This window comes from Streptomyces sp. NPDC013457 (genome assembly GCF_043089925.1).
GTDB lineage: Bacteria > Actinomycetota > Actinomycetes > Streptomycetales > Streptomycetaceae > Streptomyces.
The window spans coordinates 57672-163715 of record NZ_JBICBL010000012.1 but is presented as its reverse complement, the minus strand read 5'-3'; the positions used below and the strand labels follow the sequence as shown (position 1 = coordinate 163715).

Annotated in this window: 83 protein-coding genes, 1 pseudogene and 1 riboswitch (1 of these 85 cut by a window edge); of the genes and pseudogenes, 22 read left to right on the top strand and 62 right to left on the bottom strand. The window is 71.7% G+C overall.

Annotated features, from left to right (window positions below):
* Positions 1 to 118: 118 nt before the first annotated feature.
* Positions 119 to 2170 (bottom strand): APC family permease, encoded by a 2052-nt coding sequence (locus ACF1G2_RS29400; protein WP_391801194.1) that lies wholly within the window; start codon positions 2168 to 2170, stop codon positions 119 to 121.
* 234 nt (positions 2171 to 2404) lie between these two features.
* Here ACF1G2_RS29400 and ACF1G2_RS29395 point away from each other — a divergent pair, with 234 nt between their 5' ends.
* Both ACF1G2_RS29395 and ACF1G2_RS29390 read left to right on the top strand, forming a co-directional pair.
* A complete protein-coding gene (locus ACF1G2_RS29395; protein ID WP_352188034.1) occupies positions 2405 to 3073 on the top strand; it encodes a TrkA family potassium uptake protein in 669 nt (222 codons plus the stop codon).
* The gene (locus tag ACF1G2_RS29390) at positions 3073 to 3756 is read left to right on the top strand and encodes a TrkA family potassium uptake protein (protein ID WP_352188033.1); all 684 of its coding nucleotides are present in this window, start codon (positions 3073 to 3075) and stop codon (positions 3754 to 3756) included. The genes ACF1G2_RS29395 and ACF1G2_RS29390 overlap by 1 nt, the downstream gene beginning before the upstream one ends.
* Positions 3757 to 3963: 207 nt before the next feature.
* On the opposite strand, the gene ACF1G2_RS29385 is transcribed toward ACF1G2_RS29390, so the two are convergent.
* The 8 genes from ACF1G2_RS29385 to ACF1G2_RS29350 all read right to left on the bottom strand — a co-directional run bounded on the left by ACF1G2_RS29385 (position 3964) and on the right by ACF1G2_RS29350 (position 11676).
* On the bottom strand, positions 3964 to 4719 hold the full coding sequence (locus tag ACF1G2_RS29385; RefSeq protein WP_391801193.1) for a DUF3159 domain-containing protein: 756 nt from the start codon (positions 4717 to 4719) through the stop codon (positions 3964 to 3966).
* A 3-nt stretch (positions 4720 to 4722) separates the two neighbouring features.
* Positions 4723 to 5121: an OB-fold nucleic acid binding domain-containing protein gene (locus tag ACF1G2_RS29380; RefSeq protein ID WP_385854261.1), complete on the bottom strand. Its 399-nt coding sequence runs from the start codon at positions 5119 to 5121 to the stop codon at positions 4723 to 4725.
* A gap of 257 nt (positions 5122 to 5378) precedes the next feature.
* Positions 5379 to 6062, bottom strand: a complete 684-nt coding sequence (locus ACF1G2_RS29375) for a response regulator (protein WP_361441844.1) — start codon at positions 6060 to 6062, stop codon at positions 5379 to 5381.
* Positions 6063 to 6158: 96 nt separating this feature from the next.
* On the bottom strand, positions 6159 to 8738 hold the full coding sequence (locus tag ACF1G2_RS29370; RefSeq protein WP_391801192.1) for an ATP-binding protein: 2580 nt from the start codon (positions 8736 to 8738) through the stop codon (positions 6159 to 6161).
* Between the two features lie 176 nt (positions 8739 to 8914).
* Positions 8915 to 9649 carry an ABC transporter ATP-binding protein gene (locus ACF1G2_RS29365; protein WP_391801191.1) on the bottom strand — a complete coding sequence of 245 codons (735 nt, stop codon included), beginning with the start codon at positions 9647 to 9649 and terminating at the stop codon, positions 8915 to 8917.
* A gap of 167 nt (positions 9650 to 9816) precedes the next feature.
* Positions 9817 to 10578, bottom strand: coding sequence for a DUF3710 domain-containing protein (locus tag ACF1G2_RS29360; RefSeq protein WP_391801190.1), 762 nt, complete (start codon positions 10576 to 10578; stop codon positions 9817 to 9819).
* 1 nt (position 10579) lies between these two features.
* Positions 10580 to 11092 (bottom strand): dUTP diphosphatase, encoded by a 513-nt coding sequence (dut, locus tag ACF1G2_RS29355; protein WP_030146953.1) that lies wholly within the window; start codon positions 11090 to 11092, stop codon positions 10580 to 10582.
* Entirely contained in the window at positions 11092 to 11676 is a 585-nt protein-coding gene (locus tag ACF1G2_RS29350; RefSeq protein ID WP_352188026.1) for a PaaI family thioesterase, read from the bottom strand. The genes dut and ACF1G2_RS29350 overlap by 1 nt, the downstream gene beginning before the upstream one ends.
* 58 nt (positions 11677 to 11734) lie before the next feature.
* On the opposite strand from ACF1G2_RS29350, the gene ACF1G2_RS29345 reads away from it, so the two are divergent.
* Entirely contained in the window at positions 11735 to 12241 is a 507-nt protein-coding gene (locus ACF1G2_RS29345) for a DUF3093 domain-containing protein (protein WP_391801189.1), read from the top strand.
* 54 nt (positions 12242 to 12295) lie between these two features.
* Here the strand turns inward: ACF1G2_RS29345 and ACF1G2_RS29340 are convergent, their stop codons facing one another.
* The 4 genes from ACF1G2_RS29340 to ACF1G2_RS29325 form a co-directional block, all read right to left on the bottom strand.
* Entirely contained in the window at positions 12296 to 13339 is a 1044-nt protein-coding gene (locus tag ACF1G2_RS29340; protein WP_391801188.1) for a hypothetical protein, read from the bottom strand.
* Between the two features lie 12 nt (positions 13340 to 13351).
* Positions 13352 to 13648: a DUF4193 domain-containing protein gene (locus tag ACF1G2_RS29335; RefSeq protein ID WP_003955561.1), complete on the bottom strand. Its 297-nt coding sequence runs from the start codon at positions 13646 to 13648 to the stop codon at positions 13352 to 13354.
* A gap of 394 nt (positions 13649 to 14042) precedes the next feature.
* Positions 14043 to 15278: a sensor histidine kinase gene (locus ACF1G2_RS29330; RefSeq protein WP_391801187.1), complete on the bottom strand. Its 1236-nt coding sequence runs from the start codon at positions 15276 to 15278 to the stop codon at positions 14043 to 14045.
* Between the two features lie 4 nt (positions 15279 to 15282).
* Positions 15283 to 15936: a response regulator transcription factor gene (locus ACF1G2_RS29325; protein ID WP_024758527.1), complete on the bottom strand. Its 654-nt coding sequence runs from the start codon at positions 15934 to 15936 to the stop codon at positions 15283 to 15285.
* 394 nt (positions 15937 to 16330) lie between these two features.
* On the opposite strand from ACF1G2_RS29325, the gene ACF1G2_RS29320 reads away from it, so the two are divergent.
* The gene (locus ACF1G2_RS29320) at positions 16331 to 16504 is read left to right on the top strand and encodes a hypothetical protein (RefSeq protein WP_352188021.1); all 174 of its coding nucleotides are present in this window, start codon (positions 16331 to 16333) and stop codon (positions 16502 to 16504) included.
* Positions 16505 to 16641: 137 nt separating this feature from the next.
* On the opposite strand, the gene ACF1G2_RS29315 is transcribed toward ACF1G2_RS29320, so the two are convergent.
* Positions 16642 to 17478, bottom strand: a complete 837-nt coding sequence (locus ACF1G2_RS29315) for an inositol monophosphatase family protein (RefSeq protein WP_391801186.1) — start codon at positions 17476 to 17478, stop codon at positions 16642 to 16644.
* 9 nt (positions 17479 to 17487) lie between these two features.
* Positions 17488 to 18615: a ferrochelatase gene (locus ACF1G2_RS29310; RefSeq protein WP_391801185.1), complete on the bottom strand. Its 1128-nt coding sequence runs from the start codon at positions 18613 to 18615 to the stop codon at positions 17488 to 17490.
* A gap of 133 nt (positions 18616 to 18748) precedes the next feature.
* On the opposite strand from ACF1G2_RS29310, the gene ACF1G2_RS29305 reads away from it, so the two are divergent.
* Positions 18749 to 20011 carry an MFS transporter gene (locus ACF1G2_RS29305; protein ID WP_391801184.1) on the top strand — a complete coding sequence of 421 codons (1263 nt, stop codon included), beginning with the start codon at positions 18749 to 18751 and terminating at the stop codon, positions 20009 to 20011.
* Entirely contained in the window at positions 19950 to 21290 is a 1341-nt protein-coding gene (locus ACF1G2_RS29300; protein ID WP_391801183.1) for a D-arabinono-1,4-lactone oxidase, read from the top strand. The genes ACF1G2_RS29305 and ACF1G2_RS29300 overlap by 62 nt, the downstream gene beginning before the upstream one ends.
* 3 nt (positions 21291 to 21293) lie before the next feature.
* On the opposite strand, the gene ACF1G2_RS29295 is transcribed toward ACF1G2_RS29300, so the two are convergent.
* Entirely contained in the window at positions 21294 to 22109 is an 816-nt protein-coding gene (locus ACF1G2_RS29295; RefSeq protein WP_391801182.1) for a hypothetical protein, read from the bottom strand.
* Between the two features lie 417 nt (positions 22110 to 22526).
* Here ACF1G2_RS29295 and sepH point away from each other — a divergent pair, with 417 nt between their 5' ends.
* Complete coding sequence (gene sepH / locus ACF1G2_RS29290; RefSeq protein ID WP_391801181.1) at positions 22527 to 23591, top strand: septation protein SepH; 1065 nt, start codon at positions 22527 to 22529, stop codon at positions 23589 to 23591.
* Positions 23592 to 23715: 124 nt separating this feature from the next.
* Here the strand turns inward: sepH and ACF1G2_RS29285 are convergent, their stop codons facing one another.
* A complete protein-coding gene (locus ACF1G2_RS29285) occupies positions 23716 to 24552 on the bottom strand; it encodes a sulfurtransferase (protein ID WP_391801180.1) in 837 nt (278 codons plus the stop codon).
* Positions 24553 to 24842: 290 nt separating this feature from the next.
* Between ACF1G2_RS29285 and ACF1G2_RS29280 the strand changes: the two genes are divergently transcribed.
* The gene (locus ACF1G2_RS29280; RefSeq protein ID WP_391801179.1) at positions 24843 to 25613 is read left to right on the top strand and encodes a VOC family protein; all 771 of its coding nucleotides are present in this window, start codon (positions 24843 to 24845) and stop codon (positions 25611 to 25613) included.
* A 164-nt stretch (positions 25614 to 25777) separates the two neighbouring features.
* Here ACF1G2_RS29280 and ACF1G2_RS29275 read toward each other — a convergent pair whose 3' ends face one another.
* From ACF1G2_RS29275 to ACF1G2_RS29265, 3 genes are all read right to left on the bottom strand, one after another.
* Positions 25778 to 27136 (bottom strand): polysialyltransferase family glycosyltransferase, encoded by a 1359-nt coding sequence (locus ACF1G2_RS29275; RefSeq protein ID WP_391801178.1) that lies wholly within the window; start codon positions 27134 to 27136, stop codon positions 25778 to 25780.
* A gap of 4 nt (positions 27137 to 27140) precedes the next feature.
* On the bottom strand, positions 27141 to 28106 hold the full coding sequence (locus tag ACF1G2_RS29270; RefSeq protein WP_391801177.1) for a glycosyltransferase family 2 protein: 966 nt from the start codon (positions 28104 to 28106) through the stop codon (positions 27141 to 27143).
* A gap of 112 nt (positions 28107 to 28218) precedes the next feature.
* The gene (locus tag ACF1G2_RS29265; protein WP_391801176.1) at positions 28219 to 30852 is read right to left on the bottom strand and encodes a YfhO family protein; all 2634 of its coding nucleotides are present in this window, start codon (positions 30850 to 30852) and stop codon (positions 28219 to 28221) included.
* Positions 30853 to 31160: 308 nt separating this feature from the next.
* Here ACF1G2_RS29265 and ACF1G2_RS29260 point away from each other — a divergent pair, with 308 nt between their 5' ends.
* Positions 31161 to 32405: an MFS transporter gene (locus ACF1G2_RS29260; protein ID WP_391801175.1), complete on the top strand. Its 1245-nt coding sequence runs from the start codon at positions 31161 to 31163 to the stop codon at positions 32403 to 32405.
* A 97-nt stretch (positions 32406 to 32502) separates the two neighbouring features.
* A complete protein-coding gene (locus tag ACF1G2_RS29255; protein WP_391801174.1) occupies positions 32503 to 32943 on the top strand; it encodes a heme-binding protein in 441 nt (146 codons plus the stop codon).
* Positions 32944 to 33032: 89 nt separating this feature from the next.
* On the opposite strand, the gene ACF1G2_RS29250 is transcribed toward ACF1G2_RS29255, so the two are convergent.
* The 4 genes from ACF1G2_RS29250 to ACF1G2_RS29235 all read right to left on the bottom strand — a co-directional run bounded on the left by ACF1G2_RS29250 (position 33033) and on the right by ACF1G2_RS29235 (position 38872).
* Entirely contained in the window at positions 33033 to 33680 is a 648-nt protein-coding gene (locus ACF1G2_RS29250; RefSeq protein WP_391801173.1) for a thymidine kinase, read from the bottom strand.
* An 82-nt stretch (positions 33681 to 33762) separates the two neighbouring features.
* Positions 33763 to 34968 (bottom strand): alkaline phosphatase family protein, encoded by a 1206-nt coding sequence (locus tag ACF1G2_RS29245; protein WP_391801172.1) that lies wholly within the window; start codon positions 34966 to 34968, stop codon positions 33763 to 33765.
* Positions 34968 to 35552, bottom strand: coding sequence for a DUF5998 family protein (locus ACF1G2_RS29240; RefSeq protein WP_391801171.1), 585 nt, complete (start codon positions 35550 to 35552; stop codon positions 34968 to 34970). The genes ACF1G2_RS29245 and ACF1G2_RS29240 overlap by 1 nt, the downstream gene beginning before the upstream one ends.
* Positions 35553 to 35617: 65 nt before the next feature.
* Positions 35618 to 38872, bottom strand: coding sequence for a GNAT family N-acetyltransferase (locus ACF1G2_RS29235; RefSeq protein WP_391801170.1), 3255 nt, complete (start codon positions 38870 to 38872; stop codon positions 35618 to 35620).
* 176 nt (positions 38873 to 39048) lie between these two features.
* Here ACF1G2_RS29235 and ACF1G2_RS29230 point away from each other — a divergent pair, with 176 nt between their 5' ends.
* On the top strand, positions 39049 to 39330 hold the full coding sequence (locus tag ACF1G2_RS29230; RefSeq protein WP_361767649.1) for an HPr family phosphocarrier protein: 282 nt from the start codon (positions 39049 to 39051) through the stop codon (positions 39328 to 39330).
* Positions 39331 to 39582: 252 nt separating this feature from the next.
* On the opposite strand, the gene ACF1G2_RS29225 is transcribed toward ACF1G2_RS29230, so the two are convergent.
* From ACF1G2_RS29225 to ACF1G2_RS29210, 4 genes are all read right to left on the bottom strand, one after another.
* A complete protein-coding gene (locus ACF1G2_RS29225) occupies positions 39583 to 40266 on the bottom strand; it encodes a GntR family transcriptional regulator (protein WP_391801169.1) in 684 nt (227 codons plus the stop codon).
* A 171-nt stretch (positions 40267 to 40437) separates the two neighbouring features.
* Positions 40438 to 41223: a M23 family metallopeptidase gene (locus tag ACF1G2_RS29220; protein WP_391801168.1), complete on the bottom strand. Its 786-nt coding sequence runs from the start codon at positions 41221 to 41223 to the stop codon at positions 40438 to 40440.
* A gap of 12 nt (positions 41224 to 41235) precedes the next feature.
* Positions 41236 to 41402: riboswitch (cyclic di-AMP (ydaO/yuaA leader) on the bottom strand.
* 212 nt (positions 41403 to 41614) lie between these two features.
* Positions 41615 to 42982 carry a M16 family metallopeptidase gene (locus ACF1G2_RS29215; protein WP_391801266.1) on the bottom strand — a complete coding sequence of 456 codons (1368 nt, stop codon included), beginning with the start codon at positions 42980 to 42982 and terminating at the stop codon, positions 41615 to 41617.
* A 26-nt stretch (positions 42983 to 43008) separates the two neighbouring features.
* Positions 43009 to 44370, bottom strand: a complete 1362-nt coding sequence (locus ACF1G2_RS29210; protein ID WP_391801167.1) for a M16 family metallopeptidase — start codon at positions 44368 to 44370, stop codon at positions 43009 to 43011.
* Between the two features lie 224 nt (positions 44371 to 44594).
* Between ACF1G2_RS29210 and ACF1G2_RS29205 the strand changes: the two genes are divergently transcribed.
* Positions 44595 to 47051, top strand: a complete 2457-nt coding sequence (locus ACF1G2_RS29205) for a DNA topoisomerase (ATP-hydrolyzing) subunit A (RefSeq protein ID WP_391801166.1) — start codon at positions 44595 to 44597, stop codon at positions 47049 to 47051.
* Here the strand turns inward: ACF1G2_RS29205 and ACF1G2_RS29200 are convergent.
* The gene (locus ACF1G2_RS29200) at positions 47048 to 48127 is read right to left on the bottom strand and encodes a CobW family GTP-binding protein (protein ID WP_391801165.1); all 1080 of its coding nucleotides are present in this window, start codon (positions 48125 to 48127) and stop codon (positions 47048 to 47050) included. The two genes, ACF1G2_RS29205 and ACF1G2_RS29200, sit on opposite strands and share 4 nt — an antisense overlap.
* A gap of 577 nt (positions 48128 to 48704) precedes the next feature.
* Here ACF1G2_RS29200 and ACF1G2_RS29195 point away from each other — a divergent pair.
* The gene (locus ACF1G2_RS29195; RefSeq protein WP_391801164.1) at positions 48705 to 50378 is read left to right on the top strand and encodes an ATP-binding protein; all 1674 of its coding nucleotides are present in this window, start codon (positions 48705 to 48707) and stop codon (positions 50376 to 50378) included.
* Positions 50375 to 51058 carry a response regulator gene (locus tag ACF1G2_RS29190; RefSeq protein WP_391801163.1) on the top strand — a complete coding sequence of 228 codons (684 nt, stop codon included), beginning with the start codon at positions 50375 to 50377 and terminating at the stop codon, positions 51056 to 51058. The genes ACF1G2_RS29195 and ACF1G2_RS29190 overlap by 4 nt, the downstream gene beginning before the upstream one ends.
* Positions 51059 to 51120: 62 nt before the next feature.
* Here the strand turns inward: ACF1G2_RS29190 and ACF1G2_RS29185 are convergent, their stop codons facing one another.
* The 5 genes from ACF1G2_RS29185 to ACF1G2_RS29165 form a co-directional block, all read right to left on the bottom strand.
* Positions 51121 to 52719, bottom strand: a complete 1599-nt coding sequence (locus ACF1G2_RS29185) for a cation acetate symporter (protein ID WP_391801162.1) — start codon at positions 52717 to 52719, stop codon at positions 51121 to 51123.
* Positions 52716 to 53231, bottom strand: a complete 516-nt coding sequence (locus tag ACF1G2_RS29180) for a DUF485 domain-containing protein (RefSeq protein ID WP_391801161.1) — start codon at positions 53229 to 53231, stop codon at positions 52716 to 52718. Before ACF1G2_RS29180 ends, ACF1G2_RS29185 begins: the two co-directional genes overlap by 4 nt.
* A 98-nt stretch (positions 53232 to 53329) precedes the next feature.
* Positions 53330 to 54070 (bottom strand): response regulator, encoded by a 741-nt coding sequence (locus ACF1G2_RS29175; RefSeq protein WP_391801160.1) that lies wholly within the window; start codon positions 54068 to 54070, stop codon positions 53330 to 53332.
* Complete coding sequence (locus ACF1G2_RS29170; RefSeq protein ID WP_391801159.1) at positions 54067 to 55287, bottom strand: sensor histidine kinase; 1221 nt, start codon at positions 55285 to 55287, stop codon at positions 54067 to 54069. Before ACF1G2_RS29170 ends, ACF1G2_RS29175 begins: the two co-directional genes overlap by 4 nt.
* 100 nt (positions 55288 to 55387) lie before the next feature.
* The gene (locus ACF1G2_RS29165) at positions 55388 to 57505 is read right to left on the bottom strand and encodes a type IIA DNA topoisomerase subunit B (protein ID WP_391801158.1); all 2118 of its coding nucleotides are present in this window, start codon (positions 57503 to 57505) and stop codon (positions 55388 to 55390) included.
* 432 nt (positions 57506 to 57937) lie between these two features.
* Between ACF1G2_RS29165 and ACF1G2_RS29160 the strand changes: the two genes are divergently transcribed.
* Positions 57938 to 58168 (top strand): hypothetical protein, encoded by a 231-nt coding sequence (locus tag ACF1G2_RS29160; RefSeq protein WP_137992866.1) that lies wholly within the window; start codon positions 57938 to 57940, stop codon positions 58166 to 58168.
* 99 nt (positions 58169 to 58267) lie between these two features.
* Here ACF1G2_RS29160 and ACF1G2_RS29155 read toward each other — a convergent pair whose 3' ends face one another.
* The 7 genes from ACF1G2_RS29155 to ACF1G2_RS29125 all read right to left on the bottom strand — a co-directional run bounded on the left by ACF1G2_RS29155 (position 58268) and on the right by ACF1G2_RS29125 (position 68549).
* Positions 58268 to 59086 (bottom strand): S1 family serine peptidase, encoded by an 819-nt coding sequence (locus ACF1G2_RS29155; protein ID WP_391801157.1) that lies wholly within the window; start codon positions 59084 to 59086, stop codon positions 58268 to 58270.
* Between the two features lie 132 nt (positions 59087 to 59218).
* Complete coding sequence (locus tag ACF1G2_RS29150; protein WP_352187985.1) at positions 59219 to 60766, bottom strand: RNA polymerase sigma factor; 1548 nt, start codon at positions 60764 to 60766, stop codon at positions 59219 to 59221.
* Between the two features lie 374 nt (positions 60767 to 61140).
* Positions 61141 to 62028, bottom strand: a complete 888-nt coding sequence (locus ACF1G2_RS29145) for a FadR/GntR family transcriptional regulator (protein WP_391801156.1) — start codon at positions 62026 to 62028, stop codon at positions 61141 to 61143.
* A 160-nt stretch (positions 62029 to 62188) separates the two neighbouring features.
* Entirely contained in the window at positions 62189 to 63934 is a 1746-nt protein-coding gene (locus ACF1G2_RS29140) for an ATP-binding cassette domain-containing protein (protein ID WP_391801155.1), read from the bottom strand.
* A gap of 128 nt (positions 63935 to 64062) precedes the next feature.
* Positions 64063 to 64830: an NUDIX domain-containing protein gene (locus ACF1G2_RS29135; protein WP_352187982.1), complete on the bottom strand. Its 768-nt coding sequence runs from the start codon at positions 64828 to 64830 to the stop codon at positions 64063 to 64065.
* A gap of 109 nt (positions 64831 to 64939) precedes the next feature.
* Positions 64940 to 66991 carry a glycogen debranching N-terminal domain-containing protein gene (locus ACF1G2_RS29130; RefSeq protein ID WP_391801154.1) on the bottom strand — a complete coding sequence of 684 codons (2052 nt, stop codon included), beginning with the start codon at positions 66989 to 66991 and terminating at the stop codon, positions 64940 to 64942.
* A gap of 118 nt (positions 66992 to 67109) precedes the next feature.
* On the bottom strand, positions 67110 to 68549 hold the full coding sequence (locus tag ACF1G2_RS29125) for a DUF4192 domain-containing protein (RefSeq protein ID WP_391801153.1): 1440 nt from the start codon (positions 68547 to 68549) through the stop codon (positions 67110 to 67112).
* Between the two features lie 134 nt (positions 68550 to 68683).
* Between ACF1G2_RS29125 and ACF1G2_RS29120 the strand changes: the two genes are divergently transcribed.
* Positions 68684 to 70870 carry a RecQ family ATP-dependent DNA helicase gene (locus ACF1G2_RS29120; RefSeq protein WP_391801152.1) on the top strand — a complete coding sequence of 729 codons (2187 nt, stop codon included), beginning with the start codon at positions 68684 to 68686 and terminating at the stop codon, positions 70868 to 70870.
* A gap of 217 nt (positions 70871 to 71087) precedes the next feature.
* The gene (locus ACF1G2_RS29115; protein ID WP_391801151.1) at positions 71088 to 71714 is read left to right on the top strand and encodes a hypothetical protein; all 627 of its coding nucleotides are present in this window, start codon (positions 71088 to 71090) and stop codon (positions 71712 to 71714) included.
* An 81-nt stretch (positions 71715 to 71795) separates the two neighbouring features.
* Here the strand turns inward: ACF1G2_RS29115 and ACF1G2_RS29110 are convergent, their stop codons facing one another.
* The 6 genes from ACF1G2_RS29110 to abc-f all read right to left on the bottom strand — a co-directional run bounded on the left by ACF1G2_RS29110 (position 71796) and on the right by abc-f (position 78725).
* On the bottom strand, positions 71796 to 72425 hold the full coding sequence (locus ACF1G2_RS29110; protein ID WP_391801150.1) for a hypothetical protein: 630 nt from the start codon (positions 72423 to 72425) through the stop codon (positions 71796 to 71798).
* A 91-nt stretch (positions 72426 to 72516) separates the two neighbouring features.
* Positions 72517 to 73227: a ribonuclease HII gene (locus tag ACF1G2_RS29105; protein ID WP_391801149.1), complete on the bottom strand. Its 711-nt coding sequence runs from the start codon at positions 73225 to 73227 to the stop codon at positions 72517 to 72519.
* A 209-nt stretch (positions 73228 to 73436) separates the two neighbouring features.
* Positions 73437 to 75221, bottom strand: a complete 1785-nt coding sequence (locus tag ACF1G2_RS29100; RefSeq protein WP_391801148.1) for a DUF4153 domain-containing protein — start codon at positions 75219 to 75221, stop codon at positions 73437 to 73439.
* A 276-nt stretch (positions 75222 to 75497) separates the two neighbouring features.
* Positions 75498 to 76409 carry an ADP-ribosylglycohydrolase family protein gene (locus tag ACF1G2_RS29095; RefSeq protein ID WP_391801147.1) on the bottom strand — a complete coding sequence of 304 codons (912 nt, stop codon included), beginning with the start codon at positions 76407 to 76409 and terminating at the stop codon, positions 75498 to 75500.
* Positions 76410 to 76421: 12 nt separating this feature from the next.
* Positions 76422 to 77081 carry a histidine phosphatase family protein gene (locus tag ACF1G2_RS29090; protein ID WP_391801146.1) on the bottom strand — a complete coding sequence of 220 codons (660 nt, stop codon included), beginning with the start codon at positions 77079 to 77081 and terminating at the stop codon, positions 76422 to 76424.
* Between the two features lie 9 nt (positions 77082 to 77090).
* Positions 77091 to 78725: a ribosomal protection-like ABC-F family protein gene (gene abc-f, locus ACF1G2_RS29085; RefSeq protein ID WP_391801145.1), complete on the bottom strand. Its 1635-nt coding sequence runs from the start codon at positions 78723 to 78725 to the stop codon at positions 77091 to 77093.
* Between the two features lie 122 nt (positions 78726 to 78847).
* Between abc-f and ACF1G2_RS29080 the strand changes: the two are divergent.
* Positions 78848 to 79465: pseudogene (locus ACF1G2_RS29080) on the top strand (TetR/AcrR family transcriptional regulator); the annotation flags it as partial.
* A 154-nt stretch (positions 79466 to 79619) separates the two neighbouring features.
* On the opposite strand, the gene ACF1G2_RS29075 reads toward ACF1G2_RS29080, so the two are convergent.
* On the bottom strand, positions 79620 to 80225 hold the full coding sequence (locus ACF1G2_RS29075) for a YdbC family protein (protein ID WP_391801144.1): 606 nt from the start codon (positions 80223 to 80225) through the stop codon (positions 79620 to 79622).
* Between the two features lie 141 nt (positions 80226 to 80366).
* On the opposite strand from ACF1G2_RS29075, the gene ACF1G2_RS29070 reads away from it, so the two are divergent.
* Positions 80367 to 80897, top strand: a complete 531-nt coding sequence (locus ACF1G2_RS29070; protein WP_391801143.1) for a TerD family protein — start codon at positions 80367 to 80369, stop codon at positions 80895 to 80897.
* Positions 80898 to 80983: 86 nt separating this feature from the next.
* Here ACF1G2_RS29070 and ACF1G2_RS29065 read toward each other — a convergent pair whose 3' ends face one another.
* The 3 genes from ACF1G2_RS29065 to nrdR form a co-directional block, all read right to left on the bottom strand.
* A complete protein-coding gene (locus ACF1G2_RS29065; protein WP_391801142.1) occupies positions 80984 to 81790 on the bottom strand; it encodes a hypothetical protein in 807 nt (268 codons plus the stop codon).
* A 512-nt stretch (positions 81791 to 82302) separates the two neighbouring features.
* The gene (locus ACF1G2_RS29060) at positions 82303 to 85191 is read right to left on the bottom strand and encodes a vitamin B12-dependent ribonucleotide reductase (protein WP_391801141.1); all 2889 of its coding nucleotides are present in this window, start codon (positions 85189 to 85191) and stop codon (positions 82303 to 82305) included.
* 160 nt (positions 85192 to 85351) lie between these two features.
* Positions 85352 to 85864, bottom strand: a complete 513-nt coding sequence (gene nrdR, locus ACF1G2_RS29055; protein WP_391801140.1) for a transcriptional regulator NrdR — start codon at positions 85862 to 85864, stop codon at positions 85352 to 85354.
* Positions 85865 to 86343: 479 nt separating this feature from the next.
* Between nrdR and lexA the strand changes: the two genes are divergently transcribed.
* A complete protein-coding gene (lexA, locus tag ACF1G2_RS29050) occupies positions 86344 to 87135 on the top strand; it encodes a transcriptional repressor LexA (RefSeq protein ID WP_391801139.1) in 792 nt (263 codons plus the stop codon).
* 156 nt (positions 87136 to 87291) lie between these two features.
* Here the strand turns inward: lexA and ACF1G2_RS29045 are convergent, their stop codons facing one another.
* The 5 genes from ACF1G2_RS29045 to ACF1G2_RS29025 form a co-directional block, all read right to left on the bottom strand.
* Positions 87292 to 89265, bottom strand: coding sequence for an ATP-dependent DNA helicase (locus ACF1G2_RS29045; protein WP_391801138.1), 1974 nt, complete (start codon positions 89263 to 89265; stop codon positions 87292 to 87294).
* Positions 89266 to 89302: 37 nt separating this feature from the next.
* On the bottom strand, positions 89303 to 91156 hold the full coding sequence (locus ACF1G2_RS29040; protein WP_391801137.1) for an IucA/IucC family protein: 1854 nt from the start codon (positions 91154 to 91156) through the stop codon (positions 89303 to 89305).
* Between the two features lie 61 nt (positions 91157 to 91217).
* Positions 91218 to 92072 (bottom strand): GNAT family N-acetyltransferase, encoded by an 855-nt coding sequence (locus ACF1G2_RS29035; RefSeq protein ID WP_391801136.1) that lies wholly within the window; start codon positions 92070 to 92072, stop codon positions 91218 to 91220.
* Positions 92073 to 92157: 85 nt separating this feature from the next.
* Positions 92158 to 94047, bottom strand: a complete 1890-nt coding sequence (locus ACF1G2_RS29030; RefSeq protein WP_391801135.1) for an IucA/IucC family protein — start codon at positions 94045 to 94047, stop codon at positions 92158 to 92160.
* Positions 94048 to 94088: 41 nt separating this feature from the next.
* A complete protein-coding gene (locus ACF1G2_RS29025; protein ID WP_391801134.1) occupies positions 94089 to 95573 on the bottom strand; it encodes a diaminobutyrate--2-oxoglutarate transaminase family protein in 1485 nt (494 codons plus the stop codon).
* A gap of 321 nt (positions 95574 to 95894) precedes the next feature.
* Between ACF1G2_RS29025 and ACF1G2_RS29020 the strand changes: the two genes are divergently transcribed.
* On the top strand, positions 95895 to 97070 hold the full coding sequence (locus ACF1G2_RS29020; RefSeq protein WP_391801133.1) for a trypsin-like serine peptidase: 1176 nt from the start codon (positions 95895 to 95897) through the stop codon (positions 97068 to 97070).
* A gap of 157 nt (positions 97071 to 97227) precedes the next feature.
* Entirely contained in the window at positions 97228 to 98388 is a 1161-nt protein-coding gene (locus ACF1G2_RS29015) for a trypsin-like serine peptidase (RefSeq protein WP_391801132.1), read from the top strand.
* A gap of 134 nt (positions 98389 to 98522) precedes the next feature.
* Here ACF1G2_RS29015 and hflX read toward each other — a convergent pair whose 3' ends face one another.
* The 6 genes from hflX to miaA form a co-directional block, all read right to left on the bottom strand.
* The gene (gene hflX, locus ACF1G2_RS29010) at positions 98523 to 100016 is read right to left on the bottom strand and encodes a GTPase HflX (protein WP_383228575.1); all 1494 of its coding nucleotides are present in this window, start codon (positions 100014 to 100016) and stop codon (positions 98523 to 98525) included.
* 129 nt (positions 100017 to 100145) lie between these two features.
* Positions 100146 to 101639, bottom strand: coding sequence for a M1 family metallopeptidase (locus tag ACF1G2_RS29005; RefSeq protein WP_391801131.1), 1494 nt, complete (start codon positions 101637 to 101639; stop codon positions 100146 to 100148).
* Positions 101640 to 101777: 138 nt separating this feature from the next.
* A complete protein-coding gene (locus ACF1G2_RS29000) occupies positions 101778 to 103916 on the bottom strand; it encodes a RelA/SpoT family protein (protein ID WP_391801130.1) in 2139 nt (712 codons plus the stop codon).
* A 218-nt stretch (positions 103917 to 104134) separates the two neighbouring features.
* The gene (gene dapF / locus ACF1G2_RS28995; protein ID WP_391801129.1) at positions 104135 to 105010 is read right to left on the bottom strand and encodes a diaminopimelate epimerase; all 876 of its coding nucleotides are present in this window, start codon (positions 105008 to 105010) and stop codon (positions 104135 to 104137) included.
* A 64-nt stretch (positions 105011 to 105074) separates the two neighbouring features.
* A complete protein-coding gene (locus tag ACF1G2_RS28990) occupies positions 105075 to 105539 on the bottom strand; it encodes a hypothetical protein (protein ID WP_383228591.1) in 465 nt (154 codons plus the stop codon).
* A 107-nt stretch (positions 105540 to 105646) separates the two neighbouring features.
* A protein-coding gene (gene miaA / locus ACF1G2_RS28985) for a tRNA (adenosine(37)-N6)-dimethylallyltransferase MiaA (protein ID WP_391801128.1) crosses the window boundary here: on the bottom strand, positions 105647 to 106044 show its end. Its footprint extends 541 nt past the window's final position; the window shows 398 of its 939 coding nt (coding positions 542-939); its start codon lies beyond the right edge, outside the window; the stop codon is at positions 105647 to 105649.

Sequence of the window (106044 nt, the reverse complement as noted above, 5' to 3'; positions counted from 1 at the left end):
GCCCCCCCCCGCCCCCGCCCCCCCCCCCCCCCCCCCCCCCCGGCGGGGGGGGGGGGGGGGGGGGGGGCCCCCCCCCGGGCGGGGGGGGGGGGCGCCCCCCCCCCCCCCCCCCACCAGTCTACGTGCCCTTGCCGGTCGGTTCCTTCGTGCGCTTCTCGACGGGGCCGCGGCGCACCGAACCCGGCGCGTTCCAGTCCTGGCGCTTCCTCGCCCGCTTCCGCGCGGCCTCGGAGGACTGCAGCTGGTACGGGACGGAGGTCACCATCACGCCGGGCGTGAAGAGCAGCCGGCCCTTGAGGCGCAGGGCGCTCTGGTTGTGCAGCAGGTGCTCGTACCAGTGGCCGACGACGTACTCCGGGATGTAGACGGAGACGGCGTCGCGCGGGCTCTCGCGGCGGATGTTCTTGACGTACTCGATCACCGGCCGGGTGATCTCGCGGTACGGCGAGTCGAGGATCTTCAGCGGCACGTTGATCCCGCGCCGCTCCCACTCCTCCCGCAGCGCCCTGGTCTCGGCCGGGTCGACGTTGACGCTCAGCGCCTCCAGCTCGTTCGCGTGCAGCAGCTTGGCGTAGGCGAGCGCGCGCAGCGTCGGCTTGTGCAGCTTGGAGACGAGGACGACGGAGCGGACGCGCGAGGGGCGTACGTACTCGTCGGGGCGCTCCTCGGCGGCGGCGATCTCGTCCGCCACGGAGTCGTAGTGCCGGCGGATCGCGGTCATCGTCCCGTAGAAGATCACCATGCCGAGCAGGGCGACCCAGGCGCCGTGCGTGAACTTGGTGGCGAGGACGACGACCAGGACCAGGCCGGTGAAGAACGCGCCGAAGGTGTTGATCGCGCGGGAGCGGATCATGTGGCGGCGCTTGGCCGGGTCCGTCTCGGTCCGCAGATGGCGGTTCCAGTGCCGGACCATGCCGGTCTGGCTGAGGGTGAAGGAGACGAAGACGCCGACGATGTACAGCTGGATCAGCTTCGTCGAGTCGGCCCCGTAGACCCAGACCAGGAGGGCGGCGGCGCCGGCGAGCAGCACGATGCCGTTGGAGAAGGTGAGCCGGTCGCCGCGGGTGTGCAGCTGGCGCGGCAGGTACCGGTCCTGGGCGAGGATCGAGCCGAGGAGCGGGAAGCCGTTGTACGCCGTGTTGGCGGCCAGGAAGAGGACGAGCGCGGTGGCCGCGGCGAGGAGGATGAAGAAGAACGTTCCGTCGCCGAACACGGCGGCCGCGACCTGGGAGATCACCGGGTCCTGGACGTAGCTCTCGCCGACCGGCACCCCGTTGCGGAGCAGGTCGGCCGCGGGGTTCTCGGCCATCCGTACGTCGGTGGCGAGCGCCAGGAAGATGATGCCGCAGAACATGGTCACGGCCAGCGCGCCCATGAGCGCGAGCGTGGTGGCGGCGTTCCTCGACTTGGGCTTGCGGAAGGCGGGGACGCCGTTGGAGATCGCCTCGACGCCGGTGAGGGCGGCACAGCCGGAGGAGAAGGCGCGCAGCAGCAGGAAGAACAGCGCGAAGCCTGCCAGACCCTGGTGCTCGGGCTTGATCTCGAAGTCGGCGGTGGGCGCCTTCATGGTCTCGTCGAGGACGATCCCCTTGTACGCGCCCCAGGCGATCATGATGAAGACGCCGGCGACGAAGACGTACGTCGGGATGGCGAAGAGGCTGCCCGACTCCTTCACCCCGCGCAGGTTCATCAGCGTCAGCAGCACGATGACGCCGACCGCGCAGAGGACCTTGTGCTCGACGACGAAGGGGACGGCCGAGCCGAGGTTCTCGATCCCGGAGGAGATCGAGACGGCGACGGTCAGGACGTAGTCGACGAGCAGGGCGCTGGCGACGGTCAGTCCGGCCTTCGGGCCGAGGTTGGTGTTGGCGACCTCGTAGTCGCCGCCGCCGCTCGGATAGGCGTGGACGTTCTGCCGGTAGGACGCGACGACCGTGAACATCAGTACGACGACGGCCAGCGCGATCCACGGGCTGAAGTGGTAGGCCGACAGACCCGCGATCGACAGGACGAGCAGCACCTCGCCGGGTGCGTACGCCACCGAGGACAGCGGGTCGGAGGCGAAGACGGGGAGGGCGATGCGCTTCGGGAGCAGGGTCTCCCCGAGCTTGTCGCTGCGCAGAGCCCGTCCGATCAAGATCCGTTTGGGCAGGTCGGTCAGTTTGGACACGGAGAGGATCGTAAGCGTTCGAAAACAGCCATGCTCACCGCGACCCCCAATCCGCACGGAATCTCCCTGGCGGGGACCGCGGATGCGGTCCCCCAGGGTGTTGCCGCATAAGCTCGGATCGGGCAGCTCGGCAGAGCGCTGCCCGCCACGGCCCGGGCCAGTCGGGTGAGGAAAGTTGTGAGCAGGGTGTATTCGCAGGTCAGTAAGACGATCAGGAGTGCGGGGTAAGGGGACGTGCACATCGTCATCATGGGCTGCGGGCGAGTGGGAGCCGCTCTCGCGCAGACCCTGGAACAGCAGGGGCACACCGTGGCCGTCGTGGACCAGGACCCGACGGCTTTCCGCCGTCTCGGCTCCGGCTTCGGCGGACGGCGTGTCACCGGCGTCGGCTTCGATCAGGACACGCTGCGCGAGGCGGGGATCGAAGAGGCCGGCGCCTTCGCCGCGGTGAGCAGCGGCGACAACTCGAACATCATCGCCGCTCGGGTCGCCCGCGAGATGTTCGGCATCGAGAACGTGGCCGCCCGGATCTACGACCCCCGGCGCGCCGAGGTCTACCAGCGTCTCGGCATCCCGACCGTCGCGACGGTCCGCTGGACCGCCGACCAGATGCTGCGGCGCCTCCTGCCGTCCGGCGCCGAGCCGCTGTGGACCGACCCGAGCGGCGGGGTGCAGCTCGCCGAGGTGCACACCTCCCCGGCGTGGATCGGCCACAAGATCAGCAAGCTGCAGGACGAGACCGGCGTGCGCGTGGCGTTCCTCACCCGGCTGGGCGAGTCGATCATCCCCTCCTCGCAGACCGTGCTGCAGGAGGGCGACCTCGTGCACGTGATGATGCGCACGGACGAGATCGCGAAGGTCGAGGAGGCCTTCGCCGAGGGTCCTGAGGAGGGCGGTCACTGATGCGTGTCGCAATTGCGGGCGCGGGTGCGGTGGGCCGTTCCATCGCGGGCGAGCTCCTGGAGAACGGCCACGAGGTCCTGCTGATCGACAAGGCGCCCACCGCCATCTCGGTGGAGCGGGTGCCGCAGGCGGAGTGGCTGCTCGCCGACGCCTGCGAGATCACGTCCCTGGACGAGGCGGCGCTCCAGCGCTGCAACGTGGTGATCGCGGCCACCGGTGACGACAAGGTGAACCTGGTCGTCTCGCTGCTCGCGAAGACCGAGTACGGCGTGCCGCGCGTCGTCGCCCGGGTGAACAACCCCAAGAACGAGTGGCTCTTCAACGAGTCCTGGGGCGTGGACGTCGCCGTGTCGACGCCGCGTCTGATGTCGGCCCTGGTGGAGGAGGCGGTGAGCGTCGGCGACCTGGTCCGGCTGCTGCGCTTCAGCCACGGTGACGCCAACCTGGTGGAGCTGACGCTTCCGCCGGAGTCGGCGATCGCGGGGACGGCCGTGGGCGATGTCGCCTGGCCGCAGGACACCTCCCTGGTGACGATCATCCGCGGCTCGCGGGTGCTGACCCCGAGCCCCGAGGAGACCCTGGAGGCGGGCGACGAGCTCCTCTTCGTGGCCGCCCAGGCGCGCGAGGAGCAGCTGGAGGACCTGCTGTCCGTCCGCCGCGAAGAGGGCGCGCCGAGGGACTGACACGTCGTCCCGCGAGGTGCACAGGACGTACGGGAAGGGCCCGGGACCTCTGAGAGGTCCCGGGCCCTTCCCGTATCGGCGGTGTGGCTCACGGCTCGCGCGTGCCTGCCGTGCCTGCCGTGCCTGCCGTGTCTGTCGTGCATGCCGCGTGCGGCTCACAGCACCCTTCTGGTGCCCTCACCGCGCGTCTCGTACGGCTCCGAGGGTTTACGACTCCCGCTCCCGCGCCGCGGCCGCCTTGCGGGCCTTCTCGGCCTCCTCCTCCGCCTCCATCTCGGCGAAGACGTCGATCGGCGGCGGGGCCTTCGCCAGGAAGACCCACGTCAGGTAGACCGCGAGCAGGAAGGGCGGGATCTTCAGCGCGACGAGGACCCAGCCGAACTTGGTCGTGTCGGCCCACCAGTACATCGGGAAGAGGATCGCGCACTTGGCGAGGAGGATGAAGCCCCACGCGTAGCTCGCCTTCGTGTAGGCCTTCTTGCGACCGGGGTTACGTGTCCGCCAGGAGAGGTTCTCCTTGAAGACCGGGCCGAGGATCAGGCCGATCAGCGGGACGCCGGCGAGCGCGGTGACGATGTACGCGAGGGCGAGGCCCAGCGTGTACAGCATGCCCGGCAGGTAGAAGTCCTTGGCGTTGCCGGTCATCATCGCGAAGACCACGCCGAACGCCACGCCGAACACACCGCTGAAGGCGTGCTTCACGGTGTCCCGGCGGATCAGCCGGACTGCGACCAGGACCAGGGATACCGCGAGCGCCGCGATCGCCGAGACGTGCAGGTCCTTGTTGATCGTGAAGATCGTGACGAAGAGCAGGCCGGGGAGGACCGTCTCGATCATGCCCCGCAGGCCGCCGAAGGCCTCGAACAGCGCGGCCTCGGTGACCTCCTTCGCGGCCTGTCCCTGGGGAGCGCCCTGACTGTCCGGGGCGTCCTGATCCGTCGTCGGCTTGTCGAGCGACGTCACCGGCTACTCCTGTCCGAGCGGTCGGAGCTCGTATTTGGGGTTGAAGAGGACCCGCCGACCGTGGCTCATGGAGATCCGGCCGGAGGCGATCAGCTTGCGGCCCGGCTCGATGCCCACGATGGACCGCCGGCCCAGCCACACCACGTCCAGCGGGGCCGTGCCGTCGAACAGCTCGGCCTCGAGGGCGGGCACACCCGCCCGGGGGCGCAGCGTGACCGTGCGCAAGGTACCAGTCACCTTGACTATCTGGCGGTCGGAGCAGTCGCAGATACGCGTGCAGCCCGTGGCCTCGGCGTCCTCCTGGAGCTCGACGGACTCCAGCTCCTCCTGCGAGGTGGACAGCCGGTCGAGCATCCGGCGGAAGCGTCCGGCCGGCTTCTCTGTACGCGGTGCAGCACTCATACAGAAAGCGTACCGGCCCCCACCGACTGCGGAACCGGCCCTCCGAACGGGCTGCTCACGGCCCCGTCACGGGTCTCTCCGGACGCCTCCTCGACCGCTCCCTCATGCCTCTCCGCCCGCATGCCTCTTCGGGCACTCCCGCATGCCTCTTCGGGCACCTTCACCCGCCCCTTCGGGCACCCCCCGCGCTCCGTCGGGCACTTCCCACGACCGTCGGACGCCTCCGCGCGCGCCTTCGGTCACGTCCGCGGGTCGCTTCAGCGCTCGAAGCGGTAGCCCATGCCCGGCTCGGTGACGAAGTGGCGCGGGTGCGAGGGGTCGACCTCCAGCTTCCGCCTCAGCTGCGCCATGTAGACCCGCAGATAGTTGGTCTCCGTGCCGTACGACGGGCCCCAGACCTCCTGGAGTAGCTGCTTCTGACTCACCAGGCGTCCGCTGTTGCGGACGAGCACTTCGAGCAGGTGCCATTCGGTCGGCGTGAGCCGGACGTCGCGGCCGTCGCGGTGGACCTTCTTCGCGGCCAGGTCGACCGTGAAGCCCTCGGTCTCGACCGTGACGACGCTGTCGTCGCCGCCGACCGGCTCCGCCCTGCGGACCGCGGCGCGCAGCCGGGCCAGGAGCTCGTCCATCCCGAAGGGCTTGGTGACGTAGTCGTCGGCTCCGGCGTCGAGGGCCTCGACCTTCTCGTCGGAGGTCTGGCGGGCCGAGAGCACCAGGATCGGCACGCGGGTCCAGCCGCGCAGGCCCTTGATGACCTCGACACCGTCGATGTCCGGCAGGCCGAGGTCGAGGACGACCACGTCGGGATGGCGTTCGGCGGCGAGCCGAAGGGCGGTGGCGCCGTCGGGCGCCGCGTCCACCTCGTACTTGCGCGCCTTGAGGTTGATCACCAGCGCGCGGACGATCTGCGGCTCGTCGTCGACGACGAGAACCCGGGTCATCAAGGGCTTCCTTCTCTCTGCTGCGTACGTCGGGGAGTACGGGGATCGCGTAGGCGTAGGACCATCAGGTCACTCGGCCCTCGGTGCCACCGGGCGTCACGTGGTGACCCGGGCCGGCACGTCGGCGGCGGGTGGCGGCGGGGGCCTCCGCCCCGTCACCGCCTTGAGGGTGATCGTCATGGTCAGGCCGCCGCCGGGGGTGTCCTCCGCGGTGATGGTGCCCCCCATGGCCTCCACGAAGCCGCGGGCGACCGCGAGCCCGAGGCCGACGCCGGAGCCGCGCGGGGCGTCGCCGAAGCGCTGGAACGGCTCGAAGATGCCCTCCTTGCTCTCGTCCGGCACCCCGGGCCCCCGGTCGACGACCCGCAGCTCGACGCGGTCGCCCAGCGCGCTGGCGGAGACGACCACCGGCACCCGCTCCGGACTGTATTTCACGGCGTTCTCGACGATGTTGGCGACGACGCGCTCCAGGAGTCCCTTGTCGACCTCGACCATCGGAAGCGTCTCGGGGACGTCCAGCTCGGCGCTGCCGTCGGGCACCCCGCCGAGCGCCATCGGGACGACCTCGTCGAGGTCGATGGAGCGGATCAGCGGGGTGACGGTGCCGGTCTGGAGCCGGGACATGTCGAGGAGGTTGCCCACCAGGTGGTCGAGCCGGTCGGCGCCTTCCTCGATGCCCTCCAGGAGTTCCGCCCGATCCTGCTCGGACCACTCGACGTCGTCGGAGCGCAGGGAGGAAACGGCCGCCTTGATGCCGGCGAGCGGGGTACGGAGGTCATGGCTGACGGCCGCGAGCAGGGACGTGCGGATCTTGTTGCCCTCGGCCAGCTTGCGGGCCTCCTCGGCCTCGCCGAGGAGCCGCTGCCGGTCCAGTACCACCGCCGCCTGCGCGGCGAACGCGCCGAGCACGCGCCGGTCCTCGGCGGGCAGCACCCGTCCGGTCAGGGCGAGGGCCAGGTGCTCCCCGACGGGCATGTCCACGTCGGCGTCCTCGGGCCGGACGACGGGGCGTGCCCCCACGCTCGCGGCGCAGGTCCACGGTTCCACGTCGCTCTCCCGTTCCAGGAGCGCCACGGATTCCATGGCGAACGTCTCGCGGAGCCGTTCGAGCAGGGATTCCAGGCTGGACGGTCCCCCTGGCTCGGCCGGGGGGACCCCCACGCGCAGCACGCTGCCCGCGAGGAAGGAGAGGGTCTCGGCCTCGGCGCGCAGCCGGGCGGCCTGGTGGGTGCGGCGGGCCGCGAGGTCGACCACCGAGGCCACGGCCACGGCGACGCCGAAGAAGACGGCGATCGCGACGATGTTCTTGGGGTCGGCGATCGTCACCTTGTGCAGCGGCGGCGTGAAGAACCAGTTCAGCAGGAACGATCCGAAGGCAGCGGACGCGAGGGCCGGCAGGAGGCCGCCGAGCAGCGCCGAGGCGACGGTGAGCGCCAGGAACAGCAGCATGTCGTTGGCGAGGCCGAGGTCGGCGTCGACATGGGTGAGGAGCACGGTGAGGAGGGCGGGGCCCCCGACGCCGACCAGCCAGCCCCAGATGATCCGGGAGCGGCCGAGGCGCGCGCCCCGGGCGACGGGCAGTCCGCGTCCCTTGGCCACCTCCTCGTGGGTGACGATGTGGACGTCGAGGTCGGGGCCGGACTCGCGGGCGACGGTCTGGCCGACGCCGGGGCCGAACACGTACTGCCAGGTCTTCCGGCGGCTGGAGCCGAGGACGATCTGGGTGGCGTTGACGCCCCTCGCGAACTCCAGGAGGCCGGAGGGGACGTTGTCGCCTATGACGTGGTGGAACGTTCCTCCGAGGTCCTCGACCAGGGTCCGCTGGACCGCGAGCTCCTTGGGCGAGGCGGCCGTGAGGCCGTCGCTGCGGGCGATGTAGACGGCGAGGACCTCGCCGCCCGCGCCCTTCTCGGCCAGCCGCGCGGCCCTCCGGATGAGCGTGCGGCCCTCGGGTCCGCCGGTGAGCCCGACGACGATCCGTTCGCGGGCCTGCCAGGTGGAGCGGATGCCGTGCTCGCCCCGGTACTGCTGGAGGTACTCGTCGACCCGGTCCGCGGTCCAGAGCAGCGCCAGCTCGCGCAGGGCCGTGAGGTTCCCCGGGCGGAAGTAGTTCGCGAGCGAGGCGTCGATCCGGTCGGGCTTGTAGATGTTGCCGTGGGCCATGCGGCGGCGCAGGGCCTGGGGCGACATGTCGACCAGCTCGATCTGGTCGGCGCGCCGCACCACCTCGTCCGGGACGGTCTCCTGCTGGCGTACGCCGGTGATCGACTCCACGACGTCGCCCAGCGACTCGAGGTGCTGGATGTTGACCGTCGATATGACGTCGATCCCCGCGGCGAGCAGCTCCTCGACGTCCTGCCAGCGCTTGGAGTGCCGGGAGCCCGGCACATTGGTGTGGGCCAGCTCGTCCACAAGGGCGACGGCCGGCTTCCTCGCGAGGACCGCGTCGACGTCCATCTCGGTGAAGGACGTGCCGCGGTACGCGAGGGTGCGGCGCGGGACCTGTTCGAGGCCGTGCAGCATGACCTCGGTACGCGGCCGGTCGTGGTGCTCGACGAAGGCGACGACGCAGTCCGTGCCGCGCTCGACGCGGCGGTGCCCCTCGGACAGCATCGCGTAGGTCTTGCCGACCCCCGGTGCCGCGCCGAGGTAGATCCGTAGCTTGCCCCGTCCCATGCCATGACCTTACGTCCAGCGAATCGGACATTCCGCACAGGGGGCAAGGGCGACGAGCCGTATTGACGGGATTCTGATGGGGCGGTCGCGGGGTGGCCCGGACCGGTGCGGGCCACCCGGCGACCGCTACGGCGTCGGCATCGGCGTCGATGCCGACGTCGACGACCGCGTCCGCGTCACCCGGTGTGCTCGACGATCTCGCCGTCGCTCAGTTCGAGCACGCGGTCAGCGAGCCCCAGGAGCTGCGCGTCATGGGTGGCGACGAGCGCCGTGACGCCCTCGCTGCGGACGACCGCGCGCAGGAGCTCCATCACCGCGAGGCCGGTCTCCGCGTCGAGCTGCCCCGTCGGCTCGTCGGCGATCAGCAGGGCCGGCCTGTTGGCGAGGGCCCGTGCGATGGCCACGCGCTGCTGCTGGCCGCCGGAGAGCTCGCCGGGCCGTTGCGCCGCGTGGTCGGCGAGGCCGACCAGCGCGAGGAGGAGGGCGACCCGCTCCTCCCGCTCCTTCGGGTCCGCCCTGCGCAACCGCAGCGGCACGCCCACGTTCTCCGCGGCGGTCAGGATCGGGATGAGTCCGAAGGACTGGAAGATGAAGCCGATGCGGTCCCGGCGCAGCTCCAGGAGCCCGTTCTCACCGAGCTCCGCGAGATCCGTCCCGTCGATGGTGATCCGGCCGCCGTCCGGGCTGTCCAGGCCGCCGACCAGGTTGAGCAGGGTGGTCTTGCCGGAGCCGGAGCGGCCCTTGAGCGCGACGAGCTCGCCGCGGTGGACGTCGAAGGAGACCCCGCGCAGGGCGTGGACGGCCGCCGCGTCCGTACCGTACGAGCGCCGCAGGTTCTCGACGCGGACCATGGGCCCGCCGGCCGGGTCCTCGGCGACCGCCGTGCCGGTCCGCGCGCTGCTCTCGCTCATCCCTGTGCTCCCCCTCGTCGAACGGGTGCGCCCCTCGGCGCGCCCGTCAGTATCGGTCGCCGAGAGGCGGTCCGGCCAGGGGCGGGAACGCACCGGTGGGCCGCATTCCGGACAAGGTGTTCGGAATGCGGCCCACCGGCCTTGTTCTGAGGGGCTACGGAGCGGGGTCAGCGGACCTCGGTGGTCTCCGGTCCGCGCTGGAGCTGGCCCATGCCGCCGGAGAAGCGCGAGCCCTCCTGCTCCTCCTGCTGCACGCCGTCCGGCACCATCTGGGCGTCGTTGGGCAGCTTCAGGACGATCGGGTCACGGGGGGCCATCGGGCCGTCGCCACGGACCACCACGGTGTCCCGGACGATCTGCTCCAGGAGGCCGGCGGCCTCCGGCTGCACCGCGCCCTGGCCGGAGATGACTCCGCGCAGGAACCAGCGCGGGCCGTCGACGCCCACGAAGCGCACGAGCTGCACCCCGCCGGTGCCGTCCGGCAGCTGCACCGGGACCTGGGCCCGCAGCTCCCACCCGAGGGGTCCCTCGACCTCGTCGATGACACCGCCCTGCTGGGTGATGCCCGAGGCGATCTCCTCGCGGACCTCGCCCCAGATGCCTTCCTTCTTCGGTGCCGCGAAGGCCTGCAGCTGCACGGCGCTGTCGCGCAGCACGACGGTGGCCGCGACGATCGCGTCGCCCGCCACCTCGACCCGGAGCTCCATGCCCTCGACTCCGGGCACGAAGATGCCACCGAGATCCACGCGCCCGTCCTCGGGCTTGGAGACCTCGGAGATGTCCCACGGTCCGTCGGGCCGGGGCGCCGGCGGAAGGTTCACCCGACGCCGCGCACCGGCCGTGTCGTCAGTGTCGACCTCGTCGACGACCTGCTCGGCCTCGCCCGCTGCGTCCTCAGCGGCACCGCTCTTCTTGCGACGTCCGAACACGTCACTGTCCTTCCCGGTCGGATACGACCGAAGCGTATCGATTCCCACCCGTTGTGCCGTCCACGGCGGCATGACCGCCGGTGGACCCGAAGCCCCCCTCGGCCCGCGCCGAGCCGGGAAGCTCCGCCACCTCGTGGAAGCGCACCTTCTCGACCTGCTGGACGACCAGTTGGGCAATCCGGTCGAACCGTTCGAACCGCACGCTCTCACGCGGGTCGAGATTGACCACGATCACCTTGATCTCTCCACGGTACCCGGCATCCACCGTCCCTGGGGCATTCACGAGGGCGACTCCGCACCTGGCAGCGAGCCCGGAGCGCGGGTGCACGAACGCGGCATAGCCGTCGGGCAGGGCGATGGAGACCCCGGTGGGCAGCACGGCCCGCTCACCGGGGGCCAGGACGGCCGCCTCGGTGGTCACGAGATCGGCGCCGGCGTCGCCGGGGTGGCCGTAGGCGGGGATCGGTACGTCCGGGTCCACTCGCCGGATCAGTACGTCGACAGGGTTGCGCATCAGGGGTTCACCTCGAAGGCGCGGGCGCGCCTGACCTGGTCGGGGTCGGACATGGCGGCCTGGATCTCCTCCGGGCGGCCGTTGTCGATGAAGTGGTCGACCTTGACCTCGATGAAGAGGGCGTCGGCGCGGACCGCGACGGGGCCTTCCGGCCCGCCGATCCGGCCGACGGCGGTCGAGTAGATCTTGCGCCCGTGCACGGCGGTGACCTCGGCCTCCAGGTGGAGGACGGTGCCCACCGGGACGGGCCGGGCGAAGTCCGTCTCCAGGCGTCCGGTGACGGCGATGACGCGCAGCAGCCAGTTCAGGGAGCCGAGGGTCTCGTCGAGCGCGGTGGCGAGAACGCCGCCGTGCGCGAGGCCGGGGGCGCCCTGGTGGTCGGGGGTCACGGTGAACTCGGCCGTGACGGTCACGCCCTCGCCGGCCCGGGCCTCCAGGTGGAGCCCGTGGGGCTGCCCGCCGCCGCACCCGAAGCAGTGCTCGTAGTGCGCGCCGAGCAGCTCGCCGGGGGCGGGCGCGTCGGGGTGGCGTACCGGCGGTATGGCGTCGGCCGGCGGGGTGAGGGCGGGAGATGTTGCGGTCACAGGCGCAGACCTTACCCGCGAGGTCGGCCGCGGGTCGCGCCGTGCCAAGCTTGGACGCATGCAGCCTTCCCCCGCCTCCCCCGCTCCGACTGCCGCACCGCGCTTCGACGAGCGGCTGACCGCTCCCGGCTCGTGGTGGGTCATCACGGTTCTGCTGGCCCTGAGCGGCGGTCTGGTGATGTTCCCGCTGGGCACGGTGGCGACGCTGGGCGGGCTGATCGCCGCGGGCGCGCTGGCGGCCGTGGGCGTCTCGTCGTACGGCTCCGCCCGGATCCGGGTGGTGGCCGGCTCGCTGGTCGCGGGTGACGCCCGTATCCCGGTCTCGGCGCTCGGGACGCCGGAGGTGCTGGACGCGGAGGAGGCACGGGCCTGGCGCACGTTCAAGGCCGACCCACGCGCCTTCATGCTGCTGCGCAGCTATGTGCCGGGTGCCGTACGGATCGAGGTCACGGACCCCGAGGACCCGACGCCGTACGTGTACCTCTCCAGCCGTGACCCGGAGGGTCTCGCCGCGGCCGTCGAGGCGGCCCGCACCGAGGACCAAGCGGCTCGCACCGAGGGCTAGCCCGGAAGCGAGGGTCGGCGCCCGCACCGAGGGCCAGGCGGCCCGCACCGGGGGCTAGAAGCCGATCTCCTTGGGGTTCTCGGGCTGCTCCAGCGGGGGCAGGCCCTCCAGGGCGTCCCAGGGCACCTGGCGCGCGCGCAGGTCCTTGCGGACGTGCTGGGCGAGCTTGCGGGTGTCGCGGCGGTTCATGACGGCTCCGACGGCCGCGCCGACCATGAACGGCATCAGGTTGGGCAGGTTGCGCACCATGCGCTTCATGATCTGCTGCCGCAGCTCGCGCTTGAGCTGCCCGCCGAGGGCCGCGTTGACGGTCGTGGGCCTGGTGGGGTCGATGCCCCGCTCCTCCGTCCACGAGGTCAGATAGGCCGTGGACCGCTGGGTGAGCGTGCCGGGCGGCCTGTGCCCGTACACCTCGTGCAGCTCGGCGATGAGCTTGATCTCGATCGCGGCGACTCCGGTGATCTCCGCGGCCAGTTCCGCGGGCATCGCGGGGGGCACGGGGAGCATGGCGGCCGCTCCGATGCCGGCGCCGACCGTCGAGCTGGCGTTGCAGGCGCCCGCGACGAGTTTGTCGGCGATCTGCTCGGGGCCGAGCCCCGGAAAGTGCTTGCGGAGGGTCGCCAGGTCCCGCACCGGCACGCGGGGGGCGATCTCGATGATCCGGTCGGCGAGATAGCCGATGCCGGCCTTGGCGCTCTCGCCGCCACGCTTCACGCCGCGTTTGACGGCGTCGATCCGCGCGCGGTCGAGCTTCAGACGGTCCAGCTGGGCGCGGGCCGGTTCGGTGACGCGCCGGCCGACGCCGGCACGGCGTCCGCCCCGCTCCGCCGGTACCGGTGACGCTGACGCGTCGGTCCCGGGCGCACCGGACACGTCGCCTCCGGACACGCCGGACGTCGGTGTGCCGGACGCGGCCGCTTCGAGCGAGGCCGAGCGGCCCCGCTCGTCGTCACGTGCGCCGAGAGAGGGCAGGAGGGCGGTCTCCTCGGCTTCCGGTGCCTCTTGGGCACCCTCCACCGCCGCGTTGCCGCCCTGATTCGCCTCCGGCCTCCTGGGAAGCCGGAAGCGACGCTTCCGAGAAGGTGTGTCGCCTGCCACGGCCGACCGGTCTCAGTCGCAGTCGCGGCAGATCGGCTGACCGTTCTTCTCCCGAGCCAGCTGGCTGCGGTGGTGCACGAGGAAGCAGCTCATGCAGGTGAACTCGTCGGCCTGCTTCGGCAGGACCCGGACGGCGAGCTCCTCGTTCGAGAGGTCCGCGCCGGGCAGCTCCAGGCCTTCGGCGGCCTCGAACTCGTCGACGTCGACCGTCGAGGTGGACTTGTCGTTCCGGCGGGCCTTCAGTTCCTCAAGGCTGTCCGAATCGACGTCGTCGTCGGTCTTGCGTGGGGTGTCGTAATCCGTTGCCATGTCGCTCTCCCCCTCTGGGTGGTTGCGGTGTCTCCAGCGCACGTAACGCGTGAGAGGCCGGACTTGTGCCCGACCTGAGGCGGAGATTTTGCCTCACATCAAGGTCTGTTACTCAATCGACACCCAACCGGCCCTCTCACGAGTGATCGGCTTTGGGTGGCGAACGGGACCGTACACGGTCCTCCTGCCGTCCTTCACGGGCGCCACCCCGTGTACTTCCCGTCATCCAGAGCCCCGGAAACCCGGACTTTTCCGGGTTTTCCACTGGAATTCTCGATCACGGAGAGTGGAGTGTCGGATGCGCACCCCTGTGATCGATCACACATGAGCGTCTCAGGAACGGGATCCGAAATTCCGCGCAAAGCGAACGGAACCGGCTGGTACCCGAAGTGTGTCAGATCGGGAGAGTGACACGCATCACGAGCCCGCCGCCTTCGCGGGGCTCCGCGATGATACGGCCGCCGTGGGCGCGCGCGACGGAACGCGCGATCGACAGGCCGAGTCCGACGCCCTTGTCGCTCCCGGTGCGCTCCTGCCTGAGCCGTCTGAACGGCTCGAAGAGGTTGTCGATCTCGTACGCGGGCACGACGGGACCCGTGTTCGAGACGACCAGGAGCGCCTGGCCGTGCTCGGTCCCCGTGGTGACCTCCACCCAGCCTCCCTCGGCCACGTTGTACCGCACGGCGTTCTGGACCAGGTTCAGGGCGATCCGCTCCAGCAGGACACCGTTGCCCTGGACGACGGCCGGCTCGCACTCGGCACGGATCTCCACGCCCTTGGACGCGGCATCCGCGTGCACCTGGTCGACGGCGCGCGAGGCGACCTCCGCCAGGTCGACCGGCTTGCGCTCGACGATCTGGTTGTCGCTGCGGGCGAGCAGCAGCAGTCCCTCGACCAGCTGCTCGCTGCGCTCGTTGGTGGCGAGCAGGGTCTTGCCGAGCTGCTGGAGCTCGACGGGTGCCCCCGGGTCGGAGAGGTGCACCTCCAGGAGCGTGCGGTTGATCGCCAGCGGCGTGCGCAGCTCGTGCGAGGCGTTGGCGACGAACCGCTGCTGGGCGGTGAAGGCCCGCTCCAGCCGCTCCAGCATCTCGTCGAAGGTGTCGGCCAGCTCCTTCAGCTCGTCGTCCGGGCCGTCCAGCTCGATCCGGCGAGCCAGGTCGGATCCGGCCACCTGGCGGGCGGTCCGGGTGATCCGGCCCAGCGGGGAGAGCACCCGGCCGGCCATGGCGTAGCCGAAGGCGAAGGCGATGATGCTCAGTCCCAGGAGGGCGAACAGGGAGCGCCGCAGGAGATCGTCGAGCGCCAGGTCGCGCTGGTGCTGGAGACAGGCGGAGACGGCTTCGTTGAGCTGCTCGCCGGTTCCCGTGGCGGGCAGCTGGCACCAGGACGTGGTCGGCTGGACCTCGCCCTTGACGACCTTGAAGGGCAGCTCCGAGGCACTGTCGCCGAGGGCCTGCGCGGTGAAGAGGTAGATGATCGACAGCAGGAGGATGCCGGCGATCAGGAACATCCCGCCGTAGAGCAGCGTGAGCCGTATCCGGATGGTCGGCCGGAGCAGCGGCCTGACCGGGTCCCTGGGGTCCCAGGTCGGCTTCGGGGGCGCCTGTGGGGGCGCCGGGGTCGTGGCCACGGGGTCAGATCCGGTAGCCGGAGCCGGGGACGGTCACGATGACCGGCGGCTCGCCCAGCTTCCGGCGCAGGGTCATGACCGTGACCCGTACGACGTTGGTGAACGGGTCCGTGTTCTCGTCCCAGGCCTTCTCCAGGAGCTGCTCGGCCGAGACCACCGCGCCCTCGCTGCGCATGAGGACCTCCAGGACCGCGAACTCCTTCGGGGCGAGCTGGACCTCCTTGCCCTCTCGGAAGACCTCGCGGCGGTTCGGGTCGAGCTTGATGCCGGCGCGCTCCAGGACGGGCGGCAGCGGCACCGTGGTCCGCCGGCCCAGCGCGCGCACGCGCGCGGTGAGCTCGGTGAAGGCGAAGGGCTTCGGCAGGTAGTCGTCCGCGCCCAGCTCCAGGCCCTCCACACGGTCGCTGACGTCACCGGAGGCGGTGAGCATCAGGACGCGCGTGGGCATCCCGAGCTCGACGATCTTCCGGCACACGTCGTCGCCGTGGACCAGCGGGAGGTCGCGGTCGAGGACGACCACGTCGTAGTCGTTCACCCCGATCCGCTCCAGCGCGGCGGCGCCGTCGTACACGACGTCGACGGCCATGGCCTCCCGGCGCAGTCCGGTGGCCACCGCATCGGCGAGCAGCTGCTCGTCCTCGACGACGAGTACGCGCACGTCGGTCATTCCTTCCTACGGGCCCCTGCCACTGATGCGGACCGGGCGATGGTGAGCACTGACTGTGCGTGTCCATCCTGCCCCGTACGCGCGTAAACCGGCTGTAAGGCGGCGTACAGGCGGGGAGGGAGGGGCTCCGGGAAGTACCGGGGGCGCGTGGAAGCGCGGGCGGGGTTGGAGGGGGCGTACCAAGAATTCACCTGACTTCACGGGCCAGTTGAGGTTTCTGTGAGGAAACTCCGGGGGAGGACGTCTGCACACCCCGTGATCACGCCCTGAATGTGGCACGTACGTGGCACGCCACATGCCGCTCTGTCCCCCAGAGGTAGCAGCGTGTGATCCACCCACCCTCGGCACACCCCCGTGCCACCGACCCATGACGAGGGGGCGCACGATGGACGCTTTCACCGCAGGACTGCTGCAGCGCATAAGCGCTGCGCAGACCGACCTCACACGGGCACGCGAGACGGGCGACGACTTCCTCGCGGAGGTCGAGCAGGCCGAGCTCGACGACCTGCACCGACTCGCCGCCGAGCACGGCGTGGAGGTCGGCGCCGCCAGCGCCTGACCCCTGACTCGAAGAGGCCCCGGTGTCCATCGACACCGGGGCCTCTTCGCGTCCTCGGAAGCGACCGCCTCGCGAGCGACCGCCTCGCGAGCGCCCGCCTTCCGGGGACGGCAGCCCCGCGGCCGTCCCGCCGGGGTTCAGTCGTGCCAGGCGCCGAGGTCCTCCAGAAGCTCCTGGAGGGGCTCGAAGACACCGGGTGGGGCAGCGATGGCCAGATCGCCCGACGGGCGCTCACCGGGCCGTCCACCGGTCAGGGCGCCCGCCTCACGGGCGATGAGGTCCCCGGCGGCGAGGTCCCAGGGGTTGAGGCCGCGCTCGTAGTAGCCGTCGAGCCGGCCGGCGGCGACGTCGCACAGGTCGATCGCCGCCGACCCTCCGCGCCGGATGTCGCGCAGCAGCGGGATCATCCGCTGGGCGACGTCCGCCTGACGGGCGCGACGGGTCTGGACGTACGCGAACCCGGTGGAGATCAACGCCTGGTCCAGCGGCGGCGCGGGACGGACCGCGAGGCGGCGGTCCCCGATGTGCGCTCCGCCGCCGAGCACCGCCCGGTACGTCTCGTTCCGCATCGGCGCCTCGACCACGCCGACGACGGTCTCGCCGTGCAGCTCGGCGGCGATGGAGACCGCCCAGGTCGGCAGGCCGTAGAGGTAGTTCACCGTCCCGTCGAGGGGATCGATCACCCAGCGGACGCCGCTGGTACCGGGGCTGGCGGCGCCCTCCTCGCCGAGGAAGCCGTCGTACGGCCGGTGCTCGGCGAGGAAGCCGGTGATCAGCTTCTCCGCGGCGATGTCCATCTCCGTGACGACGTCGATGGGGCTGGACTTGGTCTTCGCCACCGTCAGGTCGTCCGGCCGGCCGTCGCGCAGCAGCGCGCCGGCCCGGCGTCCGGCCTCCAGGGCGAGGTCGAGCAGTTCGGTCAGCAGGGCGGGGCCGGGGGCGCCGGCCGGCTCGGGGTTCACGGGCTGGGTCACGGGGGCTCCTCAGGCGTACGGGCTGTCGGCGCCGGCCGCCGCGGGCCGCTCCGCCCGCGCGGGGCAGCAGCCGATCGGGCAGAGGTCGTGGGAGGGTCCGAGCGCTCCGAGGGCGCAGCGCTCGGTCCGGAGACCGCGCTCGCTCGACGCGCGCTCCAGGACGAGGTCCCGTACGGCGGCGGCGAACCGGGGGTCGGCCCCGACCGTCGCCGAGCGCCGCACCGGGAGGCCGAGCTCGGTGGCCTTGGCGGTGGCCTCGGTGTCGAGGTCGTAGAGGACCTCCATGTGGTCCGAGACGAAGCCGATCGGGACCATCACGACCGCCGGGACGCCGGCGCCGTGCAGCTCCTCCAGGTGGTCGCAGATGTCCGGTTCCAGCCAGGGGATGTGGGGGGCGCCGCTGCGGGACTGGTAGACGAGCTGCCAGGGGTGCTCGACGCCGGTCCTGCGGCGGACCTCGTCGACGATCACGCGGGCCACGTCCAGGTGCTGCTTCACATAGGCGCCGCCCTCGCCGTGCTCGCCGAGGGGGCCCGAGGAGTCGGCGGCCGACTCCGGGATGGAGTGGGTGGTGAAGGCGAGGTGGGCGCCGGCCCGGACGGACTCGTCGAGTTCGGCGAGCGAGGTGAGCACGCCCTCGACCATGGGCTCGACGAAGCCGGGGTGGTTGAAGTAGTGCCGCAGCTTGTCGACCCGGGGCAGCGGGAAGCCTTCCGCCTCCAGCTCCGAGAGCGCGTCGGCGAGGTTCTCGCGGTACTGGCGGCAGCCGGAGTACGAGGCGTAGGCGCTGGTGGCGAGGACGGCGATGTGGCGCCTGCCGTCGGTGACCATCTCCCGCAGGGTGTCGGTGAGATACGGCGCCCAGTTCCGGTTTCCCCAGTAGACCGGCAGGTCGAGCCCGGTCTCCGCGAAGTCCTCGCGCAGCGCGTCGAGCAGCGCGCGGTTCTGGTCGTTGATCGGGCTGACGCCGCCGAAGAGGAAGTAGTGCTGACCCACTTCCTTCAGCCGCTCCTTGGGGATGCCCCGGCCTCGGGTGACGTTCTCGAGGAACGGGACGACGTCGTCCGGGCCCTCGGGGCCGCCGAAGGAGAGCAGCAGGAGGGCGTCGTACGGTGCGGGATCGTGCTGATCGGACATGGCACCGATCTTCCCACCCCCCTCCGACGGCCGACGGCCTGCCCCGACCGAAAAAGCTGGTGCGCCATCGAGTTCAACACCGTAGGCTTTAGCTATTAATTACACGTGTTGAGCGAACGCCCCGGAGATCCCCTTGCCCAGTCCCTACCGCGCGATCTTCGCGGCGCCCGGCACCAGATCGTTCTCGGTCGCGGGCTTCGTCGGCAGGATGCCGCTGTCCATGATGGGCATCGGCGTGGTCACGATGATCTCCCAGGTCACGGGGCGGTACGGACTCGCGGGCGCGCTCTCCGCGACCATGGCGATGTCCGCGGCAGTGCTGGGCCCGCAGGTCTCCCGGCTCGTCGACCGCTACGGCCAGCGGCGCGTGCTGCGCCCGGTCACGCTCGTCTCGCTGGCCGCGGCGGCGGGACTGCTGCTCTGCGTCCAGCTGGGCGCGCCCGACTGGACCCTGTTCGTCTTCACGGCCCTGATCGGCAGCGTGCCGAGCCTCGGGGCGATGACCCGGGCCCGCTGGGCGGCGATCTACCACGGCGAGGCCCGCCGGCTCCACACCGCGTACTCCTGGGAGTCGATCGTCGACGAGGTGTGCTTCATCTTCGGGCCGATCATCTCGATCGGTCTGTCGACGATCTGGTTCCCCGAGGCCGGCCCGCTCTTCGCGGCCGTCTTCCTCGCCGTCGGTGTCTTCTGGCTGACCTCGCTGACCGCCACCGAGCCCACTCCCCACCCGCACGACGGAGGTTCGGGCGGCTCCGCGCTCCGCTCCCCCGGACTGCGGGTCCTGGCCCTGGCCTTCGTCGCCACGGGCGCGATCTTCGGTTCGATCGACGTGGTGACCGTGGCCTTCGCCGAGGAACAGGGCAGTAAGGCGGCCGCCAGCCTGGTGCTCGCGGTCTACGCGCTGGGCTCGTGCCTGGCCGGCGCCGTCTTCGGTCTGCTGCACCTCAAGGGCGAGCCGTCGCGCATGTGGCTCCTGGGTGTCTGTGCGATGGCCGTGAGTATGATCCCCCTCCTACTGGCCGGGAACCTGCCGTTGCTGGCCGTGGCGCTCTTTGTCGCGGGCCTCTCCATCGCACCGACGATGGTGATCTCCATGGCCCTCGTCGAAGCGCACGTACCCCGCACCAAGCTGACCGAGGGCATGACCTGGACAGGGACCGGGCTGGCCGTCGGAGTGGCGCTCGGCTCCTCGGCCGCCGGCTGGGCGGTCGACGCGTCGGGCGCGGAAGCGGCGTACGTGGTGCCCGTCGTCTCGGGCGCGCTCGCGGTCGCGGTGGGTCTCCTGGGGTATCGCCGGCTGGGCAGGCCGGTGCCGACACGGGAGGGGCAGCGTGAGCAGTACGCCGACGAAGCGGTGGACGAGCACGAGGGCGACGAACAGCCCGTGGCGTAACTGGGCGGGGAACGTCACCTCCCGCCCCGCGCGGGAGGTGACGCCCGCCTCGGCCGACGAGCTGGCCGACGCGGTGCGGAAGGCCGCCGCGGACGGGCTGCGGGTGAAGACGGTCGGTACCGGGCACTCCTTCACCTCGATCGCCGCCACGGACGGGGTGCTGATCCGCCCGGACCTGCTGACCGGCATCCGGCGCATCGACCGCGAGGCGATGACCGTGACCGTGGAGTCCGGCACTCCGCTCAAGCGGCTCAACGTGGCGCTGGCCCGCGAGGGTCTGTCGCTCACGAACATGGGCGACATCATGGAGCAGACGGTCGCCGGTGCCACCTCCACCGGAACGCACGGCACCGGCCGCGACTCGGCCTCCATCGCCGCGCAGATCCGGGAGCTGGAGCTGGTCACCGCGGACGGGCAACTGCTCACCTGCTCCGAGAAGGAGAATCCGGAGGTCTTCGCCGCCGCCCGGATAGGACTCGGCGCGCTCGGCGTGGTCACGGCGATCACCTTCGCGGTGGAGCCGGTCTTCCTGCTCACCGCGCGCGAGGAGCCGATGACCTTCGACCGGGTCACCTCGGAGTTCGACGCGCTGCACTCGGAGAACGAGCACTTCGAGTTCTACTGGTTCCCCCACACGGAAAACTGCAACACCAAGCGCAACAACCGCAGCGCGGGCCCCGCCGCCCCGCCCGGGAAGGTCAGCTCCTGGGTCGAGGACGAGCTGCTCTCCAACGGGGTCTTCCAGCTGGCCTGTTCGCTGGGCCGCGCGGTCCCTCCGGTCATCCCGCCGCTGGCCAAGGTCTCCAGCCGCGCGCTGTCGGCCCGTACGTACACCGACATCCCGTACAAGGTCTTCACCTCCCCGCGCCGGGTGCGCTTCATGGAGATGGAGTACGCCCTGCCGCGTGAGGCGGCCGTACCGGCGCTGCGCGAGGTGAAGGCGATGGTCGAGCGCTCGCCGCTGAAGGTGAGCTTCCCGGTGGAGGTGCGGACGGCGCCCGCCGACGACATCGCGCTCTCCACGGCTTCGGGACGGGAGACGGCGTACATCGCCGTGCACCTCTACAAGGGCACGCCCCACCGCGCCTACTTCACCGCGGTGGAGCGCATCATGACCGCGCACGGCGGCCGGCCGCACTGGGGCAAGGTGCACACCCGGGACGCCGCCTACCTCGCCGAGGTCTACCCGCGCTTCGGCGAGTTCACGGCGCTGCGTGACCGGCTCGACCCCGGTCGGCTCTTCGCCAACGACTATCTGCGCCGGGTACTGGGCGACTGACGGTCATTCGGCGGGCGCCCCGGCCTCCGGGGCGCCTACTCCGGCGGACGGGGTGCCCGTCGGAGTAGGCGTCGGAGTCGGAGTCGCGTCCGACGGTGCCGGAGTCGGCGTCACGGGCGGGGTCGGGGGCGGTGTGGGCGTCGGGTCCTCGCCTGTGGAGCCGGAGGGGGTCGGCGCAGGGTCGGGGGCGGCGCTCTCGCCCGTGCCCCGCGTCCCGTCGTCGGCGGGGGTGCTGCCGCCGTCCTGCTGCGCCGGCCGCCCCTGCTGCCGCGTCGGCTCGTCGTCGGACGGCGCCGTCCCGTTCCTCGCCTCTCCGTCGCCGCGGACGACGGAGCCGAAGGTCGTCCGCCCCTTCGTGCCGCTGAAGTCCTGATCGGATATCAGTTCGTAGGCGGTGATGCCTCCCATGGCCACCAGGAAGACGAGCGCGGCGCCGACGGCGGAGCGATTCCAGCCTCGGACGCGCGTGCCGTGCGTGGTCGCCTCGCCGAACTCCCCGTCGTACGGCGGCGCGGCGGGCCCGCCGACGGCCGTGAGGACCTGGGTGCGGTCGGGAGTCTTCCGGAGCGCCTGGGGCTTCGACGGCTCGGCGGGGACGGTGACCTCCCGGATCTGCTCCCCCGTGCGCGTGAAGAGGTGGTGGAAGACCGAGCCGCCGCAGGTCGCGATGACACTGATCACACCCGCGCCCAGGATCGTGCCGTACACGCCGAGCGTGGAGGCGAGTTTGGCCGCCACGACGGCGGCGACCGCGGAGCCCGAGACCTGAGCGATGCTCAGGTCGAGCTTCTTCTTCTCACCGTTCTTCTCGTGATCCATACCCACAAGGGACAAATGGGCGAAGTGAAAAGTTCCGTTTCTGCGCTTTCTGTGAAGAGCGCCACGCGGCGGCGGTGACCACGGAGACTCAACTCCCGTACCCCCGGAGAAGTTGGGCGGCGCGCCGGTCCACCCAGGTGGCCCGAATGGAGTACTGTGGCGATCCCTGGGTCTGGGCTCCCTCATGGGTGCCGGGACGCGGGGAGGGGGCCGAAAACGGCACTCGAACCGGCGGCGCCAAGGCATCGCGCGGTAGCCCGCTGCAGAGCGTGACCATCGGTCACTCTGCGTCGCAGACGGGTAACCGTGCCATAACGGCGTTCCAGGGTCCAGGCCCGACACGCCGGGCAACTCGGCAAGGTTGTGGCAGGCTGCACCCGGGCAGGCCACACTCGACTAGCGGAAGCAGCGACGCACGTGACGTCGGCAGGCACCACCCGGGAGGTCCCCATGCCCGAACTGCGTGTCGTGGCCGTCTCCAACGACGGCACACGACTGGTGCTGAAGGCTGCTGACAGCACGGAGTACACGCTTCCGATCGACGAGCGGCTGCGCGCCGCCGTGCGCAACGACCGCGCGCGGCTCGGTCAGATCGAGATCGAGGTGGAGAGCCACCTCCGCCCCCGCGACATCCAGGCGCGGATACGTGCCGGTGCCTCCGCCGAGGAGGTCGCCCAGCTCGCCGGGATCCCCGTCGACCGCGTACGGCGCTTCGAGGGACCCGTGCTCGCGGAGCGGGCGTTCATGGCCGAGCGGGCCCGCAAGACGCCCGTGCGCCGGCCCGGCGAGAACACCGGTCCTCAGCTCGGCGAGGCGGTGCAGGAGCGGCTGCTGCTGCGCGGCGCCGAGAAGGACACCGTGCAGTGGGACTCCTGGCGCCGTGACGACGGCACGTGGGAGGTGCTGCTCGTCTATCGCGTGGCGGGCGAGGTGCACACGGCGAGCTGGACGTACGACCCGCCCCGGCGGCTCGTCCAGGCCGTGGACGACGAGGCGCGCGCGCTGATCGGCGAGACGGACGACACGATCGCCGCCGCGCCGGAGCCGAGCTTCCCCTTCGTCCCGCGGATCGCACGGCTGCCGCGCGACCGTCCGCTGGACCGCGCGCTCGACCGCCAGATCGAGCGTCCGGCGCCGGTGCCCGATCCCGAGGAGGAACGGGACTCGCTGACCAGCCTGCTGGAGGCGGTGCCGAGCTTCCGTGGCGACATGGTCGTACCGGACCGCAGCGCCGACCCGGCCTCCACCGAGCCGACCGACGAGCCGGAGGCGGAGGAGCCGCCGGCCCCGGCGGCCTCGGCCGGCGCCGGCTCGGCCTACGCCGACGTCCTGATGCCGCGCGCGGTGTCGGGCCACCGCGACCGTCTCACCGGCACGACGGACCGTCAGGCCGAGGCGGACGGCGTCCGCCCGGGCCGCCGGGCGGCGGTCCCGAGTTGGGACGAGATCGTCTTCGGCACACGAAGGAAGAAGCAGGACTGACGCCCGTACGACGAGGGGCCCGCACCGGCAATCGGTGCGGGCCCCTTCTCGCATACCCGGGTCGGTGGCGGTGCGCCGGACACGGAACGCCGGATGCGGGCCACCACCCGGCAAGGGCAGCTCGCTACTGCGGGTCCGCGCCCTTGGCGACCGGGCGCGTGGGGTCGTTCGACCATTCCGACCAGGAGCCGGCGTACAGCGCGGAGGGGATGCCCGCGATCGCGAGGGCGAGCACCTCGTGCGCGCCCGAGACGCCCGAGCCGCAGTACACGCCGACCGCGCCGTCCTCCTGGGCGCCGAGCTCGGCGAAGCGGGCCGCCAGCGCCCGCGCCGGGAGGAAGAGACCGTCCTCGTCCACGTTCCCGCTCGTCGGTGCCGAGACCGCGCCGGGGATGTGGCCGCCGACCGGGTCGATCGGCTCCACGTCGCCCCGGTACCGCTCCGCCGCCCGCGCGTCGAGCAGCAGCCCGGAGCGCGCCAGCGCGGCCGCCCCGTCCGCGTCCAGCAGCCCGACCTCGCTCGGGTGCGGCACGAAGTCGCCCGGCTCGGGCTCCGGGGTCTCCTTCGACAGCTCGTGCCCGGCGGCCGTCCACGCCGCGAGACCGCCGTCCAGGACCTGTACGTCCGTGTGACCCGTCCAGCGCAGCAGCCACCAGGCGCGGGCGGCGCCCCACCCGAGTCCGCCGTCGTAGACGACGACCGGGGTGTCCGCCGAGACACCCGCCCGGCGCATCGCCGCGCCGAAGACCTCAGGGTCGGGCAGCGGGTGCCGGCCGCCGCTGCCGGGAGGCCCGGCGAGTTCCGTGTCCAGGTCGACGTAGACCGCGCCGGGGATGTGCCCGGCCTCGTAGTCGGGCAGCCCCGGCGGGCTGCCGAGCTGCCAGCGGACGTCCAGGAGGATCGGGCGGCGGGCCCCGGCCGACTCGCTCGCGAGTTCGCCTGCGGTGATGATGGGCTTCATGGGTGCCATCCTCGCGCAGCTCGCGCTGCCCCGGAGCACCTTCCCCCGGTCCGTTCCACGGTGACGCCAGGACGGCACGGCGACCCCACGGCGGCGCGGCCGTGGCGCGAGAAGGGCTCAGGGGTGCGAGCATCTGCACGGGGCGCGCGACGGCGCGTGTACGGCGGGTGATCGGCGGGCAGGAACCCGAGGCGGGCCCCGAGGGCCTCGCTCCCACCCGCCCGTACGAGCTCGTGCGCACGCTCGGTCCCCCCGCACGGCCACGACGATGGTCCGAGGAGAGAGTGACGATGACCGAGGCGACTCGGCGCACACCCGGTACACCCTGTTGGGTGAGCTTGATGGTGCACGGCATTGACGCGACGCAGGAGTTCTACGGCGGGCTCTTCGGCTGGGAGTTCGAGCCCGGCCCGCAGCAGCTCGGTCCGTACGTGCGCGCCCTGCTCGACGGCAGAGAGGTGGCGGGCATCGGCCAGCTGCCTCCCGACCGGCATCTGCCGGTCGCCTGGACCCCGTATCTGGCCACCGACGACGCCGACGAGACCGCGGAGACCATCCGCTGCTGCGGCGGCACGGTCGCCGTCGGCCCGCTCGACGCGGGCGAGGCCGGCCGGATGGTGATCTGTTCGGATCCGGTCGGCGCGGTGTTCGGCGTATGGCAGGCCGGGGTGCACCGGGGCACGGCGGCCGCGGGGCCTCCGGGCACGCCGGTCTGGAACGAGCTCCTGACGTACGAGACGTCGGCGATCGCCAAGTTCTACCGGTCGGTGTTCGGGTACGACGCCGAGCCGGTCGTCTCCGCCGACTTCGACTATCTGACCCTGCACCTCGACGGACGTCCGGTGGCCGCCCTGCACGGCGCCGGCACCGCGCTCCCCCGCGACCGGGGCGCGCACTGGCTGACGTACTTCGAGGTCACCGACACCGACGCGGCCGCCCGTCTCGTCACCGAGCTGGGCGGCCAGGTGCTGCGGCCGCCCAGGGAGGGCGCGGCGGGCCGGAGCGCGCTGGTGGCGGACCCGGAGGGCGCGGTGTTCACGATCGTCCACTCGGCGCACTGACCGGGCGGACGCGGACGGGACCGGACCGCCGTCCCCGGCTCGGTCCCGCCTCGGTCCCGGCTGGGCCCCCCTTGGTCCCGCCCGGGCCGCCGCCCGCGGGTCCGGGAACGGCCGTGCTCGGCCCTGCCTGGCAAGGCAGGGCCCGGGCCAGGTCGAGCCCCGGTTCAGCTCCTGCCGCTGCGCGTCAGGGTCCGGCGCAGCCGGGAGCCGCCGGGCAGACCGGCCGGATCGCCGCCGGGCAGGCCGAGCTTCGTCAGCCGCTCGGCGTCGAAGTACCGCGCCATGTCCGCGTTGCCTCGGTGGCTCTCCAGGAACGCGGCGGTCTCGTCGCGCAGCAGCGGGTGGAGCCTGGACTGCATGCAGAAGCCCACGGCACGGACCAGCGGCGTCAGGGTCTTCGGTCCGGCTCCGGGGACGGCCGGTCCCGTACCGGTCTCGAGGTCGGGCACGATGTGGTCCACGACGGTCAGCGGCACACGGTTGCTGTTCTCGAAGGGCGTGAGCCGGGCCAGGACCGTGTCCGTGCCCACCCGGGCGATGGGGACCCCGTAGTAGACGGACGCGGTGACCATCGCGGTCGAGAAGCAGCCGACGACGAGCGTCGGCCGGCAGCGCTCGTAGAAGGTCTCGGCGAGCAGCGGGCCGTCCAGGACCGTCAGCCGTACACCGGCCTCGTCCGCGGCTTCGTTCAGCGCCGTGCCGTAGCGGGCGGGCGCCGTCGGGTGCGGCTTGAAGATCACCGACGTGTGCCCGGCGGCCGCGGCACCGCGCAGCATCCGGATGTGCAGCTCCTCCTCCTCGTCGGCGGTGAGGATGCCCAGCGAGGCGAGGTACTGGCCGAGGAGAAGGGCTGTCGGCTCGGCCTCGACCGCCGCGGTGACCTGCCGGTCGCCCTCGGCCGCCTCGGCGATCTCAGCGAGGACCCCCCGGAACGCCTCGTCGGGTACGAGCTCGGGCTCGACGCCGTACTCGGAGAGCAGCAGGGGACGCAGACCGGGCACGAGGTCGAGGTGGAGCAGCCGTCCGATCCGGCAGGCGATCGACTGCGGCAGCTCCTCGCGCGTCGGGCCGTAGCTCATCAGGCCGTCGGCGTAGACGTCGACGGTGCTCTCGGCGAAGACCGCCGCGAGCGCCTTGGCCGGGTTGACCTGGATGGACTCGACGATCAACTCGACCGGTGCGGTGCCCAGCTCCCAGGCCGTCCGGAACACCCGCTGCCACAGCGGGGCCTCCTCCGGGCGGGGCGCCCAGGTGGCGGGGTGGTGCGGGTGGACGGCCTCGTTCCAGTCGATCACCTCGTCGAAGCGGGAGGCGATCCGGTCGTAGCCGGTCATCGTCTCCAGGCGCAGCGAGGTCTCCGGGATCGCCGCGTTGTTCGACACGAGCAGGATGCGCCGGCCGTCGTCGGGGGCTCCGAACTGGCCGGCGTCGATCGCCGCCGCGAGCGTGGCCGCGCCGTAGAGCGTGGACACCTCGAAGATCTGGATACGCGCGGTCGCGCTCTTCGCTGTCGTCGCGGTCATGGGGTCAGGCCGTCCTTCCGGTGGCGCGCAGGCCGCGGAGCAGGGTGCTGCGCGCGGGGTCCATCGTCGCCAGCGTCTCGTCGAGCACCTGCTGCGGCATCCGGCGCAGGGCGTCGGTCACGTTCCGCTTGAGTCGCCTGGTGACGGCCGGCTCGTACTGGTCGGCCTTGCCCATGTGGAAGGCGATCATGGCGCAGTACGTGCGGACCGCCTTGGGCAGGAAGCGGTCGGCGTCGCGGTCGGCGGACACCTCGTCGAGCAGGAGGTCGTACGAGGGGATGAAGTCGAGCTGGCGGTTGTCGGTGATCTGGGTGAGCGAGGTGGTGACGCCGCGCCGGTAGAAGACTCCGTGCAGGTCGAGGGCCGCGTAGCTGGTGGCCTTCAGGTGGAGGCGCCAGATCCAGAGCCGGTCCTCGGCCGTGCGCAGCTTCGTCTCGAAGCGCGATTCGCCGTTCTCGAAGAGCCGGCCGCTGTAGATCCCGAAGGGGACGAAGGGGTAGTCGACCATCGTCACCATGCTGGCGGGCGCGATGCCGTCGCGCGGATCCATCACCGCCTCACGGCGCTTGGCGGGGGCGTACCGGATGGCGCGCTTGGTGCCGGTGGACAGGACGTGGTCGGTGCGGGCGAAGTCGCAGCCGAGGGCCTCGATGCCGCGGACCATGCCGCGCAGATGGCCCGGGGCATACCAGTCGTCACCGTCGAGGAAGGTGATGTGGTCGCCGGTGGCCGCGTCGATCCCGGTGTTGCGCGCCTGCGCCACGCCGAGGTTGGTCTCGTGACGGATGACCCTGGCGTTCGGGATGCGGCTCTGCCAGCGGTCGAGGACATACGGCGTCTCGTCCGTCGAGCAGTCGTCGATCAGCAGGAACTCGAAATCCGGGTCCGCGTTGTTCGCGAGGCTTCGCATGGTGTCGGACGCATAGATCCCGACATTGTGGAACGGGACGATGACGGACAACTTCGGCACTCGGAATCCCCACACTCAGCCAGACGTACTGACAGGCAATCGATCACTCAGGCGACTCGGCTCACGGTCTTCACCAGGGCGGACGCCGGTCGGGCGGGCAGCGTATCCATCGTCATCTCCCGCCGGTGGAGCCCGATGTGGCCTCCAGGTGAACTCTTGTCGCCCCGCGTGCGAACCGGTGCCGGAAGCCGAGCGCGAGCAGGACGAGCAGCGCTATGGCGGCGACCGCGCCGCCCAGGCGCAGCCCCGGGGGCCGGAAGGCGCAGCTGACCGAGGTCGTCGTGGGGTCGATCGGGACGGCCAGGAGTCCGAGGTAGCGCTGCGCGGGGGCCGGCGGGGCGTCTCCGGCCGCGCAGCTCCAGCCGGAGATGCGCGGGGCGGCGATGAGGGCTGTTCCTCCGCTGCCCGCCGGGAGTTCGGCGGTGATCGTGTGGCCGGAGACATGGACGGAGGTGGCGCCCGTCGCCGTCAGTCGCTGTACGGCGGTGTCGAGGCGCGCCCTGTCCAGGCAGGCCACGGGCTCCCGTGGCAGGGAGGCCGCCCGCGCGTCGCCGCGCAGCTCGATCCGTACGGCGCCGGATGCGGGTACCGCGCCGAGCGTCTGCATCGGGCCCTGGACCGAGGGCAGTCCGCCGAAGAAGGTCATGGGCGGCTGCCCGGCCAGGGCGGCCGTGCCCTTGAGCTCGGGTGCCCAGAGCCAGACCTGACTGCCCTCGGGGCACGAGGCGTTCAGCGTGGTGACGCCCCCGGGACCGTCCGTACGGCGGAGCGAGCCCGGCACCGTGTAGACGGTCGAGCCCAGCAGCAACTCCTGGTTGGCGAACGGGGAGTCGCCGAACGCGGCGTCACGCGCGGGCAGCTTCACATCCGGACGGACCGTGACGAGCGGCGGCACGGGCGTGTCGGTGACGGTGATCCGGCCCTCGGGCAGAGTGTCCGGGGTGACCGGCGCCGAAGGCGTGGAGCGCATCCGGGTGCCGATGGAGAAGATCGCGTCGGTCACCGGGTTGTCGAGGGTGACCGGGTGGCGGCCCTTGGCCCAGAAGCCGAAGCCGAGGGCGGAGAGGGTGCGCGCGTACGTGTCCGCCGTGAGGCTGGAGTAGTACTCGGCTCCTTGGCCGCCCACGAGCAGGACGTCGTTGCCGCCCGGGATCTCGCCCGGATCCGTACGGTGGCGCGGCCAGGCGTCCTTCGCCTCCACGGCGCGCGCCATGTCCTCCTGCCAGGGTCCGAGGCGCGGGTTCCACTGGACCTTGCTCAGCTCCTGCTCCGCGATCCTGCCTCCGGTGAGCGCGGTCTCCCCGGCCTGGGCGACGACGAGGAGGACGACCGCCAGGGCCGACAGGGCTCGGGCTCCGGCCGCGTACCGCCGGGCGAGCAGGACGGCGACGGCGGCGAGCACCGCGAGGGCCAGGGCGGCGGCGAAGGCGGGGTAGGTCCAGCGGTCGACGACGAGGCTGTCGCGGGCCGCGAAGGCGAGGGCGGCGAGGAGTGCGGCGCCGCCGAGGAGGGCGGGCAGCGGGGGCAGTCCGCGGGCGGTGGACAGCCAGGCCGCGATGAGCAGCAGTCCGCAGAGTACGAATGTCTGACGGTACGGCAGCCCGTTGGGCGAGGCGCCCGCGTGCCAGAGCAGATGGGTGGGGCCCCATTGGAGCGAGAGCCCGACCAGGACGATCGCAGCGGTCCAGGCGATACGGAGCCTGGGGGCCACGGCGCTGTTGAAGGGCAGCGTCAGCGCGAGTGCGAGGGCCGGGGTGCCGATGAAGAGGGCGGGGGTGGCGACGCTGGCCGTGGCCGGGAGCAGCCGGGCGAACACCTCGGTCCAGGCGACGGGGGCGAACGTCACCTCGGGGGTCGGGTCGGCGACCCGGGTGGCCAGGAAGATCACCAGGATGAGCGGGGACGCGAGCGCGATGCCGAGGAGGACGGAGCGGCTTGCGCGCAGCAGTCCGGCCAGACGCCGGCGGGCGGTCGTGCCCTCCGTGAGCAGACGGACGGTCAGGACGACGGCGGCGCCGAGGGTAGCCATGTACGCGGTGTAGAAGTTGGCGTACCAGGCGAGGGCGACGACGAGCGGGCCGAGGACGGGGCGGCGCGCGGTGCGGGCCCACTCCCCCACCAGGCAGAGCAGGGGGAAGGCGAGCAGCCCGTCGAGCCACATCGGGACGGTGGCGCCGTAGTTGAGGGTCCAGCCGCACAGTGCGTACGCCGCGCCCAGGACGGCCGCCACCTGCCAGGGTCCGCGGCGGAGCCTGAGGAGCAGGACCGCCATGGCCGCACCGGCGGCGGTGATCTTGGCGACGGTGATGACGTAGAGGGCCAGTTCCGTGCGGTCGGCCGGGAAGAGCACGACGATCAGGTCGAACGGGCTGCTCAGGTACGTGCCGTAGTCGCCGAGGAAGTTCGACCCGAAGCCCGCGCTCCAGTTGAGGAACAGGTCGCCGTGGGCCTCGCCGAGGAGAACCTTGCGCCAGTGGGCGTGGAAGGGCAGGTACTGCTGGCCGAGGTCGACCGTGTTGCGGGTGGTGGACCCGAACGGATGGCTGCCGGCGAGCCGTGTGCCGAGGCAGAAGACGAGGGACGTCAGCAGGGCCGCGGCGACGGCGCCGCGTACGCGGATGCTGCGCCGGGCCCGGTCGAGGTACCGCCGCGGCCGCTTCCCCGTCCCCTGCGCCGCGCCGGGTTGCCCGCCCTCGGTGCGCGCGCCTTCGCCCTGGTCGGGCACGGTCTCGGCAGCAGGGGGCACACGTCCTCCGGGGTGTGTCGGGCGGCGCGCGGTCGCGCGTGGGCCCGGTGTTCACGTCCACGTCCACGTCACGGGCAGAGGGCCATTACCGCCGAGCCGGGCGTCTCGAATCCGATCAGAAGGCGGTCTTCCGGCGCACCGGAGGTGAACACGAGGTGCCACCGCCCTACGGGATCGACGGGATCGGATCGCTGCACACGGCGGTATCCACCGCCCGCAATACTCTCCGCTTGCACTTAGCCAGCGTCTGCAACTATTGTCGAAGCACGCAAGACCCCCCTGCAATCATTTCTGGAAGGTGCTTCACCATGCCTCTCGCGCTCCTGGCCCTGGCCATCGGGGCCTTCGGGATCGGCACCACCGAGTTCGTGATCATGGGCGTGCTGCCTCAGGTCGCCGGGGACTTCGGTGTCACCATTCCCACGGCCGGCTGGCTGGTGACCGGCTACGCCCTCGGTGTCGTGTTCGGCGCCCCGCTCCTGACCGTGCTCGGCACCAAGGTGTCCCGCAAGAAGATGCTCCTCTTCCTGATGGGCCTCTTCGTCGTCGGCAACCTGCTCTCCGCCGTCGCCCCGACCTTCGGGATGATGCTGACCGGCCGGATCGTGGCCTCCCTCGCCCACGGCGCGTTCTTCGGCATCGGCTCGGTCGTCGCCGCGGGCCTGGTCGCCCCGGAGAAGAAGGCGTCGGCGATCTCGCTGATGTTCATGGGCCTGACCGTCGCCAACGTCGTCGGCGTCCCGCTCGGCACCTACATCGGCCAGGCGGCCGGCTGGCGCGTCACCTTCACCGTCGTCGCGGCGCTCGGCGTGGTCGGCTTCCTCGGCGTGGCCAGGCTCGTGCCCGAGACGGGCCCGCCGGAGACCTCGGGCGTCCGCACCGAGTTCGCCGCCTTCAGGAACGTCCAGGTCTGGCTCGCCATGGCGATGACCGTCCTCGGCTACGGAGGCGTGTTCGCGGCCGTCACGTACATCACCCCGATGATGACCGAGGTCGCCGGCTACAGCGAAGGCGCCGTGACCTGGCTGCTCGTCCTCTTCGGCATCGGCATGTTCCTCGGCAACCTGCTCGGCGGAAAGTTCGCCGACCGCGCCCTGATGCCCATGCTCTTCGTGGCCCTCGGCGCGCTGTCCCTGACGCTGCTGACCTTCACGGCCACCGCTCACCACAAGGTCCTCGCCGCGATCACGCTCACCCTGATCGGCGCGCTGGGCTTCGCCACCGTGCCCCCGCTGCAGAAGTGGGTCCTGGACCAGGCCAAGCAGGCCCCGACGCTCGCGTCGGCCGCCAACATCGGCGCCTTCAACCTCGGCAACGCCCTGGCCGCCTGGCTCGGCGGTGTCGTCATCGCCTCGGGCCTCGGCTTCACCGCCCCGAACTGGGTGGGTGCGCTCCTCTCCGGAACCGCCCTCCTGCTGGCCTTCCTCGCCGCGTTCCTGGACCGGCGAACCCGGGTCGCCGCGTCGATCCGTACGGACGCCGGGGCCGCTGCCGACGACGCTGCCGTCCGGGTCCGGACCGACGCCGAGCGGGTCCCGGCCGGGCTGCGCTGAACTCCGTACCCCCCCCCGGCACCCCCGTACCCCGTACCCCCGAGAATCCTGGGCGTGGCCGTCTGGCTGCTCCCCCACTGTCAAGGAAGTCACCACCGTGAGCACCACCACCGCCCCCGCCGTCACCCCGCTGAACACGCAGGACGCCGAGATCCTGCTCACCGCCGCCGTCCGCGCCGCCGAGGCCGCCGGGGTCACCGTCAGCGTCACCGTCCTGGACGCGGGCGGCCACCTGCTCGCCTTCCGCCGCGACGACCGCGCCGTGCTGATCTCGGGCGAGACGAGCACCCGCAAGGCGTACACGGCCCTCCAGCTCGACGCCCCGACCGCCGACCTCGTCGACCTGGTCAAGCCCGACGGCCCGTTCCACAGCCTCACCACGGCGCTCGACCGTCCGCTGCTCTTCATCGCCGGCGGCCTGCCGGTCCACCGCGACGGCTGGCTCGTCGGCGCCATCGGCGTCGGTGGCGGCGCCCCCGAGCAGGACCACGGCTTCGCCACGGCGGCCGTCGAGAGCCTCGGCGCCGGCGTGCGCTGACCCGGCGCCGGGACGCCCCTCACGAGTGCATGCCCCTGCCCGGTGCCGACGGCACCGGGCTTCGTGCGCCGCGACCGCGCTCCGGCGGCTCAGCCCGGCGTGACGGGCAGGACGTCCGGAGACAGCGCGGCCGCTCGCGCCGTGGCGCTCGTCATCCTCTTGCGGTGATGGCGTCGGCACAGCACCTCGTAGCCGATCTCGTCGCCCACGTTCACATCGCCGACCACGACCTGCGCGCCCTCGACGACCATCGCGCCGCCGACGGTCCGTGCATTGTGCGTGGCCCGCGCACCGCACCAGCACAGGGCCTCGACCTGGAGCACCTCGACCCGGTCGGCGAGCTCCACGAGCCGCTGCGAACCGGGGAAGAGCTTCGAGCGGAAGTCGGTGGTGATGCCGAAGGCGAAGACGTCGAGCGCGAGATCGTCGACGACCCGGGCCAGCTGGTCGATCTGCTCGGGCGACAGGAACTGCGCCTCGTCCGCGATGACGTAGTCGCAGCGGCCGCCCTTGGAGAGATGGGTGACGAGGTACGCGTAGAAGTCGAAGCCCTCAGCCGCCTCCACCGCGTCCGTGACCAGGCCGAGCCGCGAGGAGAGCTTGCCCTCGCCCGCCCGGTCGTCCCGCGTGAAGATCATGCCCTGGAGGCCACGGGTGGAGCGGTTGTGCTCGATCTGAAGAGCGAGGGTGCTCTTTCCGCAGTCCATCGTTCCGGAGAAGAACACCAGCTCGGGCATGGGAGGTCGAGGACCTTTCAGGGCGTGGGTGAGGGGGACGGAGTCGCGGGGTGACGGAGTGACGGCGGTACGGGCTGCGGAGTCAGGAACGGACTTCTACGAGCGGCACCAGCTGCTCCGCCGGCGTCATCGAACCGTGCACGCCGACCATCGCCGACTCGTGGGGCTCGTTGACGGACGCGGTGATGATGACATCGTCATGGGCCGCGGCGACCACGTCGCCGATCCTGCCGTACACGCGCTCGTCGACCGCGTCGCCGAACCAGCCGAGCGCGATGGCCTCGTCGCGGCTCGCCACCCAGAACTGCTCGCCGAGCACCTCCCGCCAGCACGTCAGCACATCGGCCTCGGCACCCGGCACCGCGTAGACATGGCGGGCACGGCCCTCGCCGCCGAGCAGGGCGACCCCGGCGCGCAGCTCCCAGTCCTCGTCGAAGTCGATCCGGTGCCGGTCGTCGAAGGGGATGTCCACCATGCCGTGGTCGGCCGTCACATACAGGGCCGAGTGGGGCGGCAGCTGCTCGGCGAGCCGCTGCACGAGCCGGTCGACGAACATCAGCTGCCCGCGCCAGGCGTCGGAGTCGATGCCGAAGCGGTGTCCGGCCCCGTCGAGTTCGCTGTAGTACGTGTAGACCAGGGAGCGGTCGCCGCCGGCGAGCTGCTCCGCGGCGAAGTCCATCCGCTCCTCGCCGGAGAGCCGGCCGTGGAACGTTCCGCCACTCAACGCGATCTTGGTGAGCGGAGTGTCCTGGAAGATCGGCGAGGAGACCTGGGCGGTGTGGATGCCCGCCTCGTGCGCGAGCCGGAAGACGGTGGGGTACGGCTGCCAGACCTGCGGCGAGGTCCACGGCTTCCAGCGGAGCTGGTTCATCAGCTCGCCCGTGTCGGGGTTGCGGACGGTGTAGCCGGGCAGTCCGTGCGCGCCGGGGACGAGGCCGGTGCCCACCGAGGCGAGCGAGGTCGCCGTGGTGGCCGGGAAACCGGCGGTGACCGGACGGCCCGTACCGCCGCGCGAGGTGCCGAGGAGCGAGGTGAGGTACGGAGCCTCGTCCGGGTGGGCCTTGATCTGCTCCCAGCCGAGTCCGTCGATCAGGAAGACGCAGTTCCGGTCGGCGGGCGACAGCTCGGAGATCCGGGCCTCGAAGCCGGGGACGCCCTGGCCGGCGACGAGCGTCGGGAGGACGTCGGCGAGCGAGCCCTTGCCGTACTCGGGGACGGGTGCCGTGGCGGGGTCGAGCGGGACGGGTTCGTCCGACCAGCCGGGGGTGACGGCGGTGGGCTGGACCATCAGCGGGTCGCCGCGGTGGCTTCGGAGAGCGACTGGGCGAAGGCGAGGGTCTGGCGCACGGTGTCCGGGCCGTCTCCGGCGTCGCTGACGCGCAGGCTGAGGTCGTCGGCGGTGGCGTTGCCGGTGTAGCCGTGGTCGGCGTCGCAGTTGGGGTCGCCGCAGGCGGCGGGCTCCAGGTCGATCCGCGAGACGGCGCCCCAGCCGATGGTGAGGACGACCTCACGGGGCAGGGTGCCGGGCGTGTAGGACTCGGGGTTGGCGACGACGCGGCTGACGACGACGGAGGAGATCCGGTCGAGCTTGACCGACTCGGTGGACGTCGTGGCGTACGGCGTCGGGGAGCTGTTGTCGGCGGCCTGCTCGTCGGTGTGGCTGACGATGAAACGGTTGGCCGTCAGGACGAGGACCGTGACATGACGACGGACCTCGTTGGAGTCGAACGTGGTCTCCTGGTGCACCACGTACGACGCGATCGCCTCGCCACCGACGGCGGCCTCCACCGCCTCGGCCACGAGGGCCGGGTAGTAGCCGCTGCGCTCGATCGCCGCGCGCAGCCCTTGGGTCGTCGTACCGGTCTTCGCCATGGACTCCATCCTAATCCGTCGGAAGGGGCACTCCGGGACGCTCCGGGGCCGGGTTGAGGCGGGTTTCAGTAGCTCGGAAGGCTGCGGGGACCCAGGTCCGTGCGGGGCGGGGGCGGGGCCAGCCGGACCGTCGCGCCGAGCGCGGAGAGGCCGTGCGGGGCGACGACCACGGGCTCCAGCGTGATCGCGACCACTTCGGGGTGGTCGTCGACGAGCCGGGAGACGCGCAGCAGCAGTTCCTCCAGGGCGGGTGTGTCGACGGGGGCGGAGCCGCGCCAGCCGAAGAGGAGCGGGGCGGTGCGGATGGAGCGGACGAGTTCGGCGGCGTCGCGGTCGGTGGCGGGGACGAGGCGGTGGGACATGTCCCCGAGCAGCTCGGAGGCGGCTCCGGCGAGTCCGAAGGAGAGCACGGCACCGACGGCGGGGTCGATGGCCGAGCGGACGACGGTGTCGACACCGCGGGGAACCATGGCCTGGACGACCGGCTGGAGCTCGGCGGGCTTGCCGAGCGCCTCGGTCAGTTCGGCGTAGGCGGTACGGAGTTGTTCCTCGCCCGCCAGGTCGAGCCGTACGCCCCCGAGGTCGGGACGGTGGCGCAGGTGGGGGGCGGTCGTCTTGAGGGCGACCGGGTATCCGAGCCGGGCGGCGGCGAGGACGGCGTCGTCGGGGGTGGGCGCGGGGAGGGTGGGGAGCACGTCGATCCCGTACCGCCCGAGCAGCTCGCGCGCCGCGTCGGCGTCGAGCGTGGCGCCCCGGGTGTCCGTGTCCTCCCCGAGTACGCGCTCGATCTGCGCGGCGGCCCCGCCCTCGTCGATGTCCTCGAACTCGGGCACCCGCCCGGGCTCGGCCGCCTGTCGCCGCCACTGCCCGTACCGCACGGCCTCGGCCAACGCCCGCACGGCCCGCTCGGCGGCGGGGTAGGCGGGAATCCCCCCGCCGAGGGGCCCGGCACCGTCTGCGGCGGCCGAACCCTCGGCGGCGTCGCGGGGGACGGCGCCGCCGGTGCGGGGGTGGGCTGCGGCGGCGCCAGGACCGCCCGAGCCGGAGGCGAGGGCCCCGGCAGCCCCGGCACCGCCGGTGCGCGGGTCGCCGGCGGCGCCGGACCCGCCGACGCTGGGCGCCGGGGGGCCGTCCGGCGATCGGCGCGGCGGCGCGGTGTCGCCGGCCGGGGGCGCGGCGCTGGGCGGTGGCGTCGGTCCGCCGGTCGCAGGGTCGGTGGAGGTCGGACCGGCGCCCGGGCCCCCGGGCGCGGTGGTGTCGGGGCGTACGGGCACGGCGGCCGTGGGGGCGCCGCCGCCCCGGCCCGCGGACGCGGCCGCGGTATGGGCGCCGCCTGGGCCCGTGGGCTCGGGAAGTCGGCGGGCCCGGGTGGGCGGGCGGGTGCTCGTCGCCGCCGAGAGCGCCTCCGCCAGGCCGCCCATCTCCACGTGGACCACCACCACCGGCTTCGCCGGGGACGGAGCGGAGGCGACCGCCTCGCGGAGGTACGCCGCGAGGACCTCGCCGTCGCCTGACTCGACCGCCCCGTTCTCGCCGACCCAGGGGATCGCGGTCACGACGACCGCGTCGCAGGCGTCGTCCGCGAGCGCCGCCGCCAGCGCGGCGCGGAAGTCCGCGGGGCTCGCGCCCGTCGTCAGGTCCAGCGGGCGGTGCGGACGGAGCCCCTCCGTCAGACAGGCGTCGTACGTCAGCAGCCCGAGTGACTCGGAGTTGCCGAGGATCGCCACGCGCGGCCCGGCGGGCAGCGGCTGGCCCGCCAGGAGCAGCCCCGCGTCGACGAGTTCGGTGACCGTGTCGACGCGGATGACCCCGGCCTGCCGGAGCAGCGCCGCGACCGTGGCGTGCGGGATCCGGGTGACCGGCACCCGGTGCCCCGGCGGCGCGCTCCCGCTGTGCCGCGCGCCCTTGACCACCACGACCGGTTTGACCGCCGCCGTGCGCCGGGCGAGCCGGGTGAACTTCCGGGGGTTCCCGATGGACTCCAGGTACAGCAGAACGACGTCCGTCTCCGGGTCGTCGTACCAGTGCTGGAGGAAGTCGTTGCCGGAGACGTCGGCCCGGTTGCCCGCCGAGATGAAGGAGGAGATGCCCGCGCCGTGCCGGTGCAGCCCGGCGAGGAGCGCGATACCGATCGCGCCGGACTGGGTGAAGAGCCCGATGCGTCCGGCGGCCGGCGCCTGCGGCGCGAGCGAGGCGTTCAGCCGGACACCGGCCGAGGTGTTGATGATCCCGAACGCGTTCGGCCCGATGATCCGCATCCCGTACGAGCGGGCCTGCCGCACCAGCTCCCGCTGCCGGTCCCGGCCCTCGGCCGTGCCCGTCTCCGCGTAGCCCGCCGAGAGCACGACGAGCCCCCGCACCCCGTGCTCCCCGCAGTCCGCGACCGCCTCCGGCACGCGCTCGGCGGGAACGGCCACGATCGCGAGGTCCACCGGTTCGCCGATGTCCCCGACGGAGCGGAAGGCCGGTACTCCGTCGAGCGTGGCGGTCTCCACGGGGAGCGCGCCGTTCACGGCGTACGTCCGTCCGCCGAACCCGCCGTCGAGGAGGATGCGCAGGACCGCCCGGCCCACGCCGCCCGGTGTGCGTCCGGCGCCGACGACGGCGACCGAGCCGGGTGTGAGGAGCCGCTGCACGGAACGCGCCTCGGCCCGCTGCTCCCGCGCGCGCTGCACGGCGAGCGAGCGGTCCGTGGGCTCCAGGTCGAGGTGGAGCCGTACCGAGCCGTCCTCGAAGCTCCGCTTCTGGGTGTACCCCGCGTCGGTGAAGACCTTGATCATCTTGGTGTTCGCAGGCAGCACCTCCGCCGCGAACCGCCGGATGTCGCGCTCGCGCGCCACCGCCGCGATGTGTTCGAGCAGTGCGGACGCCACGCCCCGCCCCTGGTGCGCGTCCTGGACCAGGAAGGCGACCTCGGCCTCGTCGGCCGGTGCGGAGGCGGGCATGCCGCGGTCGTCGATCCGGTCGTACCGCACGGTGGCGATGAACTCCCCGCCGACCGTCGCCGCGAGCCCCACCCGGTCGACGAAGTCGTGGTGGGTGAAGCGGTGCACGTCCTTGGCGGAGAGCCGTGGGTACGGCGCGAAGAAGCGGTAGTACTTCGACTCGTCGGAGACCTGCTCGTAGAAGCTGACCAGCCGTTCGGCGTCGTCGGCCGTGATGGGCCTGATGCGCGCCGTGCCGCCGTCGCGGAGGACCACGTCCGCTTCCCAGTGGTCGGGATAGGCGTGCTCCGGCTGTGTCGCCTCCGCCGCCTGTGGCGACTGCACTGCCTGTACCGGCTCCCCCGGCCGGCCCGGCTGTTCCGACGCGCTCTGCATGGGGCAAGCCTACGGCCGGGGTCCGACACGGGCACCGGTCGCGCGGCACCTGTGCGCCATGCAAGGTAAGGAGGACCGATCGGCCCTCGCGCGGGGGCCGGAGGTCGGCCACGACCACCCCGCGGCCCGTGAGAGACTGGTCTAGACAACCCGCTTGAGACTTGAAGGGCAACACCATGGCTGAGCGCCGCGTCAACGTCGGCTGGGCCGAGGGCCTGCACGCCCGCCCCGCCTCCATCTTCGTCCGTGCCGCCACGGCCTCCGGCGTCCCCGTGACGATCGCGAAGGCCGACGGCAACCCGGTCAACGCCGCGTCGATGCTCGCGGTGCTCGGTCTGGGCGCGCAGGGCGGCGAGGAGATCGTTCTCGCTTCGGACGCCGAGGGCGCCGAGGTCGCGCTCGACCGCCTGGCGAAGCTGGTTGCCGAGGGGCTCGAGGAGCTTCCCGAGACCGTCTGACCCGATCTCCGAAGAAGCCGCGCACGCCGGAACACCGGCGGCGCGGCTTTTTCGTCCCCCCGATTCCGCGGGCACATTCCCGGCGGCGCATCACGGACAGCGAATTGTGCACGGCGCGTCGCGCACTGCGCATTCCCGAGCGCCATTCCGGGCGGACGTCAATCCAGGCGGACGCCGATCCGGACGAGCACCATTCCGGGCAGGAAAGAACCGGCCCGCGAAATTCAGTGCTCTTTGTATACGGCTCGCTCGTTAATTCCGGACGCTCGCGGTGTTTACGACATGTTGCGAAACCCTCACGCGCCCGTGCTCCGGGCCCTTCAGCCGGTGCAGCACCAGTGACCGCTCGGTGTGCGTCGCGGTCAGCACCCGGGCCCGCTCCGCGTCGCCGCGCGCCACCGCGTCCACGATCGCCCCGTGCTCGGCCCACGCCTCGGCCGGCTGGGACGGGAGCTCGATGGCGTACATCCAGTCGATCTTGTGCCGCAGCTGGGTGAGCAGGGCGCTGAGCGCCGGGCTGCCCGAGGCCTGGGCCAGCGTCTCGTGGAACCAGCCGCCGAGCGGGCGCAGGTCCTCCGCCTGACCCCGCCTGGCCCGCTCCTGCCCCAGCCTGACCAGGCCCCGCAGCACCTTGAGGTGCGCCTCGGTGCGGCGCTGCGCGGCGCGCGCGGCCCCCAGCGGCTCCAGCAGGGACCGTACGTCCAGCAGGTCCGCCGCCTCCTGCTCGGTGGGCTCGGCGACCTGGGCGCCCGCGTGGCGGCGGGTGATCACGAAGCCCTCGGACTCCAGGGTGCGCAGCGCCTCCCGGACGGGGACGCGGGAGACTCCGTAACGGCGGGCGAGCTGCTCCTCCGTCAGCCGGCTGCCGCGCTCGAAGACCCCGGTGACGATGTCGTCCCGGATCGCCGTGCATACAGAGTGCGCGGGAATGCGCATGTTCGACCTCCGCCTTGATCCGCGCGAAACCGGTTCTCCGGCGACTCTATTGCAGCAGGGCTTTGTTTCCGACGGCTCTCAAGGATCCATGGATATGTTTTCGGTCAGCGAAAAGCCCCGGCTCGGTACGAGCCGGGGCTTTTCTGAGAAGCCGGGAAAGACCTCGACCGGTCAGACGTTCACACCGCGCGCGCGGAGGTACGCGATCGGGTTGATGTCGGAGCCGTACTCGGCGGTGGTGCGGGCCTCGAAGTGGAGGTGCGGCCCCGTGGAGTTGCCGGTCGAGCCGGAGATGCCTATCTGCTGGCCCGGGGTGACGGACTGACCGACCCCGACACTGATGGCCGAGAGGTGACCGTACTGGGTGTACGTGCCGTCGTTCATCCGGATGACGACGTTGTTCCCGTACGCACCGCCCCAGCCCGCCTCGACGACGGTGCCGGAGCCGACGGAGACGACCTTGGTGCCGGAGGCGGCGTGGAAGTCGACGCCGGAGTGGCTGCCGGAGGACCAGAGCGCACCGCCGGTCTTGTAGCCGGTGCTGACGTACGAGCCGGCCACGGGGAGCTGGAAGGAGTTCAGGCGCTTGCGCTCGGCCTCACGGGCGGCGCGCTCCTTGGCCTCGCGGATCTCCTTGGCGCGGGCCTCGGCCTTGCGCTTCGCCTCGGCCCTGGCACGGGCCTCCGCCTGGCGCTTCGCCTCGGCCTCGGCGGCCTCGCGCTCCTGGGCGGCGGCCTGGGCGTCGATGGTGTCGGCGAGCGAGTCGGCGGCGATGATCTGGGTCAGCCCGGTGTCCTCGACCGAGGGGGCAGCGTCCGCGTCGACGGCGAGTGCCGGGGAGGCGAGGGTTCCGATGACGCCGGTGGTGGCGAGGGTCGCGACGCCGGCGATGCCGGCGGTGCGGCGCGACAGACGACTCGGACCACGATGCTTCCCGGTGGCACGGGTGAACGCCATGTAGGGGCTGTTCCTTTCCTTCCTTCTCGCCTACCGGGTTAGCTGACGGGTTCGGAGCAGGAAGGTCTCCTACGGGCCCCTCCGCACGGGTGCGAAGGCGTCCGATTCACCCCAGGGACTTCGTGTGGGTCCCCGGCTCCCCAGGCTCGCGCCTGACGGGGACTCGGCGATGACTGTCCGGTGCCGCGGGTGCGGCGGGTGCAACTGGCGAACAGCCGGACCGACGCTAAGCGGACCGTCTTTCAATCACCAAACAGACACGGCTGTTTGTAAGACATGCCACAGGGCATACAGTCACCCTCCGCAGCAATACGGACAAAGAGGAGGACCCCGGCGTACCGTGACGTCGGGGCCCTCCGGTGCCGCCGGACGCGGCGGCGCGGCGACTCGATCAGCCGGTGACGACGGTCACTTCGCCGATGCCGAGGGCGCGTACGGGCTCCTCGATCTCCGACGCGTCACCCACGAGCACGGTGACGAGACGGTCCACGGGGAAGGCGTTGACGACCGCCGCCGTCGCCTCCACCGTGCCGGTCTCGGCGAGACGCGCGTACAACTGCGCCTGGAAATCGTCCGGAAGGTGCTGCTCGACCTGGTCGGCGAGGGTCGCGGCGACCGAGGCGGCGGTCTCGTACTTGAGCGGCGCCACACCCACCAGGTTCTGCACGGCCACATCGCGCTCGGCGTCCGTCAGGCCTTCCGCGGCGAGAGTGCGCAGCACCTTCCACAGGTCGTCAAGTGCCGGACCGGTGTTGGGGGTGTCGACGGAGCCGCTGATGGCGAGCATCGAGGCGCCGTTGCCCTTGCCGTCGGAGCGCAGCACCTGGCCGAAGGCACGGACACCGTAGGTGTAGCCCTTCTCCTCGCGCAGGACACGGTCCAGGCGGGAGGTGAGCGTGCCACCGAGGCAGTACGTGCCGAGTACCTGGGCCGGCCAGACGCGGTCGTGCCGGTCGGCGCCGACACGGCCGATCAGCAGCTGGGTCTGGACGGCACCCGGGCGGTCGACGATGACCACACGGCCGGTGTCGTCGGCCGTGATCGGCGGGACCGGGCGGGGCTCGGCGGTGTTGCCCGTCCAGGCGCCGAGCGACTCGGCGAGCACCTTGTCCAGGTCCACGTCGGTCAGGTCGCCGACGACGACGGCCGTGGCCGTGGACGGCCGGACGTGCGCGTCGAAGAAGGCACGGACGGCGGCGGCGTCGATCGGCTCCACCGTCTCCTCGGTGCCCTGGCGCGGCCGGGACATGCGCGAGTCGGCCGGGAAGAGCTCCTTGGAGAGCTGCTTGGCCGCCCGGCGGGCCGGGTTGGCCGCCTCGTGCGGGATCTCGTCGAGCCGGTTGCGCACCAGGCGCTCGACCTCGGTCTCGAGGAACGCCGGCGCGATCAGGGCCTCGGAGAGCAGCCCGAGCGCCTTGGGCAGCCGGGAGACGGGGACCTCCAGGGAGACCCGTACACCCGGGTGGTCGGCGTGCGCGTCGAGCGTGGCGCCGCAGCGCTCCAGCTCGGCGGCGAACTCCTCGGCGGTGTGCTGGTCCGTGCCCTCGGAGAGGGCGCGGGCCATGATCGTGGCGACACCGTCGAGGCCGGCGGGCTCGGCCTCCAGCGGTGCGTCGAGGAAGATCTCGACGGCGACGACCTGCTGGCCGGGGCGGTGGCAGCGCAGCACCGTCAGGCCGTTGTCCAGCGCTCCGCGGTCCGGGGCCGGGAAGGCCCAGGGCCGGGCGGTGCCCGGCTCCGGCTGCGGGTGGAACGTCATGTTCGTCAAAGACGCGGCGGCGTCGGTCACTGGTCCGCTCCCTCTTCCTCGTCGCTGTCGGCCGGCTCGGCGTCGTTCTGTTCGGTGCCGAGCGGCTCGTAGACCAGCACCGCGCGGTTGTCCGGGCGCAGCCGGGCCGCGGCGGCGGCCCGCACCTCCTCGGCGGTGACGTCGAGGACCCGGTTGACGGCGGTCAGGGCGAGCTGCGGGTCGCCGAACAGGACCGCGTAGCGGCAGAGTTCGTCGGCGCGGCCCGCGACCGTGCCGAGCCGGTCCAGCCACTCGCGCTCCAACTGGGCCTGCGCGCGCTCCATCTCCTCGGGCGTCGGGCCCTCGGCGGCGAACCGGGCCAGCTCCTCGTCGACGGCGGCCTCGATCTGGGGCACCTCGACCCCGCCGGACGTCTTGACGTCCAGCCAGCCGAGCGAGGGCGCGCCGGCCAGGCGGAGGAGACCGAAGCCTGCGGCCACGGCCGTACGGTCGCGCCGGACCAGGCGGTTGTGGAGCCGGGACGACTCGCCGCCGCCGAGGACGGTCAGGGCGAGGTCCGCGGCGTCGCACTCGCGCGTGCCGTCGTGCGGAAGCCGGTAGGCGGCCATCAGCGCGCGGGCCGGGACCTCCTCCTCGACGACCTCGCGCAGCTGCTCCCCGAGGACGTCGGGCAGCGTGCCGTCGCGCGGGGGCAGCTTGCCGTCGTGGGACGGGATGGAACCGAAGTACTTCTCGATCCAGGCCAGGGTCTGCGCCGGGTCGATGTCGCCGACGACCGAGAGGACCGCGTTGTTCGGCGCGTAGTACGTGCGGAAGAAGGCCCGCGCGTCCTCCAGCGTCGCCGCGTCCAGGTCGGCCATGGAGCCGATCGGCGTGTGGTGGTAGGGGTGGCCCTCGGGGTAGGCCAGCGCGGTGAGCTTCTCGAAGGCCGTGCCGTAGGGCACGTTGTCGTACCGCTGGCGGCGCTCGTTCTTGACGACGTCCCGCTGGTTCTCCATGGACTCGTCGTCCAGGGCGGCGAGCAGCGAGCCCATGCGGTCCGCCTCCAGCCAGAGCGCGAGCTCCAGCTGGTGCGTGGGCATGGTCTCGAAGTAGTTGGTGCGCTCGAAGCTCGTCGTGCCGTTGAGCGAGCCGCCCGCACCCTGCACCAGCTCGAAGTGGCCGTTGCCGTGGACCTGCTTCGAGCCCTGGAACATCAGGTGCTCGAAGAGGTGGGCGAGGCCGGTGCGGCCCGCGACCTCGTGGCGGGAACCGACGTCGTACCAGAGGCACACCGCGGCGACCGGGGTCAGGTGGTCCTCGGAGAGCACCACGCGCAGGCCGTTGGCCAGCCGGTGCTCGGTCGCTGTCAGGCCGCCGGAGCCGGCCTCTGCCGTGGCCGTGTGACCCATGGGCATGTACGTCCCTTCGATCGCGATATGGAAAAGTCCTGCCACCCTATGCAAGCGCACCGGCACCTGGCGAAGTTCCCGCAGGTTCCCGGCGTCCCTCTTCCGGGTCGCGGGGGCGTCGCGCACCCCTGACGGCGGCCCGTACCCGGGTCGCGGTCGGCGTTGTCGGTGGGACGGTCCACAATGGTCCGCGTCAGATCAACCTTGTTGGTGAAGGAGCCGCAGCCGCGATGGCCCGCCGCAGCACGAAGACACCGCCGCCGGACGACGCGTTCGAGGAGAGGATCCTCGACATCGACGTCGTCGACGAGATGCAGGGCTCCTTCCTCGAGTACGCGTACTCGGTGATCTACTCCCGCGCGCTGCCGGACGCCCGCGACGGCATGAAGCCCGTCCAGCGCCGCATCGTGTACCAGATGAACGAGATGGGCCTGCGCCCCGACCGCGGCTACGTGAAGTGCGCCCGCGTCGTCGGCGAGGTCATGGGCAAGCTGCACCCGCACGGCGACGCGTCGATCTACGACGCGATGGTGCGCATGGCCCAGCCGTTCTCCATGCGCCTCCCGCTGGTCGACGGCCACGGCAACTTCGGCTCGCTGGGCAACGACGACCCGCCGGCCGCCATGCGGTACACCGAGTCGAAGATGGCCGCCGCGGCGCTCATGATGACGGAGTCGATCGACGAGGACACCGTCGACTTCTCGCCGAACTACGACGGCCAGGAGCGGGAGCCGGTCACGCTCCCCGCCGCGTATCCGAACCTGCTGGTCAACGGCGCGTCCGGCATCGCGGTCGGCATGGCGACCAACATGCCCCCGCACAACCTGGGCGAGGTCATCGCCGCCGCCCGGCACCTGATCCGGTACCCGAACGCGGACCTCGAGGCGCTCATGCGCTTCGTCCCCGGGCCCGACCTGCCCACCGGCGGCCGGATCGTCGGTCTGTCGGGCATCAAGGACGCGTACGAGAACGGCCGCGGCACGTTCAAGATCCGCGCCACGGCGACGGTGGAGACCGTGACGGCCCGCCGCAAGGGCATCGTCGTCACCGAGCTGCCCTTCACGGTCGGCCCCGAGAAGGTCATCTCCAAGATCAAGGACCTGGTCGGCTCCAAGAAGCTGCAGGGCATCGCGGACGTCAAGGACCTCACCGACCGCAACCACGGTCTGCGCCTGGTGATCGAGGTCAAGAACGGCTTCGTGCCCGAGGCGGTCCTGGAGCAGCTCTACAAGCTGACGCCGATGGAGGAGTCCTTCGGTATCAACAACGTGGCGCTGGTCGACGGCCAGCCGCTCACACTGGGCCTCAAGGAGCTCCTGGAGGTCTATCTCGACCACCGCTTCGACGTGGTGCGCCGGCGCTCCGAGTTCCGCCGGGGCAAGAAGCGCGACCGGCTGCACCTGGTCGAGGGCCTGCTCGTCGCCCTGCTCGACATCGACGAGGTCATCCGTCTCATCCGCTCCAGCGAGAACTCGGCGCAGGCCAAGGAGCGCCTCGTCGAGCACTTCTCGCTGAGCGAGGTCCAGACGCAGTACATCCTCGACACCCCGCTGCGCCGGCTCACCAAGTTCGACCGGATCGAGCTGGAGACCGAGCGCGACCGCCTCAACGGCGAGATCGACGAGCTGACCGGGATCCTGGACTCCGACAGCGAGCTGCGCAAGCTGGTCTCGGGCGAACTGGCCGCGGTGGCGAAGAAGTTCGGCACCGACCGGCGTACGGTCCTGCTGGAGTCGGCGGGCGCGCCGATCGCCGCGACGTCCCTGGAGGTCGCGGACGACCCCTGCCGCGTGCTGCTGTCCTCGACGGGGCTGCTGGCCCGTACGGCGACGGAGGAGATCCCGGCCGCCACGGACGGCAAGCGCGCCAAGCACGACGCGATCGTCTCCGTGGTCCCGGCGACACAGCGCGGCGACGTCGGCGCGGTGACCTCCGCCGGACGCCTGCTGCGGATCGCGGTGATCGACCTGCCCCAGCTGCCGAACACGGCCGCCGCGCCGAACCTGGCGGGCGGGGCGCCGCTGGCGGAGTTCCTCACCCTGGAGGACGACGAGACGGTCGTCTGCCTGACCACGCTCGACGAGGCCTCCCCGGGCCTTGCGCTCGGCACGCTCCAGGGCGTGGTGAAGCGCGTCGTGCCGGACTACCCGGCGAACAAGGACGAGCTGGAGGTCATCACCCTCAAGGAGGGTGACCGGATCGTCGGGGCGACCGAGCTGCGGACGGGCGAGGAGGATCTGGTCTTCATCACCTCCGACGCCCAGCTGCTGCGCTACCAGGCCTCGCAGGTACGGCCCCAGGGCCGCCCGGCGGGCGGTATGGCGGGCATCAAGCTCGCCGAGGGCGCCGAGGTGCTCTCGTTCACCGCGGTGGACCCGGCGGCGGACGCGGTGGTGTTCACCGTCGCGGGCTCCACGGGCACGCTGGACGGTTCGGCGGCCACGTCGGCGAAGCTGACGCCGTTCGACCAGTACCCCCGCAAGGGGCGTGCGACCGGCGGTGTGCGCTGCCAGCGGTTCCTGAAGGGCGAGGACGCGCTGATCCTGGCCTGGGCGGGCGCCACCCCGGCGCACGCCGCGCAGGCGAACGGCACGCCGGTGGAGCTGCCCGAGGCCGACCCGCGCCGCGACGGCTCGGGCACCCCGCTGCCGAAGCCGGTCACGGTGGTGGCGGGCCCGGCGAGCTAGAGCGCGGGACCGGTCTCCGGACCGGTCTCGCCACCGGACCCCTGGTCGATCTCCTGTACGTACCGCAGGACGCCCCACATGCTGTGTTCGTCGGGGGCGTCCTGCGGGCCGTTCACCTGGCAGGCGACGAGCTCCTTGCGGAGCGCGTCGCCGTCGATGCCCGAGCCGATCAGGACGAGCTGGGTGAGCCGCTCCTCGCCGGCCGGCCAGGGCTCGGGGTAGAAGCGCAGGAACCTGCCGACGGCGTGCACGCCGTAGCGGTTGTCGGGGTCGGCGTCGCCGAAGTCCACCCATCCCTTGATGCGGTAGAGCCCCTCGGGCCGGGAGTCCAGGAACGTCATGAGCCTGCGGGGGTGCAGCGCCGTGCCGGAGGCCAGGGAGAGGGTCTCGTAGGAGGCGTGCGGGTGGTCGTGCGCGTCGTCGGGGTCGCCGTACAGCAGGTCCTCGATCGACATCTGGCCCTCGATCTCCCCTTCCGGGACGACCCGCTCGAAGAGGAGCTCGGGGTCGACGCGTCCGTGGGCGGCGCGGACCACGGCGGCGGGCCCCGCGAGCCGCGTGACGGCCTCGTGGACGGCGTCCAGCTCCCGCTCCCCCACGCGGTCGGCCTTGTTGACGACCACCAGGTCGGCGAGAGCGAGATGCCGGTCGGTCTCGGGGTGCCGGGCCCGCGTCCGCGTGAACTCGGCCGCGTCGACGACCTGCACGAGCCCGCCGTACACGATCCGCTCGTTGTCGCTGGCGAGCACCATCCGGACGAGCTCCTGGGGCTCGGCCAGCCCGCTGGCCTCGACGACGATCACGTCGAGGCGCATCTCGGGCCGGGTGAGGACCTCGAGGTACTCGTCCAGCTCGCTCACGTCGACGGCACAGCACAGGCACCCGTTGCCGAGCGAGACGGTGGAACCGACCTGCCCGGCGACGGTCATGGCGTCGATCCCGATGTCCCCGAAGTCGTTGACCATGACCCCGATCCGGGTCCCGCGGGCGCTGCGCAGGAGATGGTTGAGCAGCGTGGTCTTCCCCGACCCGAGGAACCCGGAAAGGACGACGACGGGAATCTGCTGCCTACCCAAGGGAACCCCTCCGACCCACAACCCACAAAGCCCCCAGAGTAGCCCGAGCCCAGCACGGACCCGCGACACAGAGCCGCCGCGCCCCCGGCCAGCCGCCGACGTCGATCACCGCCCACGGGGCGACCCGCACCTCTGCCCTCCCACTCGCACCAACGGCCCGCACCCGCCCCGCCGCCCTTCGCCCGACCGCCCGCAGCCGCCCACGGCGGACGACGTCCCACAGGGCGACCCGCACCCCTGCCCTCCCACTCACACGGGTGGGTGCGGGTTGGACCCCGGCCCGGCCGAAGGCCGACCGCACCCCTTACCCGCCCACGGCCGCACCCACCCCGCCGCTCTACGCCCCTGACCGCCCGCAGCCGCCGACATCGATCCACCGCCCACGGGACGACCCGCACCCCTGCCCTCCCACCCGCACGGGTGGGTGCGGGTTGGGAACCCCAGCCCGGCCGAAGGCCGACCGCACCCCTTACCCGCCCACGGGCCGCACCCCCACGGGCCCGCACCACCCATCGCCCCACCGCCCCGCGCCCCCGCACATTTCCGGTCCCCGCCCCCTCCCCGTACCGTTCCTGCCATGAGCCCCGCACCGACCACCCCCGCGCGCCCCACCCCGCGCCGTCGGCGGTTCGGCTGGCCGCGGCGGGTCTTCGCGCAGGTCCTCCTCATGCAGCTGGCCATCGCTTCCGGCGTCACGGTGCTGGCCACCGGCCTCTTCCTCGCACCGCTCAGCGACCAGCTCGACGACCAGGCCATGCGCCGCGCCCTCGCCATCGCCGAGACCACCGCCTCGCCCGAGGTCGCCGCCTCACTGCGCGCCTCCGGCCCCTCCCCCGTCGGCCCCGTGCAGGTCGAGGCCGAGCGGATCCGGCAGGCCACCGGCGCCGAGTACGTGGTCGTCATGGACACCCGAGGGGTGCGCTGGTCCCACACCGACCCCGCTCAGATCGGCAGGATCGTCTCCACGGACCCCAGCGCCGCCCTCTCGGGGCAGGAGGTCATGGAGATCGACAGCGGCACACTCGGCCGCTCCGCGCGCGGCAAGGCGCCCCTGCGCGACGCGGACGGGACCATCGTCGGCGCGGTGTCCGTCGGCATCGAGTACGACAGCGTCCACGACCGGCTCCTCGGGGCGATCCCGGGGCTCCTCGCGTACGCCGGCGGCGCCCTGGCGGCCGGCGCCCTGGCCGCGTACCTGATCTCCCGCAGGCTTCAGCGGCAGACCCACGACCTCGCGTTCTCGGACATCTCCGCGCTCCTCGCCGAACGCGAGGCCATGCTCCACGGCATCCGCGAGGGCGTCGTGGCGCTCGACCACGCAGGCCGCATCCGGCTCATGAACGACGAGGCCCAGCGTCTCCTCGGCATCGGCCCCGAGGCCACCGGAAGCCCGCTGGAGGAGGCGCTCGGCTCCGGCCGTACGGCCGATGTGCTGGCCGGCCGAGTCACGGGCGAGGACCTGGTGACCGTCCGGGGCCACCGCGTGCTGATCGCCAACCGGATGCCGACGGACGACGGCGGCGCCGTCGCCACCTTGCGCGACCGCACCGAGCTGGAGCGGCTCGGCCGCGAGCTCGACTCCACCCGTGGCCTGATCGACGCCCTCCGCGCCCAGGACCATGAGCACGCCAACAGGCTGCACACCCTCCTGGGCCTGCTGGAGCTGGAGCTGCACGACGAGGCGGTGGAGTTCGTCACCGAGGTCGTCGGAGTCCACCGTGCCACCGCCGAGCAGGTCACCGAGAAGATCCACGACCCGCTGCTCGCCGCCCTTCTGGTCGGCAAGGCCACGGTCGCCGCCGAACGGGGCGTCTCCCTGCGGATCTCGGCCGACTCGCTGCTCCCCGACCGGCTGGTCGACCCGCGCGAGCTGGTCACGGTCGTCGGCAACCTCGTCGACAACGCCCTGGACGCCGCCTCGGGCACCGCCGACGCACGCGTCGAGATCGCCCTGCGGGCCGAGGGCCGCACCGCCGTCCTGTGCGTCACCGACAGCGGCCCCGGCGTCCCGTACGACCGGCGCGAACTCATCTTCACCGAAGGGTGGACCACCAAGGAACTGCCCTCCCACGGCAAGCGGGGCCTGGGGCTCGCTCTCGTCCGCCGGCTCGCCGAACGTCAGGGCGGCAGTGCCCGGGTGGACACGGGCCCGGACGGTGGCGCCGAGTTCACGGTCGTCCTCCCCGAGGCGCTGAACGAGCCGGAGCCCTCGTCCCCGCTCGTGGCTTCCACGCTCGAGGAGCCGAAGTGATCGACGTCCTGGTCGTCGACGACGACCGCCGCGTCGCGCAGATCAACGCTGCCTACGTGACGAAGGTGCCCGGCTTCCAGGTCGTCGCCACCGCCCACTCGACGGCCGAGGCGCTCGCCCGCCTCGCCGAGATGCCCGTCGACCTGATCCTGCTCGACCACTACCTGCCGGACGAGAACGGCCTCGCCGTCGTACGGGAACTGCGGCGTCTGGGCCACCAGACCGACGTGATCATGGTGACCGCCGCGCGCGATGTGGCGACCGTGCAGGCGGCGATGCGCCACGGCGCACTGCAGTACCTGGTCAAGCCCTTCGCCTTCGCCGGACTGCGCGCCAAACTGGAGGCGTACGCGGCGCTGCGCGACACCCTCGACGGCGGCGGCGAGGCGGAACAGGCCGAGGTCGACCGCATCTTCGGCGCCCTCTCGGCGGGCGCAGTGGAGCCCGACCTTCCCAAGGGGCACTCCCCCACCACCGCCGAGCTGGTACGGCAGGTGCTGCTCGCCGCCGATGGAGGCCTGTCGGCGCAGGAGATCGCCGAGCGGGCGGGTGTCAGCCGGCAGACCGCCCAGCGCTATCTCAAGCTGCTCGAACGGACCGGCCGGGTGCGGCTCTCGCTGAAGTACGGCGAGACGGGCCGCCCCGAGCACCGGTACGTCTGGGCGAAGTCCACCGGCTGACCCCGTAGCGTCCGTAGCGCCCGTTCGGACCACCGGTTCACACTGCTGTTCACACCACCGGTTCACACCGCCCCGGCGCCGGTCAGCGCCCTGACCTCCGTCTCCGCGTGCCTGGCCACGTCGGGCGGCTCCGAGGAGGTGACGGTCCCGATCCAGCCGGCCAGGAAGCCGAGCGGGATGGAGACCACCCCCGGGTTCTGGAGCGGGAACACCTGGAAGTCGACGCCGGGGAAAAGCGCGTCGGGGCTCCCGGAGACGACGGGTGAGAGCACGACGAGCAGTACCGCCGGGACAAGCCCCCCGTACACCGACCACACGGCGCCCCGTGTGGTGAAGTTCCGCCAGAACAGCGAGTACAGCAGTACGGGAAGGTTGGCCGACGCGGCGACCGCGAAGGCGAGACCGACCAGGAACGCCACGTTGAGGTCGCGGGCGAGCAGGCCGAGTCCGATCGCCGCCACGCCGATCCCGGCCGCGGCGAGCCGCGCCACGGTCACCTCGCTGTACGGCTTCGCGCGCCTCCCCCGGCGGCGCAGTGAGGCGTACAGATCGTGGGCGACGGAGGCGGAGGAGGCGAGGGTGATGCCGGCGACGACGGCCAGGATGGTCGCGAAGGCGACGGCGGCGACGATCGCGAAGAGCACCGTGCCTCCGGTCGAGCCCGCACCCCCGCCGAGATCGAGAGCGAGCAGCGGTACGGCGGTGTTCCCGGCCGCGTTGGAGGCGCGGACGGCGTCGGGGCCGATGATCGCGGCCGCGCCGAAGCCGAGCACGATCGTCATCAGGTAGAAGCCGCCGATGAGCCCGATCGCCCAGACGACGGAACGGCGGGCGGCCCGCGCGGTCGGCACCGTGTAGAACCGGGACAGGATGTGCGGGAGGCCCGCGGTGCCGAGTACGAGGGCGACACCGAGGCTGATGAAGTCGAGCCGTGCGGTCCACTCCCCGCCGTAGCGCAGGCCGGGGGCGAGGAAGTCCCGTCCGTGGCCGCTGCGTTCGGCGGCCGTGGCGAGCAGGTGGTTGAAGTCCCCGTGGAAGCGGAGCAGGACGAGCACGGTGAGGGTGATCGTGCCGGCCATCAGCAGGACCGCCTTGACGATCTGGATCCAGGTGGTGGCCCGCATCCCGCCGAGCGACACGTAGATCACCATCAGGGCGCCGACGCCGATCACGGTCCAGGAACGGGCGGCTTCGCTGGTGCCCCCGAGGAGCAGGGCGACCAGACTCCCTGCGCCGACCATCTGGGCGACGAGATAGAGCACGGAGACCGTGACGGAGGAGGTGCCGGCGGCGATCCGGACGGGACGCTCGGCCATCCGGGCCACGACGACGTCGGCGAGGGTGAACCGGCCGCAGTTCCGGACCAGTTCGGCGACGAGAAGCAGCACCACCAGCCAGGCGACGAGGAATCCGACGGAGTACAGCATGCCGTCGTAGCCGAAGAGGGCGATCAGTCCGGAGATGCCGAGGAAGGAGGCGGCGGACATGTAGTCGCCGGCGATGGCGAAACCGTTCTCCAGTGGGGAGAAGAGCCTGCCGCCTGCGTAGAACTCCTCCGCCGAACCGCGCCGGTTGCGGCTCACCCAGGTGGTGATCCCGAGCGTCACCGCGATGAACGCGCTGAACAGCAGCAGCGCGAGTGTCTGGTGGTCGCCGTTCACCCTCGGCCTCCCCGTGCCGTCTCCTGTGCCCGCGTCTCGTCGAACACCGTCCAGCGCAGCTCCAAGGCGGCGCGGTCACGCCGCAGCCGGGCATGCCGGGCGTAGGCCCAGGTCAGCAGGAAGGTGGTGAGGAACTGCCCGAGCCCGGCGAGCATCGCGACGTTCACCATCCCGAGAACGGGCCGGGCCATGAGTCCTGGAGCCGCCGTCGCCGCCACGACATAGGCGAGGTACCAGATGAGGAAGGCGAGGGCCGCCGGGATCACGAACCGCCGGTAGCGGCTGCGTACTTCCTGGAAGGCGGGGCTGCGCTGGACCTCCAGGTAGATGTCGGCGGCCGCGTGGCGGCCCTGCTGCTGGCGCGGTACGGCCCCCGTCGGCGCCGCGCCATGTTCTGCCTCGGCGCCGGGCGTCTCCGTGTCGGCCGACTCGCCCCAGCCGGAGGCGAGCGCGTCGTACCAGGGGTCGTCGATCCGCACCGCGGGGGCGCCGGGCTCTTCGTCCTTCTCCACCGCTGAACTCTCCTTGTCAGCGAACCGTTTCGGCCGCGTGCCCAAGGATGGACAGAGCGGGAAGATCCCGGACTCTTCTCCCTCCTTACTTCACCCCATCAGGTGATGGTTCTCCCAGGTGGTGCGCCGAGCCCGTGCTGATATGCGTACCGGACCGCCTGCGCCCTGTCGCGCACGCCCGCTTTGGCGAAGAGATTGTTGATGTGGGTCTTCACGGTGGCGGTGGAGATGCTCAATCGGGCGCCGATCTCCTGGTTGGAGAGGCCGTCCGCGACCAAGGTGAGCACCTCGGCCTCGCGGTCGGTGAGCCCGTCGGGCAGCGGATCCGCCTGCCGCCGTGAGCCGCTGGACAGGTCACGGGAAGGCCGTCCTCCTCTCTCGGGCTGGGTCATCAGCTGTTCCAGGAGGCGCCGTTGGACAGAGGGCGCGAGTCCGGCCCGCCCGTCGAGCACATCGTGCACGGCCCGTACGATCTCCTCCCCTCCGGCGTCCTTGGTGAGATAACCGCGCGCTCCTGCCCGGAGCGCCGGGAAGAGCGAGTCGTCGTCGGCGTACGTGGTGAGGACGACGATTTCGGTGCCCGGGTGTTCGGCGCGAATCCGCCGGGTCGCCTCCACGCCGTCACAGCGAGGCATCCGAAGGTCCATCAGCACCACATCAGGCGCGAGTTCGGCGGTCAGGGCGACGGCCTCCTCGCCGTCCCTCGCGGCCCCGACGACCTCGATGCCGGGCAGCAGCCCTAGGACGAGCACGATGCCCTCCCTCACCATGGACTGGTCGTCGGCCACGATCACCCGCGCCACCTTGCGGTCGCCGTACCGGTCCTCAGGGGCGCTCATGCCGGCACCCGCAGCCGTACCGCGAAGCCGCTGCCTTCGGGCCCCGCGTCCAGCGTCCCGCCCAGCAGTTCGGCGCGCTCCCGCATGCCGAGCAGCCCGTATCCCGAGCCGGAGGCGCCGAGCCCCGCCGCCTGGGCCGCGCCGGACACACCGACCGCGCCAGGCGTCGCCCCGGGCCTGTCAGGGGCGAGTGGTGCCCCCGAATCCCGTATCTCCAAGGCGACCTCCCCCTTCTCGTAGGTGAGCAGCAACCGTGTCCTGGCCCCGGGTGCGTGTTTGCGAACGTTGGTGAGGGCTTCCTGTGCCACTCGCCGTACAGCTTGCGAGGCTTCCGCCGGAAGGTGTCTACGGGCGCCGATCACCTTGACCTCGGCCCTGTCCTCGCGCGCCAGCTCCAGCAGATAGTCCTCCACCGGCACCATGTCGCCGCGCAGCGCGGAGAGCGCCTGCCGGGTCTCGGCGAGCCCTTCCCGGGCCATCGAGCGGGCGGCCACCACCCGCTCCAGGATCGTCTCCCGCTCCGCGCCCGCCTCTATCTGCAGCCTGGCCGCCTCCAGGTGGACCATCTGCGCGGAGAGGCTGTGCGCCAGGACGTCATGGATCTCGCGGGCGATCCTGGCCCGCTCGGCCAGGGCCGCGGAGGCCGCCTCGGCCTCGCGCGCCGCGCGCTCCTGCGCCAGCAGCCGGAATCCGGCGCTGCGGGCCTCGCCGTCCAGGCGGAGGGAGTACCCGGTGAGCAGTACGGCGGCGGTGGTCACTCCGGCCCCCAGGACCCCGGTCTCGTCCGCGTCCACGAATCCCCCCGAGAGGACGAGCACGGTGACGAGGGCGACGAGGAGCGGCAGCCGCTCCATGGCGGTCACGGAGACGACGATCCAGAGCAGGGTGGCTGCCACGTCGGCTCCGGCGACATGCGCCGCGAGGCCGAGGCCGGCGACGGCGGCCAGCAGCCCGAGGGAGTCTGCGAGCCGGTTGGCGAAGGTCGCCCGGTGGTAGGCGGCGATCAGGGCCGCCGCGAGGACAAGCCCCGGTGGGACCAGCGCTCCGTACCAGCCGGGGAAGGCGCCCGACCGAAAGGCGCTGACCGCGATCCCGCCGCTGATCGCGGCGAGCAGCAGTCCGTCGAGCACGAGGCGGCCCCGTGGCACGCCGACCCGGGTCAGCGCTTCCGGCGCGGGCCATGCGAGCCATCGGGCTGTCGACTTGTTGCTTTTCACGTCCGTCCCCCTCCGTCGCTTCGATGCTACGGAGCGGGAGGGCGGCTGTGATCGGCTCAGGGGTGGAGCCTGGTGGCTCCACCCCTGGGTGGACAGTCGGCTAGGCGTCGATCCTCGAGCGGTCGAGCGTCGCCGCGGAGCTGGTGATGAACTCCTTGCGGGGCGCCACGTCGTTGCCCATGAGCAGGTCGAAGATCTGCTCGGCCGAGTCCAGGTCGCCGATGTTGATCCGGCGCAGGGTCCGGTGGCGCGGGTCCATCGTGGTCTCCGCCAGCTGGTCGGCGTCCATCTCGCCGAGGCCCTTGTAGCGCTGGATGGCGTCCTTGTAGCGGACGCCCTTGCGCTGGTACTCGAGCAGGGTCTGCCGCAGCTCGTTGTCCGAGTAGGTGTAGACGTACTTGTCCTGGCCCTTCTTGGGCTGGACGAGCTCGATGCGGTGCAGTGGCGGAACGGCGGCGAAGACCCGGCCCGCCTCGACCATCGGGCGCATGTAGCGCTGGAAGAGGGTCAGCAGCAGGCAGCGGATGTGCGCGCCGTCGACGTCGGCGTCGACGAGGAGCACGATCTTGCCGTAGCGGGCGGCGTCGATGTCGAAGGTGCGGCCCGAGCCGGCTCCTATGACCTGGATGATCGCTCCGCACTCGGCGTTCTTGAGCATGTCCGAGACGGAGGACTTCTGCACGTTGAGGATCTTGCCCCGGATCGGCAGGAGCGCCTGGAACTCGCTGTTGCGGGCGAGCTTGGCGGTGCCGAGGGCGGAGTCTCCCTCGACGATGAAGAGCTCGCTGCGCTCCACGTCGTCGCTGCGGCAGTCGGCGAGCTTGGCGGGGAGCGAGGAGGACTCCAGCGCGGTCTTCCTGCGCTGTGCCTCCTTGTGCTGGCGGGCCGCGATGCGCGTCCTGGCGGCCGCGACGGCCTTCTCCAGGACGGCGCGGGCCTGAGCCTTGGCGTCACGCTTGGTCGACGTCAGGAAGGCCTTCAGCTCCCGGGCGACCACGGTGGCGACGATCCGGCGGGCGGCCGAGGTGCCGAGCACCTCCTTGGTCTGCCCCTCGAACTGCGGCTCGGCGAGCCGGACCGTCACGACGGCCGTGAGGCCCTCCAGGGCGTCGTCCTTGACGATGTCGTCCTCGGCGACGCGCAGCATCTTGGCGGAGCGCAGGACCTCGTTCACCGTCTTGGTGATGGCCTGCTCGAAGCCGGAGACGTGGGTGCCGCCCTTGGGGGTGGCGATGATGTTGACGAACGACCTGACCGTCGTGTCGTAGCCGGTGCCCCAGCGCAGGGCGACGTCGACGCCCAGCTCGCGGGTGACCTCGGTGGGGGTCATGTGCCCGCGGTCGTCGAGGACCGGGACGGTCTCCTTGAAGGTGCCCTGACCCGTCAGCCGCAGCACGTCGCATACGGCCTTGTCCTGCGCGAGGAACTCGCAGAACTCGCTGATGCCGCCGTCGAAGCGGAACGTCTCCTCGCTCTTGCCGACACCCTCCAGGTCCCGCTCGTCCCTGACCACGATGGTCAGGCCCGGCACCAGGAAGGCGGTCTGGCGGGCGCGCTGGTGGAGGTGGTCCAGGGAGAGCTTGGCGTCCTTGAGGAAGATCTGGCGGTCCGCCCAGTACCGCACGCGGGTACCGGTGCGGGTCTTGGGGACGCGCTTGCCCTTCAGCAGCCCGTTGCCCGGGTCGAAGGGGCTGTCGGGGCCCTGCTCGGTGAAGATGCCCGGGACGCCGCGGCGGAAGCTGATCGAGTGGGTGGAGCTGTTCCGGTCCACCTCGACGTCGAGCCTGGCCGACAGCGCGTTCACCACGGAGGCGCCCACGCCGTGCAGACCGCCGGAGGCCGCGTACGAGCCGCCGCCGAACTTTCCGCCGGCGTGCAGCTTGGTCATGACGACCTCGACGCCGGACAGCCCGGTCTTGGGCTCGACGTCGACCGGGATGCCCCGGCCGTTGTCGCACACCTCGACGGAGCCGTCGTCGTGGAGGATCACGTCGATGTGGTCGCAGTAGCCGCCGAGAGCCTCGTCGACCGAGTTGTCGATGATCTCCCAGAGGCAGTGCATCAGGCCGCGGCTGTCGGTGGACCCGATGTACATGCCAGGGCGCTTGCGGACCGCTTCGAGCCCTTCGAGTACGAGCAGGTGCCGCGCGGTGTAGTTGGAACCGTCACGGTCTGCGGTCAGCAGCGCACTGGACGGCACGGACGTTTCGGCGGTCACGCGGTTCGCTCCTCGCTGAATTTGAAAACTGGCCCGGTGGGGTAAGGCCCGGCGTCGGTCACCGGTCAGAGGGTACCGATGCCTGGTAGAGCCGTTGTCACGCCACCCTCCTGATTTCTCATGCTAGTGCAGAGTCGTATGGGTGTTCGATCCCTCGATGGGGTGACGTGAACATCACGTTCCCTTCCGCGCATGAACCATTTAGGCTCCGGGCACGTCCTCATGAACAACCGGCAACCCAGCCGGGAGGACGAAACCGAGACAAGCAATGCGAAATCCGTAGAGCGACGCAATACGGCTCATTCGCCGCCAACCGGCAGCAGCAGCCACCTCGGGAAGAAGTTTCGAGGAAAAGCCACGAGCGGGAACGTTTTCGGCCTGGTTGGATGTTGACCCTGGTACGACAGCTCGTCGAGCTAGAGAAGAGGCGACGTGACTACTGTTCTGACCCCCGCGAGCCCCCTGACGGCCGCTGACCGCTGCGACCGCTGCGGCGCCCAGGCGTACCTGCGCGTCGTCCTGACCAGCGGTGGTGACTTGCTCTTCTGTGCCCACCACGGGCGCAAGTTCGAGCCGGAACTCAAGAAGATCGCCGCGGAAATACAGGATGAGACGGACCGGCTCACCGACGTGCCGGCCAAGGCAGTAGACGAGGACCGCTGACGCCTCGCATTCACGACGAGCCATGGGCCGGTCGCTGACCGGACGACGGGCGGCCACCCCCGCATCAGGGGGTGGCCGCCCGTTCTCGCGCCCCGAGGCTCAGAGGTTCGCCGGCAACACGGTCGAGACGCGGGTGTAGACGCCCGGATTCTCGGCCTGACCACAGCCGCTGCCCCAGGACACCAGGCCGATGAGCCGCCCGCCGGCCACCAGCGGCCCACCGCTGTCGCCCTGGCAGGCGTCCTTGCCACCCTGCGGGTCCCCCGCGCACAGCATCGTGTCGGCGCGGTACGCGGTCCCGAAGCCGCTGGGGTAGGCCCGCTCGCACGCGGTGTCGGGCAGGACCTGGACACGCGCCGCACGGAGCGCGGAGGCGTAGGTCCCGTTCCCGGTGGTGTCCCCCCATCCGTACACGTCCGCGGCCGTCCCCGGCGCCTCGGCCGCGTCACCGGCGCGGGCCGGTGTGATCACGTACGAATCGGGCAGTGGGCTCGCCAGTGTCAGCACGGCCAGGTCGTTGGCGTTGGCCGTCGGGTCGTAGTCCGGACTGATCCAGGTGCCGGTGACCCGGACCTCCCGTCCGCCCGTGCCGCCGAGGGCGCTCCGGCCCGCGATGACCTTGAAGTCGGCGAGCTCCCAGGGCTCACCGCCCAGGACGTCCCGGCCCAGGCAGTGGGCCGCTGTCAGCACCCGCGTGGGCGCCACGACCGCTCCCCCGCAGAACTGACCCGCCCGCGTACCTCCGAACCGGTCACGGCTGGAGAGGGCCACGGCCCAGGGAGCGTCCGCGATCTGGGCGGGCTGCCCGCCCACCACGACACTGTCGGCGGCCGCGGGAGCGGCGGCGGCGAACGGACCGGCCGCCGTCGAGATCAGGCCCAGTGCAGCGGTGACTGCTCGGGCGATGGGGCGACGCATAGAGCCTCCTGACTCTCCGATGATGTCGGTTAACCCAGCGTCGTGCAGAGACCCGCGCGGTGCACCCTCGCAAGGCCGAAGGGCCCGGCTTCCTCTCGGGAAACCGGGCCCTTCGGCTCGTACGACCGCGGATCAGTCGAGGTAGTCGCGCAGCACCTGCGAACGGGACGGGTGGCGCAGCTTCGACATGGTCTTCGACTCGATCTGGCGGATGCGCTCACGCGTCACGCCGTAGACCTTGCCGATCTCGTCCAGCGTCTTCGGCTGGCCGTCGGTGAGGCCGAAGCGCATGGAGACCACGCCCGCCTCACGCTCGGAGAGCGTGTCGAGGACGGAGTGCAGCTGCTCCTGGAGGAGCGTGAAGCTGACCGCGTCGGCCGGGACGACCGCCTCGGAGTCCTCGATCAGGTCACCGAACTCGCTGTCTCCGTCCTCACCCAGCGGGGTGTGGAGGGAGATCGGCTCGCGGCCGTACTTCTGGACCTCGATGACCTTCTCCGGGGTCATGTCGAGTTCCTTGGCCAGCTCCTCCGGGGTGGGCTCACGGCCCAGGTCCTGGAGCATCTGGCGCTGGACGCGCGCCAGCTTGTTGATGACCTCGACCATGTGCACCGGGATACGGATGGTGCGGGCCTGGTCGGCCATGGCGCGGGTGATCGCCTGGCGGATCCACCAGGTGGCGTACGTGGAGAACTTGTAGCCCTTGGTGTAGTCGAACTTCTCGACCGCACGGATCAGACCCAGGTTGCCTTCCTGGATCAGGTCCAGGAAGAGCATGCCGCGGCCGGTGTAGCGCTTGGCCAGCGAGACCACGAGTCGGAGGTTGGCCTCCAGCAGGTGGTTCTTGGCGCGGCGGCCGTCCTCGGCGATGATCTCCAGCTCACGCTTGAGCTTGGGCGCCAGCTTGTCGGAGTTCGCCAGCTTGTCCTCGGCGAACAGACCGGCCTCGATACGCTTGGCGAGCTCGACCTCCTGCTCGGCGTTGAGCAGCGGGACCTTGCCGATCTGCTTGAGGTAGTCCTTGACCGGGTCGGCGGTGGCACCGGCGACGGCGACCTGCTGCGCCGGAGCGTCGTCCTCGTCCTCGTCGGACAGGACGAAGCCCTTGTTCTCGCCCTCGGCCTCCTCGTCCTCACCCTTGCCGGGCGCGACGTCCTCAAGGAGCTCCTCGCCCTCGACGACCTCGTCGGCGTCCTTCTTGGAGGCCGTCTTCTTGGCAGTCGTCTTCTTGGCGGCCGTCTTCTTGGCCACCGTCTTCTTGGCCGCGGTCTTCTTGGCGGCCGCCTTCTTGGCCGGGGTTCCGGCCTCGTCGGCCGGGTCCGCGCTCTCTGCCGCCGGAGCCGCCGCGGCGGCCGAGACGGTCTTCGTCACGGTCGTCTTGGCGGTGACGGTCTTGGTGGCGGTGCGCTTGGCCGGGCTCTTCGCTGCGACGCTCTTGCGGGCGCGCTTCGGCGACTCCGCTGCACTGACCATCAGCGTCACACCCTCTTCCTCGAGGATCTGGTTGAGGCTGCGCAGAACATTCTTCCACTGGGTTGGCGGAATCTGGTCAGCCTCGAAGGCCCGACGCACGTCATCGCCGGCGATCTGCCCATCAGCCTTTCCCCGCTCGATGAGCGCCATCACAGACTCGGACTCGGCGATCTCCGGCGGGAGCGTACGGGATGTGCTGGCCGACACGAACAACCTCTCGGAACGATGGAAAACGGCTTCCGGCCCCGCCCATGATCGGGCCGGAGCCGACGACCGTCGACGGGGAATGTGCCGACGGCGCGGGCTGGACCGGGGAACTGCACAGCGCCTGACACGGCTGCTGTATTCCTTCCTCGGCTGTCACCTCTTAGGTCATCGCACGACTTCGAAGAGTGTTACGCCCAATCCGCGTGGCCCGAGTCACACCCCATGTACGACTAATCGGTCAGAACGGGTGTTCGTGGCGCATTCGCGCCGCCGGAACCCCCGTGGCCCCGGGGATCACACCATGATCCCCGGGTTCCGCGCGGGTCCGGCGACACGCGATGCGCGCACTTCCGCCCTCCCGGCCACGGCCGGGATCAGTGCTCGCGCGGAGCGGGCACGACGCGCTCCACCTCCGGGTGGACCGTGAGCAGCTGACGCATGGCCGATTCGGCCCCGTGGGCGTCGCCGGCCGCGAGACAGTCGACGATACGCGCGTGGTGCGTCAGGCAGGACTCGCCGGGACGGTCACAGCCGGTGGCCGGGCCGCCGGAGACCTGCAGGGCGGCGGAGACGATGCCCGAGAGGTGCTCCAGCATGCGGTTGGCCGCGAGCTGGATCAGGAGGGAGTGGAACTCGGCGTCGGCGCGGGTGAAGGTGATGCCGTCACCCTGGGCATAGGCATGGCCCATGATCTCGACCATGTCGGACAGCCGCTGCTGGACGTCCTCGCGGCCGTGGCCCGCGGCGAGCCGGGCGGCGAGGGGCTCGATCGTCCAGCGCAGTTCGTTCAGCTCGCGGCGCTGGTCGTCGCGCTGCGGCCCGTAGGCGCGCCACTCGATGATGTCCGGGTCGAGCAGATTCCAGTCGCTGACGGGCCTGACCCGGGTGCCGACGTTGGGACGGGCGCTGACCAGGCCCTTGGCCTCCAGCACACGCAGCGACTCGCGCACGACGGTGCGGGAGACCTCGAAGCGCTGGCCGATCTCCTCCGGGACGAGCGGGCGGTCGGCGCCGAGGTCGCCGGAGACGATCATCTGCCCGAGCTGCTGGACGAGCTGGCCGTGCAGGCCTCGGCCGCGGCTGCCGGCGCTGCGGCGCCCGACCCGGCCGAGGTCCGTCTCCGCCCCCTCCCAGGAGGGCGGACCCACGCGCTCGGCGACGGGCGCCTCCGCGTACGGGTAGCGATCGAGATCGCCCGGGGCGCCGAGGCCGGAGTCGACGGAGCGGGCGGCGGTCATCATGGTGTGCGCAAGGGTACTCACGCATCCTTTGTCGGCGTTGCCCCGGTGGCCCTTGAGGTCTTTGGTGAAAAGCACACGAAAGGGTGATCGGCACCCGCTACACAATTGACGATTAATCGGACATAAGCGGGCATTTTCAGGAGAGTTACCGAGGAAGCGGAAACTTCCGATCTTGGAGTGATCACCAACGCGCTCTGCGATGAAGGCCGGTGATCAGATACGCGCAGAGCAGAGCGGTCAACGCCACTGCCAGCGCCACCCCCACGGGCTGCGCCACCACGCGCAGCGCACCCAGCAGCCAGCGGTCGGCCGCCACCGGCCACTGCACGCTGGCGAATTCCCGGAGCCGACCGGGGAGTCCGGTGATGGACCGGCCCGTCGGCTCCCAGCTCACCAGCCGCAGCAAGGGGGCCACCACGACGGGCACCGAGAGCACCGCCGCCACTCCCGCCGTGGCGACCCGGAAGACGCCTGCCCCGAGTACCCCCGCCCAGGCGCAGCCGACGATCAGACCCAGCCAACTCGCACAGAGTGTCGGCCAGTTTTCGGGTACGGGAACCAACTCTCCGCCGTAGACGAGGCGGAGCACCTCCAGGTCGGCCACCACGACGAGCACGGCGAGGACCAGGGCCACGGCGGCCGAGACCGTCAGCTTGGCGAGCAGCAGCCCGAGTCTGCGCGGCACGGCGCCGCGCCCTGTGGTGAGTGCCGGGTACCGGTACTCGTCGCCGAACGAGAAGGCACCGAGCAGCCCGGCACCCAGTGCGGCGGGTGGCAGCGGTGACAGTGCGGGCCAGCCGGCGAGCACCGTGGGCAGAGGTGTCCGGCCACTGCGCGCGAGAAGCACCGAGATCACCACGGAGGCGACCAGGACGGCCGCCGCGACGAGCGGAGTCGTCGGTACGCCGAGCAGCCTGCGGATCTCGTACCGCAGCGGCCTCAGCGGCGAACGCGCCGGCCGCCGGGCCCTCCGCGGTCCGGGCTCAGAGGAGGGCGCCGTCCGGCGCTCTTCGGACTCAGGGGCTGGACCGGCGGGGTCCCGCGTGTCCAGTGGGCCTGTGTAGCCCACCTCGTCGGCCAGTTGGTGGATGAGGACTCCGTGCCGGAAGGCCGTCTCGCCGATCGCGGCGCAGTCGCTGCCGTAGACGGAGAGGCGGTTTCCCCGTTCGGCGATCACTTCGACGGTACGCCGGGCCGCGCGCGCCTCCTGGGCGACCGCGGCGGCGAGCCGCGCAGCGTGGGGCGTCCGCACGGCCACGCGGGGGCGAAGGCGGGTACGGGCGAAGTCGGCCGCGTCCTGTGCCGCGACGAGCCGCCCCTTGTCGAGCGTGACGACCCGGTCGGCGTTGCGGGCCGCGTCCTTGGGGTCCGCGGTGGTGTAGAGGACGGTGCCGCCGTCGGCGGCATGAGCCCGCAGGAGGTGGTGCAGCCAGGCCCTCTCACGAGCCGAGAGCCCGGCACCCGGCTCGTCGAGCACCAGCGTGTGCGGATCGCCCAACAGAGCCGAGGCGAGGCCGAGTCGGCGGTCCATGCCACGGGCCAGCCGGCCGATGCGCTGATCATGGAGACCGGAGAGTCCCACGAACTCGAGCATGTCGTCGGCCCTGGACGCGGGGACCCCGGCCGCGGCGCACAGCATCCGCAGCTGGCTGCGCAGCGTCCGCGAGGGGTGTCCGGGCACGTCCCCGAAGAGCACCCCGACCTCACCGCCGGGGTGCGCGATGCGCTGCAGCGGGCGTCCGCGGAAGTAGGTGACGCCTCGCCCCGGCTCGAGTTCGAGCATCAGCCGCAGGGCCGTGGTCTTGCCGGACCCGGCGGGGCCGAGAAGGGCCGTGACCTGACCCGGGTAGGCGTCGAAGGTGAGATCGTCCACGGCGGGCGGGAGGTCACGGCGGGGGCTGCTGGTGAGTCCGATGGCCTGGAGCATCGCTTCTCTCGCAGTAGGTGAGACCGCTCCGCGGCAGGGCGGCTACCCAAGCAAGATAACGCTACATTTCGGACTTTTGATGCATGGTTGCGACTCCGGGTCGCCGGGGTCGGGACGGATCGACGCGGTCAGACTTCAGGACGGAGCATCGGCGGGTTGAGCAGCGTCGCGCCACCGGCCCTGAACAGCTGTGCGGGGCGCCCTCCCTGACGGGTCGTGGTCCCGCCCGCCGGAACCAGGAACCCGGGTGTGCCGGTCACCTTCCGGTGGAAGTTGCGCGGGTCGAGCGCCACACCCCACACCGCCTCGTAGACCCTGCGGAGCTCGCCCACCGTGAACTCGGGCGGACAGAACGCCGTTGCCAGGGATGAGTACTCGATCTTCGATCGGGCCCGTTCCACACCGTCGGCGAGGATCCGCGCGTGGTCGAAGGCGAGCGGCTCGGCCTGTTCCTCGCGCTCCGCCGAACCGTCCTTGCCGAGCACCTCCTCCACCGGTGCCCAGCGGGCACTGTTCGCGTCGCCGCCCGCGCGCGGGGCGGGCAGATCCGGGGCAAGAGCCAGATGAGCCACGCTGACCACCCGCATCCGGGGGTCGCGCTGCGGGTCACCGTAGGTGGCCAGCTGCTCCAGGTGCGCGCCGTTGCCGGGCATGGGTGCCGGGGTGCCCGGGTCGTGGACGCAGAGCCCGGTCTCCTCCACCAGTTCACGCGCGGCGGCCGCGCCGAGGTCCTCGTCGGCCCGGACGAAGCCGCCGGGCAGCGCCCACCTGCCCTGGAAGGGCGTTTCCCCCCGTCGCACCATGAGGGCGCACAGGGCGTGGCGCCGCACGGTGAGCACGACCAGATCGACGGTGACGGCAAAGGGCGGGAAGGCCGACGGGTCGTAGGGAGGCATGCCGTGATCATAGTCGTCTTCCTGACGATAAACACGCCCCTGCCGTGCATCCACGACGACTTCTTCGCGCTCCCCCGCGCGGTCCCTGGCCATGTCGAGCCGCATCCGTTCAGCCTCCCAGCTGGAGGCCGTCGGCGGCCTCCTCGACCATTCCGAGACCGAGACGGCTCACCCGCGCGGAGAACGGCTCACCGGCGACCCGGACGTCCGACAGGCGGACCGCGCCGAGCGGAGCCGACCGGACGGGGTGGAGGGCGACCGTGCCCCCCGGCGCGTCGGGCCGGATCCCCACGAGGGCCGTCATGAGGTGGACGGCGCCGGCGGCGGCGACCGCGGCGGGGCGACAGGCCGCCGGATGCGGAACCGGGACCGCGCCCGCCGTCCGCGCGCTGCCCGCGTACATCTCGGGCAGCCGGTAGCCGAAGGTCTCCGCCGCGTCGAGGGTGCCCTTGAGCAACGACGCCGCCTCCCTCTCGTAGCCCTCCGCGGCAAGGCCCGCCACCGCCACGACCGTCTCGTGGACCCTGACCGCTCCCGCCCGGTGACCGAACGGGTTGTGGCCCGGCTCCTTGGTACCGAGGCTGCGCAGACCCCATCCCGAGTCCAGCACGGGAGTGCCCAGTAGCCGCGCCAGCTGGTCGGTCGCGGACCTGTCCAGCAGGCCGGGTGCGTACCGGCCACCGCCCAGAAGCCCGGTGTCGAGGAGGTGCGCCGCCCAGCCGCCGAGTTGTGTCCACGGCCGGCCGCCCGGTGCCAGGGCCGCGGCCGGCCTGCCTCCTGACCGGTCGTCCATCCAGAACTCCGCCCTGAACCGCTCGCGCAGCGTGCGGGCCCAGTCCCGCCAGCCGTCTCCCCCGGGTCGGCCGCAGGCGTCGAGCAGATCGGCGCCGAGCACGGCCGCGCGGTGGGCGTGGGCCTGTGTCTCGGCCCGCCACGGCCCGGCGGGCCCCGGATCCGGGACGAATCCGTGTGGGCCGGCCGCGGTACGGAGCCAGCTGAGGCACCTCTCCGCCACGGGAAGGAGGTCCACGAGGTCCTGCTCCGGCAGGCCCCAGCGCCTGGCCTCCGCGAGGACCGTGGGGAAGGCGAGAGTCGCCTCGACTCCCGTGCAGCGAGGCGGGAGGAAGGGGCCCGCGTCTCTGAGCGGGCCGGGAATGCGCCCAGCCGTCGGCCCGGGTCCGTCGAGCTGGGTGCGGGCCATGGCCCGGAGCGTCGTGACGGCGAGCCGAGTCCCGAGCGGGAGCGCCATCCGTGCGGCCCAGAGGGCCTCGGCGGTGACCGGTCCGCAGCGCCAGGGCACCCCGGCGGCGAGATGGACGTCGGCCGGGTGTCCCTGGTCTCGCTGGAGGAGCGCCCGCAGGTCGTCGACGGCGACCCGCAGCAGCTCGCCGACCCGAGGGTCGTCCCCTTCCGCGCGGGCCTGCGCGAGTCCGACGCCTCCGGGGCGGCCCGCACCCGTCCCGGAGGGACCGGGGAGTCCGTGGGGGCGGTCGCCCCGCACTCTGAGCTCGATGGTCCGGGCGGATCCGGGAGCGAGATCGACCTCCCAGCGCAGGAGCCCCGCAGCCGCCAGGGCGTCCGTCGGCGGCGGGTCGGCGCTGACGGAGGCGCACCGGCCGTCGGCGGCGGTCCAGCGCATCCCCGTGCCGTGGACGCTCGCGACGATCTCGGCTCCCGCTCTCCCGGCCGCGACGGCGCCCAGATCCGCCAGATCCGTCCCCAGAGAGATTTCCACCGGGAGCCTGAGCGGCCTGCCGGCGAAGCTGCGCAGCGTGATCCGCTCGGTTCCGTCGGCGCTCCGGGAGCGCTCGACGCTGAGTCCGGGGTCGGGTCCAAAGTCGCCCGCCGTGCGGACGACGGAGAGGAAGACGGCACGGTCCGCGGTGTCCTGGCGGCCCGCGAGGGCGAGCGGCTCACGGCCGGCCACCCGCAGCACGCAGCGGGAGAGGAGACGGCGACCGGAGGCGTAGACCCCTTCGAGGCCGTGTCCGGTGAGCTGTCCGTGCTCGGAGCAGACGGCGAGGGCGGGCAGGGCGACGCAGAGGAGCGCGTCGTGCACCGACGGGAGCTCCGGCGGTCGCACGGCTCCAGGGGGCCTGGGGCCGGTGGCGGGTGCTTGTCCGGCCGGGAGTCCGGGGGCGGGGGCGGGACGGGTGGCCATGGGTGGTGTGCGGTGCTCTCTGTGCGATCCGGACTGCCGAGGAGGGGTCGGCGGCACGGGTCGTCGGGCTCCGCCACTGACGTGAACGCCGCTGTGGGTGGCCGGGTCACGGGCGTCATCACCCCCTCCTCGTCCCGCGCCGTGCGCCACGCCGCGCCGCCGCGTCCCTCGGCGGCCTGGGCGCGATCTTGCCGGGCCCGGTTCCGGCACCCCTCCGGCCCCGCCTGACGGCCTTGGCCGGATTGGCCACCTTCACCGCCCTGGCCCGCTTGACGGTCCTCTCCTCCGGTTCCCCCTCGACCGTCGGCGGAAGGGCGTCCTGGGAGCCGGCCGGTCGGGCCGCGACGCGGTCGTCCACGGCAGCGGCAGCCCTCGATTCCCGTTCGTGCCTCAGGCAGCTGCGCAGCGACTCGGGATCGAGCCCCTCGTTGCAGGCCTGATGCAGCAGTCGGGCGAAGACGTAGTCGGGGTCGGCGTCCAGCGCGAGGCCCAGTGCGGCGCGGGCAGCCGGTTCGTCACCGGTGGACCAGGCGACCCAGCCGGCGAGGGTGAGCGGGGCCGCCGCGTGCTCGTCGAAGGGGGCGACGCAGCGCCGGGCCAGCGCGCGCCACAGGCGCAGGGCTGCGGCGCCCTCGCGGCCCTCCATCCACTCGGCCGCCTGGTCCCGCGTGTCCCTGTCCTGAAGGCCGAGGATCAGGGCCGCGGCCTCGTCGGCCCCGATCGACGCGTCGTCCGCCGCGTCCTGTTCGGCCGTACCGTCGCGGCGTCCGGAGCTCGTCACGGGTGTGCTCACCGTGGCGTCGGCTCCGTCGGACGTGATGCCGAGCCGCGTGAGCACGTCCCGCGCGAGCTTGAGCGTCGCCTCCCTGACCTCGGTCCGCCCTACGCCGGGCGGGCCGTCGAAGATCTTGGGGACGATCAGGATCGAGCCCTCGTTCAGCGCCTTGCGCTGCTGCTCCTCGCCGGGCCACGAGGGACGCGGCTTCAGTCGTGCCTCCATGTCCCGCAGGGATCCGCGGACCTGGATTCCGGCGTAGGCCGCCGAGGCCGCCATGACCGACGTTCCGGTGAGCGCCATGGGTGTGCCGTCGGGCGGGCAGCAGCGGGTGTCGGGGCAGCAGTAGGAGAAGTACAGGCCGTCGGAGATGCAGAGGGCTTCGTAGACGGGAATGTCGAGTGCGCCGCAGGCGGTGCGCAGGCGCTGCGAGAAGGGGCGCAGCCGCTCCATGACGTGCCGGCCCGTCTCACCCGGTGCGGGGTCCTGGCAGAGGAAGACGACGATGCCGTCCGGCCTGGTGCCCCGGCGGGCGCAGCCGTCGACGAGGCACTCGGCGAGCTGTTCCGCCGTCGAGGCCCATTCCTTCGACGACCGTGGAATGCCGAGCCTGACCCGGCCGCCGAATCGTCCGAGCTCGCCGTGGAGGGCGACGAGGACGACGGAGTCGCTGGGATGGAAGCCGAGCATGAAGGGCAGGGCGTCGGCCAGCTCGGCGGGGCCGCGCAGGGTGATCTGCTGGGTTTCGGTCGTTCCACGGAATTCGTGCGGGTTCGTGTTCATGGTCACGACGGTCTCGCGAGGGGAGCCGACTCCGAAAGCCCTGTGGATAACTCTGCCGCGCGGCCCTCGCCAGGTTATCCACAGGTTTCGAGGCTCGTTCGCGCATTGTCCGAGTCATCGGGTTGCATGGGGGCATGACCAACGCAGAGCGCCTCCCCGACCGCGCGGCCCTCCGAGCCACCGCCGACGCTGTACTCGCCCGCCTCGTCGGCGATCCCACGGGCGCGGCGAGACTGCGCGAGGACCAGTGGCGTGCCATCGAGGCGCTTGTCGCGGACAAGCGGCGTGCGCTGGTCGTGCAGCGGACGGGGTGGGGCAAGTCCGCGGTGTACTTCGTCGCGACGTCGCTGCTGCGCGAGTCCGGCAGTGGCCCCACCGTGATCGTCTCTCCCCTGCTGGCGCTGATGCGCAACCAGGTGGAGGCGGCCGCCCGTGCGGGCATCCGCGCCCGCACGATCAATTCGTCGAACACGGAGGAGTGGGAGACGGTCCAGGAAGAGGTTGCGGCGGGCGAGGTCGACGTTCTGCTGGTCAGTCCGGAGCGGCTCAACAACCCTGGCTTCCGCGACGAGGTCCTTCCCCGCCTTGCCGCCGCCACGGGCCTGCTCGTGGTCGACGAGGCCCACTGCATCTCCGACTGGGGCCATGACTTCCGGCCCGACTACCGCCGTCTGCGGACGATGCTGGCCGAGCTGCCGGCGGGTGTTCCGGTGCTCGCCACGACGGCCACGGCCAACGCCCGGGTGACGGCCGACGTCGCCGAGCAGCTCGGTACGGGCGCGGGGACCGACGCGCTGGTGCTGCGTGGCCCGTTGGACCGGGAGAGTCTGAGCCTCGGTGTCGTCCGGCTCCCTGATGCCGCGCACCGGCTGGCCTGGCTGGCCGATCACCTCGGCGAGCTGCCCGGTTCGGGAATCATCTACACGCTCACGGTGGCCGCCGCCGAGGAGGTCACCGCATATCTGCGCCAGTGCGGCCACACGGTCTCGTCGTACACCGGCCGCACCGAGAACGCGGACCGGCAGCAGGCCGAGGAGGACCTGCAGGCCAATCGGGTCAAGGCCCTGGTGGCGACGTCGGCTCTGGGCATGGGGTTCGACAAGCCGGACCTGGGTTTCGTGGTGCACCTCGGTTCGCCGTCCTCCCCCATCGCGTACTACCAGCAGGTGGGCCGGGCCGGGCGTGGTGTGGAGCATGCCGAGGTGCTGCTGCTGCCGGGCAAGGAGGACGAGGCGATCTGGCAGTACTTCGCGTCGGTGGCCTTCCCGCCCGAGGAGCAGGTGCGCCGCACCCTCGACGTCCTGGCGCAGGCGGACCGTCCGCTGTCGCTCCCCGCCCTGGAGCCGCTGGTGGAGCTGAGGCGCACCCGGCTGGAGACGATGCTCAAGGTGCTCGACGTGGATGGCGCTGTACACCGGGTGAAGGGTGGCTGGACGAGTACGGGACGACCCTGGGTGTACGACTCCGAGCGCTATGCCTGGGTGGCGCGGCAGCGGGCGACGGAGCAGCAGGCGATGCGCGAGTACGCGGCGGGGACGGGCTGCCGGATGGAGTTCCTGCGGCGCCAGCTGGACGACGAGGAGGCCGCGCCGTGCGGCCGTTGCGACAACTGCGCGGGCTCCCGGTTCGACCCGAAGGTGAGCGACGCGGCACTCGATGCCGCCAAGGGGGAGCTGGGCCGTCCCGGTGTGGAGGTCGAGCCTCGCAAGATGTGGCCGACCGGACTCGCGGCGGTGGGCGTCGATCTGAAGGGCCGTATCCCCGCGGGCGAGCAGTCGTACGGCGGGCGGGCGCTGGGGCGACTCTCGGACATCGGCTGGGGAAACCGACTGCGTCCGTTGCTGTCCGAGCGGGCGCCCGACGGTCCGGTTCCGGACGATGTCGTCCAAGCGGTGGTTCAGGTGCTCGCCGACTGGGCTAAGGGCCCCGGGGGTTGGGCGTCCGGCGCGCCGGACGCTCCCGCCCGGCCTGTCGGCGTGGTGACGGTGGCCTCGCGCAGCAGGCCGCAGCTGGTCGGCTCGCTCGGGCAGCGGATCGCGGAGATCGGACGGATGCCGCTGCTGGGGACCGTCGAGTACGCGCCGGAGGCCGAGGAACTGCGGATCTCCCGGACCAACAGCGCCCAGCGTGTGGTCGGGCTGCACCAGGCCTTGACGGTGCCTCCCGCCCTGGCGGAGCGACTGGGCTCGGCGGGGGGTCCCCCCCTGCTGCTTGTTGACGATCTGTCGGACAGTGGTTGGACGCTGGCCGTGGCGGCCCGACTGCTACGCCGGTCGGGCGCCGAGGGGGTGTATCCCCTGGTGTTGGCCGTCCAGGCGTGAAACGGGGAGTGAACAGTGGGTGTCTGGGCAGGGATATGAGTGGCATACCAACCCATTCCAGTCAGCGGCCTCAATTGCTCGTTGCCGCCCGCGCACAGGCCCGCAAGAATTGGGAAACCGCCCGGCATGGCCCCGTACGCGGTCCGGAAGGACTGTGCCGTGGTGCGCCCTCACTCGCCCCTGCCCGCCCAACGGGCGCGTATCCGAAGGGAGGACCGTGACCTTCGGATTCGCTCCGTCCGCAGCCACCTCGATCACCTCGTCCGAGTCCGCCAGCCGCCTCGCTCGGATACTGGAACCCGCCGAGTGGGCGGCCGCCGGAATCCCGCTGCTCCGCAACCCCCGCGAGGTCGTCGGCGGGCTGCATACACGCCATCGGCCGACGCCCACGACGGCGGTCGTCGCGGTGCTCGACCACGAGGAACGGCTCATCGCCAGCGCGTCGTTCACGCGTCGCCCCGTCGTCGCGGACGGCTGGGAGTTCCGTAACGCGCTCCTGGCCCATCTCCGACGAGTGATCCCGCACGACCTGCGCCGGCGTACGCCGGTACGGACTGCCGTGCTGCTCTACTGCCGTGAGGGCGACGAGCGTTGGACGGAGGAGGACGGCGCCTGGATGTGGGGGCTGCGGGACGCCTGCACGCTCCACGGACTGCGCTGCGGTGCGTACATCGCGCTCACCCGCAACGGTTGGCAGGTGCTGGGCGAGGGCCGCGGCGGTCGGCACCCGAGCCTGGGCTCACGTCCCGATGCGCTCGGCGATGCCGCCTCCGAACGGGGCATCTTCGCGCCGCGCACGGCCGGCGGTGCCGCCGAACCACTGCGCCGGACCGCGGCCCGCTGAGGCGGACCCGCCTGTGTGCGGGACCACGGCCCGGCCGCCCGCGAGGGGCGGCCGGGTCAGGACCGCGGATGGCTCTCCGGTTCAGACACCCGCGCCGAGCACGGCGTTGATGCGCTGCGGGTCACCGCAGACGATGAGCAGCGTGCTCGCGCGCCCCATCGCCAGGGGCAGCGTCCGAGCGGCGACCTCGTCGCTCGGACCGTTGACCGCCACGACGACGACGGGCCGTGCCGCGGCACGCTCCGCAACCGAGGCGTCGGCGAAGAACACGTCGTCACCGGCGTCCTGCTGCGCCCAGTAGGACGCCTCGCCGAAGGACAGCTCGTGCGCCGCCCACGGGTGCTGCTCACCGGTGGTGAGCACGAGGATGTCGCCGGGGGCGCGGCCGCTCTCCAGGAGCAGGTCAACGGCCTCTTCGGCGGCGTCGAGCGCGCCGTCGACCGGGGCCGGGATCAGCTGGATCTGCGGTCCGGACCGCTGTTCGGAACGATTCTCCGAGCGGGACGACGGGGACTGGCCGGCACCGGGGTGCGGGCGCGGTACCGGCGGCGCGGGGCGAGCCGGTCCAGGACCGGGACGCCCGGGACGCGGCGAAGCCGCGGAACGCGGACCGGGTACGGGACGGGGGGTCGGCGCGGGGTGGCCTGCGGCCGTGCCGCGGGGACCCTGGGCACTCTCGTGAATCTGAGGCTCCTCGGGGATGAGAGGCATAGGTGGATGTCTATCAAACGCCGGTGCGCGAAGCTCCGGCGGGTGGGCACAATCGTGCGACCCGGCTGTCGGCATGGGCCTGCCGGGAAGTTCAGAAGTCGAAGCCGAGTTGGCCCCCGCTTTCCAGTGCGACCGCCTCGGCGGAGATCCGGACCTTCTTGAGGTGGCTCCACTGAGGCAGCGCGTCGAGGTACGCCCAGGAGAGACGGTGGTACGCCGTGGGTCCCAGCTCTCGCAGCGCTGCCTTGTGGACCGGCGAGGGGTAGCCCGCGTTGTCACCGAAGCCGAACGCCACACACTCCTGCGCCTCGGTCTCGAGCTCGGCCATCATCGCGTCGCGTCGCACCTTGGCGATGACCGAGGCCGCCGCCACGGCGATGCAGGACTGGTCGCCCTTGATCACCGTACGGACCTGCCAAGGGCTGCCGAGGTAGTCGTGCTTGCCGTCGAGGATCACCGCGTCGGGGCGTACGGGCAGGGCCTCCAGCGCGCGCACGGCGGCCAGGCGGAGCGCGGCGGTCATGCCGAGTTCGTCGATCTCCTCGGGTGATGCGTCGCCGAGGGCGTAGGCGGTGACCCACTTCTCCAGCTCCGCGGCCAAGGCGGTACGGCGCTTGGGGGTGATCAGCTTGGAGTCCGTGAGGCCCTCGGGGGGCCGCCGCAGGCCGGTGATGGCCGCGCAGACCGTCACGGGACCGGCCCATGCCCCGCGTCCGACCTCATCGACCCCGGCGATGATCTTGGCGCCGGTGGTGGCTCGGAGCGAGCGCTCGACGGTGTGAGTGGGTGGTTCGTAGGGCATGGCGCCAGACAGATTACGCCGATCGGGACCGCCCGCGATACCCGGATTCCCATCGGATGTCCGAAGCGGCCGGAAGAAGCCCTCGGCGACCCCGTTACGGCGCGTTCCGATCGATCATCGCGACGATTCAGGTGTGGACCCCCGTTCCTCCCCGCGGCAGGAAGGAACAGGGTCCACACGTACGAACGGACGGCTGGTCATGCCCGGGGTCAGGGGGAGCCGTACGAATCGTCGTACCAGGCGCCGTCCGCGTACGGGTCGTACTCGTCCTCCCTGCTCGGCCTCCCGCATTCGGCAGGGGTCCGGTCGATCCCACGCTCCGCCAGGATCGAGCGCGCCCGCGCCTCCGACCAGCTGGTGGCGTACCAGCTGCCCTCGTCCTCACGCAGGCGCTCCTCGATGTCGAGGAGCGCGCAGGAGCGCTGTGGCTCGGGAAGGATGTCGAGCGCGGGTACGGCATCGGCCGAGAGGCCCGCGAGATAGGGGACGTCGATCTTCCCGGAGCTGCTGAACCGCTCGATGTTCTGTTCGGCGACGATGGCGTCGGGGGAGGCCAGCCCGAAGAGGAGCATGCCCGCGGCGGCGCTCACGGCCACCGCGCGGGGCAGCAGGCGGGCACCGAAGATCCCCGCGGCCATGATCAGCAGGATGACCAGGCCCAGCCACATCTCCATGGCGGCCACCGAGATCCGCAGCCGGGTGAGCCCGTACGCGTCCACGTACAGGTCCATCCTGCGCAGTGCCGAAGCGACCACGACCAGGGTGAGGAGGCACAGGGCGCCCAGGACGGAGCGCACGAGCGTGCGGTCCCTCGCGGTCGAACGCGGCGCCCAGCGCAGGGCGAGGCCGATCACCACGAGAGTGAGCAGGGTCGCCGTCAGGAGCTGCCAGAAGCCCTGCCGGGCGTACTCGGAGTAGGTCAGGTCCGTCTCGCGGAGGACCTTGTCGTATCCGCCGAAGAGGACGGCGAGTTGGACCGCGTTGAACGCCGCGAAGAGCAGGTTCAGCACGATGAGGGGCAGCGCCCACTCCAGACGGGCCCGTGCCTTGCCGGGGCGGACGGCCATCCGGTCCCAGCGCAGAGGTGCGGCGGCGGTACGGGCGACGGCGATGCCGCCGAACAGCCCGAGCAGGAAGAAGGAGAGCCGCCAGGGCGCCTGCTCCAGCGAGATGTCGGGGATGAGCGCGCCGAGCAGATCGGCGAAGGCGGCGTCGGCGCCGGCGAACAGCGCACCGAAGACGACGAGCAGGACGACGGCCACCGCGACGGTTCGTACGACCGGCCCCCACCGGCCGCGTGAGCCGTCGGCCCGGTCGCGCACGCCCTGCCAGATCCAGACGGCGCCGGAGCCGAAGGAGTCGAAGAGTCCGACGGGCGAGAGCAGGACGCTCGGCCAGCCTCGGCCACCGTGCAGAGCCAGGGCCGTCACCCCGAGGGCGGTGACGATCGCGAGGAAGGTCGGCCAGCCGGCGTCCCGCAGCGCGGGTACGGCGAGAAGGGCGAGGCCGCCGATCGCCCAGACCAGCGTCCAGGGCCGCAGTCGGCGACCGGCAGCCCGAGCGGCGAAGGCGGCGGCGAGGACCGCGGGTGCGGCCACGATCATCAGATTGAGCCCGAGGCCCTCGTCGAGGAGCAGTGCACTGAGGAGGGCGGTCGCCAGAACGGCCCAGAGCGTCGGAGCCGTCACCGGGCCCGGGGCGGCGGGGCGCAGTCGCTCGAGCCAGGGCTCGCTCGGAGGCACCGGCGGCGCCCAGGGGTACGCCGGCCTGCCGCCAGGCCCCCCGGCAGCCGCCACGGCCCGCGCCTGCTGCGGCTGGCGGTGGGACTGCGGCTGCGGCTGGGACTGGGACTGCGGCTGCGGCTGCGGCTGCGGCTGCGGCTGCACAGTCGGTGCGGCGCCGGGCGGCGTCGTACCTGCGGAGCGCTGCGGCTCGGAGGCAGGCCTCGCCTCAGCTCGGTCCTGCGGTGGCGGTTCGGACGGTATGTCGGACACGGGACCCCCTCCCTACCCGGTCGCGTTCGGCGCCGTGGCGGCGGAAGGGAGCGGTCCGGGTGTCGCGTCGGCGCGCTCTCGTCATGATCAGCGCTGCGGAGTGGCCGACTCTAACGCCGGTCCGGCCCGTGGTACCCAGCGGGGCGGCGCTGTGTCAGGACCGTGACACTCGCCGGCCCGTTCGAGGGGTACGGGCCGACGTTCAGCCACGACCCCCGGTCGGCAGGCACCGGCCGACCGGGCCCCGGAGCGGCGAGCGGGGAGCGGACTCGGACTTCAGGGACGGACGGCCGTCGGCAGCCACTCCGGCAGGGCCTCGGTCCGCTCCAGCCATGAAGCGGGCGGCGCGCCGGCCGCGCTGGAGGCCACGACTCCACCGGCGATCGCGCAGGTGGTGTCGACGTCCCCACCGACCTGGGCGGTCGTCCAGAACACCTGCTCGTAGTCGCCGAGGGCCCGGGCCGCCGACCAGAGTGCGAACGGAACGGTGTCGTGGGCGCTGGTGCGGCGCCCACTGCCGAGCACCGCCGCAACCGTGGCGGCATCGCCGTAGTCGAGCATGTCGCGTGCGCGGCGCAGCCCCGCGCCGACGGCGCTGCGCGGCACGAGGGCGACGACTCCGTCCAGCAGGTCCGTGGGCTTCGGCGGACCCGCGGGATTCGCCACGAGCGCGGCGGCGGCCGCCACGGCCATCGCCCCCACGACGGCTTCGCGGTGCTGGTGGGTGGTGTACGCCGAGATCTCGGCCTGATGGGTCGCCTGCTCCGGGTCGTCCGCGTACCAGGCGCCGAGCGGGGCGATCCTCATCGCGGCACCGTTGCCCCAGGACCCCTGTCCGTTGAAGAGCGCGGCGGCCAGTTCACGCCAGTCGCCGCCCTCCCGGATGAGCCGGAGCATCCGGTTGACCGCGGGACCGTAGCCCCGGTCGAAGTCGTGATGCTCGGCGAACGACTGAGCGAGCGCGTCCTGGTCGATCCGGTCGTGCCGGGCGAGCACGGCCAGGACCGAGCAGGCCATCTCGGTGTCATCGGTCCACTGCCAGGTCCCCGACGGCAGTTCGCGTCGTTTGAGCAGTGGATAGTTGGCGGGAACGAAGAACTGGGAGCCCAGGGCGTCTCCCACGGCCAGCCCTCGAAGGCTGGCCAGGGCGCGTTCGAAGCGCCGGTCGAGAGAGGAGTCAGCGGTCATCGCTGAACCACTCTATCCGGTGTGGCCGTACGGTTCCGGGGTACGCCAGTGCTCGAACGGCCGGTCCAGGCTGTACCGGCCGTCCTCGCCGAGCAGCAGCGTCCGTGTCTCACCGTTGCCCGGGTTGGACAGCGACTCGAACTCTGCGACGGTCCAGTGGAACCAGCGCATGCAGAACAGCCGCATCGTCAGTCCATGGGTGACGAGCAGGACGTTCGGGGGATGGTCGGGCGCCTCGAAACTGCGGTAGAGGCTCTCCAGAAACGCCCCGACCCGGTCGTACACATCCGCTCCCGACTCGCCCTGCGCGAAGCGGTAGAAGAAGTGCCCGTACGCGTCGCGGTAGGCCTTCTGGAGGCGTACGTCGTCCCGGTCCTGCCAGTTCCCCCAGTCCTGCTCCCTCAGCCGCGGCTCCTCCCTCACCCGGACCTGCCGGGGGGCTAGCCGGAACTCCCGGAACGTCTGGTGGGTGCGGCGGTACGGAGAGACGTACACACTGACCTGCTCCTCCCCGAACAGGTCCCGCAGCCGCTCCCCCGTCTCGCGCGCCTGCCGAAGGCCGGTGTCGGTGAGTCTGAGCGCGTGGTCGGGCTCCCGCTCGTACACCGTGTCGTCGGCGTTTCCTTCGGACTCTCCGTGCCGTACGAGGACGATGCGCCGCGGTCGTGCCATGTCATGACCCTAGATGGCCGCCCCCGGGCGGGCTCGGTCGGGGAGGCGTCCGGCGTCCATCCGGCGTATGGCGCCGGCGAACCGGCGGCGCAGCTGACGGTCGTGCGAGACCACGACCAGGGCTCCGGCCCACTGCTGCAGCGCCTCCTCCAGCTCCTCCACAAGGCCGAGGGTCAGGTGGTTGGCGGGCTCGTCGAGCAGCAGCAGGTCGACGGGCCGGGCCAGCAGGCGGGCGAGGGCGAGCCTGCGGCGCTGCCCGGCGGAGAGGCTGCCGACCGGTACCTGGAGGTCACTCTGCCGGAACAGTCCGTACGAGAGGAGCAGTTCCCGCTGTTCGTCGTCCGTGAGCCCCAGCCCGCGGCCGAAGGCGGCGAGGACACGCTCCGCGGGCCGGTGGGTCGGTATCTCCTGGGCGAGGAACCCGATCCGCCCGCTGCGCCGGACTTCCCCGTCGTCCGGCTTCATGAGCCCCGCCATGACGCGCAGCAACGTGGACTTGCCCGCCCCGTTGCCGCCGTGAATCAGGAGCTTCTCCCCCGCCCGGACGGTCAGCCGGTCGACGGCCAGCCGGTCCGCGACACGCACCGCGGTCAGCGAGATCAGTTCCCCTTCGGCGCCTCCTGCGACCGGTCGCGCGGCGAAGACGAGCGGCCGCGGGGGCTTGGCGACCGGTTCGGCCCGGAGGCGGCGCAGCCGCTCCTGGGCGTTGCGGACCCGGCCGGAGACCGATGCCTGGACCCGGCCGCCGGCCCGGTCGTACGCCATCTTGTTGTTGTCCTTGATCGCGCGCCCCAGGGCCACTCCGTGGGCGGTGGTGGTGGCGTAGGCCTCGAGTCGGGCCGTCTCCTCGTACCAGGCCTCGTAATCCTGCGCCCAGCGCTGCCGGGCGGCCGCACGCTCGGCGCGGAAGCCGGCGTACCCGTTCCCGTACCGGACGACCGTGCGCCGGTCCGCATCGACCTCCAGGACGGACGTGACGACCCGTTCCAGGAAGACGCGGTCGTGAGAGACGGCCACGACCGTGCCGCGGTGGGCCAGCAGCGCCTCCTCCAGCCAGTCCAGGGCCTGTTCGTCGAGATGGTTGGTGGGCTCGTCCAGCAGGAGCACCTCGGGCGCGGCGGCGACGGCGCAGGCGATGCCGAGCCGGGCCTGTTCGCCGCCCGACAGGCTGCCGAGCAGGCGCTGTCGACCGATCGAGGCGAGTCCGAGTCCGTGCATGGCCTTGTCGACACGTGCGTCCGCTTCGTAGCCACCGCGCAGTTCGAAGACCGTGAGCAGCTCTCCGTAGGCGTCGAGTTCCTTCGCTCGGGCCGTGGCGAGCGTCGCCTCGCTCTCGCGGAGGCGGCGTTCCATGGTCCGCAGTTCGGCCAGGGCGTCGTCGATCGCGTCGCCCACGGTGTGGCCGCCCGAGAGGCGTGGGGTCTGCGCGAGCATTCCCGTGCCGCCCTCGACGAGGGTCGTGACCTCCCCCTCGTCGGGCGCTTCGAGACCCGCGAGCAGACGGAGAAGGGTGGACTTCCCCGCTCCGTTCTCCCCCACGATCCCGATGCGCTCACCCGGGCGCACCGTGAGCGAGATCCGGTCGAGCAGCAGGCGTTCGCCGCGGGACACGGTCACGTCATGCAGAGAGATCTGTGTAGGCAAGGGCGCCTCCGGTTTCGATCGGCAGGGCAGGGCCCACTCCACTAATGCGACGGAAGTGGCATTACCAGAACTATGGCAGACTCGACCTCCTAACGCAACAGGAGTCGCAATTGAACGCGTCGATGGAAAGTGACCGGACACCCCCGCCCGGCAGCCGCCGTCCCGGCGGCCGCACCGCACGCACCCGGGCGGCCGTGCGCGACGCCGTCCTGACAGGGCTGGCCGAACACGGCTATCCGGCCCTCACCGTCGAGTACGTGGCGGAGCATTCCGGCGTGCACAAGACGACGCTCTACCGCCGTTGGGGCAGCCTCGAAGGGCTCCTCGCGGACGCCTTGGCCCTCGCCGGCGAGGACAGCTGGACGCCGCCGGACACCGGACGCCTGGAGCTCGACCTGCGGGCGCTGGCCCGCGAGGTGGTCGACTCCTTCTCCGACCCCGCGGCAGCCGCGGCTCCCACCGCGTTCGTGGGCGCCGCCTTCCAGTCGGAGCGCGCCGCGGACGCGCTGCGGGACTTCTACACGGAGCGCTTCACCCGCTGCGAGGCGGTCGTCGAGCGGGCCGTGGCCCGCGGCGAAGCGCCGGAGGGCACCGACGCGGGCGCGGTGGTACGCGCCGTCTCGGCGCCCCTGTTCCTGCGCCTCTTCGTCACCCGCGAGCAGGTCGACACGGCGATGGCCGACCAGTCGGCCCGCGCGACGGCGGCCGCCGTGGCTGCGGGGGCCTACCTCACCCCGTCCTACCCTGCCGGACCATCCGGGCGCGGCAGCCGGGCCGACCTCACCGGCCCAGCCGGTCCCACCGGCCCTGCCGGCCCCGGCGACACCACGGGTCCAGGCGGTCCAGCCGGTCCGGCCGGTCCCGGCCAGGCGTGATCAGACCGCCAACGCGTGATCAGACCGTCCAGGACGACTCGAGCTGCACCACGTCCCCGCTGAGCGCTGCCACGTCCGCCTCCGTCTGGGCACGCAGCCCGAGCCGTTCGACCCGCTCCACCCGGTACTTGCCGTGTTCGGCGGCGGACCGCCACATCGACAGCACCACGAACTCGTTCCCGGGCGCCTCGCCGAAGACCCCGCGCAGCATGCCCGGGGAGCCGGCCATCGCCGGGTTCCACACCTTCTCCTGCATCAGCGCGAAGTGCTCGACCCGGCCCTCGTGGACCCTGCAGTGCGCCACCCTGGCCACATCGGCGTCCGCGAACTTCGGCTCGAAGCCGGTCTTCACGTCGAAGCGGTGGTCGAAGAGCTTGACCTGGCTGTCCTTGAACGAGCCTGACTGCGTCGCCGCCAGCCGGTCGTGCGATCGCGCCATGAAGGAGTCGTAGAACGCGCGGCTCTCCCAGAACGAGAAGACATGGGCGACATCGGGCCGCGCCCGGCTCCATCCACCGCCCTGGCCCCGGAATCCCGGCTCACCGAGCAAACCCGCCCATTTCCGCTGCCCCCGCTCGAACCCGCGACGGTCCACCACGGTGCAGCGAATCCACTTGACCAGCACGGCGCCATCGTACGGGGCATTCACCGTCCGCCACCCCGTTCTCGCGCGGAGTGCGCATGACACCATGAGCAACCGGTCCGAGACCACGGGCAGTTGACCGGGCCCAGGGGTTATCAGTCGTACACAGAGAGGGGATTCACGGTGAGCGGACTCAACAAGGGGGTCGGCAAGGTCGAGGTGACGCTCAAGTGGGACCCCAGTCCGATCGGCGCCGCGGCGCATGATCTCGACATCATCGCCGGGGTCTACACGGTGGACGATCCGTACGGCTCGCCCGCGTATCTGGTGCACTTCGACAGCCGCTCCCCCGACGGGACCATCACGCTCAGCCGGGACAGCCGTACGGGCCAGGGCTTCGGCTACGACGAGGCGATGATCCTCGAACTGGACCGCCTCGCGCCCCACTACGCGCGCGTGGTGGTGGGAGTGGCCATTCAGCAGGGCTCCGGCAGGCTGACGTTCGGCGCCATCGCCAACACCGGCGTACGGGTGCGCGAGGGCTACACCGAGCTCGCCGTTCACGGCTTCGAAGACGTCGCCGGAGCCACGGCGGCGACGGTCGTGGAGTTCACCCGCGACGGACCGGACGGCTGGTCCTACCGGTCGATCCGCCGCGGCTTCGACACGGATCCCCAGACCTTCGCCGCGGAGATGGGCGCCAGGACCGCCTGATCGCCGACCGCCCGAGCGCCCAAGCACCCGAGCGCACACGCACCCAAGCGCCCTGGCCGCCTGCCCCGTGCCCGGTGCGGGGAGCGTCAGGCATCCGAGAGGGGACCGGTCCAGGGCCGGTCCCCCTCGGCCGCCAGGGCTGCCCGTAGATCGAGTTCAGGTGCCGCGGGGTCCACGAGCCACGTCAGCCTTTCATGGCCCGCCGCCAGGCCCTCCCTCGCCGTGTCGCGCCACTCCGTACGGCCGAGCAGGTCGAGATACGACCTCCTGACGTCGCCCCACCGTGCCTTGAGACCCGCCTCGTCCGACCAGGCGGGCGCCTCTGCGCCCAGATAGCGGGCGACCGTCGTCGCGTCGCAGTAGCGCTCGGCCGTCGGCCCCAGGTCCGCGACGTGGCGGACGTGCGCCTCCAGCACCGTGAGCGCGTGCGGGTAGTGGCGAAGTGATGTCCCCATGCCCTCGCAGTACGTCATGGCATGGAGGATCCGCCCTGTCTGGTCCACCACGGCGGCATCGGTCGCGGGCTCCACGATGACGTCGTGGAGGCCCGTCAGGCGCGCGACGTCGGAGACGACGTAGCTGTTGAGGAACTCTCCGTCGGCGGCGGCGTTCCGCAGCAGCCAGGGGCGTACGGCCGGGTGGTCGTCCACGTGCCCGCACAGCGTCTCCACCGCATGGACCCGGCCCCACTCGGTGGCCCGTTCCGCCAGCCAGATCAGGGCCTCGACACCACCCGGAAGGCGTTCCAGCGCCCGTGCCGCGAGCGGGCCGAAGGCGTTGGAGAGGAGGCCGATGGTCTGGATCCTGCCGATGTCGGCCACTGTGCCGGCCTCGGCGAGCAGGACCAGCCCGACGGCGACGGAGCCGGTCTCGGTTCCGTGGCTACCAGCCACCGGCCTGTTTCCCGGGCCCTGACTGCCGGTGTTCTCCGAGCAGCGTCGGTGATGCGGTCGTCGTGGCGTGTCGGCACGGGAAGGCCCCGAAGTCTCTGGGCCAGTTCGCGCGGAGTGGCGACTGCGTCGTCCACGTACGCGTCGAGGACGCTCACGGCGTCCGCCCCGTCCGGGATGCGGTCGGGTGGAGGCTTTCCTTCCGCTCCGCGCCGGCGCCGGTCCGCGCCCGGAAACGGTGCTCCGCCACGGAAGAGGGGCGCGTCCGGTGTCAGGCGATGCGGCCGGAGGGCGTGGTCGAACAGTGCGATCGGGGTTCCGGGCAGTCCTGACCCCGGCGTCTCGCTCACAGTCGGGCGGACGACTCGACTCTCTTGATCATGCCCAGACCCTGTCACCGCCCGCCGTCCGGCACAAGCCCCGACCAGGCCCGCGCACGCCAAGGGCGGTGGCGCCGAAGAATCGGCCCCACCGCCCTCATGCGGGAACTTCACCCGCTAGCCGACCCCGTGGGGTCAGCTGCAGCCGCTGGTCGAGCCGCAGCCCTCGCAGATGTAGCAGGAGCCGGCCCGCTGCATCTTCGTACCGCAGGAGAAGCAGAGCGGGGCGTCCGCGCTGATGCCCAACTGCATCTCGACGAGCTCGGCGGAGGTGTGCGCCTGCTTCGGGGCCGGGACCTCCACCTTCGGCGGCGTCGCGACGGCCTTCAGGGTCTCCGTCTGACGCGGAGCGGACTGGGCCAGGCCCTCGACGTCCATCTCGTCGTCGGCGGCCTCGTAGGAACCCGTCTCCAGGTGACGCTGGCGCTCCTCGGCGGAGTGGATGCCGAGCGCGGAGCGGGTCTCGAAGGGCAGGAAGTCCAGCGCGAGACGGCGGAAGATGTAGTCGACGATCGACTGGGCCATCCGCACGTCCGGGTCGTCCGTCATGCCGGCCGGCTCGAAGCGCATGTTGGTGAACTTCGAGACGTACGTCTCCAGCGGGACGCCGTACTGCAGACCGACGGAGACGGCGATGGAGAACGCGTCCATCATTCCGGCGAGCGTCGAACCCTGCTTGGACATCTTCAGGAAGACCTCGCCGAGACCGTCGTCCGGGTAGGAGTTGGCGGTCATGTACCCCTCGGCGCCACCGACCGTGAAGGAGGTGGTGATCCCCGGGCGGCCCTTGGGCAGACGCTTGCGGACCGGGCGGTACTCGACGACCTTCTCGACGGCCTCGCGGATCGTCGCCTCGGACTTCGCGGTGACCTCGGCCTTCTCCTCCTCCTTCTTCTTCGCGGAGAGGGGCTGGCCGACCTTGCAGTTGTCGCGGTAGATGGCGAGCGCCTTGACGCCCATCTTCCAGGCCTCGAAGTAGACCTCCTCGACGTCCTCGACCGTGGCCGTCTCCGGCAGGTTCACGGTCTTGGAGAGGGCGCCGGAGATCCACGGCTGGATCGCGGCCATCATGCGGACGTGGCCCATCGCGGAGATGGAACGCTCGCCCATGGCGCAGTCGAAGACCTCGTAGTGCTCGGTCTTCAGACCGGGGGCGCCGATCACATTGCCGTGCTCGGAGATGTGGGCGACGATCGCCTCGATCTGCTCCTCCTGGTAACCCAGGCGGCGCAGGGCCTGCGGGACGGTGCCGTTGACGATCTGCATCGAGCCGCCGCCGACCAGCTTCTTGAACTTGACCAGAGCGAGGTCGGGCTCGAGGCCGGTGGTGTCGCAGGACATCGCGAGACCGATGGTTCCGGTCGGGGCGATGACCGACGCCTGCGCGTTGCGGAAGCCGTTCTTGGCGCCGAGGCGCAGGACGTCCTGCCAGGCCTCCGTGGCCGCGGCCCAGATCGGCGAGTCGAGGTCGTCCATGCGGACGGCCACGGTGTTGGCGTCGGCGTGCTGCTTCATGACGCGCTGGTGCGGCTCGGCGTTGCGGGCGTAGCCGTCGTACGGGCCGACGACAGCGGCGAGCTCGGCGGAGCGCTTGTACGAGGTTCCGGTCATCAGCGAGGTGATGGCGCCGGCCAGGGCGCGGCCGCCGTCGGAGTCGTACGCGTGGCCGGTGGCCATGAGCAGGGCGCCGAGGTTGGCGTAGCCGATGCCCAGCTGACGGAAGGCGCGGGTGTTCTCGCCGATCTTCTGGGTGGGGAAGTCGGCGAAGCAGATGGAGATGTCCATCGCGGTGATGACGAGCTCGACGACCTTGGCGAAGCGCTCGGAGTCGAACGACTGGTTGCCCTTGCCGTCGTCCTTGAGGAACTTCATCAGGTTCAGCGAGGCGAGGTTGCAGGACGTGTTGTCCAGGTGCATGTACTCGCTGCACGGGTTCGAGCCGTTGATGCGGCCGGACTCGGGGCAGGTGTGCCAGTGGTTGATCGTGTCGTCGTACTGGATGCCCGGGTCGGCGCAGGCCCAGGCCGCCTCGGCCATCTTGCGGAAGAGCGACTTGGCGTCGACCTCTTCGATGACCTCGCCGGTCATACGGGAGGTCAGGCCGAACTTCCCGCCCGCCTCGACCGCCTTCATGAACGTGTCGTTCACGCGGACCGAGTTGTTGGCGTTCTGGTACTGGACGGACGTGATGTCGTCGCCGCCCAGGTCCATGTCGAAGCCCGCGTCACGGAGGGCGCGGATCTTCTCCTCCTCCTTGACCTTGGTCTCGATGAAGTCCTCGATGTCGGGGTGGTCGACGTCGAGGATGACCATCTTGGCCGCGCGACGGGTGGCGCCGCCCGACTTGATCGTTCCTGCGGACGCGTCGGCGCCGCGCATGAAGGAGACCGGGCCGGAGGCGTTGCCGCCGGAGGAGAGGAGCTCCTTGGAGGAGCGGATGCGGGAGAGGTTCAGGCCGGCGCCGGAGCCGCCCTTGAAGATCATGCCCTCTTCCTTGTACCAGTCGAGGATCGACTCCATGGAGTCGTCGACGGACAGGATGAAGCAGGCGGAGACCTGCTGCGGCTGGGGCGTGCCGACGTTGAACCAGACCGGCGAGTTGAAGCTGAAGATCTGGTGCAGGAGCGCGTACGCCAGCTCGTGCTCGAAGATCTCGGTGTCGGCGGGCGAGGCGAAGTAGCCGTACTCCTCGCCGGCCTTCGTGTAGGTCTTCACGATCCGGTCGATGAGCTGCTTCAGACCGGTCTCGCGCTGCGGGGTGCCGACCGCCCCGCGGAAGTACTTGCTGGTGACGATGTTGACCGCGTTCACCGACCAGAAGTCGGGGAACTCGACGCCACGCTGCTCGAAGTTGACCGAGCCGTCGCGCCAGTTGGTCATGACGACGTCACGACGCTCCCAGACCACCTCGTCGTACGGGTGCACGCCCGGGGTGGTGTGGATGCGCTCGATACGCAGGCCCTTGCTCGCCTTGGCTCCCTTGGTTCGGGAACCCCGTGCCGGACCGCTCGCCGTCTCTGTCATGCCGCCTCCCATATACGGGCAAAACACCTATAAATGCCCAGATAGTCCCAGGGCACTGTCTTCTTGTCTGCTGTCGCGAGCACCGCTCCGGGCACCCGTGACACGTCTTTTTCGGCCGCGCACGACCGGCCTCGGCCGGACCTCTGGTCCGGCCCGCCGGTCAGTCGGCGGCGGTGGCGGGAACGGGGACCTCGGGGGTCGCTCCGGTCCCGCAGTCCACTGCGGGAGGCCGCTGCTCACGGAGTTCCGCGATGGCGGCCTCGAAGTCGTCGAGGCTGTCGAAAGCCTTGTAAACGGATGCGAAGCGCAGGTACGCGACGAGGTCGAGCTCCTGCAGGGGGCCGAGGATGGCCAGGCCCACGTCGTGGGTGGTCAGCTCGGCGCTTCCGGTGGCGCGCACCGCCTCCTCGACCCGCTGGCCGAGCTTGGCGAGGGCGTCCTCCGTCACGGGCCGCCCCTGGCACGCCTTGCGCACGCCGGAGATGACCTTGGTGCGACTGAAGGGTTCCGTGACCCCGGAGCGCTTCACCACCATGAGCGAGCATGTCTCCACCGTCGTGAAACGACGGGAGCAGTCGGGGCACTGGCGGCGGCGTCGGATCGACGTCCCGTCGTCGGTGGTGCGACTGTCGACGACACGGCTGTCGGGGTGCCTGCAGAAGGGGCAATGCATGGTTCCGACCCTCCCTCGCGGCACGACTGAATAGCCTCGCCGAGCCCGTCAAGGCCCCTCGAAGCGACCACCAGCATAGGCGATGCAGGCACCCCCGATAGACGGGGGACCACAACTTCTAGGTGGCTGATGCAATCCAACCACTAGATCTGGTGTTGGGCCCGATTTCCGGCACTTCGCGCGTGTCGCGCGGGCCTGGCATGGAGGACCGGCCACGAGGGTACGGGAAGCGCGCAGTGCCGCCGATCCGGGGCCCGCGAGTGCGAGACTGGAAGGGCACCCCTGCCCGCATGCGGGCCGACGCTGAACGGTACCGTAATGACCGAATTGCTACCGGCGCCCGGGCTCGCGTATACACCCACCAGCGCATAGACGTAAGACAATCTGCGGTTTTTCACTCGAACGTGTGTTTGGCGCAACCTTTCGAAAGCCACTACCGTTGTGCCAGCCAGGGAGACCATTCGAGAGGGGCCGCCGACGTGACCACCACCGCAGACAGTGCCACCATCACTGCCCAGGACCGCTCCCAGGGCCGACTCGAGGCGGTGCATGCCATGAATGACGCAGCCATGAACGGGGACGGGGAGCCGGCTCGACCTGCGCGCTCGCTGCCCGGACGACCTCCAGGCATCAGGGCCGACAGCTCCGGTCTCACGGACCGGCAGCGCAGGGTGATCGAGGTCATCCGTGACTCGGTCCAGCGGCGGGGGTACCCGCCGTCGATGCGGGAGATCGGCCAGGCGGTCGGCCTCTCCAGCACCTCCTCCGTGGCACACCAGCTGATGGCACTGGAGCGCAAGGGCTTCCTGCGCCGCGACCCGCACCGCCCCAGGGCGTACGAGGTCCGTGGCTCCGACCAGCCGAGCACCCAGCCGACGGACACCACCGGCAAGCCGGCCGCCTCGTACGTGCCCCTCGTGGGCCGGATCGCGGCCGGTGGCCCGATCCTCGCCGAGGAGTCGGTCGAGGACGTCTTCCCGCTCCCCCGGCAGCTCGTCGGCGACGGTGAGCTCTTCGTCCTGAAGGTCGTCGGCGACTCCATGATCGAGGCCGCGATCTGCGACGGGGACTGGGTCACCGTCCGTCGGCAGCCGGTCGCGGAGAACGGCGACATCGTCGCCGCCATGCTCGACGGCGAAGCCACGGTCAAGCGCTTCAAGCGCGAGGACGGCCACGTCTGGCTGCTGCCGCACAACGCGGCGTACCAGCCCATCCCCGGCGACGAGGCCACCATCCTCGGCAAGGTCGTGGCGGTGCTGCGACGGGTGTGACACCACCTCGTCGGCTCTGACCGGGCCCCGGAACCCACTGCGCCGGTTCCGGGGCCCTGCTCTGTTCTGCGGCAGGCCGGTGCCGGCCGCCTGTGGTCCGGTGTGGACGCGACACGACGTGGGGTCAGGCCTGTTCCTGGCCGGGCCCGCGTCGCATCAGACCCCGGCTGCCTTCGATGCGGCGTCGATCGCCGCCAGCGACTTCCGCACCTGGTTACGGTCCGTCGTGTACCAGAAGTCGGGCAGCGAAGCCTTCAGATAGCTGCCGTACCGCGCCGTGGCCAGCCGGGGGTCGAGCACGGCGACGACGCCACGGTCGCCGGTGGCGCGTACGAGACGTCCCGCGCCCTGGGCCATCAGCAGGGCCGCGTGCGTGGCGGCGACGGCCATGAAGCCATTGCCCCCCGCGTCCTCGACCGCCTTCTGGCGGGCGCTCATCAGCGGGTCGTCGGGGCGCGGGAACGGGATCTTGTCCATCACGACCAGCTGGCAGCTGGCGCCCGGGACGTCCACCCCCTGCCAGAGGGAGAGCGTCCCGAAGAGGCACGTCTGCGGGTCCGCGGAGAAGTTCTTGATCAGCTCTCCGAGCGTGTCCTCGCCCTGGAGCAGGATCGGGAACTCGGGGATGCGGGAACGCAGCTCCTCGGCGGCCAGCTGGGCGGCGCGCATCGACGAGAACAGACCGAGCGTCCTGCCGCCCGCCGCCTGCACGAGCTCCGTGAGCTCGTCCAGCATGTCCGTACGGTCGCCGTCCCGTGCGGGGCGGGCCAAGTGCTTGGCGACGTAGAGGATGCCCTGTTTGGGGTAGTCGAACGGCGAGCCGACGTCGATGCCCTTCCACACCGGCATGTCGTCGCCCTGGGCTCCTTCGGGGGCCAGGCCCAGCGAGGCTCCGACGCCGTTGAAGTCACCGCCCAGCTTCAGCGTGGCCGAGGTGAGGACGACCGACCGGTCCGCGAAGAGTTTCTCGCGCAGGAGCCCGGACACGGAGAGCGGGGCGACCCTCAGCGAGGCCCCGAATCGGTCGTGGCGTTCGTACCAGACGACGTCGTACTCGGAGCCCTGGGTGATCCGCTCGGCGACTCCGTGAACGGTCTCCACGGAGGCCAGGGCCTGCTTGCGGACGGCGTCCTCGTCCTGGACGGACTTGTCCCGGGTGGAGCCGAGCGCCGAGATCACCGCGCGCGAGGCGTCGCGCAGCGCCATGAGGGCATAGCCCAGGTCCTCCGGGATCTCCTCCAGGCGGCCGGGGAGCGCCAGCTCCATCAGCCGCTCGAAGCCCTCCGCGGCGGTCTGCAGCTGGTCGGCGACCTTCTCGTCGACCAGCTTCGCGGAGCGGCGGACCGCGCGGTTCACCTGGCCGGGGGTGAGTTCGCCCGTGGCGACGCCCGTGACCCGGGAGACCAGCTCATGGGCCTCGTCGACGATCAGCACTTCGTGCTGAGGCAGCACCGGAGCGCCTTCGATCGCGTCGATGGCCAGCAGCGCGTGATTGGTGACGACGACCTCGGCCAGCTTGGCCCTCTCACGGGCCGCCTCGGCGAAGCACTCCGCCCCGTACGCGCACTTGCTGGCGCCCAGGCACTCCCGAGAGGAGACCGAGACCTGGGCCCAGGCCCGGTCAGAGACTCCGGGCGTCAGATCGTCCCGGTCACCCGTCTCCGTCTCGTCCGACCAGTCGCGGAGCCGCATCAGGTCCTGCCCCAGCTTGCTCGTGGGCGCGGCGGCCTCGAAGGGGTCGAAGAGACCCTCCTCCTCGTCCTGGGGCACCCCCTCGTGAAGGCGGTGGAGACAGAGGTAGTTCGACCTTCCCTTGAGCATCGCGAACTCCGGGCGCCGCCGCAGCTGCGGGTGCAGGGCGTCGACCGTCCGCGGAAGGTCGCGCTCGACCAGCTGGCGCTGGAGCGCCAGTGTGGCCGTGGCGACCACCACGCGCTCACCGTGCGCCAGGGCCGGCACCAGATAGCCGAGGGACTTTCCGGTGCCGGTGCCGGCCTGGACCAGCAGGTGGGAGCTGTCGTCGATGGCCTCGGCAACAGCCTCGGCCATGGTGACCTGGCCGGGCCGCTCCATACCGCCGACGGCGGTGACGGCGGCGTGCAGGAGGTCGGGGAGGGATGGCTTCGTCATAGCGCGTCCACCCTACGGCGCTGCACTGACAGCCGGATCACGCGAGCGGATTCGCGACCGTCCCGTGGACGGCGGCGTGCGGCCGCTCGGGACGGTCGCGGTAGCCGTCCAGATGCAGACGGTTGCGGTTGAGACAGAGCCGCTCGATGCGCGGGGTGAGGAGATCGAAGAGCTCGAACCGTTCCTTCAGCTCCGGGAAGCGCGCCTGATGACGCAGGATCTCGGCACGTACGAGCGCCCAGAAGTCGTTCTCCGGCACGGCGAGTTGTTCTTCGCAGAGTGGCGCCAGGTAGCGGAAGACACCGACGAACAGCCCTGAATGGATGAACTGGGTGAGGAATCCGGGATCCTCGGTGAGCAGGACGGCCCGGACGTCGTCCGGCATCGAGCCGTGCTCGGGCAACGGGTGCGCGCTGATGTTGACGTCGTCGACGAAGTCCTTGATCGCCAGCCGTACGGGCACGTCCTGGTCGTCGTAGACGACGATGGCGTTCTCTCCGTGCGGGGAGAAGACGGTGCCGTACTGGTAGAGGAAGTGCAGCAGCGGAGGCAGCAGAGCGGCGAAGAGACGCTGGAGCCAGACGGTGGGGGCCAGTCCGGACCGCTCGACGAGTTCGGCGACGAGGGCTCGCCCTTCCGGATCGGTGTGCAGCAGGGCGGCCAGGGTCCGGGCGCGTTCGCCGGCCGGGAGCCTGAGGGGTTCGCGCCAGATCGCGCCGAGGAGTTCCTTGTACTGGTAGGGGACCTCGGGCAGCCGGTCGTAGAGAGGGTGCCTGACGGTGACCGAGGCGACCTCGCCGAGGAGGATCACGCCGCACTCGTCACGGAGGAACGGGTCCCCGTCCCGCAGCCCGTGGACCCAGGAGGTGACGGCGGGGGCGGCGAGGGTCCGCTCCGTGGGGAGGCCGCGCCAGACAAGGGTGTTGAGCACGGAGAGCGGCAGCTTCACGGTGTGCCGGTCGGGCCTGCTCGTGTTGAGGAAGGTACGGATGGACTGCTGCGGCAGGCGCAGGTCGCCGTCGGCGGGGAGGGGCACGATCGCGCCCGCGGCGACGGCGGGGGCGTAGAGCGGGAGGATCACCTCGTCCCACTGCCAGGGGTGGACGGGCAGGAGGAGATACCGGTCGGCGTCGAGCCCGCGGTCCCTGAGCTCCGCCCGGAATGCCTCACGGACCTCGGCGTCCAGCTCGCAGGCGTAGAGCTGATCGGGGCTGTCGAGGCCCGGGACTCCGCGGTAGGCCGCGAGGTCGGTGCTGACGGCGATCCAGGGGAGCCGGGCCGGGCGGCGGGCTTCGGGGGCCCAGCGGGCGGCATCGGTGGCGGAGAAGCCGATCCTGCCCTTGTTGAGGACGAGCCAGGGGTGACCGGTCTGGTGTCCTTCGAGCTCGGCGTACCCGAGTTCGGCGAGTCGGTCGGCGGTGAGCGCCGTCCTGTCGAGGCGGGCGTCGGCGGCGAGCGTGGTGGTGAGCTCGCGGATCAGATGGCCGAGGGTGGCGCCGTCGAGGTTCAGCAGTCGGCGGGCCCGGACGAGGAAGTCGAGCGGGTCGGTCAGCGGCTGTCCGTCCCGCGCCAGGGAGTCGGGGTCGAGACGCCAGCTTCCGTAGGCACCGCGGCGGGCCGTGAAGGTCAGCGCGGAGCCGTCGTCGAGGCGGAGGAGGTACGGCCGAGGGCCATGTGCCGCGCTTGCGTCGCCGGGGGCGCTGAGGGCGTCGGGGGCGCCGTCGGGGACGGGCTCCGCGTCGGGCGCGGGTACGGGCTCGACGATCTCCTCGTAGGCGAACTCGGCAAGGGTCTTGGCGAGCAGCCGCGAGGCGGCGCGTGTCCAGGCCTCGGGGGTCAGCTCGGCGGGTGAGAGCAGTGCGGAGTCATGGGTGGCAGGGGACGTCGGCACGGGGACTCCTCGGGGTGGGAACCGCTGTGGGTCGAGCGGTGTATGTAAGGCAGGGAGGCGTTCACAGGACGTGACGAAGGGCCCGGTCGCGGACCATGAGGGCAGCTCGCTTGTCGGGAAGGTCGACTTCCGCCGAGAAGCGGAAGCCGGCGCTCAAGAAGGCTGAGACGGAGGGGGTGTTGCGCACGTCGGGTTCGGCGATGACACGCGTGCTGTGCGGACGGTGGTCGAGTACGAGATCGGCGACGGCGCGGAGGAGCGCGGTGCCGACACCTCGGCCACGGTCGGCGACGCCGCCGAGGAGGAGGTGGAGACCGGTGTCGTGCGGGCGGGCGGGATAGTGCCGGGCGAGCGGGTCGAGGTCGGCGCGGTAGATCTCGAAGTAGCTCATCGGGGTGGAGTCGAGGACTCCGAGGCAGGGCACGCTGCGGCCGTCGCCGTCGAGTTGCGCGCCGATGTGGGCGGCCGTGACGGTCTCGGGTCCGGAGAGTTCCCAGAAGGCGGCGACGGCCGGGTCGTTCATCCACCGCGTGATGAGGGGCAGGTCGCGCTCCAGTCGGACGGGGACGAGGCGGAACGTGCCGACGGGGGTGGTGGCGGGTCCCCAGGTGGCGACCGCGTCGAGGAGGTCGCCCTGGGTGGTCGCCGTGCCCTCGCCGGCCGCGATGAGGGAGATCAGTTCGTCCGAGAGGTGCAGGTCCAGTGTGTCCTCGCTGCCTGTGCCGGACGCGGGCAGGGAGCCGGTTGCGGCGACGGGGCTCGTACCGGTGTCGGGGCGGGTACCGGTGTCGGGGCGGGTATGGGTGCCTGCCCCGAGGCCGAGGCCGGGATCCGGGCACGGGCCGATGTCGCGACCTCCGTCGGTGCCGGTATCAGGACTTGTGTCGGTGCCGGGACGCGCATCGGTGGGAGGCACGGTGGTGGTCTCCTCTCGGCGGGTTCGGTCGGGTGGTGGTTCGGGCCGGCGGCCCTTCGCCGCCCGGTCGGGTGGGGTGTGGTTCTCAGGATCGGAGGGGGTTGGTGATGGCGACGTAGACGGATTGGGTGTCGACAGGGCCGACGAGTTCGTCGAGGCCGTGCAGCCGGGTGAGGAGGTTGGCCTTGCAGCGCAGCGTCGCGGCCTCCAGAAGCCGGTGTGGCAGCGGGGAGCCGAGGCCGGTGGCGGAGGTGAGGAACTGGCGGAACGCGGCGAGCAGGACACGTTCGTCGGCGAGGTGCTGGGCGCCGAAGGCTCCGATGAGTCCCAGGACGTTGTTGATCCCGAGGTAATAGGCGAAGCGCTCGTCGGTGACCTGGTCGGAGACGAAGGTGTCGCTGATCGACCCGATGCCGGGGAGGCGGCTCTCCAGCTCGTCGCGGCGTGACTCACGGAAGTAGTAGCCCTGGTTGTCCCGGTAGCGGCCGCCGATGGGCCAGCCGTCGGGGTCGAGGAGCACCAGAGTGTTCTGCTGGTGGGCCTCCAGGGCGACGCCGGCCACTCCGTCGAGCCAGAGGACGGGGCGGACGACCTGGTCGAGGTAGCGCAGGAACCACTCGGCCGCGACGGCCGTCGTGGGCCGGCCGGTGCGGGCGGCCAGCCGGGTCACGATGTCGGCGAGGCGGGAGCGCATCCGCGTCGTGCCGGGCCAGGGGCGCGGAGCGGTGAGGGCGGCGATGCAGACGGCGTCGTCCCCGGCGGTGAAGGGGTTGTGGCGGATCATCACGTCGAGCCCGGGGACGGGTTCGCCGTCCGGGGTGTCGACCGCGAGCCAGGCGGGGTCGCGGACGATGTCGAAGCCCGGGTGGGCGGCCTGCCACTGGTCGACGAGGCCGGTGCGCAGGAGCCGGTGGACCTCGACGCCGCGGTGGAGTTCCTTACGGAGGTTCTCCCGGCGGGAGTTGGTGATGCGGACGCCGAGGGAGAGCTTGAGCATGGTCCGCGCGCCGGGCCGGTGCACGGTGCGGACGGAGGAGGTGGGGTGCCAGGCGGCTCCGGAGGGGCCGAGGTCGTGGAGGAGGCCGGATGCGAGGAGGGCGGCGACGGCGGGGCGGTGCGGCAGTTCGCGTGCCTGCCAGGGGTGCAGGGGCAACGGGACGGTAGCCGGAGGCAGGTCGAGCCCGTCGGCGAGGCCGGTGGCGAGCTGGGCGGCGGTAACGGCGCGGCCCTGTTCGGTCCAGGCGGAGTCGGAGGTGAGGACCGACTGGTCCACGGCCATCCAGTGCAGCGGGAAGGAGCCGTACAGCTCGGGTGAGTAGAGCCGGGCCTCGGCGTCGGAGAGTCCCTCGCGGCTCTTGGAGGTGGGGTGGAGCGGGTGTCCGAGCAGCAGGGACTGCTCGGCGGTGAGGAAGAGGTCGGCTTCGGGGCCGGGGGTGGGGCGGCGTCGGCGGTCGGTGATGAAGTCGGCGGTGCGGCGGGCGGAGTCGGCGACGCGGCCGACGAGTTCGGTGCCTTCCGGGCGGCCGGTCTCGCGGCTGATCAGAGCGGCGACGGTGACGGCGTCCGCGCGGGGGGCGGTGGGGTGCAGCCCCTCCAGCGCGGGCGGGCCGAAGCGGTGCCATCCCGTGGGCGACCAGTAGAGGACGGGAACGAGGAGGGCGGTGCCGCTGGCTTCGAGGGGGATGCGGAGGGTGGTGGAGCCGGGGGCGGGCAGGTTCTTCTCCCGTACCCAGCAGCGCAGCAGGTTCTCGATGGTCGCCGCGTCGGCGGCGCGCAGCGGGTCCGGGTCGTCGAGCGGGTCGTGACGGGTGTCTGCGCCGCCCGTGGCGGTGACCGAGGCCGAGGGCTGGGGGTCGTACGGGCCGGAGTGCTGGCGTGGGACGGTGGCCTGCTCGACGGGGCTCTGCTCGACGGTGAGCGGGCTGCGGGCGGCGCTGCCGGTGTCGGACGCTTCGGAGGCGTGGCTGGCGTTCACGGAGGGGGCTTCCTTGTGAGGGTGTCCGGGATCGGTCCGGGTCAGTGGGACGGCCCGGTCGGCGCGGCCTGGCCGGTGGTTCCTGTGGTTCCTGCGGTTCCTGCGGCGTTCCGGAGGAGGGTGGCTTGCGGGCACGGGCGGTGGGCGCGTTCGGTGGCGGCCAGGGCGTCGGCGAAGCGGTCAAGGACGGCCTCGGCCTGCTCGTCGGTGAGGGTGAGCGGGGGCAGGAGGCGGACGACACCTGAATGACGGCCGCCGAGTTCGACGATGAGGCCTCGGTGCAGGCACTCCTGCTGGACGGCCACGGCGAGGGCCTGGTCGACCGGTGGAGCGCCGGCGTCGTCGCCGGGGCTGTGCGGGTCCACGAGTTCGACGCCGATCATGAGCCCCCGGCCCCGTACGTCGCCGATGCAGGGGTGCGCGGCGGCGAGTCCCTGGAGGCGGCCGAGCATCCGGGCGCCGAGGGTGGCCGCGCGGTCGGCGAGCCGGTTCTCCCGTACGTACGCGAGGGTGGCGGCGCCGGCGGCCATGGCGAGCTGGTTTCCGCGGAACGTGCCCGCGTGTGCGCCGGGCTCCCAGGCGTCGAGTTCCGCCCGGTAGACGATGACCGCGAGCGGCAGGGAGCCGCCGATGGCCTTGGAGAGGACCATCACGTCGGGGACGATGCCGCTGTGCTCGACGGCCCAGAAGGCACCGGTGCGGCCGACGCCCGTCTGTACCTCGTCGGCGATGAGCGGGATGGACCGGGACGCGGTGATCTCCCGCATACGGCGCATCCAGTCGTCGGGGGCGGGAATGACCCCGCCCTCCCCCTGCACCGGTTCGAGGATCATCGCGGCCGGATGCGGGACCCCGCTCTTGGGGTCGTCGATGAGGTTCTCGGTCCAGCGCGCGGCCAGCTCGGCGCCGCGATCGCCGCCGACGCCGAAGGGGCAGCGGTAGTTCTGCGGGTAGGGCAGCCGGGCGACCCGTACGTCCGTCGCTCCCCCCGAGGCGTCCAGGGCGCCGGCCGTCATGCCGTGATAGGCGCCGGTGAAACTCAGCAGCCCGCTGCGGCCGGTGGCCGTGCGGACGAGTTTGAGGGCTGCCTCGACCGCGTCCGTACCGGCCGGTCCGCAGAACTGGATGCGCGCGTCGTCGGCGAGCCCGGCGGGCAGCGTGGCGAACAGCTCTGTGGTGAAGGCGTCCTTGACCGGGGTGGCGAGGTCGAGGACATGGAGCGGGGCGCCGGAGTCGAGGACCTTCTTGATGGCTTCGAGGACCACCGGATGGTTGTGTCCGAGGGCCAGGGTCCCGGCGCCGGACAGGCAGTCCAGATAACGCCGTCCGTCGGCTCCCTCGATGGTGAGTCCTCTGGCCCGCACGGGAACGATCGGCAAGGAGCGCGCGTAGGTGCGCGCCGCCGATTCGCGCAACGACTGGCGGCGCAGGATGCCTTCGAGAGCGCCCGCCTCTCCGGTCCTCCGTTCACCCTGGTGCGCCTGCGCGGCCGACGGTACGGCCGGAGCTGGTTCGGTCACGGCCACGGCTCGGTGTCCTCCCGCTGTAACAGTTGCGTTGCACATCGGTACGTTGCTCCGCCCTGCGAAGGGCAGCGCGGAGCGCCTCCTCTGTGTCCCCCGTACGTACCAACGACGGGAACCGCCAAGGATCACGGGCGAATCCCAAGATCCTTGGCGTGGTGGGGATCACGGCCCGGCAACGACCGTACGAGGGCCGGAACCGTGGACCTGCCGGGTACCGTCCCCTCCGGCACCGGCATAGTGGGGGCCGCACTTCGGCGCCGGTCACGGCGCCACCACTGTTCACTCATGCACAAGTTGACGTAGTCCCAGGGGGATCACGAGATGCGATCGATTCGTCCGCTGCTGGCCGCGGCAGCCGCCGTCGCGGCGTTGACGCTGACGGCGACGGCCTGCGGCCCGACCGAGGAGAACGCGGGCGACAAGCCCAGCGCTCCCGCGAGCCCGTCCACCGGCGACAAGATCACGATTCCGGACGACCTCAAGGACCGGCTCAAGGAGCACGGGATCGATCTGGACAAGTGGAGGAACGGCGAGTGGAAGAACTGGGACCGCGACAAGTGGCTGCGTGAGGCCAAGGACTACGTCAACCCGATCATCGAGGACCTCTGGGACCCGGACCGGATGCGGGACGCGCAGCGGCCCGACAAGCCGGTCGAGGAGGAGGACATCTCCGGTGACAAGGGCGTGACCGACCCGACCCCCGCGCCGGTCAGGGCGAAGGGTGTCCCGGCGGCGTACCACTCCAACGCCCCTGAGGCGGGCAAGGTGTTCTTCGACGGCCCCGAGGGGTCGATGGTCTGCTCGGCCACGGTCGTGAAGGACCCGGCCAACCCCGGCAAGTCCAACATGGTGTGGACGGCGGGCCACTGCGTGCACGCCGGCAAGAAGGGCGGCTGGTACCGCAACATCGCCTTCGTGCCCTCGTACAACGACAAGGCTCTGCCGACCGCGCAGCTGGAGAACGCGACCCGCGAGCAGGTCGCGCCGTACGGCGTGTGGTGGGGCGACTGGGCGCAGACCTCCGAGCAGTGGATCTCCGAGGGTGCGGCGACCGGCGGTCAGGGTGCTCCGTACGACTTCGCGGTGATCCATGTGACGCCGGAGAAGGGCGGCACGGGCAAGTCGCTGGAGGAGACGGTCGGTTCGGCGCTCCCGGTGGAGTTCAACGCTCCCGCGGTGTCGAAGATCGCGAACATGGAGGCGACCGGCTACCCGGCGGGCCCGCCGTTCGACGGCCAGAAGATGTACCAGTGCAAGGACAAGCCGGGCCGTCTCTCGGTGAAGGCCGATCAGCCGACGATGTACCGCATCGGCTGCACCATGACCGGTGGTTCGTCCGGCGGCGGCTGGGTGGCCGCGGGCAAGGACGGTCAGCCGGCCCTGGTGTCCAACACCTCGATCGGCCCGGTGACGGCGGGCTGGCTTGCCGGTCCGCGCCTGGGCGCCGAGGCGAAGGGCATCTACGACGAGGTCAGCAAGAAGTACGCCGGCCGCTAGGCAGCCGGTGTCCGAGGGGCGGGACCCTGCGGGGTCCCGCCCCTGCCTACGGGCATACTCTGCACCGCAAGTGACGCGTCCATGGCAACGCGACCGTGGTATTCGGTCCGTGGCGTCGCCCGGACGCGGGAAACATCAACTGGGGGAATCTCAACGCATGCGTTCCGCACGACTCATACCGACGTTCGCCGCGCTGGCATCGGCGCTCGCACTGACCGCCACCGCCTGCGGCCCGACCGAGACACCGGCGGCCGACAAGCCCGCGGCGGGGACGAGCGCCCCCGCCACCGAAGGCGGCGACTCCGCGCTTCCGCAGGACCTCGCCGACAAGCTGAAGAAGCACGGCGTCGACCCGGACAAGTGGAAGAACGGCGAGTGGAAGAACTGGAACAAGGACACCTGGCTCCGTGAGGCCGAGGACTTCGTCAACCCGGTGATCGAGGGGCTCTGGGACTCCCAGCGGATGCAGTCCGCCAAGAGCCCGGACCAGACGGTGACCACGGCGGCCGGTTCCGGGGGCAGCGACCCCACGCCGCGGCCCGTACAGGCCCAGCGGGAGAAGACTCCGTACCACCGCAACGCGGCGCCGGTCGGCAAGATCTTCTTCGACTCGCCCCAGGGCCACATGGTCTGCTCGGGCACGATCGTGAAGGACCCGCGCCGGCCCGGGAAGTCCAACATGGTGTGGACCGCGGGCCACTGCGTCCACGCGGGCCAGCGGGGCGGCTGGTACCGCAACATCACCTTCGTCCCGGCCTACAACGACCTCGGCAAGTCGCCGTCCGCGCTGCGCAACGCGAAGCCGCACGAGGAGGCGCCCTACGGCCAGTACTGGGCCGACTGGGCGGTGACCTCGGGCGAGTGGATCCAGCGCGGCGGGACGAACGCCGCCTGGCCGTACGACTACGCCGTGCTGCACGTGAAGCCGGCGCAGGGCAGGAAGTCCCTGGAGGAGACCGTCGGCGCCGCGCTGCCGGTCGACTTCTCGGCGCCTACGGCGGCGCAGGCGGGAACGGTGGGCGCCTGGGGCTACCCGGCGGCGCCGCCGTACAACGGTCTGATCATGCACAAGTGCCTCGACCGGGCGAAGCGGTACACCACGTCACCGGCCACGCCGACCATGTACCGCATCGGGTGCACGATGACCGGTGGCTCGTCCGGCGGCGGCTGGTTCCGTGCGCTGCCGAACGGGACGACCGCGCTGGTGTCGAACACCTCGATCGGCCCGGCCGGCGGCAACGGCTGGCTGGCGGGACCGCAGCTCGGCCGGGGCGCGAAGAACGCGCACGACATGGTGAGCAAGAAGTTCGCCCGCTGACCCGGCGCGCATGACGCCCGGGCCGTACCCGGCGCACACACGCGGAAGGCCCCGCCCCCTCGTCGGGGGGCGGGGCCTTCCGTCTGTCGCGTGAGCGAGCCGGTCCGTGAGCCGGCCGATCCGTGGCGAACCGGTCAGTGAGCGGCCGGAACGTACGGCGTCAGGAACGCCGCCAGCTCCTCGTGCACACGCGCCTTGAGCAGCGTGCCCTCGGGCGTGTGCTCCTCGGAGAGCAGCTCGCCCTCGGCGTGCACCCGGGAGACGAGACCGCCTTCCGTGTACGGCACGAGTGCCTCGATCTCGACCTGCGGCCGCGGCAGCTCGGCGTCGATGAGCGCGAGCAGCTCCTCGATGCCCTCGCCCGTGCGGGCGGAGACGGCGATCGCGTGCCGCTCGACCCGCAGCAGCCGCTGCAGGACGAGAGGGTCGGCCGCGTCCGCCTTGTTGACGACCACGACCTCCGGCACGTTCACCGCGCCGACGTCGCGGAACACCTCGCGTACGGCCGCGAGCTGCTCCTCCGGAGCCGGGTGCGAGCCGTCCACCACGTGCAGGATCAGGTCGGAGTCCCCGACCTCCTCCATCGTGGAGCGGAACGCCTCGACAAGGTGGTGCGGCAGGTGCCGTACGAACCCGACGGTGTCGGCCAGGGTGTACACCCGGCCGCTCGGCGTCTCGGCCCGGCGCACGGTCGGGTCGAGGGTGGCGAACAGCGCGTTCTCCACCAGCACGCCCGCGCCGGTCAGCCGGTTGAGCAGGGAGGACTTGCCCGCGTTGGTGTAGCCGGCGATGGCGACCGAGGGCACCTTGTGACGGCGGCGCTCCTGCCGCTTGATGTCACGGCCGGTCTTCATCTCCGCGATCTCCCGGCGCATCTTCGCCATCTTCTCGCGGATCCGACGCCGGTCGGTCTCGATCTTGGTCTCACCGGGACCACGGGTGGCCATTCCGCCACCGCCGCCGCCACCCATCTGACGGGAGAGCGACTGACCCCAGCCTCGCAGTCGCGGCAGCATGTACTGCATCTGCGCGAGCGCGACCTGCGCCTTGCCCTCTCGGGACTTGGCGTGCTGGGCGAAGATGTCGAGGATCAGGGCGGTCCGGTCGACCACCTTCACCTTGACGACGTCTTCGAGGGCGATGAGCTGGCCGGGGCTGAGTTCGCCGTCACAGACGACGGTGTCGGCGCCGGACTCGAGCACGATGTCCCGCAGCTCTCGGGCCTTGCCGGAGCCGATGAAGGTCGCCGGGTCCGGCTTGTCACGGCGCTGGATCACGCCGTCGAGCACCAGGGCACCCGCCGTCTCGGCGAGGGCCGCGAGCTCAGCGAGGGAGTTCTCCGCGTCCTGCACGGTCCCCGAGGTCCATACGCCGACCAGCACGACGCGCTCCAGGCGCAGCTGCCGGTACTCGACCTCGGTGACGTCCTCGAGCTCGGTGGAGAGGCCCGCCACGCGCCGCAGGGCCGCGCGCTCGGAGCGGTCGAACTGATCGCCGTCCCGCTCTCCGTCGATCTCGTGGCTCCAGGCGACGTCCTCTTCCATCAGGGCATCGGCCCGAAGGCTCTCGGTGCGGTTCGTGTCCGCGAAGCTCTGCTCGTCCTGGGAAGGGGATGAAGAGGAGGTCATTTGATCCTTACGTCGATGGAAAGTCGTTGCGTCGATCACAACGTGTGACGGCACGGAAAGATTCCCGGGCCGGCCGCGTCGTCGACCTGACGATGGTGACACGGTCGGCCCGGGCCCGTCATCCGGGTTTCACCTGGACTTCGCGGCGCCGCGCGCCTCGCCCACCGGGCGCGAGCGCCAGTCCGGGTGTCCGGGCATCGGCGGGGTCTTCTCGGCGTACAGCCAGCCGGCGAAGAAGGCCGTGAGGTCACGCCCGGCGACGTCGGAGGCCAGGGCGGTGAAGTCGGCGGTGGTGGCCGTGGCGTCCATGTGCTCGCTCACCCAGCGGCGCTCCAGTGTCCGGAAGGCCTCGGTACCGATCTCCGCGCGCAGCGCGTAGAGGACGAGTGCGCTTCCGTCGTACACGACGGGACGGAAGAGGCTGATCTTCTGGCCGGGCGTGGGCGGTGCGGGGGCGGCCGGCGGTCCGCCGTCCGCGCGCCAGGCGTCGGATGCGGCATAGGCGGCCTTCATGCGCCGCTCCATGGACTGTCCGGCGGTCTCCTCGGCGTACAGCGCCTCGTACCAGCTGGCGTGCCCCTCGTTGAGCCAGAGGTCGGACCAGGTACGGGGCGAGACACTGTTGCCGAACCACTGGTGCGCCAGCTCATGGACCATGATCGAGTCGACGTACCACTCCGGGAACCCGGGCTCGGTGAAGAGCCTTCTCTCGAAGAGAGAGAGGGTCTGTGTCTCCAGCTCGAAGCCCGTGGCCGCGTCGGCGACCAGCAGCCCATAGGTCTCGAAGGGGTAGCGGCCGACCTGGCTCTCCATCCACTCCATGTGGGCGGGGGTGCGCTTGAGCCAGGGCTCCAGGAGGTCCCGGTCGGCCGTGCGGACGACGTCGCGCAGCGGCAGTTCGTGCGGGCCCGCCCGGTGGACGACGGTCGTGCGGCCGATGGACACCTGGGCGAGTTCGGTGGCCATGGGGTGGGCCGTGCGGTACGTCCAGGTCGTGCTGGGACCGTCGGTGGTCCGGCCCGTCGGAAGGCCGTTGGCGACGGCCGTCAGCGTGCTCGGCGCGGTGATCCGGAAGGTGAAGAAGGCCTTGTCGGCGGGGTGATCGTTGGAGGGGAAGACCCGGTGGGCGGCGTCGGCCTGATTGGCCATGGCGAGGCCGTCGCCGGTGCGGATCCAGCCACCGGCGTCGGCGGGGCCGGTGGGGTCGCTGGTGTGGGTGACGGCGATGGTGATCTCGTCGCCGCTCTCCGCCGCCGTGACGGGGGTGATCACCAGGTCCTCGCCACTGGACTGGAAGGCCGCCGGCGCCCCGTCGACGGTGACGGACCGGACCGTCCCGTGCGTGAAGTCCAGGTTGATGCGCTCCAGGTCGGCCGTGGCCGTGGCCTCGATCCGGGTCACGGCGGCAAGCGGTTCGGTGTTCTTCCCCGGATACGTGAGGGAGATGTCGTACGAGAGGACGTCGTAGCCGGGGTTGCCGAGGTGAGGGAAGAGCGGGTCTCCGATGCCTAGCGGCGTCGGCGCGGGGAGGGCGGCGGCGACAAGCCCGGCCGACGCGGCGACGAGGACGGCGGCGCGCATCCACCGCGCGCGTGGGGAGGGGTTTCGGGGTGTGAGCGGCATGGGCTACGGCTACCAGTGCCGCCACCCCTCCCCCGGACGGCGCGCTCACCCGCCACCCGAAGGGGTCACCTCCGTGCTGACGTCACCCTGTACCGACGTCACCCTGTGCTGACGAGGTCCGTCCCGATCGCGCCGACGTCACTCGTCGTGCGTGGCGGGGTGGCGGGCGCGGCTCACGTCGTACACGCCCGCGACGTCACGCATGGCCCTCATCAGGGCGGGCAGTCCGGCCGCGTCCGGGAGTTGCAGGGTGTACGTGTGCCGGACGCGCTGTTCGCTCGGGGGCTCGACGGTCGCCGAGACGACGGCGACTCCCTCGCCGGCGATGGCCTCGGTGAGGTCCGCGAGGAGACGGGGCCTGCCGAAGGCCTCGGCGACGAGCGTGACGCGGCACTCGGCGGTGTCGCCCCAGCGGACGCTGACGGGTGCCCGCCCCAGCCGTCTCATCGTGCCGACGGCCGCGCAGCCGATGCGGTGCACGGTGACGGAGCCGCCCCGCACCTGGAAGCCGGTGATCGCGTCGGGGGGTACCGGGGTGCAGCAGCCAGCCGGGCGTACGGCGGCGGTCGGCGCGCCGGGAAGGTCGGCGTGGAGCTTGGCGCCCGAGCGCCGGTCGGCCGTGACGGAGACCGGTGGCCTCGGGTCGGCCTCGGGCGTACGGACGGCTTCCGGGTGGGCCTGGAGCCAGGCGGTGATCGCGATCCGCGCGGCGGGTGTACGGGCGTGCTCGAGCCACTCGGGGGACGGTCCCGAGCCGGTGTCCTGGGTGAGGAGCAGCTGGACGGTGTCGCCGTCGTTCAGGACCGTGCTGAGCGTCGCCAGGCTGCCGTTGACGCGCGCGCCCAGGCAGCCATGGGCGGCGGCTCCGTGCTGGGCGTACGCGGCGTCGACACAGCTCGCCCCGGCAGGCAGGCCGAGGGTGCCGCCGTCGGCGCGGAAGACGGTGATCTCCTGGTCCTCGGCGAGGTCGGCGCGCAGCGAGGTCCAGAAGGTGTCGGGATCGGGGGTGGACTGCTGCCAGTCGAGGAGCCGGGAGAGCCAGCCGGGCCGGGTGGGGTCGGCGCGCTCGCCGTCGTCGGCGGGTTCGGCGCCGTCACCGCCCGCCGGGGGTGTGTACGGGTTGCCCAGAGCGACGACGCCGGCCTCGGCGACCTTGTGCATCTGGTGCGTACGGATGAGGACTTCGGCGACGGCCCCGTCGGGGGCGGCGACGGCGGTGTGCAGCGACTGGTACAGGTTGAACTTGGGGGCCGCGATGAAGTCCTTGAACTCGGAGATCACCGGGGTGAAACAGGTGTGGAGTTCGCCGAGGACGGCGTAACAGTCGGCGTCCTCGGCCACCAGGACGAGGAGCCGCCCGAAGTCGCTTCCCCGCAGCTCGCCGCGCTTGAGCCGGACGCGGTGGACGGAGACGAAGTGCCTTGGACGGACGAGGACTTCGGCGCCGATGTCCGCCTCGCGCAGGGCCGCGGCGACGCTGTCGGCGACGGTGGCCAGGACGTCGCCGGCGCCGGTGTTCCCGGCGATGAGGGCGCGGGTGTTCTCGTACTCCTCGGGATGGAGGATGGCGAAGACGAGGTCCTCGAGCTCCGTCTTCAGCGCCTGGACACCGAGTCGTTCGGCGAGTGGGATGAGGACGTCACGGGTGACCTTGGCGATCCGGACCTGTTTCTCGGGGCGCATCACCCCGAGGGTGCGCATGTTGTGGAGCCGGTCGGCGAGTTTGATCGACATGACGCGGACGTCGTTGCCGGTGGCGACGAGCATCTTGCGGAAGGTCTCGGGTTCCGCGGCGGCGCCGTAGTCGACCTTCTCCAGTTTGGTGACGCCGTCGACGAGATAGGCGACCTCGGCGCCGAACTGCTCCCGCACCTGATCGAGCGTCACCTCCGTGTCCTCCACCGTGTCGTGGAGCAGCGCGGCGGTCAACGTCGTGGTCTCCGCGCCCAGTTCGGCGAGGATGAGGGTGACCGCGAGCGGATGGGTGATGTACGGCTCACCGCTCTTGCGGAACTGTCCGCGGTGCGAGGACTCGGCCAGGACGTACGCGCGGCGCAGCACGGCCAGGTCGGCGTTCGGGTGGTGGGCCCGATGAGCCTCCGCCACATGACCGATGGCGTCCGGCAGCCGGTCCCTGGTGGTGGGGCCGACCAGCGCCGCACGGCCGAGCCGGCGGAGGTCGAGCCTCGCGCGCGCCGCGCGGCCGCGGCTGCGACTGGGAGCGTCGGGACCCATGGCCTCCGCTGCGCTCACAGGGTTGGTGGCCTCTGCACTCATGGGGCACCTCCGGCGACGTCGACCGGCGGTGGACGGGCAAGGCGTGCCCGCGGGGCCGGTGCTTGATGCTACCGACCCCACCACGTGGCGCAGTGCCGCTCTCGCTCAGCGTGAAACGGATCACCCAATCGAGCGAAGGATCAGTCGTTGACTGTTTCGAATGTGTCCGTCGGGTGCGTTTGGTGCTTACCGATGGCGAGCTCCGTACCGAGGATGTCTCAGTGGTCGGCGAGCCAGGCCGGGTCGATCGTGCCTTCGGCGACGATGACGGCCGGACCGGTCATCTCCACCTCGCCGTCGGGGTGCTCGGTGATGGTCAGCGTGCCACCCAGGACGTCCACGGTGTACGCGACGGGCTCACCGCTCACGGCGGGGTCGACGCCGTCCCGGCGGGCGGCGGCCACGGCGACGGCGCAGGCGCCCGTGCCGCAGGAACGGGTCTCGGCGGCACCGCGCTCGTGGACGCGCATGGCCACGTGGCGCGTCCCCCGGTCGGCGACGAACTCGATGTTCACCCCGTCGGGGAAGACCTCGGCCGGCGCGTAGGGGGGCTCGGTGAACAGGTCGCCCGCGTGGTCGAGGGACTCGACGAACGCGACGGCGTGCGGATTGCCCATGTTCACGTTGCGGGCCGGCCAGCTGCGGCCGTCGACGGTGACGGTGACGCCGTCCTCGGGGAGCCGGGCTCGGCCCATGGAGACGGTGACGGAGCCGTCCTTGTCCAGGTGGGTGCGCTTCACCCCGCTGCGGGTGGCGATGGCGACCTCGCCGGCCGTGACGTGCCCGGCGTGCTCCAGATAGCGGGCGAAGACCCGGACTCCGTTGCCGCACATCTCGGCGACCGAGCCGTCCGCGTTGCGGTAGTCCATGAACCACTCGGCCTCGTCGGCCATGGCACGGGCCTCGGGGTGGGCCGCGCTGCGGACCACGCGCAGCACACCGTCGCCGCCGATTCCGGCCCGCCGGTCGCAGATCCGCGCGACGGCGGCGGCCGGAAGGTCGCGGGCGTTGTCGGCGTCCGGGATGATCACGAAGTCGTTCTCGGTCCCGTGGCCCTTGAGGAACGCGATGGCTGAGGTCTGTGTGCTGGTCACGGGATCAACTGTACGGGGCGGGTCCGACAGCCGCCCGAAGATCCACCCCTCGGGCGAGGCGGCCTCAGCGGAGGCGGGCGACGCGCCAGACGGCCAGGGCGACCAGGAGCGCGCTGAAGAACACGTACAGGGCGATCACGCGCCAGTTCGGCCGCTCGCCGGAACCGCGGGCCGGGAGCCCCGGCCAGGCGGAGCCGACCCTGCGGGCGGCCATCATGCCCCAGCCGGCCGCGCAGGAGCTGATCAGCAGCCCGAGCATGGCGACGACGGCGCCGCCGTCGCCGGACCCGAAGGCGAGAGGGAAGGCGAACATCAGCGAGCCGAGGGCGGCGAGGCCCACGATGGGCGCGAGCTGCCAGATCCGGAGACGGCGTTGCGGCCGGAGCTCGACCTCGACCTCGTCGGGGTCGACCTCGACGGACGTGCCTTCGGCGTCGTCCGGACCGTCCGGGCTCAAACCGGGCGCGTCACCCGGAGCTTCGTCCGTGACCGCTTCGTGCTGTTCTCTGTCGCGAGGGCCGGCCTCCATCGCCACGCGCCCTCCCACTCGGACTCCACTTGGTCGATCGATGCTCGATGATGGCACGCCAGAGACCCCCGGAATGACGGGCATGGCGTCCCGATGCCATCACGTGATCAGGCTGTGACCGCTCGTTCGACCAACGTCAGCGCCTCTCGCGGGAGTTCCCCGCGGCGTTCCGCCGCTCCGCTCAGCCAGTGGACACGCGGGTCGCGCCGGAACCACGAGTCCTGGCGGCGCGCGAAGCGCTTGGTGGCGCGTACGGTCTCCGCGCGCGCCTCGTCCTCCGTGCACTCCCCCGCGAGCGCCGCGAGCACCTGCTGGTAGCCGAGCGCGCGGGCGGCTGTACGCCCCTCCCGCAGTCCCCGCGCCTCCAGGGTGCGCACCTCGTTCACGAGTCCGGCCTCCCACATCCGGTCCACGCGCGTGGTGATGCGGTCGTCGAGCTCGGGGCGGGCCACGTCGACGCCGATCTGCACGGTGTCGTAGACCGAGTCCGGGCCGGGCAGGTTGG

Coding starts and splice junctions, on each gene's coding strand:
- ACF1G2_RS29260 (WP_391801175.1), top strand. CDS start 31,161: ATGCCTCTCGCGCTCCTGGCCCTGGCCATCGGGGCCTTCGGGATCGGC.
- ACF1G2_RS29020 (WP_391801133.1), top strand. CDS start 95,895: ATGCGATCGATTCGTCCGCTGCTGGCCGCGGCAGCCGCCGTCGCGGCG.
- ACF1G2_RS29105 (WP_391801149.1), bottom strand. CDS start 73,227: ATGCCCTACGAACCACCCACTCACACCGTCGAGCGCTCGCTCCGAGCC.
- ACF1G2_RS29110 (WP_391801150.1), bottom strand. CDS start 72,425: ATGCCTCTCATCCCCGAGGAGCCTCAGATTCACGAGAGTGCCCAGGGT.
- ACF1G2_RS29220 (WP_391801168.1), bottom strand. CDS start 41,223: ATGGCGTTCACCCGTGCCACCGGGAAGCATCGTGGTCCGAGTCGTCTG.
- ACF1G2_RS29380 (WP_385854261.1), bottom strand. CDS start 5,121: ATGAGTGCTGCACCGCGTACAGAGAAGCCGGCCGGACGCTTCCGCCGG.
- ACF1G2_RS29370 (WP_391801192.1), bottom strand. CDS start 8,738: ATGGGACGGGGCAAGCTACGGATCTACCTCGGCGCGGCACCGGGGGTC.
- ACF1G2_RS29285 (WP_391801180.1), bottom strand. CDS start 24,552: ATGAAGCCCATCATCACCGCAGGCGAACTCGCGAGCGAGTCGGCCGGG.
- ACF1G2_RS29235 (WP_391801170.1), bottom strand. CDS start 38,872: ATGCAGAGCGCGTCGGAACAGCCGGGCCGGCCGGGGGAGCCGGTACAG.
- ACF1G2_RS29345 (WP_391801189.1), top strand. CDS start 11,735: ATGCAGCCTTCCCCCGCCTCCCCCGCTCCGACTGCCGCACCGCGCTTC.
- ACF1G2_RS29195 (WP_391801164.1), top strand. CDS start 48,705: ATGAGCCCCGCACCGACCACCCCCGCGCGCCCCACCCCGCGCCGTCGG.
- ACF1G2_RS29390 (WP_352188033.1), top strand. CDS start 3,073: ATGCGTGTCGCAATTGCGGGCGCGGGTGCGGTGGGCCGTTCCATCGCG.
- ACF1G2_RS28990 (WP_383228591.1), bottom strand. CDS start 105,539: ATGGAGGCCGGCCCTCGCGACAGAGAACAGCACGAAGCGGTCACGGAC.
- ACF1G2_RS29275 (WP_391801178.1), bottom strand. CDS start 27,136: ATGACCGCGACGACAGCGAAGAGCGCGACCGCGCGTATCCAGATCTTC.
- ACF1G2_RS29120 (WP_391801152.1), top strand. CDS start 68,684: ATGACCAACGCAGAGCGCCTCCCCGACCGCGCGGCCCTCCGAGCCACC.
- ACF1G2_RS29045 (WP_391801138.1), bottom strand. CDS start 89,265: ATGACGAAGCCATCCCTCCCCGACCTCCTGCACGCCGCCGTCACCGCC.
- ACF1G2_RS29335 (WP_003955561.1), bottom strand. CDS start 13,648: ATGGCAACGGATTACGACACCCCACGCAAGACCGACGACGACGTCGAT.
- ACF1G2_RS29240 (WP_391801171.1), bottom strand. CDS start 35,552: ATGGCGAAGACCGGTACGACGACCCAAGGGCTGCGCGCGGCGATCGAG.
- ACF1G2_RS29250 (WP_391801173.1), bottom strand. CDS start 33,680: ATGCCCGAGCTGGTGTTCTTCTCCGGAACGATGGACTGCGGAAAGAGC.
- ACF1G2_RS29230 (WP_361767649.1), top strand. CDS start 39,049: ATGGCTGAGCGCCGCGTCAACGTCGGCTGGGCCGAGGGCCTGCACGCC.
- ACF1G2_RS29130 (WP_391801154.1), bottom strand. CDS start 66,991: ATGGCCACCCGTCCCGCCCCCGCCCCCGGACTCCCGGCCGGACAAGCA.
- ACF1G2_RS29225 (WP_391801169.1), bottom strand. CDS start 40,266: ATGCGCATTCCCGCGCACTCTGTATGCACGGCGATCCGGGACGACATC.
- ACF1G2_RS29125 (WP_391801153.1), bottom strand. CDS start 68,549: ATGAACACGAACCCGCACGAATTCCGTGGAACGACCGAAACCCAGCAG.
- hflX (WP_383228575.1), bottom strand. CDS start 100,016: ATGACCTCCTCTTCATCCCCTTCCCAGGACGAGCAGAGCTTCGCGGAC.
- ACF1G2_RS29140 (WP_391801155.1), bottom strand. CDS start 63,934: ATGCTCCAGGCCATCGGACTCACCAGCAGCCCCCGCCGTGACCTCCCG.
- ACF1G2_RS29135 (WP_352187982.1), bottom strand. CDS start 64,830: ATGCCTCCCTACGACCCGTCGGCCTTCCCGCCCTTTGCCGTCACCGTC.
- ACF1G2_RS29295 (WP_391801182.1), bottom strand. CDS start 22,109: ATGGATCACGAGAAGAACGGTGAGAAGAAGAAGCTCGACCTGAGCATC.
- ACF1G2_RS29245 (WP_391801172.1), bottom strand. CDS start 34,968: ATGGTCCAGCCCACCGCCGTCACCCCCGGCTGGTCGGACGAACCCGTC.
- ACF1G2_RS29320 (WP_352188021.1), top strand. CDS start 16,331: ATGGACGCTTTCACCGCAGGACTGCTGCAGCGCATAAGCGCTGCGCAG.
- ACF1G2_RS29095 (WP_391801147.1), bottom strand. CDS start 76,409: ATGACCGCTGACTCCTCTCTCGACCGGCGCTTCGAACGCGCCCTGGCC.
- ACF1G2_RS29000 (WP_391801130.1), bottom strand. CDS start 103,916: ATGAGTGCAGAGGCCACCAACCCTGTGAGCGCAGCGGAGGCCATGGGT.
- ACF1G2_RS29375 (WP_361441844.1), bottom strand. CDS start 6,062: ATGACCCGGGTTCTCGTCGTCGACGACGAGCCGCAGATCGTCCGCGCG.
- ACF1G2_RS29155 (WP_391801157.1), bottom strand. CDS start 59,086: ATGCGTCGCCCCATCGCCCGAGCAGTCACCGCTGCACTGGGCCTGATC.
- nrdR (WP_391801140.1), bottom strand. CDS start 85,864: ATGCATTGCCCCTTCTGCAGGCACCCCGACAGCCGTGTCGTCGACAGT.
- ACF1G2_RS29215 (WP_391801266.1), bottom strand. CDS start 42,982: ATGACGTTCCACCCGCAGCCGGAGCCGGGCACCGCCCGGCCCTGGGCC.
- dut (WP_030146953.1), bottom strand. CDS start 11,092: ATGCGCAACCCTGTCGACGTACTGATCCGGCGAGTGGACCCGGACGTA.
- ACF1G2_RS29005 (WP_391801131.1), bottom strand. CDS start 101,639: ATGCCGCTCACACCCCGAAACCCCTCCCCACGCGCGCGGTGGATGCGC.
- ACF1G2_RS29090 (WP_391801146.1), bottom strand. CDS start 77,081: ATGGCACGACCGCGGCGCATCGTCCTCGTACGGCACGGAGAGTCCGAA.
- ACF1G2_RS29310 (WP_391801185.1), bottom strand. CDS start 18,615: ATGTCCGATCAGCACGATCCCGCACCGTACGACGCCCTCCTGCTGCTC.
- ACF1G2_RS29060 (WP_391801141.1), bottom strand. CDS start 85,191: ATGACAGAGACGGCGAGCGGTCCGGCACGGGGTTCCCGAACCAAGGGA.
- ACF1G2_RS29280 (WP_391801179.1), top strand. CDS start 24,843: ATGACCGAGGCGACTCGGCGCACACCCGGTACACCCTGTTGGGTGAGC.
- ACF1G2_RS29210 (WP_391801167.1), bottom strand. CDS start 44,370: ATGCCCATGGGTCACACGGCCACGGCAGAGGCCGGCTCCGGCGGCCTG.
- ACF1G2_RS29015 (WP_391801132.1), top strand. CDS start 97,228: ATGCGTTCCGCACGACTCATACCGACGTTCGCCGCGCTGGCATCGGCG.
- ACF1G2_RS29365 (WP_391801191.1), bottom strand. CDS start 9,649: ATGAGCGAGAGCAGCGCGCGGACCGGCACGGCGGTCGCCGAGGACCCG.
- ACF1G2_RS29205 (WP_391801166.1), top strand. CDS start 44,595: ATGGCCCGCCGCAGCACGAAGACACCGCCGCCGGACGACGCGTTCGAG.
- ACF1G2_RS29175 (WP_391801160.1), bottom strand. CDS start 54,070: ATGAGCGCCCCTGAGGACCGGTACGGCGACCGCAAGGTGGCGCGGGTG.